The sequence below is a fragment of the Stenotrophomonas nitritireducens genome, from assembly GCF_050984405.1.
Classification (GTDB): Bacteria; Pseudomonadota; Gammaproteobacteria; order Xanthomonadales; family Xanthomonadaceae; genus Stenotrophomonas; species Stenotrophomonas nitritireducens_B.
The window spans coordinates 3,361,925-3,476,001 of sequence record NZ_CP158790.1 but is presented as its reverse complement, the minus strand read 5'-3'; the positions used below and the strand labels follow the sequence as shown (position 1 = coordinate 3,476,001).

Sequence of the window (114,077 nt, the reverse complement as noted above, 5' to 3'; positions counted from 1 at the left end):
CCCGCAGCGGTTGCAGGCTGGCGGCATCGAGCACCACGCGCCCGGCGCCGTGCCGGGCCACGATCGGCAGGCTGCGGAACGGGGCGTCTGCCGGGTCGGCGGCGGGCTGGCCGTCGGCGGTGCTGGGCGCGGCGTTGAAGGCCAGCCGCGGCACGATGGCGGCATAAGGCACATACCATGCCGGCTTCCTTTCCTGGTCCATGCCGGTATCGAGGAAGGCGGCAAGCGCGGAAGCATGGTCGGTACGCGACGTTCCCGGGCGCAGGCCGACCAGCAGCGGCGCGCCGCGCGGCAGCCGCGACCACGCCGGGGTGCTGGCCCGCGCCAGGTCGGACGGATCGACCTCATTGGCCAGGACGACGGCCAGGCGCATGTCGCTGGCGACCACGAACACCGGCCGGGTCTGCCACAACAGGTGCAGGCCGAAGCCGAGGAAGACCAGCTGCAGCAGGCAGACGACGGCCAGGTCCAGGCGCAGGCTCTTCTTGCCGGGTTTGAAGACCACCAGGGTCAGCAACGGCCCGGCGATCAGCTGCGCGCCCAGCAGCAGGCCGAGCAGCGGCAGCACGCCGGAGATGCGGTACAGGCCCCACGGGTGCCATAGCGGCAGGACGATGGCGGCGATCACGGCGACCAGCAACAGGGTGGCCAAGGCATGCAGGGCGGCGGCTTTCCGGTGGGTCATGGAAAAGTGGCGGTGGAGGAGGAGAAGGCGCCATGGCGAATGGCGTGGTTCTGGACGGGCGTGCTGGATGGCATCCGGTGCTGCGGCTTCCGGGCCTATGCCTGGGAGATCAGCATATCGATCGCGTCGATCAGCGTGTTGGCGTGCGCCGACAACGAGTGCACGGGGCTGCCCAGTTTGCTGGCCGGCACGGACACCATCTCAAGCGGATGCAGTACGCATGGTTTGTGCTCGATCACGAAGACCGGGTTCAAGGTGGGATGGTGGATGTCCGGGAGCGCCGTGCGCAGTACAAGCGGAACCACCATTCTTCGGTGATATCCACCCAGCGAGGGCGATTGCACATCCACCACGTAGGGAATCGCCGGGTTCCTGCCAGGATTTCTGAAGACGTCGTACTGGGCCATCAGAGCGTGGAGAACTCGTCGGCGATGGAGCCGTGGCGGCTGTTGAAGTCGTTCCAGACATCCGTCGATTTTTTCAGGCGCTCCCGGTCGTTGCGCAGTTCAAGCGTCTTCTGTTCGACAAAACTTGCCAGCATGGCTTCAACCTCGGCAGACAGGTTCGTGGTCAGGTTGCGGGCCTGGGCGACCAGATCCTGATTCAGGGACAGATTGACCGGGCGCTTGGGGGCGGTGGTGTCGTAGAACGTAAGCATGGAATGTCCTCCGGTTGCATGCGCATTATATGCGCATGGCAGTGGCGCGCAACGCACTGCGCCATTTCTTCGTGCGTTCGTCATCCCGCATACCCCCGTACAATCGCCGTATGTCGTCCATGCCGGGGAGCACCATGAATACAGCCGTCACCGCCAATCTCGTGGGCATCACCGGGATCGCCCGCCGCCTGGTGCAGGACGGCGCGCTGGACGAGGCGGCGGCGCGCAACGCGATGGCGCAGGCGGCAACGGCCAAGGTGCCGCTGGCGCAGTGGCTGGCCGAGAAGAAGCTGGTCAACGCCGCGCAGCTGGCCGCGGCCAACGCCGTCGAGTTCGGCATGCCGCTGCTGGACGCGTCGGTGTTCGACGCCAGCCACAACGCGATGAAGCTGGTCAGCGAGGAGCTGCTGCGCAAGCACAACGTGCTGCCGCTCTTCAGGCGCGGCGGCAAGCTGTTCATCGGCACCAGCAACCCGACCCAGTCGCTGGACGAGATCAAGTTCCACACCAACCTGGTGGTCGAGCCGATCCTGGTGGACGAGGACCAGATCCGGCGCACGCTGGACATGTGGGTGGCGAGCAACGAAAGCCTGGCCGGTGGCCTGGGCGACGACGAAGACGGCGTGGGCGACCTGGAAGTCGCCGCCGGCGACGAGGACATGGGCGGTGGCGGCGATGCCGGCATCGACGCCAAGGGCGACGACACGCCGGTGGTGAAGTTCGTCAACAAGGTGCTGGTGGATGCGATCCGCCGCGGCGCCTCGGACATCCACTTCGAGCCTTACGAGGACGATTACCGGGTGCGCTTCCGCATCGACGGCCTGCTCAAGACCGTGGCCAGGGCGCCGGTGAAGCTGCGCGAGCGCATCGCCGCGCGCCTGAAGGTGATGTCGCAGCTGGACATCGCCGAAAAGCGGGTACCGCAGGACGGCCGCATCAAACTCAACCTGTCCAAGACCAAGCAGATCGACTTCCGCGTGAGCACGCTGCCGACGCTGTTCGGCGAGAAGATCGTGCTGCGTATCCTCGACGGCAGCGCGGCCAAGCTGGGCATCGACAAGCTCGGCTACGAGCCCGAGCAGCAGCGGCTGTTCCAGGAAGCCATCCACAAGCCCTACGGCATGGTGCTGGTGACCGGCCCGACCGGTTCGGGCAAGACGGTGTCGCTGTACACCGCGCTGGGCATCCTCAACGACGAAACCCGCAACATCTCCACCGCCGAGGACCCGGTGGAAATCCGCCTGCCGGGCGTGAACCAGGTGCAGCAGAACAACAAGCGCGGCATGACCTTCGCCGCGGCGCTGCGCTCGTTCCTGCGTCAGGATCCGGACGTGATCATGGTCGGCGAAATCCGCGACCTGGAGACGGCCGAGATCGCCATCAAGGCGGCGCAGACCGGCCACATGGTGCTGTCCACGCTGCACACCAACGATGCGCCGCAGACCATCGCGCGCCTGATGAACATGGGCATCGCGCCGTACAACATCACCTCCTCGGTGACCCTGGTCATCGCCCAGCGCCTGGCGCGGCGGCTGTGCCCGCAATGCAAACGCCGCGCGGAACTGCCGGTCAACGCGCTGCTCGCCGAAGGCTTCACCCAGGCGCAGATCGACCGGGGCATCCAGCTCTACGAACCGGTCGGCTGCGAGGAATGCACCGAAGGCTACAAGGGCCGTACCGGCATCTACCAGGTGATGCCGATGACCGACGAGATCGCCACGATCGTGCTGCAGGGCGGCAACGCGCTGGACATCGCCGAGGCCGCGCAGAAGATCGGCGTCAACGACCTGCGCCAGTCGGCCCTGCTCAAGGCCGCGCAGGGCATCACCAGCCTGACCGAGATCAACCGCGTCACCAAGGATTGACCCGCCGCCGCACCGTACGCCTGCTGCGGCAGGCGTATTGAGGTCGCCGGAGATCGCCCGCGCGCCGCGCCGGAGCGTCACCCCTACAGCTCTGCGATCGCCCGCGATACGTGGCGGGCACGGCAGTTGAGCCGCCACGGGCGCCGCGCTCAAGCGCGGCGCCCGCAGGCCGATACACCGCCAGAGGGCAGGCAGAGGCAGTTCGACCGCCGGGCATGATTGCGCTAGGCTGGCGTGGCACGTGTCGGTCCAGCACAGCCGGGTCTGGGGGGAAGGGGCATGAGCGGTAGCGCATGGTCGGGCGACGACAGGATGTTCGAGTTCCGCCAGGAACTGGCCGACAGCGGCCAGCCGCCGGACAGTACGCCATTCACCGTATTGAGCGTCGATGACGACCCCGGCTTCCAGCAGTCGCTGCGCATGGCGCTGTCCGATTTCCGCTTCAACGAAAGCCCGCTGCGGCTGCTGACCGCGTCCTCGTCCGGCGAAGCCCGCCAAGTGATGGAGGCCAACCCCGGCATCTCCGCGATCCTGCTCGACGTGGTGATGGAGACCGACGATGCCGGCCTGCAGCTGGTGCGCGCGGTGCGCGAGCAGTTGGGCAATACCGAAGTGCGCATCGTGCTGATCACCGGCCAGCCCGGCATGGCGCCGCTGCGCAAGACGCTGCAGCAGCTGGACATCAGCGAGTACTGGCTCAAGACCGATCTCTACCGCGAGCGCCTGCAGGGCATCGTCACCGGCTCGCTGCGCACCTGGAGCGAGATCCACGCGCTGGCGCGGGCCAAGCGCGGACTGCAGCACATCGTGCAGGCCGGCAGCCGCCTGGCCGGGCTGCGCGATCCGGACGGTTTCTCGCGGCAGCTGCTGCGCGAACTGGCCGCGCTGCTGGAAGTCCCGCTCGACGGCCTGGTGTGCGTGCACGACGGCCCGGCCGACGCGCCCGCCGAGGATGCCGTGGTGACCGCGGCCGATGGCTGTTTCGAGGCGCTGGAAGGCCGCACCGTGCAGGACATCGCCGACCCGATGGTCCGCGACCTTCTGGTGGACGCGTTCTCCCGCCGTTCCAGCATCGGCATGCCCTCCAGCCAGGTGCTGTACCTCGACGGCGACGGCACGGTGCCGCCGATGGCGATCTACCTGGCGACCGAGCGCTCGCTCGACGCCGAGGAACACGAACTGCTGCAGGTGTTCGTCACCCACGCCAACGCCGGCCTGGTGAACGTGGACCTGGCGGCGCGGCTGGACCGGGTCGCCTACCGCGACAGCCTGCTGGACATCCCCAACGGCAACGCGCTGCGCCGCGACCTGCGGCAGCTGCTGGAGCAGCCGCGGCCCTGCGGGCAGAGCCTGCTGGTGGTCGACCTGGGGCAGTACACCGATGGCAGCCTGGCGCTGGGCCCGGAACAGGGCGACCTGCTGCTGCAGCGCATGGCCGAACGGCTGGCGCAGATGTATCCGCCGCCGTGCCGCATCGCGCGGCTGCACGAGGGCACCTTCGCCGTGCTCGGGCCATCGCGCTGGCTGGCCGCCGATCCGGTGGACGCGCTGGAGCAGAGCGAGGACGCCGGGGAACTGCCCTTCCTGCGTGTCGACGCGGCGCGCGTGGACCTGGACGAATACCGCGGCGGCGCCGGCGGCGCGCTGGCGGCCGGCCTGCTGCTGGTGAACCGGATACGCGCCAGCGGCGGCCATGGCGTGGCCGAGTACCAGGTCGAGAGCGAGCAGGAGAACCTGCGCCGCTTCCTGGAATCGCGCGCGCTGTACCGCGCGCTGCGCGAGGACCGCATCGGCATCGCGCTGCAGGCGCAGGTCGACCTGGAAAGCGGCGCCATCATCGGCGCCGAGGCGCTGGCGCGCTGGAGCGAGGACGGCCGGCCGATGTCGCCGGCCAGCTTCATCCCGGTCGCCGAGGCCAGCGGCCTGATCGTGCCGCTGGGCGGGCGCGTGATCGAGCTGGTCTGCGACGCGTTGCGGGCGATGGAGCGGGCGGGTTTTCCCGACATCCCGGTTTCGGTCAACGTGTCGCCGCTACAGCTGCGCCGCCGCGAATTCATCGAGGAGCTGGCCGCGACGGTGGCGCGCCACGGCATCGAGCCGCGGCGGATGGAGATCGAGATCACCGAGGGCGCGGTGATGAGCGACTACCAGGACGGCCGCGAACTGCTGGCGCGCCTGCGGCGGCTGGGGTTCGGCATCGCCGTGGACGACTTCGGCACCGGCTATTCGTCGCTGCGCTACGTGCATTCGCTGCCGGTGACCCGGCTCAAGCTGGACCGCCAGTTCACCGCCGGCGTCGGCGACGAGGCCGGCGGCGCGAACGTGGCGGACATGATCATCGCGCTGGGCCGCCGGCTCGGCCTGGACATCGTGGCCGAGGGCGTGGAAACCGCGGCCCAGGTGGAATGGCTGCGTCGCCACGAATGCCCATGCGCGCAGGGCTACCTGTTCGCGCATCCCGAGCCCGTGGAGGACTTCATCGCGCGCCTGCGCGGACAGGGCTGAGCGCGTGCGCCGCCTCTGGCAGGCCCCGCGGCTGCGCTGGCAGGAAGCGTGGGCGGCGCTGCGCGCGCATCCGTGGCGGGTCACGCTGATCGCCGCGCCCTGGCTGTTGGGCCTGCTGACCGCGTTGCCGGTGCTCTGGTACGAAATGGACCGCGCCGTGCGCCTGCCCGAACGCCAGGCCGCGCACGACGCGGTGGAGAACGCCGCGCAGTCGATGCTGCGCAGGCTGGGGCGCCTGCGCGACGACACGCGCTTCCTCGCTTTCCTGACACCGCGCCTGCTGGAGACCGGCTCGCAGGCGCAGCTGCTGGAGACCTACACCAGCTTCCTGATGGCCGGGCGCGACTACCACAAGGTGCGCTGGATGGACGCCGCGGGACAGGAGCGCCTGCGCGTGGACCAGGACGCGGGCAGCATCCACCGCGTTCCCGGCGGCGCGCTGCAGGACAAGCGCGGCCGGCCGTTCTTCGAGAACGCGCTGCACCTGCTGCCAGGACAGATCCATCTCTCGCCGCTGGACCTCAACGTCGAGAACGGGCGCATCGAGCAGCCGCTGCGACCGACCCTGCGCGCGTCCTCGCCGTTCGTGCTGGCCGACGGCAGTACCGGCGTGGCCGTGGTCAACCTGCACGGCAACGTGCTGCTGGAGCGCCTGCGCGAGCGCGCGGCGCAGTCGGGTTTCAGCCTGTACCTGGTCCATCCGCAGGGCTATTGGCTGCTCGGCCCGACGCCCGACGACGCCTGGGGCTGGCAGCTGGACCGCACCGGCCGCACCGTGGCGAACTTCGATCCGGCGCTGTGGAAGGCGATGCAGCGTCGGCCTTCGGGCGACTGGCACGACTGGAGTTTCTCCACCCTGCAGGCGGCGTGGCGCGGCACCGAAGGCGACCTGCTGGCCCACGCCGACCCGACGCTGGGACAACTGCGGCTGCTGGTGCACCGCTCGCGGCCGCCGGCCGCGCGCTGGAAGGCGGTGCTCGGCGGCTTGGCGCTGCTGGGTGGCGTACTGGTGCTGTGGGTGGTGCTGGGACAGGCGCGCGGCCTGGCGCGCGAACTGGCCTACATGCAGCGCCTGCGCGACAGCAACGAGGCGCTGGCGCTGGCCAACGAACACCTGCAGACGGCGCAGCAGGAGCTGGCCCGGGCCGAGCGCCTGTCCTCGCTGGGCCTGATGGTGGCCGGCGTCGCGCACGAAATGAACACGCCGCTGGCCAGCGCGCAGCTGGCGCTGGGCACCCTGCGCAGCGGCATCGCGCGCCTGCAGGCGCAGATGCTGGCGGGGTTGCGCCGCTCCGAGCTGGAAGGTTTCCTGGCCGAGGCGGGCGGGGCCTGCACCCTGGCCGACGGCGAACTGCGGCGGACCGCGGCGCTGGTGCAGCGCTTCAAGCAGGTGGCGGTGGACCGGGCGTCGCTGGAGCGCCGCCGCTTCGAGCTGTCCGAAGTGCTGCTCGACGCCGACCCGCGCCTGCGCCGTGGCGGACCGATCGACGGCATCGCGCTGGAGCTGGACCTGGAGCCGGGCATCGCCATGGAGACCTATCCGGGACCGCTGGAGCAGGTGGTGGCCAACCTGCTCAACAACGCCCTGCTGCATGCCTACCCCGACGAAGGGCATGGGCGTATCCGCCTGGCGGCGCGCCGCGACGGGGACGCGTACGTCCGCATCGAGGTCGCCGACGATGGCAGCGGCATCGCGCCGGAGCACCTGTCGCGCATCTTCGAACCGTTCTACACGACGGCGCGCAACCGCGGCGGCACCGGCCTGGGCCTGCACATCGTCCACCAGATCGTGACCGAGGTGCTGGGCGGAAGGATCGAGGTGCGCAGCCGCCGCGCGGACGTTCCCGGCGACAGCCCGGTGGGCACCTGTTTCACGCTGTACATCCCGCGCGAGGCGCCGGAACGGCCAGGAACTCCGGAGCCGCAGGGGGCGTAGGGCGGGTGTTTCCTTCCTCCTGCGGGAGGGAGCTCAGTGCTTTCCTTCTCCCTTTGGGAGAAGGTGCCCCGAAGGGGCGGATGAGGGTCCGGGGCGGAGCCCTGCGATGTCCAGCTGCACGGGGCTTCGTCCGTGCCCTCACCCCAACCCCTCTCCCGGTGGGAGAGGGGCTCTGTGCTTCCCTTCTCCCTGCGGGAGAAGGTGCCCCGAAGGGCGGATGAGGGTTCGGGCGCGGCCCTGCGATGTCCGGCTGCACGAGGCTTTGCCCGCGCCCTCACCCCAACCCCTCTCCCGGTGGGAGAGGGGTCCGAGCTTCCCTTCTCCCTTTGGGAGAAGGTGCCCCGAAGGGGCGGATGAGGGGCGGGGTGGAGCCCTGCGATTTCCGGCTGCACGAGGCTTCGCCCGTACCCTCACCCCAACCCCTCTCCCGGCGGGAGAGGGGCTTTTGAGCACGCATATGGAGGAGCCGCGCGTCAGTCCATTCCCAGCTTCTTGAGCTTGTAGCGCAGCGCGCGGAAGGTGATGCCGAGCTGCGCCGCGGTGCGGGTGCGGTTCCAGCGGTTCTCTTCCAGCGCCTTCTGGATGGCGGCGCGTTCCATCTGCTCGATGTAGGAGGGCAGGGCGGCGTTGCCCGGTTCGATGTCGGCCACCGCTTCCTCGCTGGCCGCGGATGCGTCGCCGCGCGGCGTCGGCAGCCGCAGGTCGGTGGCGCCGATGCTGTCGCCGTCGGCCAGGGCGAGCGCGCGTTCCAGTACGTTCTCCAGTTCACGCACGTTGCCCGGGAAGGCATAGCCGGCCAACGCGTCCAGCGCCGACGGCGACAGCAGCGGCGTGGGCAGCTGTTGCGAACGCGCCAGGCGGCTGAGGATGGCGGCGGCCAGCTGCGGCAGGTCGCCGCGGCGTTCGCGCAGCGGCGGCACGCGCAGTTCGATCACGTTGATGCGGTAGTACAGGTCATGGCGGAAACGGCCGTCCTGCACCAGCGTCGACAGGTCCTTGTGGGTGGCCGACAGGATGCGCACGTCCACCGGCACCTCGGTGGCCGCGCCGACCGGGCGCACCGACTTCTCCTGGATGGCGCGCAGGAGCTTGACCTGCATCTGCAGCGGCAGTTCGGCGACCTCGTCCAGGAACAGCGTGCCGCCGTGCGCGGCCTGGAACAGGCCCGGCTTGTCGGCATGGGCGCCGGTGAAGCTGCCCTTCTTGTGGCCGAAGAACTCGCTTTCCATCAGCTCGCCGGGAATGGCGCCGCAGTTGACCGGGATGAACGGCCCGGCCGCGCGCGCGCCCTGGTCGTGGATGGTGCGCGCGACCAGTTCCTTGCCGACGCCCGACTCGCCGACGATGTAGACCGGCGCCTGGCTGCGCGCGACCTTGGCGATGGTGGCGCGCAGGTCGGCCATCGCCTGCGAGTCGCCGAGCAGGCGCGAGGCGCTTTCCGGCGGCGCCGGCGGCGCGGCGCGTTCGCTGTTGTTGAGTTCCAGCGCGTGCTTGACCATGCCGCGCAGCACGGCGATGTCCACCGGCTTGCTGACGAAATCGAAGGCGCCGGCCTTCAGCGCTTCCACCGCCAGGTCCATGCTGCCGAAGGCGGTGATCATCGCCACCGGCGTGCGCGGGTGGTCGCGCGCGATCTCGGTGACCAGCTCGATGCCGTTGCCGTCGGGCAGGCGCATGTCGGTCAGGCACAGATCGAAGCTGTTGCTGGCCAGCAGCTCGCGGGCCTCGGCCAGGTTGGCGGCGGTGCTGATGCGCAACCCCATCCTGCCGAGGGTGAGCACCAGGAGCTCGCGGATATCCCGTTCGTCGTCGACGACCAGTGCGCTATGCGTCACGTTCATGCCGAAAACGATAGCCGAGTACGCCGCCGAACGTCACCTTCCGCCCGTCGCCGCGTGCAGCGGATCAGGCGGCGAAGGCCCCGTGCGGCGCCGCCATGACGATGCGGAAGCAGGCCCCGCGCGTGGGGACGGCGATGTAGTCCAGCTGCGCCTGGTTGGCCCGGCACAGCTCGCGGGCGATGTACAGGCCCAGCCCGGTGCCGTGTTCGGACGTGGTGTAGAACGGCCGGAACAGCTGCGCGGCGACGGCTTCCGGAATGCCGGGGCCGCGGTCGATCACGTCGATCACCGCATGGCGCCCGGCCGGCGCGACGCGGATGCGCACGCGCGCCGGTTCGTCGCCGGTGCGCCCGTACTTGAGCGCGTTGTGCACCAGCGCGGTCAGTACCTGGTGCAGGTGGCGCGGGTCCATCAGCGCCGGCACCGAGGACTCGCGGATGATGGATTCCACGTCGTCGGTCTCGGTGGACAGCGTCTGCCGGTACTCCAGCACGAAGCGCCGCACGAAGCTGGCCAGGTCCAGGTTTTCCGGGCTGGCGCGTTCGCGGCGGGCCAGCGCCAGCACGCTCTCGACGATGCCGTTGGTGCGCTGGCACTGCTGGTGGATGATCTGCAGCAGGCGGCGGTCGGCGTCGCCCAGGTCGCTGGATTCCTCCAGCAGCTGCGTGGCGTAGTTGATCGCCGCCAGCGGGTTGCGGATCTCGTGGGCCAGGCTGGCCGAGAAACGGCCGAGCGTGGACAGGGTCAGCGATTCGGCGCGGCGCGAGACCACGCTGGTGTCGTCCAGGAACACCAGGGTCTGGTCGCTGCCGGCGAGCATGCGCACGAAGCGCGGCAGCACCTCGGGCAGGTCGGCGGCCAGGCGCAGCGGCAGCTCCTCCTCGTTCATGCCGTTGCGCCAGCGCTGCAGGCGCCGCGCCAGCTCGGGCGCGACCTGCGCCAATCGCGCCTCGCCGCCGGCCAGCCCGTCGCCGGCTTCGCCCAGCAGCGCGGCCGCGGCCTCGTTGGACAGCGCGATGCGGCCGCCGCCGTCGATCACCAGCACGCCGGTGCGCATGCGGCGGATGATCAGTTCGTTGATCTCGAACAGGTTGGCGACTTCGGCGCCGCGCCGTTCGGCCAGCTGCTGGTTGCGGCGGGCGCGGTTGCCGATCTGGTAGCTGATCCAGGCCAGGGCGAGGTAGCTGGTGATGAACATCGCCAGTTCGGCCAGGGTGCGGCTGCTGTCGCCGCCCTCCAGTTCGCGCCAGCCGAACTCGGCCACGGTGGCGATGCTGGCCACTACTGCCACCAGCATGCCGCGCGAGAGCGGCAGCAGCATGGCCGCGGCGGAAATGTTGAACAGCAGCGTCATCGAGATGCCGGCGCTGGCGCCGGGCAGCGCGTGGGTGAGCAGGGTGGCGGCGAGGATGTCGGTGACCGCGCCCCAGAACACCAGCGGCTGCAGCCAGCGCTCGTTGCGGCCCCACACCAGCAGGCCCAGCGCGACCGGCAGGTAGCCGACGGAAACGGCGCGTGCCAGCAGCGGGTGGTGGGCTTCGCCCATCAGCCCGCTCAGCGGGCTGAACACCAGGGCCGCGATCAGGCTGGCGATCAGCACCCGGTACAGCGCGAAGAAGTAGAGCTCGCGCCGCGGTATCGATTCGATGCGGTCGATCAGCGAGGAACGGGAAGGCAAGCGTGGGCTCCGGCGGCGGGCGGCAGGACGGAGTATAGGTGCCGGCGCGGGCCGCCGCGGGCGGCAGCCCGTCCGGCGCCGCGACCGGCAAGTGGCTGAAATGGCGCGTGATTCCAGCCGCGAGGCGGTTCCGGGCGGGCCTCTCCCGGTTTATGTCGTTTACCTTGGCGGGGAATCCTCCACCGGCCTGGCCAGGCGGCGTCGCAAACCGCGTCTGGTCGCTTCTTTTGCGCCACGGGCCCCGGTCGGCGACAATGGCGGGCCCGCCCGCCCTGCAGGAAGGTCATTCGATGGCCCTGTGGACTCGTGGCGGTTGTTCCCATTCCCACGGTGACACATGAATTTCCACGAATACCAGGCAAAACAACTGCTTGCCGAGTACGGCATCCCCGTTCCGGCCGGCAAGGTCGCGGCTACCCCGGACGAGGCGGTTGCCGTCGCCCAGTCCCTGGGCCAGGGCCCCTGGATGGTCAAGGCGCAGATCCACGCTGGCGGCCGCGGCAAGGCCGGCGGCGTCAAGTTCTGCAAGACCGTCGAAGACGTGAAGGCCGCTGCGGCCAAGATGCTCGGCACCAAGATGGCCACCTACCAGACCGCCGGCGTCGAGCTGCCGATCAACCTGGTGCTGGTGACCACCGCCGGTGAGATCGTCAAGGAGCTGTACCTGTCGGTCCTGGTGGATCGTGGCACCCGCACCATCAGCTTCATCGCCTCGTCGGAAGGCGGCATGGAGATCGAGCAGGTCGCCGCCGAGACCCCGGACAAGATCCACACCCTCAACGTGGACTTCGTCGAAGGCGTGCAGGGTTACCACGGCCGCGACATCGGCTTCAAGATGGGCCTGACCGCCAAGCAGGCCGGACAGTTCGCCAGCATCATGGTGAACCTGTACCGCATCTTCAACGAAAAGGATCTGGCGCTGGTTGAAATCAACCCGCTGGCGATCCTGGACGACGGCAACCTGTACGCGCTGGACGGCAAGTTCAACAGCGACGACAACGCCAGCTTCCGCCACAAGGAACTGGTCGCCATGCGCGACAAGTCCCAGGAAGACGAGACCGAAGTCACCGCTTCGGAGCTGGACATCAACTACGTCACCATGGACGGCAACATCGGCTGCATGGTGAACGGCGCCGGCCTGGCCATGGCCACCATGGACGTCATCAAGCTCAACGGCGGCGAGCCGGCGAACTTCCTGGACGTGGGCGGCGGCGCGAACAAGCAGCGCGTGATCGAGGCGTTCAAGCTGATCCTGTCCTCGGACAAGGTCGAGGGCATCTTCGTCAACATCTTCGGCGGCATCGTCCGCTGCGACATGATCGCCGAGGGCATCATCGCCGCGGTCAAGGAAGTGGGCGTCAAGGTTCCGGTCGTGGTGCGCCTGGAAGGCACCAACGTGGAAGAAGGCAAGCAGCTGCTGCGCGACAGCGGCATGGCCATCATCCCGGCCGACAACATCAACGACGGCGCCAAGAAGGTCGTTGAAGCGGTCAAGAACGCCGCCGCCTGATCATTCCCTGTTTCGGGGCACCGGGCTGCGCTTCTCCAGCCCCCTTGAGTCAAGGGGGCGACATCGCCGCGAAGCGGCGATGTGGGGGATGTGGAGGCATGCCTGAGCGATGTTCCGCATGGCGGAACATCACGGGGTTCCGAAGCCGACAACAGCAAGAGATTCAGAGGACTCAAACGAATGTCCGTTTTGATTAACAAGAACACCAAGGTGATCGTGCAGGGCTTCACCGGCCAGCAGGGCACCTTCCACGCCACCCAGATGATCGAGTACGGCACCCAGGTCGTCGGCGGCGTCACCCCGGGCAAGGGCGGCACCACCCACATCGACCTGCCGGTGTTCAACACCGTGGCCGATGCCGTGGCCAGCACCGGCGCCGACGCGTCGGTGATCTACGTGCCGCCGCCGTTCGCGGCCGACGCGATCCTGGAAGCCGCTGCCGCCGGCATCAAGGTCATCGTGTGCATCACCGAGGGCATCCCGGTGCTGGACATGCTGCGCGTCAAGAACGTGCTGACCCGCACCTACCCGGAGACCGTGCTGATCGGGCCGAACTGCCCCGGCGTGATCACCCCGGGCGAGTGCAAGATCGGCATCATGCCGGGCCACATCCACAAGCCGGGCAAGATCGGCATCGTGTCGCGTTCGGGCACCCTGACCTATGAAGCGGTCAAGCAGACCACCGAAGTCGGCCTGGGCCAGTCCACCTGCATCGGCATCGGCGGCGACCCGATCAACGGCCTGAACTTCGTGGATTGCCTGAAGCTGTTCAACGAAGACCCGCAGACCGAAGGCATCATCATGGTCGGCGAGATCGGCGGCGACGCCGAGGAAGCCGGCGCCGAGTACATCAAGGCGCACGTGAAGAAGCCGGTCGTCGGCTTCATCGCCGGCGCCTCGGCCCCGGCCGGCAAGCGCATGGGCCACGCCGGCGCGATCGCCTCGGGCGGCAAGGGCACGGCCGAAGGCAAGTTCGCGGCGATGGAAGCCGCTGGTGTCGTCACCGTGCGTTCGCCGGGCGACCTGGGCGCCGCCATCGCCAAGCTGGTCAAGTAAGACCAGCCGCGATGCGCAACGAAAAGGCCGCCTCCGGGCGGCCTTTTCTTTTGCCCTCCGCCCGTAGATGCGGGGCTTGCCCCGCATGGGCATTGCCTGCCGGGGAAGGGTTCATACGGGGCAAGCCCCGTATCTACGCGGATCAGCGCAGCGACTTGATCGTCAGGTCCAGCGCGTCCTTGCCGCCTTCGCGTTGCAGCAGGCGCACCGGCACCGGCATGCCCGGCGCGATCCAGGCGATCTGCTCCTTGTCGCCGTCCACGCGCGAAACCTTGGTCGCTTCCACGGTCTTGCCATCGACGGTCATGCTTTCCTTGCCGACGACGCGATAGGACAGCGTCTTGACCCGGCCGCCATCCACCATGCGGTAGTTGAGCGGCTTGCCGGCGGCGACGTCGCGGGCGATCGCCAGGTTGATCAGCAGGCCATCCATGTCGCCGTTCTGCAGCCGCACCGGGCCGCGCCGGTCGGGCTTCACGTCGCCGCTCCAGGTGGCCTGGTTGCTGCCCCAGTCGTAGCGCGCGTCGACCGCGCGGCGCTTGAACGGGATCACCGAGGCATCGTGGCTGCTGAGCGGGCGCAGGCGGCCGTTCTGCTCGTCGAACAGGGTGCTCTGGCTGAGTTCGGCCAGCTGGTTCTTCACCTGCAGCGTATAGCGCCACTTGCCGCCGCTTTCCGCGGCCAGGGTCATCACGCCGTTGGCCTGCAGGCCCATGTAGCTGGCCTGGTAGTTGGCGGTGAAGGGCTGGGTGGCGAACGCGGGCAGGCTGGCCAGCGCGGCGAGGGCGGCGACGGCCAGCGGAAGGGGGCGCAGGAAGGGTTTCATGCTCAGGCTCCTTGGTACTCGGTCAGGCGCAGGTCGATGGCATCCTCGCCGTCTTCCCGTTGCAGGATGCGCACCGGGGTCGGCACGCCGTTGGCGATCCACAGGATGGTTTCGTCGTTGCCGCCGTTGGTGCGGTAGACGCGCAGCGCGTCGTAGCTGAGGTCGCCGACCTGCACGGTCTCGGTGCCGGCGGCGGCCTGGTATTCGTACTGGCGCACCCGGCCCACGTCCACGTAGCGGTAGCGCAGCGGCTGGCCGGGGCGGGCGTCGCGCATCAGCGACAGGTTGAGCAGCAGCGCGCTCTGGTCGCCGCGCTGCAGCGGGATCGGGCGCTGGCGCTCCTTTTTCAGGTCGCCCTGCCACTGCGCGGTGCCGTCCTGCCAGTCGTAGATGCCGGTGACCTTCTTGCCGAGGAACAGGGCCTTCTTCACCGTGCTCTGGCTCAGCGGCACGTACACCGCGCCCTCGTTGTCGAAGACCGTGCTCTGTTCCAGGTTCAGGCCGAGCACGCCTGCGAAGCCGCGGCGGCCGCGCACCGCCATGTCCACGCGCCAGCGGCTGCCCTCGTTGTGGACCACGCGCATGGTCGCGTCGCCCGCTTCCTTGCCCTTGTAGAAGGCCTGGTAGGTGGCGACGAACGGCTCCAGCGCCGGCGGATCCCATTCGGCCTGCGGCAGCGCCATGGCCCCGGCCTGCGGGGCGTCCTGGGCCACGACCGGCAGCGCGGTCAGCAGGCCCGCCAGCAGCAGCGGTTTGAGGAAAGCGGTCGTCATGCTCGGATCGGGGCGGGTGGGATGTGGATCATGCCAGCCTGCGCATCAGCGGCATGTGCGGATCAGGAGGTCAGCGTTCCGGCGGAATCTAGGCGCAGCGGATTAAACAGGGACTGACCATCGAGCAGGACCGTGCCGTCCCGTTCAGTTACGCGCCCGTCGACGAGCAGGCGCACGGTGGCGCGCAGCAGCGGGTGTTCGACCGCCAGTACCCGCGCGGCCAAGGTGGTGGCGTCGTCGCCGGCCAGCACCGGCACCCGCGCCTGGGCGATCACCGCGCCGGCGTCCAGCTCCGGCACCACGAAGTGCACGCTGGCGCCATGTTCCGCGTCGCCGGCCTCGAGGGCGCGGGCATGGGTGTGCAGGCCCTTGTGCAGCGGCAGCAGCGACGGATGGATGTTGACCAGGCGGCCGGCGAAGCGCTGCACGAAGCCGGCGCCGAGGATGCGCATGTAGCCGGCGCAGACGATCCAGTCCGGCGCGCAGGCGGCCACGGCGTCGCCGAGCGCGGCGTCGAAGGCGTCGCGGTTGTCGAAGTCTCGTGGGGCGCGCGCCCAGCGCTGCGCGGGGGCGACCTTGTCCAGCGCCGCGGCGCCGGGATTGTCGGAGAACACGCCGGCGATGCATGCATACAGCTGCCCGTCTGCGATGCCGTCCAGCAGGCATTGCAGGTTGCTGCCGCGCCCGGAGGCGAGCACGGCGATGCGGGCCGGCGCGTTCATCGCCAGGCCCGCCGCGCCAGCGGCCATGCCAGCAGGCTGCCGACGGTGGCCAGCAGCATGTCCGCGTGCGCATCCCAGACATCACCCTGCTGGCCGTTGTAGGCCTCGGCGGCTTCCGGCGACAGCGCCAGGGCGATGCCCCATTCCAGCCATTCGTAGACCAGGCTGGAGCACATGACCGCCATCACCGCCAGCATGAACGCCTGCCCGCCGCGCAGCGCCGGCCAGGCGTGGCGCGCCAGCTGGGCCAGCGCCGGGGTGAAGCAGGCGCCGTAGAGGAAATGGATCAGCCGGTCGAAATGATTGCGCTGCCAGCCGAACGCCGCGCCGGGCGACCAGCCGGCCAGCCCCTGCAGCCACGCCTCGTACGGCACGTTGGAATACAGCCAGCGCGCGCCGATGCAGTGCAGGGCGACGAAACCGCAGACCGCGGCGAAGGCGCCGCCGCCCAGCGGCCAGCGCCGGTCCACCCACCACAGCGCCGCCAGCCCGGCCACGGTCAGCGAACTGTGCAGCGCCTGTTCCAGCGGCCACAGCGGCTTGATCCACGTGAGCAGGAACACGGCGAGCACGCCGGCGAACGCGGCCTGCTTGGCGGGGGACATGGGGCGGCCCGGGCGCGGGGCGAGGGGCGGTGGCGCGTCGTTCAAGCGAAAGCCGCCTTGACCGAAGGGCGCATCAGCACGATCAGGGTGAACACGCCGAGTACCGTGCCGACGGGCATCATCATGCAGGAGATGGCGGCCACCACCAGGCAAAGCGTGTAGCGCCGGCGCTGCCGTAGGCAGCGGCCGGCATAGGCCATGAAACCAGCCAGGGTCAGGCCGCAGGCGATGAAGACGCCGGCGAAAGCGACGAAGAGCCAACCGAACAGCCGCGGATCGACGGCTTGCGTTCCGGAATTGCCCGCCTCCATCGGCAGCTTGCCGGTGGCCATGGCCAGCCCCATCACCAGATGCAGCACGGGAATCAACGAAAACAGCGCGGTGATCGCCGCTACCACGTAATGGAAGATCGATAGCAGGCGCAGTTGGCTGGCGTCCTCGTCGGTCAGCGTGGAGGGCGGGGCAGGAGTGGTCACCGGGTCCATGGGGCACCTTGCGGTCGGGAAATCTCAGCCGATGCGCACGCGCTCGCCGCCGGCGGCCGCGACGACCTCGCCTATCCGCCAGTGCGCCAGCTGCAGCGCGTCGAGCGAGGCGCCGATGGCGGCGGCCTGGTCGGCCGGCACCAGCAGCACGAAGCCGATGCCGCAGTTGAAGGTGCGCCACATCTCGCTGTCGGCGACGTTGCCCTCGCGCTGCAGCCACTGGAATACCGGCGGCAGGGTCCAGCTGCCGGCGTCGATGTCCAGGCCCAGGCCGTCGGGCACGACGCGGATGATGTTCTCGGTCAGGCCGCCGCCGGTGATGTGGGCCATGCCGTGGATGGCGGCGCCGTGTTCCTTCAGCAGCGACAGGATCGGCTTGACGTACAGCCGCGTCGGCGCCATCAGCGCGTCCACCAGCTTCACGCCGTCCTCCAGCACCAGCTCGGCGGGCTGGCCGGCGCGGTCGTAGATGCGGCGCACCAGCGAGTAACCGTTGGAGTGCGGGCCGGAGGAGGCGATGCCGATCAGCACGTCGCCCTGGCGCACGCTGGAGCCGTCCTTCAGCTCGCTCTTCTCCACCGCGGCCACGGTGAAGCCGGCCAGGTCGTACTCGCCCGGCGCGTACATGTCCGGCATCTCGGCGGTCTCGCCGCCGATCAGCGCGCAGCCGGCCTCGGTGCAGCCGTTGGCGATGCCGCCGACCACCGCCGCGGCGGTGTCGATGTCCAGCTTGCCGGTGGCGAAGTAGTCCAGGAAGAACAGCGGTTCGGCGCCCTGCACCAGCACGTCGTTCACGCACATGGCGACCAGGTCGATGCCGATGGTGTCGTGGCGGCCGAGCTGCTGGGCCAGCTTGAGCTTGGTGCCGACGCCGTCGGTACCCGAGACCAGCACCGGCTCGCGGTACTTGCCCGACAGGTCGAACAGCGCGCCGAAGCCGCCCAGCCCGCCCATCACCTCGGGACGGAAGCTGCGCTTGACCAGCGGCTTGATGCGTTCGACCAGTTCGTTGCCCGCGTCGATGTCCACGCCGGCGTCACGGTAGGTCAGGGGAGAGTTGGCGGAAGTCGGGGAACTGGTCACGGGCGGCTGCACTGGCGGGGTGAACGGGCGATTTTAACAGGCCACGTTGGCGCCAAGGCCGCATTCGGGCAACAATTCCCACCGGAACCGTCGAGCAATGGAACCCTCAATGCGTCGCAGCCTGGCCTTTTCCCTGTTTCTGGCGCTCTGCCTGTCCGTCCCGGCGGCGCTTGCGCAGTCCGGCATGCGTACCGAAGGCGACGTGGCCAGCGCGCAGAACCCCTACGAGGCCGAGGTACCGGTCAACAGCCAGGGCGATGCCGACCGCAACGGCGCGCTGGCGCGCGCGCTGGGCGCGGTGCTGGGCAAGCTGTCCGGCGACCGCAGCGCGATGACCCGGCCGGGCGTGGCGCAGGCGCTGCGCAGCGCCAGGGACATGGTCGAAAGCTACGACTACCGCCAGGACCAGAGCGTCTCGGCGTCCGGCGCGCCGAGCTTCCGCACCATGCTGGTGGCGCGTTTCCACCAGGACGACGTGGATGGCCTGGTGGCGGCGCTGGGGCTGCCGGTATGGCCGCAGCCGCGGCCCAAGCCGGTGGTATGGATGGCGATCGACGACGGCAGCGGCCCGCGCCTGGTGGGCGTGCAGCAGGCGAACGCGGCGCGTCCGCTGCTGGACCGCGCCATCGAGCGTGGTTTCCGCCTCGGCCTGCCCGGCGGCGGCGCGGCCGAACAGGCGCTGGTCGGCGCGATCTGGCGCCAGGACACCGCGGCCATCGCCCGCGCCTCGGCGCGTTATGCCCCGCCGATGCAGCTGGTCGGCAAGCTACCGCGCCGGTGGCGGCGGCTGGATGGCCGACTGGGTGTTCGTCGACGACGGCCGCGAACTGGCCAAATGGACCACCCGCGACGGCGATGCCCGCCGCGCGATGGCCGGCGGCGCCGACGGCGCGGCCGACGCGCTGGTCAAGCGCTACGCCAAGGCGCCGGTGGCCGGCGCGGCCGGCACCTACCGCATCCGCATCAATGGTCTGCGCACCGCGGCCGACTACCTGCGCGTGGCCGCGACCCTGCAATCGGTGGCGGTGGTGCGTTCGATCGTGCCGGTGCAGGCCTCGGGCGACCGCCTGGAACTGGACCTGGAGCTGATGAGCGGCCTGCAGGGGCTGAACCGCATGCTCGGCGCCGACGCCGCGCTGCAGCCGGTGGCGCCGCCGGCCGAGGGCCAGCCCGCGTCGTCCGGCCCGGCCGAGTACCGCGTCCGATGAGCGGCACCGCCGAGAACGAGATCGCGCTGTTCCTGCGCCGCCTGAAATGGGTGGTGCTGGGCGCCTTCGCGCTGTGGGTGATGGGCCTGCTGGCGCCGATCCTGACCCCGTTCGTGGTCGCGCTGATGCTGGCCTGGCTGGGCGACCCGCTGGTGGACCGGCTGGAGGCGCGCGGCCGTTCGCGCAACACCGCGGTGATCTTGGTGTTCGCCTTGATGATCCTGCTGATCGCGCTGGCGCTGCTGATCCTGGTGCCGATGATCCAGCGCCAGATCGTGACCCTGGTGGCGGCGCTGCCGCAGGCGCAGGAATGGCTGATGGGCACGGCGCTGCCGTGGATCGAGCAGCGCACCGGCGTGGAGATCCTCGGCTGGCTGGAGCCCGAGCGCCTGTTCGAATGGGTGCGCACGCACTGGCAGCAGGCCGGCGGCGCGGCGACCACCCTGTTCGGCTACGTGTCGCGTTCGGGCTTCGCGATGGTGACCTGGGTGGTGAACCTGGCGCTGCTGCCGATCCTCGCCTACTACTTCCTGCGCGACTGGGACCGCCTGGTCGAACGCGTCGCGTCGATGATCCCGCGCAACCACATCGAGACCGTGTCGCGGCTGGCGCGCGAATCCGACGAGGTGCTGGGCGCGTTCATCCGCGGGCAGATCGCGGTGATGGTGGCGTTGGGCGTGGTGTACGCGGCCGGCCTGACGATGGTCGGGCTCAACCTGGGCCTGCTGATCGGCCTGGTCGCCGGGTTGATCAGCTTCATTCCCTACCTGGGCGCCACCACCGGCGTGGTGCTGGCGGTGCTGGCGGCGCTGGTGCAGGCGCAGGGCGTGGACCTGAAGCTGCTGGCGCTGGTCGGCGTGGTGTTCGTCGTCGGCCAGCTGCTGGAGAGCTACGTGCTCACCCCGCGCATCGTCGGCGACAAGATCGGCCTGCACCCGGTGGCGGTGATCTTCGCGGTGATGGCAGGCGGCCAGCTGTTCGGCTTCCTCGGCATGCTGCTGGCGCTGCCGGCGGCGGCGGTGATCAACGTGCTGCTGCGCTACGCGCACGAGCGTTACCGGCAGAGCGAGCTGTACGCCGGGCACGGCCCGACCATCGTGCTGCAGTCCAGCGGCGAGCCCGCCGCGGGCATGGGCATCGTGCCGAAGGACGCCGAACCGAAGTGAGCGTGCCGCAGTTGCCGCTGGCCCTGCGTTATCCGCCGGACCAGCGATTGGAAAGCTTCATCGGCGCCCCGGACGGGGCGCTGGCGCAGTTGCGCGCCGCCGCCACCGGCGGCAGCCGCGACTGGATCTACCTGGTCGGTCCCGCCGGCAGCGGCAAGACGCACCTGGCGCTGGCCGTGTGCGCCGCCGCCGAGCAGGCCGGGCGCGGTTCGGCCTACCTGCCGTTGCAGGCCGCGGCCGGGCGCCTGCGCGATGCGCTGGAAGCGCTGGAAGGGCGCGACGTGGTGGCCCTGGACGGCCTGGACGCCATCGCCGGCCAGCGCGACGACGAGGTGGCGCTGTTCGACTTCCACAACCGCGCGCGCGCCGCCTGCGTGACCCTGCTCTACACCGCCACGGCCGCGCCCGATGCGCTGGGCCTGGTGCTGCCCGACCTGCGCTCGCGGCTGTCGCAGTGCGGGCGCATCGTGCTGGACGCGCTGGACGACAACGGGCGCGGCGCGGTCCTGCGCGAGCGCGCGATCCGGCGTGGGCTGGCGCTGGACGAGGCGGCCATCGACTGGCTGCTCACCCGCACCGGCCGCGACCTGGGCGGGCTGGTGGTGCTGCTGGACCGGCTCGACCGCGAGTCGCTCGCGGCCAAGCGGCGCATCACCGTGCCGTTCCTGCGCAAGGTGCTGGACGCGTCCTGAGCGACGCGGTTATCGCCTTTGCCGGGGGCACCGGGAACGTTCCATGCGAGGCAGGCGGCTTGCGCAGGTACGGGGCAAGCCCCGTACCTACGACAGATTCGTTCCCTCGCGGGTGGAACCTGCTCCCGCGAACCGAGTAGGTCGAGGTTGCCCTTGGCGCTCTGAATGTCGGTGCCGAGCGCGTAGCCCCGGCCCGCGGTGAACAGAGCGTTGGCGCAGTGGTTTCCGCAGGTGCGGGGCTTGCCCCGCACGAGGCTTCACCGGGGAAGCCCCGTCACGCACCAGGGTGCGCTGCTACGAGAGGGCTTCTTCCAGCGCCTGCAGCCGTTGCGGCGTGCCGACGTCGGTCCACTGGCCGCGGTGATGCTGGCCGGTGATGCGACCCTGCGCCATGAAGTGTTTCTGCAGCGGCACCACGCTGAAGCGCGGCGGCGTGCGCTCGCTGCCGGGCGCATCGCCGATCACCGCGCGCCAGCCGTCGAGGATCGAAGGACGGTACATGCCGATGCCGGCATAGGTCAGGCAGGGCGCATCGCGGTCGTGGTGCAGCACGCCCTGCGCGTCGAGGCGGTAGTCGCCCTGCGGGTGCTGCGGCGGGTTGTCCACCAGCACCAGGTGCGCTTCGCCGGCCGGTTCGCGCGGCAGCAGGGAGAAATCGAAATCGGTCCAGATGTCGCCGTTGACCACCAGGAACGGCGCCTGGCCCAGCAGCGGCAGCGCGTTGAGCATGCCGCCGCCGGTCTCCAGCGGCACCGGGCCTTCGTAGGCATAGTGCAGGCGCAGGTTCCAGCGGCTGCCGTCGCCCAGTGCCTCGGGGAACTGCGCGGCCAGCCACGAGGTGTTGACCACCACGTCGCGCACGCCCAGCGCGGCCAGCTTTTCCAGGTGCCATGCGATCAGCGGCCTGCCGCCGGCGTGCAGCAGCGGCTTGGGCGTGTGTTCGGTGAGCGGGCGCATGCGTTCGCCCAGCCCCGCGGCGAAAACCAGCGCCTTCATCGTGCGGCCTGTCCGGCCAGCGCCGGCTTGATGCGCTCTTCCAGCAGCGTGCGCAGTGCGGACAGCTGCGGATGGCGCGGCAGCACCTCGTCCAGGTAGGCGATGAAGCGCGGCACGTCTTCCAGGTAATGGCTCTTGCCGTCGCGGTAATGCAGGCGCGAGAAGATGCCGAGGATCTTCAGGTGCCGCTGCACGCCCATCCAGTCGGCATCGCGCAGGAAGGTGGCACGGTCGGGCACCGGCAGGCCGGCCGCGCACGCGCGCTCGTGGTAACGCGCCAACCAGCCGTCCACGCGTTCCAGCGGCCAGCTCAGGAAAGCGTCCTTGAACAGGCTCACCGGATCGTAGGCGATGGGCCCGCGCACCAGGTCCTGGAAATCCAGCACCGCCGGGCCGTCTTCCACCGGCATCAGGTTGCGCGGCATGAAGTCGCGGTGCGTCATCAGCTGCGCCTGGCCCAGCGCGTTGTCCATCAACCGCCGCTGCGCCAGCTGCAGGCCTTCGATCTCGCCGCAGTCCAGCTGCAGGCCGAGATGGCGCTGCAGGAACCATTCGTCGAACAGGCCGGCATCGCGCTGCAGCAGCGCTTCGCCGAAATGGCCGAAGCCGTCCGGCACCGGGATCGACTGCAGCCGCACCAGCTGCTCCATGGCGCGGTCGAACCATGTGTCGGCATTGTCGGCATCCAGCAGCCGCGCCAGGGTCGGCGCGCCCAGGTCTTCCAGCAGCAGGAAGCCGGCGTCCAGGTCCTGGGCGAGCAGGGCCGGCACCCGCAGCCCGTGCGCCAGCAGCAGTTCGCGCATGCGCAGCCACGGCCGCGGGTCTTCCAGGCCGAGCGGGGCGTCCATGACGATGTGGCTGCCGGCACCACCGGTGACGCGCCAGTAGCTGCGGAACCCGGCGTCCACCGACGCGCGCTCGATGTCGGCCGCGCCGTCGCCCAACTGGTGGCGTGCCCATTCCAGGCGCTGCCGCGCGCGCTGCGGTTCGAGGGAAATGTCCGGGGTCATCGGTGGAGCGTGCTCACAGGTGCCATGGACCGCGCGCAGGGCGGCAGTGCCCTGCGGCGTTCCGGTGTTCGAAAGGGAAGGGAGCAAACGTTCAGCGCTTGCCGCTGACCAGCCGCAGCAGCGCCAGCAGGGCGATCGCGCCAATGATGGCGCCGATGAAGCCAGCCGGCTGCCCGGCGGCGTACCAGCCCATGTAGCGGCCGAACCAGCCGGCGAACACCGCGCCGGCGATGCCCAGCACGATGGTCAGCAGGCAACCCATGCGGTTGTTGCCGGGCATGAAGAAGCGCCCCAGCAGGCCGACCACGAAGCCGACCAGGATGATGTACAGCCAGCTGTCGCTGCCAAACAATCCGCTCATGTGCCCGCCCGCTTCAAGGAAAAACGCAGCCTAGCAAGGCCAGGCTGCGTCGTCATCGCACCGCTCAGCAGCAGCCGTGGCCGCCGTGGCGGGTGCCGCTGTCGGCCGCCACCGGCGAGCCGCTGGTTTCGCCGCGCAGGCTGGCCGCGTGGTGGTCGAACAGCACCTTCGACACGCAGGCGGTGACGCGCTTGCCCATCGGGATGTGCAGGAACTCGTTCGGGCCGTGCGCGTTGGAATGCGGGCCGAGCACGCCGGTGATCATGAACTGCGCGCCGGGGAACTTCTCGCCCAGCATGCCCATGAACGGGATCGAGCCGCCTTCGCCCATGTACATGGCCGGCTTGCCGAAGAAGGCCTGGCTGGCGTCGTCGATGGACTGCTCCAGCCACGGCGCCATGGCCGGCGCGTTCCAGCCGGTGGAGGCCTTTTCCAGGTCCAGGGTGACCTGCGCGCCGTTCGGCGGGTCGCGCAGCAGCGCTTCCTTCAGCAGTTCGCCGCTGGCCTTGCCGTTGGCGGTCGGCGGCAGGCGCAGCGACAGCTTCACCGACGTCTCCGGGCGCAGCACGTTGCCGGCCGATTCCAGCGGCGGCATGCCGCCGATGCCGGTCACCGACAGCGCCGGGCGCCAGGTGCGGTTGAGCACCAGCTCGGTCAGGTCCTCGTTCATCGGCTTGAGGCCGTCGACCAGCGGGAACTTGTCGAAGATGGCGGTATCGACCACTTCGGCGGCGCGCCTGGCCTGCTGCAGGCGCTCGGCCGGGATTTCGGTGTGCAGGCCTTCGAGCAGGATGCGGCCGGTGTTCTCGTCCTCGATGCGCGACAGCAGCTGGCGCAGCAGGCGGAAGGACGAGGGCACCACGCCGGAGGCGTCGCCGGAGTGCACGCCCTCGTTGAGCACCTTCACGGTGAAGTTGCCGCCGGTCAGGCCGCGCAGCGAGGTGGTGCACCACAGCTGGTCGTAGTTGGCGCAGCCCGAGTCCAGGCACACCACCAGCGACGGCTGGCCGATGCGGTCGGCCAGGTGGTCGACGTAGGCCGGCAGGTCGTAGGAGCCGGATTCCTCGCAGGCTTCGATCAGGATCACGCAGCGGGCGTGCGGCAGGCCCTGCTCCTGCAGCGCGAGCACGGCGGCCAGCGAGCCGAAGATGGCGTAGCCGTCGTCGGCGCCGCCGCGGCCGTACAGCTTGTCCCCGCGCAGCACCGGCTTCCACGGGCCCAGGTCGGCGTCCCAGCCGGTCATCTCCGGCTGCTTGTCCAGGTGGCCGTAGAGCAGCACGGTGTCATCGCCGGTTTCCGGGCCGGAAGCCGGGATTTCCAGGAAAATCAGCGGGGTGCGGCCTTCCAGGCGGACCACTTCGACCTGCAGGCCGGGAATCTTCTGCGCCTTTGCCCAGCTTTCCATCAGCGCCACGGCCTGGTCCATGTAACCGTTGGCAACCCAGTTCGCGTCGAACATCGGCGACTTGTTGGGGATGCGGATGTAGTCGACCAGCTGCGGGACGATGTCGTTGTCCCACTTGTCGCTGAGAAATTGGCCGAGCTTGGCGCTGTCCATTCGGGAACTCCGGTTGCAAGGTTTCAGATGCGCCCATTCTACGCCGTCCGTCTTGTAGGAATTTTCCTACAAGGAATCGGGCGGTTTGCCGGCTGTGGGCTGGAGGCGCGGCGGATAGGCTGTGTTCATGTGGCGCGGAACACTGGTCTGGCCGGCGGGGATGCCGGCATTCCAGTCCAAGCCACAAGGAGTTGCAGCGATGAAGCTTTTCACCGTGATGCTGAAGTCACTGGTTCTGGCGTTGTTGTTGACCGCATCGGCGCAAGCCACGGACAAGGTCGACATCAACACCGCCACCGCGGCGGAGCTGGACCGGGTATTGGTGAATGTCGGCGCCGCCAAGGCGCAGGCGATCGTCGAATACCGACAGGCGAACGGTCCCTTCAAGAGCGTCGAGGAACTGGCGCTGGTCAAGGGCATCGGGTTGAAGACGGTCGAACGGAATCGTGACCTGATCGGCGTGGGCGCAGGAACCGCCTCCGCTGCCAGGAACGCCAAGGCGGCGACGCCCAAGCCGGTCGAGAGGCGCTGAGCGGAAGGGAATCGCGACAAGTGCGTCGTCCGGATGACGGCCACACGGAGAACCCCGGACAGCCAGGAGGCTGGGGAAGGCAGGACGCCTACAGGGATGTGAATATCGCCCGGTGTTGCACAGTGACGTGCAGCCGGGCGATTCTTTTTTCGGCGCGTTGCCGGAGTGCCGGGTGCGGGCGTCAGGCTTCAGGTGTCGAGTATCAGGCGTGTCCCCGCGCACCGACCCGCATCGCGTCTATCCATCTTTTGCATCTTGGCCGTGCAATGAAGACCGCTGGCGCTCGCCCGGAACCGCGGCCGCGGCGCCAAACCCTCACTACCGAGAACCGAGCGCCAGACCGCGCGCCGGGTAGCGCTGGCAGGCATGCCGTAGGGCGCCCGTCCTCGGCTGTCGCAGCCCGGGCTGGGCGTCGTTGGCGCCGCGTTCGGCCAACAGGGAGGAGCGGATCGGCCGGATGCCGCTGATGGCGCCGTGCGCCCCGTTTCCTGGAATGGCCTGCTGGCAGCACAGGCTTGCGGCCACTTCGTCCCATTCCCTTCGCTGCCACGCAACGCCGGTGGCATACGGAGGGGTGGTCCGCTCTCCGGCGGCGCGGCGCTTCCGGTATCGGCGTTGCCGGCTGGCATCAAGCGCACGTTGCGGCACGCGCGCCGGAATCCCGGGCGCACGCCGATACCTGGCCTGCCGCCTCAGACCACGCCGGTGGCGTAGTACACGCCGATGATGGCGAACACGGCCAGGGTCTTGATGAGGGTGATGGCGAAGATGTCCTTGTAGGACTGGCGGTGGGTCAGGCCGGTGACGGCCAGTACGGTGATGACCGCGCCGTTGTGCGGCAGGGTGTCCATGCCGCCGGAGGCCATGGCCGCCACGCGGTGCAGGACCTCCATCGGGATGCCGGCGGCCTGCGCGTTGGCGATGAAGCTGTCGGCCATCGCCGCCAGCGCGATGCTCATGCCGCCCGAGGCCGAGCCGGTGATGCCGGCCATGGCGGTGACGGAAATGGCCTCGTTGACCAGCGGGTTGGGGATCGAGCCCAGTGCGTTGGCTACCATCAGGAAGCCGGGCAGGGCGGCGATCACCGCGCCGAAGCCGTATTCGGAGGCGGTGTTCATCGAGGCCAGCATGGCGCCGCCGATCGCCGATTTCGTGCCTTCGGCGAACGCGGCCACCACCGGCTTCCAGGCGAAGGCGATGACGCTGAGGATGCCCAGCAGCAGGGCGCCCTGTACCGCCCAGATGGCGGCGACCTTGGAGACTTCCTGCACCACCGGCGCCGGGTTGCCGATCACCGCCGGCACGAACGACTGGCTTTCGCCGTAGAACCCTGGAATCCAGCGGGTGAACAGGAAATTGGCCACGCCCACCAGCACCAGCGGCAGCACCGCCACCAGCGGATGCGCGAGGCGGTCGCCCTGGAAGGGTTCGGGTTCGTTGCGCAACTCCTCGTGGGTGCCGGAATAGCCCTCGCCCCTGGCGACGGCCACGCGGCGGCGCCATTCCAGGTAGCTGATGCCCAGGGCCAGGATCACCACCGTGCCGATCACGCCCAGCCAGGGCGCGGCCCAGCCGGTGGTGCCGAAGAACGAGGCCGGGATGATGTTCTGGATCTGCGGCGTTCCCGGCAGCGCGTCCATGGTGAAGGTGAAGGCGCCCAGCGCGATGGTGCCGGGGATCAGCCGCTTGGGGATGTTGCTCTGGCGGAACAGCTCGGCGGCGAACGGGTAGACCGCGAACACCACCACGAACAGCGACACGCCGCCGTAGGTGAGCAGGGCGCAGACCAGCACGATGGACAGCATCGCGCGCTGCGCGCCGACCAGGCGGATGGTGGCGGTGACGATCGACTTGGAGAAGCCTGAGATCTCGATCAGCTTGCCGAACACCGCGCCCAGCACGAATACCGGGAAATACAGCTTCAGGAAGCCGACCATCTTGTCCATGAACAGGCCGGTGAACATCGGCTGCACCAGCGTCGGGTCGGTCAGCAGCACCGCGCCCAGCGCCGCCACCGGCGCGAACAGGATCACGCTGTAGCCGCGGTAGGCCACGAACATCAGGAAGCACAGCGCCGCCAGTACGATCAGAAACGACATCCACGGCTCCGCGGCCAGACACGATGCCGGCGAGTATCCGGAGCCGTGGCCGGCCGGCCCACTGTACGAACGGACGATGCTCCGGCTCCGGGCGCCCGGCTAACGTGCGCAGCATGGGCGGCATCCGTGTGCCGCCGCGTCATACCCGGGAGGAGGGAGACCAATGAAGCGCAAGTATCTGAGCATGGCCGTGGGCTGTGCGTTGCTGGCCCCGGCCGCGTTCGTGCAGGCCCAGGAGCAGCCGCAGCCGGCCGGCCAGCCGCAGGCCACCCAGCTGGACGAAGTCACCGTGACCGCGCGCCGCCGCACCGAGTCCATCCAGGACGTGCCGGTGGCGGTGTCCGCCTTCGGCGAGGAGCAGATCAAGGACCTGCAGGCCTCCACCGTGGAGGGCCTGCAGGGCGCGGTGCCGAACATGAACATCGCCCAGGGCCGCGGCTCGGCCAACAGCGTCAACGTGTTCATCCGCGGCATCGGCCAGCCGGACGCACTGCAGACCTTCGACCCGGGCGTGGGCATGTACGTGGACGATGTCTACTACTCGCGCATCAACGGCGCGCTGTTCTCGCTGTTCGACATCCAGCAGCTGGAAGTGCTGCGCGGCCCGCAGGGCACGCTGTACGGCAAGAACTCCACCGGCGGCGCGATCAAGCTGACCACCAAGAACCCGTTCGACAACGAGGGCGGCGCGGTGGAAGTCACGGCCGGCGACTACGGCCGCCTGGAAGGCCGCTTCTACGTGTCGGGCAAGCTCAGCGACACCGTCGCGGCCAGCATCGCCGGCGCCAAGATCACCAACGACGGCTACGTGAAGGACGCCGACACCGGCAGGCGCTACAACGACGACGACACCGAGGCGCTGCGGTTCAAGCTGGCGCTGAACCCGACCGACAACTTCCGCGCCACCCTGAGCGTGGACACCACCAAGCAGGACGCCGCGCTGACCATGGGCCGGCCGATGGCCGCCCTGCGCCAGACCAGCCTGGCGCCAGCCGGCGTGATCGTGCTGCAGCCCGGGCAGACCGGCGAATGGAACCGCCGCGCGCGCACGTCCTTCGACGATGGCAAGGGGCAGTCCCTGAAGCACTCCGGCGCCTCGCTGGCGATGGACTGGGACATCAACGGGCAGTGGACGCTGAAGAGCATCACCTCCTACCGCAAGCTGAAGACCGAGTCGTACATCGACATCGACGCTTCCGAGTACGAGCTGGGCGACGTGCTGGTCGCGCTGGACCAGGACCAGACCAGCCAGGAATTCCAGCTGCACTACGACAACGGCTCCAACCTGCACGCCACCTTCGGCGCGTACTACATGAAGGAGAACGTGCCCTCGTACCAGGAGGCCTATGCCGACGACCTGTTCTCGTTCCTGGGCGCGAAGGTGCCGTTCCTGCGCACCATCGACGACGACCTGACCACCACGTCCAACGCCGCCTTCGCCCACGTCAACTGGGAGTTCGTGCCGAGCTGGACGGTGGCCGCCGGCGTGCGCTGGACCAGGGACAAGAAGGACTACGACCGTTCCACCAGCACCTTCTGGGGCGCGCCGTTCTCCGCGCTGAACGAAACCGTGGCCTTCGCCGCCAATGCCTCGTGGACGGCGGTGACGCCGTCGGTCAGCCTGCAGAAGGCGTTCGGCGACAACCTGATGGGCTACGTGTCGGCCAACCGCGGCTTCAAGTCGGGCGGCTTCAACGGCCGCGCCAATACCGTCTACGACACCCGGCACGCCAAGTTCGATCCGGAATACGTGTGGACCTACGAGCTGGGCCTGAAGGGCAGCTCGGCCGACCACCGCTTCCGCGGCAGCGCGGCGGCCTTCTACAGCAACTACAGCGATTTCCAGGCGCGCGTCTCGCAGGACGTGGGCACCTTCCCGGTGCTCAACGCGGCCAAGCTCAACATCAAGGGCATCGAACTGGAAGGCAGCGCGCTGCTGGGCGAGGCCACCACGCTGAGCGCGCAGGTCGGCTGGATGGACGCCAGGTACGACAAGTTCGAGGACTTCCGCCTCGATCCGTCCTACCCGGGCTTCGACCCGAACGTGAACCACGACCACGTGCCGTTCTCGCCGGACTGGACCGCGCGCGTGGCGCTGCAGCACGTGTTCGCGCTGGGCGACAGCGGCGCACTGACCCTGGGCGGCGATGTTTCCTACCGGGGCAAGACATGGCTGAGCGTGGACAACCGCGACGTGTTGAGCCAGGACGCCTACACCCTGCTCGGCGTCTACGGCGTGTGGGATTCGCCGCAGATGGCCTGGCAGGTGCGCGCCGGCGTGCGCAACCTGACCGACAAGCAGTACAAGACCGAAGGCCAGGAGTTCGCCAGCGTGGGCAACATCCAGACCGCCTACTACGGCCTGCCGCGCAACTGGTACGTGTCGCTGCGCTACAACTTCTGAGGCGCACGTTCCGCGGTCGTGGATCGAAACCCTCCCTGCGCCCGCAGGGAGGGTTTTTCATGGCATCCACCCGCGTGCGCCGCCGCTCGCGCGGCTCTGCCATGAATGACGTCCTTCCGTCCTCGCACGGTCCCGGTAGGAGCGGCTTCAGCCGCGACAGGGCTTTCCTGGAATTGCTGGAGACAGTTTTGCTGGCGTGCGCGGTGGTTCATCGGGAATGCGCCATCGCGGCTGAAGCCGCTCCTACGGGAGCGGGTGCGCTGTGCGGCTCCTCTGCGCTTGCTGCCTTGGCTTGCGTGGTGGTTCATCGGGAATGCCCTATCGCGGCTGAAGCCGCTCCTACGGGGACTGGCGCGCGGTGCGGTTCCTCCCCGCCGGCCGCGCGCCGTATCCTGCCCGCCATGCACACGGGGAACGCATACGCATGTTGAGTCTGGTGACGGTGGTGCTGGCAGGGCTGGCCTGGCTGGTGCTGATGTTCGGCGTCGCGCTGTACGGCGAGCGCCGGCCGACTGCGTTCGCGCGGCACTGGCGCCATGTCTATGCGCTGTCGCTGGCGGTGCACTGCACCTCGTGGACGTTCTACGGCACGGTGACCCAGGCCGCGCGTTATGGCTGGCCGCTGCCGCCGACCTTCGCCGGCGCCATCCTGTTCTACGCGCTGGCCATCGGTATGATGGTGCGGCTGGTGCGGCTGGCGCGCGAGACCAACGCCACCTCGTTGGCCGACCTGATCGCCGCGCGGCTGGGGCGCGATGCGTGGCTGGCGGCGACGGTGACGCTGATCGCCGCGCTCGGCCTGATTCCCTATATCGCGCTGCAGCTCAAGGCGGTGGCGATGAGCTTCGGCATGCTCACCCTGCGCTCGGCCGACGCCGTGCAGGACGCCGCGCCGTGGCGCGACAGCGCGCTGTACGTGGCGTTGGCGATGGCCTTGTTCGCGATGCTGTTCGGCGCGCGCCGCGCCGATGTGTCCGAGCACAACCGCGGGCTGGTGCTGGCGATGGCCGCCGAATCGCTGTTCAAGCTCGGCGCGATGCTGGCGCTGGGCGCCTTCGTCTGGTTCGGGCTGGACGGGGTGGCGGTGCCGCCGCCGGCACCCGCGGCGGATGCGCCGGCCGGCGGCTTCGTGCCGCTGGTGCTGCTCGGCGCGCTGGCGATGTTCCTGCTGCCGCACCAGTTCCACGTCGGCGTGGTCGAGTGCCGCGACCCGGCCGACATCCGCACCTCGCGCTGGCTGTTCCCGCTGTACCTGCTGCTGATCGCGCTGCCGATCCTGCCGCTGGCGCGGGCCGGCGGCGCGCTGCTGGGCAACAGCGTGCCCAGCGACATGTACACGCTGGCGCTGCCGTTCTCGGCCGGGCACACCGGGGTGGCGCTGTTCGCCTTCCTCGGCGGCCTGAGCGCGGCCACCGGCATGGTGGTGGTCAGCACGCTGACCCTGAGCCTGATGATCGGCAACCACTGGTTCGCGCCGGGCCTGCTGCGCAGCACCTGGGCGCGCGCCGGCGGCGACCACCGCCGCGAGCTGGTGTGGCTGCGGCGCGCCGGCATCTGCGTGATCATGCTGCTGGCCTGGGCGTACAGCCGCTCGATCGGCGGCGGCAACGTGCTGGCCGACATCGGCGCGATCTCGTTTTCGGCGATGGCCACGTTGGTGCCGGTGCTGGGCTTCGCGATCTGGCGACCACAGACGCCGCCGCGCGCGGCCATCGCCGGCGTGCTGGCCGGTTTCGCCACCTGGGCCTGGGTACTGCTGTTGCCGACGCTGCTGGAAAGCGGCGGCCACGTGCCGGCCTGGCTGGCGCAGGGGCCGCTGGGCTGGCGCTGGCTGGCGCCGGAAGCGCTGTTCGGCCTGACCGGCTGGAGCCCGCTGGGGCGCGCGGTCGGCGCGAGCCTGTTCGTCGGTACGGCGGTGACGCTGCTGGCGATGGTCTGGCGGCGCGATACGCCCGACCGTACCCGCCGCAATCTCGATGCCGACGCGCTGCGCGATGCCGGGCGCCGCTTCCTGCCGTGGGAGAAGGTGCAGCGCCTGCTCGCCGATGCGCCGCGGCAGGGGCCGGTCCCGGCGGCGACCGAGGCCGGCGTGGAGCGCGAACTGTCCGCGGTGCTGGGCGCGGCCTCGGCGCGGCTGCTGCTGGACGCCGCGCGCCGCGAGAGCGGCGAACTGGCCACGGTCGCGGCCATCGTCAGCGAGGCCTCGCAGGACCTGCGCTTCAACCAGCAGGTGCTGCAGGCGGCGCTGCAGAACATGAGCCAGGGCATCAGCGTGATCGACCGCGAGCAGCGGCTGGTGGCATGGAACCGCCCGTACGCGCAGCTGTTCGGCTTTCCCGACGCGCTGCTGCAGGTCGGCCGGCCGATCATGGACCTGACCCGCTGGGCGCTGCAGGCGATGCCGCAGCGCGGCAGCGATGAGCGCGCGGTGGACCGGCGCCTGGCGTTCATGCGCGCCGGCACCGCGCACCTCACCGAGCGCGTATTCCCGGACGGCCGCATCGTCGAGATCCGCGGCAACCCGATGCCCGGCGGTGGTTTCGTCGCCACCTTCACCGACGTCACCGAGTTCCGCCGCACCGAGCAGGAACTGATGCGCAGCAACGAGACGCTGGAGCAGCGCGTGGGCGAGCGCACCGCGCTGCTGGAATCGGCCAAGCGCGAGGCCGAGCGCGCCAACGACGCCAAGAGCCGCTTCCTGGCCGCCATCGGCCACGACCTGCTGCAGCCGCTGCATGCCGCGCACCTGTTCACCGACACGCTGGCGCAGCAGGTGGAGGAAGCGCCGCAGCGGCAGGCGGTGGTGCAGATCCGCGGCGCGCTGGATTCGACCACGCAGCTGCTGACCGGGCTGTTCGACATGTCGCGGCTGGAAGCCGGTGGGCTGGTGCCGCAGCCGCGCGACATGCCGCTGGCCGAGGTGCTCGATCCGCTGGCTTCGGAGTTCCGCGCGCTGGCCGCGGCGCGCGGGCTGGGCTTCCGCTACGTGCCGACCCGCGCCTGGGTGGACAGCGACCCGCAGCTGCTGCGGCGCGTGCTGCAGAACTTCCTGGCCAACGCGGTGCGCTACACGGCGCGGGGGGGGGTGCTGCTGGGCGTGCGCGCCGCGACGGTGGACGGCTGCGCATCGAGGTGCACGACACCGGGCCGGGCATCGCCGAGGGCGAGCAGCGGCGCATCTTCGAGGAGTTCCGGCGCGGCGAGGACAGCGGCGGGCAGGGGCTGGGCCTGGGCCTGGCCATCGCCGACCGCATCGCCGGCCTGCTGGATGCGCCCCTGCGGCTGCGCAGCGAGGGCCAGGGCACCGTGTTCTCGGTGGCGGTGGGCATGGTGCCGGCGCCGACGTCGCGCGCCAACGCCGCCGCCGTGCCGGCGCAGGACGGAACCGTGGAGGCGCGCGAGCCGATCCGCGTGCTGGTGGTGGACAACGACCCGGCGGCGCTGGTTGGGCTGGCGGCGCTGCTGCGCGGCTGGGGTTACGACGTCGTCGCCGAGGCGGCCGATGACGCCGGCGCGTTCGCGGCGATGCAGGCCGCACCGGCGGCGCTGTGGCTGTTCGACTACAACCTGGACGACGGCGATACCGGCACCGCGCTGCAGGCACGGCTGGGCGCGCGTTTCGGCGCGCGGCCGACCCTGATCCTCAGTGCCGACGACAGCCTGGCCACGCGCCGCGAGGTGCTGGAGCAGGGCCTGACCCTGCTGCACAAGCCGGTGCGGCCGCTGGCGCTGAAATCGATCATGGACCGGCTGCTGGCCGCGCGTGCCGTGGCGCAGGCGCCGTCGCCGTAACGGCGGCTTCCCCGCCTACGCCGGGCGCCTGCGCTTCTGCCTGCCGCAATAGGCGTCGTGCAGCGCCTGCATCACGCCCAGCGCGGGGCTGTCGGCGAGCGCGTAGAAGATGGTCTGCGCCTCGCGCCGCGTGGTCACCAGCCCGGTTTCGCGCATCACCGCCAGGTGCTGCGACAGCGCCGACATCGACAGGCCGACGCCGGCCTGCAGTTCGCCCACCGACGCCTCGCCTTCCACCAGACGGCAGAGCACGCGTAGCCGCGCCGGGTGGGCGATGGCCTTGAGCAGCTGCGCGGCCTGTTCGGCATGGGCCTGCATCTGCGCGATGTCCAGGTCGGGCGTGTTCATGCGTGCGTCGGGTTGGGGCTTGTGGTTCGGGTGGGGAGAATTTAATTTAGAAAAACCTAAATTACAAAGCGGCCACTACCATGCATCCGACTCCACGACCTTCCCCTCTGGTCGAAGCCTTCTTCGACAAGGACACCGGCACCTTCAGCTATGTCGTGTACGACGAACTGGCCGGTTCGGCGGCGATCATCGACCCGGTGCTGGACTACGAGCCGGCCGGCGCGCGCATCGGCACCGCCTCGGCCGACGCGCTGCTGGCCTTCGTGCGCGAACGGCAGCTGAAGGTGGAGTGGATACTGGAAACCCACGCGCACGCCGACCATCTCAGCGCCGCCGGCTACCTGGCCGACATCCTGCATGCGCCGGTGGCGATCGGGCGCGGCATCGTCCAGGTGCAGGAGCGCTTCAAGGCCCTGTTCGGGCTGGGCGACGAATTCATCGCCGACGGCCGCCAGTTCGACCGGCTGTTCGTCGATGGCGACAGCTTCCGCATCGGCACGCTGGACGCGCGGGTGATCGCCACGCCCGGCCATACCGATGACAGCCTGACCTATGTGATCGGCGATGCCGCCTTCATCGGCGACACCCTGTTCGCCACCGATACCGGCACCGCGCGCACCGACTTCCCCGGCGGCGACGCGCACCGGCTGTACGCGTCGATCCAGAAGATCCTCGCGTTGCCGGAGGACACGCGCCTGTTCCTGTGCCACGACTATCCCGGCGACCGCCGCGACGCGTTGCCGCAGACCCGCATCGACGAACAGAGGGAAAACAACCCGCACCTGGGGGACGGCGTCGACGAGGCGGCGTTCGTGCACAAGCGCCAGCAGCGCGACGCGACCCTGCCGGTGCCGCGGCTGATCCTGCCTGCGCTGCAGGTCAACATCCGCGGCGGGCGCCTGCCGGAGCCGGACGCCAACGGCATCCGCTACTTCCGCCTGCCGCTGGACCAGATGGGCGTCGCGCGATGAGCGCCTGGCCTGCTGCCCTGGCGGGCGGCGTGCTGATCGGCCTGGCGGCGACGCTGCTGCTGTGGTTGAACGGACGCATCGCCGGCATCAGCGGCATCGTCGGCGGCGTGCTGCTGCCGCAGCGCGGCGAAGTGGCGTGGCGGCTGGCCTTCCTGCTGGGCCTGGTCGGGGCCGGCGCGGCATGGCTGTGGTGGGTGCCGGGCGCGTATGCGCCGCGGCAGGGATTTCCGCCGGCGCTGCTGGTGGTCGCCGGGCTGCTGGTCGGTTTCGGCACGCGCATGGGCAATGGCTGCACCAGCGGCCATGGCGTCTGCGGGCTGGGGCGGCTGTCGCCGCGCTCGCTGGCGGCGGTGCTGGCCTTCATGGCGACCGCGATCGCCACCACTTACATCGTGAGGCATGTGGCATGAGCGGCATCCGGACCCTGCTGGCGGCGTTGCTGGCCGGTGCGCTGTTCGGCCTGGGGCTGGCGGTGTCGGGCATGACCGACCCGCTGCGCATCCTCGGCTTCCTGGACGTGGCTGGCGCGTTCGATCCGACGCTGCTGTTCGTGCTCGGCGGCGCGGTGGGTACCACGATGCTGCTGTTCCGCTTCGTGCTGCGACGTCCGGCGCCCGTGCTGGCCGAACGGTTCCAGGTATCGCAGTTGCGCAGCGTCGACGCCCGCCTGCTGGTCGGTGCGGGCGTGTTCGGCATCGGCTGGGGGCTGGCGGGCTATTGCCCGGGGCCGGCGCTGGTGGGCCTGGGCGTGCTGTCGCCCGAAGCGCTGTGGTTCGTGCCGGCGATGCTGGCGGGCATGGCGCTGCACCGCCTGCTGCGCGGGCACTGATCCGCCGTTCCTAGACGGCCTGTTTTGCCGGGTCGCTCAGTTCCAGCTCGCGCAGCACCACGCTGGCCTGGGTGCGGTTGCGCACGCCCAGGCGCTCGAAGATCGCCGACAGGTGCGCCTTGACCGTGCGTTCCTGCACGTCCAGGCGGTCGGCGATCTGCTTGTTGAGCAGGCCCTCGGCGACCAGCGCCAGCACGCGGAACTGCTGCGGCGACAGGCTGGCCAGGCGCGCGGCCAGTTCGCTGTCGTGGCTGGAGGACTGCGCGCGTGCCACCGCCGCGCGCAGCGAGGCCGGCAGCCATTGCTCGCAGGCCATCACGCTGCGGATCGCCTCGCGCAGCTCGTTCAGCCCCGAACTCTTGGGCAGGTAGCCGGCGGCGCCGTGGTCGAGCGCGCGCCGCACCACGCGCGGGTCGTCGTTGGCCGACACCACGATCACCGCCACGCCCGGGTGCTGGGCGCGGATCGCCGCCAGCCCGGCCAGCCCGTGGTTGCCGGGCATGTGCAGGTCGAGCAGGATCAGGTCGGTCTCCGGCGCGGCATCCAGCGCGGCCAGCACGCCTTCCAGCGATTCGGCCTCGCGTACCTGCAGGTCGGCCACCGCCTCGCCCGCGGCCTGGCGCAGCGCGGCGCGGAACAGCGGGTGGTCGTCGGCGATCAGCAGGCTGGGCATGGGCGAGGAGTGAGTGAAGAGGAACGAGAAACGAGTAGAGGCAAAGGCCGAGGCGAAAGCAAGCATTGCACTGCTTTCACTCGTTCCTCGTTCCTCTCCACTCGTTCCTGGCTTCACTGCGCAGTCCACCCACCATCCATCGGCATCGCCGCGCCGGTGAGGTTGTGCGCCTCGCGGCGGCACAGCCACACCACCATCGCGGCGATGTCTTCCGGCAGCGACATGCGCAGGCTGGGCTGCTTTTCCTCCAGCAGGGCGCGCACGCCGTCGTCGCGGCTGCCGCCGTTGCGGTGCGCCTGGATCTGCGGCTCGATCAGCGGCGTTTCCACCCAGCCCGGGCACACGCAGTTGACGGTGACGCCGCCGCTGTCGCGGCTGCCGGCCGCCGCGTACTCCAGCGCCGCGACCTTGCTCAGGCCGACGATGCCGAACTTGCTGGCCACGTAGGGCGCCTTGTTCTTCGACGCCACCAGCCCGTGCACCGAGGCGATGTTGACCACCCGGCCGTAGCCGCGCGTGGCCATGCCCGGCAGCGCCTGCTGCATGGTGTGGAAGGCGGCGCTGAGGTTGATGGCGATGATGTCGTCCCACTTCTGGGCGGGCTGCTCGGCCAGCGGTGCGGCGTGCTGGATGCCGGCGCAGTTGACCAGCACGTCGAGCGCGCCCCAGTCCTGCACCGCGGCCATCATCGCCTCGATCTCGGCCGGGTTGCGCAGGTCGGCGCCGAAGTGGCGCGCCTGCCCGCCTGCCGCGGCGACGCTGGCGAGCGCGGCGTCGATCTGCTCGGGCGTGCCCAGGCCGTTGATCGCCACGCGGGCGCCGGCCGCGGCCAGCGCCTGGGCGATGGCAAGTCCAATCCCCGAGGTGCTGCCGGTCACCAGCGCGGTGCGGCCCTGCAGGAAACGGTCCATGGAAACTCCGGAAAACGAGGTGGGGAAGGCTGCAGAACGTAGCAGCCGGAACGTAAGCGCCGCGTGGTACGAAAGTACGATGGGACGGGCAGGACGCTCTGCTAGTGTTGCGGCATGACTATCTCCGTCCTGCGCGCCGCCTGCGGCCTCATCGTCGGACTCGGCCTGGCGTCGTGCGCCAGCGCTCCCGCGTCCAAGTCCGTGGAGTCTTCCATGTTCAGCAACGAACTGCGCAGCGAACACCGCGGCGACGACGACCTGTTGACCGCCGGCCTCGGCCTGGCCGGACTGCGCAGCATGGCGCCGCCGGCCTTCGCCGACGCCAATGCGCCCACCGTGGACGAACTGCGCCGGCGCGCGCTGTGGGGCAGCTGGCGCGGCATCGCCGACCTCGCGCCGGGCGGCGGTTATGGCGAACTGTTCGGCAGCCTGGCGCCGGTGCCGGGGCGCGAATATTCGGCCTACGCGCGCCTGCCCGGCGCGAAGCAGCCGCACCGCGTGCTGGCGCAGGTGCCGGACAATTTCGACGCCGGCAGGCGCTGCGTGCTGGTGGCGCCGGCTTCCGGTTCGCGCGGCATCTACGGCGCGGTGTCGGTGGCGGCGGCCTGGGGCCTGCCCAGGGGCTGCGCGGTGGTCTACACCGACAAGGGCGCGGGCAGCGACTACTTCGACCTGGACGCGCAGATGGGCGTGCGCGCCAACGGCATGGTCGGCGCGCTGGGAGAGGTCGCCGACCTGGCCTTCGTGCCGGATGCGCCGGTCAACGCGTCCGGCGTGGCGTTCAAGCACGCCCACTCCCGGGACAACCCGGAGGCGGACTGGGGCCGCCACGTGAAGCAGGCCGCCGAGTTCGCGCTGCTTTCGCTGGACCAGGCGTTTCCGCAGGCCGCGCCCTTCACCTTCGCCAACACCCGGGTCATCGCGGTGGGCATCTCCAACGGCGGCGGCGCGGTGCTGCGCGCCGCCGAGATGGAAGGCGACTGGCTGGACGCGGTGGTCGCCGGCGAACCTAGCGTGCTGTCCGACGGTCCCGGCGCGCGCGCGCTGTACGACTACGCCACCGAGGCGGCGCTGCTGATGCCGTGCGCACAACTGCACATGGCCAACCTGCCGCAGCCGCCGCTCACCGCCGCGCTGCAGGCCGGCGCCACCGTGCGCTGCGCCACGCTGGCGGCCGAGGGCGTCATTGCCGGCGCCACGCCGGCGGCGCAGGCCAAGGCCGCCTACGAACTGATGTTGAGCAGGGGCTGGACCGACGCCGCGCTGCGCGCCGGCGCGCTGTCTACCGGCTTCGACCTGTGGCGCGCGGTCGCCGCCACCTATGCCTCCGCCTATGGCCGCTACGGCGTGGGCGAGCATCCCTGCGGCTTTGCTTTCGCCGCGCAGAACCCGGATTTCTCGCCGCGCGCGGCCACCGCCGCCGAGCGCGCAGCCTGGATCGCCGACGGCGGCGGCATTCCGCCGGGCGCCGGCGTCGGCTTGCTCGACCGCAAGGTGCAGCTGCCGGACCTGACCTACGCCGGCCTGAAATGCCTGCGTGGCCTGTGGGACGGACAGGGCGAGGACGCGCGCCGCGTGCAGGCCGGCATCCAGGCCACCCGCGCCAGCCTGCCGCGCAAGGGCCTGCCGGTGATGGTGGTGCACGGTACCGACGATGGCCTGATCCCGCCGGCGTTCAGCAGCGCGCCGTACGTGGCCGCGGCCAAGGCGGCCGGGCGCGAGGTGAACTACTGGCAGGTGCGCCACGTGCAGCACTTCGACGGCTTCCTCGGCCTGCCCGATTACGGCGCGCGCTACCTGCCGCTGCTGCCCTACGTATATGCCGCGCTGGACCGCGTGCAGGCGCGCCTGGACAAGGGCACCCCGCTGCCGGCGGACGCGGTGATCGAAACCACGCCGCGCGCGGGCAAGCCGTTGAGTGCCGCCGATCTCGCCATCCCCGAATGAGGCGAACATCTGTAGGAGCGCACTTCAGTGCGCGATGTGGCTCTCCCGGTAAAGCCTCATCGCGCACTGAAGTGCGCTCCTGCAATTGCGCTCCTGCGCGCGGCGCTGGCATCGCTACAAGGGCGAGTTCCGCCGCCCCTCCCAGTGCGCTCTTGCGCGCAACGCTGGCATCATGCCGCGATGGACATCCTGACCACTCCCTCCCGCGTCATCCCGGCCGCCACCTATCACCGCGAGCGGTGGCGCAACGGCCTGGGCTGGACCCGCGAAATCCTGCGCCTGCCCGGGCAGGGCGACTGGCAGCTGCGCCTGTCCATCGCCGAGATCGAACAGGACGCGGCGTTCTCCGCGTTTCCCGGCATCGAACGCGAACTGGTGCTGCTGGAGGGCGAGGGTCTGCGCCTGCGTTTCGCCGACGGCCGCTGCGAAACCCTGTTGCCGCCGCACCAGCGGCTGCGCTTCGCCGGCGAGGAAGCGCTGACCGGCGAACTGGTCGATGGCGCCACCCGCGATTTCAACCTGATGTGGCGGCGCGCGGACCTGCACGCCGAACTGCTGCACCGGCCGCTGGTCGGCAGCATGCTGTTCTTCAGCGAACCGCAGGCGGCGTGGGCGGTCCACCTGCTGGCCGGCCAGGCCGCCTTCGAGGATCCGGCGCTGCCGCCCTTGCAGGCCGGCGACACGGCCTGGCTGGGTGCCGGCGAACGCCGCCGGCATGCGCTGCACGGGGGCGGGGAACTGCTCGCGATACGGGTCACGCCGGCCGGCGGCTGACGCAGCGCGGACAACGTGGACAGGCGTGCGCGGCGCGGCCGATGATGGCGCCGACCAGGCGTGCGGGGAGCAGCGATGAGCAATGCCACGACGACGGATGTCGCTGCGTTCATCGAGGCGCTGGATCATCCGCTGGCGCCGGCGATACACGCGCTGCGCGCCCTGCTGCTGGCGGTCGATCCGTCGATCGGCGAAGCGGTGAAGTGGAACGCGCCCAGCTTCCACACCTCCGGGCACTTCGCCACGATGCAACTGCGCAGGCCCGACGTGGTGCGCCTGGTCCTGCACCTGGGAACGAAGAAGCACAGCCTGCCGGCGGACGCCATCGCCGATCCGGACGGCCTGCTCACCTGGCTGGCACCGGACCGCGCCCTGCTGGAGTTCCGCGATGCCGCCGAACTGGAAGCCAGGCAGGCCGCGGTGGTGGCGCTGGTCAGGCAGTGGATCGCGCTGCTGCCGTAGAGGCGGCAGCGCCCCGATGGAACATCACCCATAAAGCCATGTGCCGGGCAAGCCCGGCACTACGCTCCTGCGCTGATGCGGATCGAAGAGGCGGGGCTTGCTCCGCGTGGGCCTTTACCCCTCACATCCCGGCGGGCAGCCCCGCCGTTCCCTGCTTCATTCGTATCTGTCAGTAAACATCGCGCCGGTAGCGCCGCTGCATGACCAACTGGTCCCTGCGGTCGTCGCCCAGCGCCTGCGCGATCACCGCGTCCACCGCCGGCGCCATGCCCTGCAGGCTGCCGCAGACCAGCACGGTGGCGCCCTCGTCCACCCACTGCCGCAGCCGGTCGGCGTGCGCGGCCAGCACGTCCTGCACGTAGCGGTGGGTTCCGCCGTCGCGGCTGAACACCGTATCCAGATGCTCGATCCAGCCTTCGTGCCGCCACTGCTCCAGTTCCTCGCCGAAGTGGAAGTCATGGGCCTGGTTGCGTTCGCCGAACAGCAGCCAGTTGCGCCGCGCGCCGGCGTCGATGCGCGCGCGCAGGTGCGCGCGCAGGCCGGCGATGCCGGTGCCGTTGCCGACCAGCACCAGCGGCGCGTCCTCCGCCGGTGGGTGGAAATTGGCGTTCGCGCGCAGGCGCAGGTCGATGCGTTCGCCGATGGCGGCGTGCTCGCACAGCCAGCCGCTGGCCAGGCCCGGGGTTCCGTCCGGATGCGCCTGCCGGCGCAGCAGCAGCTGCAGGCTGCCTTCGGACGGCAGCGAAGCGATGGAGTATTCGCGGTGCGGCAAGGCCTGCAGCGTCGCGGCCAAGGCGTCCGCGTCGGTGGAAGCGGGGGTGTCGGGCAGCGTCGAGGCGGCCAGCACGTCGCACAGCGCGCGGCCATCGGCCAGCGTCGCCTGCCGGTCGAGTCCGTGGCGCAGCATCCAGTGCTCGACCGTGGCGGCCGCGTGGCGGGGGCCGATCTCGGCGATGTCGCCGGCCTGCCAGGCAGGCAGGTCGCCATCGGCCGGTTGCAGGCGCAGGTGGAACACCGGACCGCCGACGCTGCCCGGATTGAGCTGCCTGCGCCTGCGCAGCAGCCACGCCTGGTAGTCGGGCGCGCTCCAGTCGGCCTGCACGCTGCCGTCGCCGAACTGGCCGAGCAGCTGCTGCCAGTGGCGCAGGGCGGCGGGATCGGCGTTGTCCACCTCCACGGTATCGAACACCGGCCGCGCGCCGTGCCGGCGCAGCCAGTCGTCCAGCTGGCGGCCGAACGCGCAGTAGTGGTCGTAGCTGCGGTCGCCCAGCGCCAGCACCGCGTAGCGCAGTTCCGGCAGCGCCAGCGGCTGCCGCATCACCTGGCCGAGGAAGGCCAGCGCATGGTCCGGCGGGTCGCCTTCGCCGGTGGTGCTGGCGATGAACAAGGCCTCGCGCGTACCGGCCAGCAGCGCCGCGTCGACCTGGTCGAGGGCGCGCGCACGCGCACCCTGCGGCCGCCGTCGCGCAGGCCCTGCGCGGTGCGTTCGGCCAGCTGCTGGGCGAAACCGGTCTGGCTGGCCCAGCCACCAGCAGCAGCAGCGGCGGCGCGCCGGTGTCGCCGGCGTCGTCCTGGCGTGGACGCGCGCGCCACCACAGCGCGGCGCACCACGCGGCGTAGGCGAGCAGGGCGGCCAGCGCGAACCACCTCCGCGGCGGCAGCGGCGCGGCCAGCCACCAGTCCTCGCCCAGGTGCAGGCGCAGCAGCAGGCCGGCGCTCGCCAACAGCAGGAAAACGACCGCCAGGTTGCCGGCGAGGGCGCGCGCGGAACGGGTGCCGTTCATGCGTTGCCGGCCTGCAGATGCTGCCGGAAGCCCTGCGACAGGGTTTCCACCGGGCCGCCGTCGCCGCGCTGGACGAAACGCGCGGCCAGTCCGTGCCGGTCGGCGAAGGCCAGCCCTTCGTCCGCGCCCATCACCGTCAACGCGGTGGCCCAGGCGTCGGCCAGCATCGCCTCGCGGTGGATCACCGTGACCGCGGCGGCCGCGGCCGTCACCGGCGCATGCCGGCGCGAGTCCAGGGTATGGCTGTAGCTCACGCCGTCGTGTTCGTAGCGGTGCCAGCGGTCGCCGGAAGTGGCCACCGCCAGATCGTCGAGCGCCAGCACGCGCGGCGGATGGTCGGCGCCGGCGTCTTCCTCCGGCGCCGATTCGACCAGCACGCGCCAGGGCTGCCCATCCGGCTTGCGGCCGCGACCATGCAGTTCGCCACCGACCTCGACCAGCGCGGCATCGATGCCCTGGCCGCGCAGCCAGTCGCTGACCAGGTCCACGCCATGGCCCTTGGCGATCGCCGACAGGTCCAGCTGCAGGCCGCCAGGCTGCAGTACGGCCTGCGCCCGTGCGTCCATCTGCAGCCGCTGCCAGCCGCAACGCGCGGCGACCTCGGCGAGCTGCGTTGCGTCGGGCCTGCGCTGGCGCGCGGCAGCGGCGCCGAAACCCCACAGCGCCACCAGCGGGCCGACGGTGGGGTCGAAGGCGCCATCGCTGCGTTCGGCCACCGTCTGCGCGGCCCGCAGCACGCGCCAGAAATCGTCCGGCAGCACCTGCCAGCTGCCGGCGGCGGCGCGGTTGTAGCGGCTGATGTCCGAGGCTGGCTCCCACGTGCTCATCTGCGCGACCACGCGGTCCAGCTGCGCCTGGATGCCGGCATGCAGCGCATGCAGGTCGCGGTCGCGCGGCGCCACCAGCTTCACGCTCCAGGTGGTGCCCATGGTGTGGCCGCCGAGGGCGGCGATTTCGGTGGGGAGCATGGACGGTGGGGCTAGGAACGAGTGGAGAGGAACGAGGAACGAGAGAAGGCAAAAGCGGAGCTCGCTCCTGCTCTTGCCGGAGATGATGGTGAAGAACCGGCCTTTGCGACGGAGAGAGAGGAAGCGAGCCAGCGCCGCCGTGACCTTTACTCGTTCCTCTCCCCCTGTTCCTGCTTCACTGCGGCAGCACTTCCAGCGTGGCGACGTAGCTCAGGCGGCGCTGCTTGGCCTGCGGGGCGCTGGTCTTGTCGTCGGTGGTCGAGGCCTCCAGCCAGTACATGCCCGCTTCCGGCCACGTCACCTTGAAGCTGCCGTCGGCGCCGGTGGTCACCTTGATCTCGTCCTGCGCGTTGCGGTAGCGGGTGGCGCCGCGCACGATCTCCACTTCCAGGCCGCTGGCGGGCTTGCCGTCGACCACCAGCTTGAAGGTGGCTTCCTCGCCGGCGAACAGGTCGTTGGGATGGGTGACCGGCACCAGCTCCAGGCCCTTGCCGACGGCCACGATGCTGCTCGGCTTGCCCTTGGTGACGAAGGTCTCCACCCGGCCGATGCCTTCAGTGACCACCAGGTTCTGCGCGTCCTTCGGGATCTTGGTGGCCAGGTCTTCGGGCGTGGCGTTGCGCAGGAAGCCGCCGCGCGGGCCGCCCGTGCCGGCGGCCGCCGGCTTGTCCTTGGCCGCGGCCAGGCTTTCGGGGGTGTCCCAGCGCGCGGACAGGCCGCTGTTGAGGTTGGCGATGCGGTACGTGCCTTCCTGCGCCAGCTGCACGTCGAACACGCTGCGGTACTTGCCGGTGGCCGGGTTCTGCGGCCGCAGGACGTTGCCGTCCGGGGTGGCGATGGCGACGTTGTCCAGGCGCATCGCGACGTGGTCGGGGTAGTACAGCTGGTTGGATACCGCCGCGTCGACCGTGACCCACACGTCGTTGCCGGCGACCACGGTGGACGAGGGCAGCAGCCACTGCTTGTGGGCCAGGGCGGAGAACGGAAGCGTGGCGGCGATCAGCGCGGCGAGCAGGGTGGTGCGTTTCATGGCGTGTCTCTCCTTGTTCGGAACGTCAGGGCTTGATGGCGAGGGTGACCAGGCCGAGTTCGCTCTGGCCCTGGGCGGTGCCGTTGCCGGCCTTGCCCTTCCACTCGAAGGGAATCTTCAGCAGCTCGCGGCCGCCGACCTCGCGCACGGCCTCCACCACCAGCGTGTACTGGCCGGCGGGCAGGCTGCGCAGCTGCGGCTGGCTGTCGCTGAAGCGCAGCGCATGCTTGCCGGCCGGGCGGGTCGGGCCGGTCACCCCGTCCACCGGCACCTGCAGGGTGCGGCCGCTCTTGCGCCACCACTGGCGCAGGTCCGGCAGCCACTTGGTGCCGTGGCCTTCGGCGTTGGACGTCTGCTGGTACCACACCGACAGGTTGGCCGCGGACTTCTGCCCGGCGTCCTCGATCCACACCGCCACGTAGGGGCGGTGGTACTCGGCCACGTTGAGCTTGGGGATCTCGACGTTGATGTCCAGGCTCGCGGCGTAGGCCGCCGGCGAGGCGGCGAGCAGCCCGCTCAGGGCGATGGTCAGGGTGACGCGCATGGTGCGACTCCGTAGGGAAAGCGTGTTCAGTGGATGAGGAGCAGGGCGATCAGCAGCGGGATCAGCAGGCCCAGGCCGACCAGCGGCCAGGTCATGCGCCGCTGCCGCGCATGCAGGTGCAGCAGGAACAGACCGGTGATGCAGAACACCAGGCAGGCCACGGCGAACAGGTCGATGAACCAGCCCCAGCCCGGGCCGGCGTTGCGGCCCTTGTGCAGATCGTTGAGGTACGAGATCCAGCCGCGGCGGGTGCGTTCGAACTCCACCGCGCCGGTTTCGCGGTCGATGCTCAGCCAGGCATCGCTGCCGGGGCCGGGCATGGACAGGTAGACCTCTTCCGGCGACCACTCGGCCGCGCGCCGGCCGATGGCCACGTCCAGTTCGCGCGACAGCCAGTCGGCGACCCGGGCGGGCAGCGGCGCGTTGCCGTCCTCGTGCGGCGCCGCCAGCGCCCGCAGCAGCGGCGCCGGCAATTCCAGCTGCCGGGTGGTCACCTGCGGCTTGGCCTCGATCTTCGCGGCGTGGTTGAGGGTGATGCCGGTGGCGGCGAACAGCAGCATGCCGATCAGGCACACCGCCGAGCTTATCCAGTGCCACTGGTGCAGCGTGCGCAGCCAGAAGCCGCGGCTGGCCTGCTGCTGGACGAGATCGACGGGGGAGCGTTCGGCGGACACGTGCGTGGTGCGGATGAAAGAGATGGAATTAGAACATTGATGAGAATGATTCGCAATTTGTATCGCTCTGTATCCCTGCCGCCGCGGCCGGAGGAAGCCGGCCCCCGGAGAGGAGGGCCGGCACTCCCGGCCGCGGCCCGCGGATCAGAAGCGCATGTTCACGCTCATCCAGACGCTGCGTGCCTTGTCCTTGTTGTTGTAGTCGTCCTCGAACAGCACTTCGTTGCTCACGTCGCCGTAGATGCCGTTGCCGTTGAGGTCGTTGAACGAGGTCTGGTAGGTCGTGAAATCGCGGTCGAGCAGGTTGTTGATGCGCGCGTTGACCGTCAGCCACCGGGTGGCCTCGAACGACGCACCCAGGTGCAGCACCGTGTAGTCCTTGTAGTACAGCTCCTGGCCGGTGACCGCGCTGACGCCGCGGTAGCGCCTGGAACGCGCCTCGGCGGTGAGGAACACGTTGAAGCGGTCGCTGGCCTGCCAGTCGAGGGTGGCGTTGGCCATGTGCCGCGCGCTGTTGCCCAGCGGCAGGCCCTTCTCCGCGCCGCTCTTCTGCTCGCTGTCGGTGAAGGTGTAGTTGGCGCGGAAGCCGAAGGCCTCGCTGATCGTCCAGCGCCCGGCCAGCTCGGCGCCCTGGATCACGACTTCGTCGATGTTCACCGTGCGGTTGCTGCTCGAATAACCCAGCTCGGCGTATTCGCCGCTGCTGGTGCAGCTCAGCGCCAGGCCGGCGCCGCAGGGCTGGCTGTCGATCTTGTCGTCGAACCGGTTGTGGAACAGGGTGGCGTTGAAGTTGTGGCCCCGCGGGTGCTGCCAGTAGACCGCCAGTTCGGTGCTGGTGCTGGTTTCCGGCTTGAGGTCCGGATTGCCGAAGAACGGCGAGGTGCCCTGGCCGCCGAAACCGGTGACGCCGTCGTACAGGTCGGTGGTCCTGGGCGTCTTGAAACCGGTGCTGATGCCGCCCTTGACCGTCCACTGCCCGCCGAGGGTGTAGACGCCGTACAGGCGCGGACTCAGGTGGTTGCCGAACACTTCGTGATCGTCGTAGCGCAGGCCGGCGGTGAGGGTCAGCGGCGCGCTCACCTTCCAGTTGTCCTCGACGAACAGCGAGTACATGTCGTGTTCCTGCTTCAGGCCCGGCGTGCCCTTCTCGGTGCCGAACACGCCATCGGTCAGTTCGCCGCGGATGACCTGGGTGCCGGCCACCAGGGTGTGCTCGCCTGCGGCCTGGAACGGGATGTCGAGCTTGGCGTCCAGGGTGTACTGCGCGCTCTCCAGCGTGCGCTTGGGGCGCGGCAGGAAGGTGGATTCGGCCAGCGAGCGGCGCTCGGCCAGGCCCATGCCGGCGTACGGGCCGGCGCCGTCGATCATCGCCAGCAGCTGTTCGCGCTCGGCCACGGTGAACGGCAGGGTACGGCCGTCGTTGTTGGTGGCCACGTGCGCCAGCGAGACGAAGCTGTTGCCGAAGTCCCACTGGCCTTCATGGGTCAGCGCCCAGGTGTCGCGGGTGAACTCCTGCGAGGGGCTGTAGCCGACGCGCGGATCGGCGCGGCGCGCCCAGGTGCCGCCGTTCGCACGGCAGGCATTGGCATTGGCGCCGGCCGCGCCGCGGCAGAAGTTGGAGGCGCGCCAGACGCTGTTGATGTTGTCCACGGTGCCGACGGGGTACTCCTCCACGCCGCTGTCGTTGATCTTGATCCTGTTGTCGTATTCCTGCCGCGAGGTGTCGTAGTCCAGCGACACGGTCTGGTTGTCGGCCGGCATCCAGGTCAGGGTGATGCCGCCGGCCTTGTTGGTGTTGTCCACGGTCTTGCCGCCGCTGCCGAAGCCCAGCGGGCGGGTGTGCAGGCCGCCGGCGGGATCGGTGACCGGCGCATAGGTCGGGTTGGACGCCTTGCGCTCGTACCAGCTGCCGCGGGCGCTGAGGTTGAGCACGCCGGGCAGCAGCGGGCCGGTGAGGAAGAAATCCACGGTGCTGTCGTCGCCGAACTCGTCGCTGGTCTCGGCGGTGCGGGCGATGCTGGCCGAGCCGTGCCAGCCGTCGAGGGTGCGCTTGGTGATGATGTTGATCACCCCACCCATGGCGTCGGCGCCGTACAGCGTGGACATCGGGCCGCGGATCACCTCGATGCGCTCGATCGCGTCCAGCGGCGGGATGTGGTTGAACTGGTTGCCGCCGAAGTTGTTCGGATAGATGTCGCCGTGGTTGTTCTGGCGCCGGCCGTTGACCAGGATCAGGGTGTAGTCCGAGCCCATGCCGCGCATGGAAATGGTGCCCTGGCCGGTCTTGTCGCGGGTTTCGCCCACGTCCACGCCCTCAAGGTCGCGTACCGCGTCCAGCAGGGTCATGTAGGGGCGCTTGGCCAGCTCCTCGCGGGTGATGACCGAAATGCTGGCCGGCGCGTCGGTGATCTTCTGCTCGAAGCCCGAGGCGGTGACCACCACGGTGTCCAGCGTGGCCGGCTGGCCGGCCGGTACGCCGGACGCCTGCGCCTGGAACGACATGGCGGCCAGCAGGGCGATGGCAAGGGAAGTGCGCGCGGCGGGCGCGCGGAAACGATGGCGCAGAGCCATGGGTGACCTCGGGGAACGAAAGGAAAAGGCGTGGCCGGCCGGTGGCGCACGCGGGCGCCACGGCAGGTAATGGAGGGAGATGGACGCCCGCCGCGGTGCCGCGGCCGCCGGTCAGGCCAGCGGAGGCGCCTGGCTGCGTTGCAGCCGCCAGCGCACGGGCGTGGCGTCCGGGGAGGCCGGCGCGGCGGCCGGGAGGGTGGAGCGCACGGCGACTGCCTTATCGTCCGCGCATGCCGCCGGATGCGGCGGGGCGGGGCGGTTCCCAGCCATGCGGGGCGCTGGCAGCGAGGCTGCGCGGCGGAGTTTGGCGGGGTTTTCCCGTTCGGCGGATTCGCCGGCCGGGCTTTCTTCGCCGCTGGCGGGCGCATGGGCGGCCAGTCCGGCCGTTGCGGTCAGCAGTGCGCCGCCCGGCGAGCCGGGCAACAGCATCGAGAACAGGGCCAGCAGTACCAGCATCGGCGCACGCAGGCCGGCGCGCAGATGCGCGAAGGCTGGCAGGCGGCATGGCTGGAGCAGGTGGCGCACTCGAATCCCCGTTGGCGCAAGGCATCGGCCAGGTGGCCGGCGTTGTCGCTCAATTGTAGTTGGGATTCGTTATCTTATGCAAATAAGAATTTGTTTCATTTAAGGGTGGCTTGACGCAGGTCAGGCCGCACGCGGGACACCGCGCTCAGACCTCGGCCCATTGCCGCAGCAGGTTGTGGTACACGCCGGTCAGCTGCAGGACCGCGCCGGCGTCGGCGTTGCCGCGGCGCAGGGTCTCGATGGACGTGTCCATCTCGAACAGCATGCGCCGCCGCGCGTCGTCGCGCACCATGCTCTGCACCCAGAAGAACGAGGCCAGCCGCGCGCCGCGCGTGACCGGCGTGACCTGGTGCAGGCTGCTGGAGGGATACAGGATCAGGTCGCCGGCCGGCAGCTTCACCTCGTGCTCGCCGTAGGTGTCGCTGACTACCAGTTCGCCGCCGTCGTATTCGCCCGGGTCGTTGAGGAACAGCGTGCACGACACGTCCGAACGCAGCTGCTCGCCCTGGGAGAGGTTCATCACCGCGCCGTCGACGTGGAAGCCGTAGGTGCCGCCGCCGGTGTAGCGGTTGAAGCGTGGCGGCAGGTACTTCAACGGCAATGCGGCGCTGAAGAACAGCGGGTTCCTGGCCAGCGCGACGAGAATGGCTTCGCCCAGTTCGCGCCGCAGCGGCGAGTCCTCCGGCAGCTGCTCGTTGCGTTTGGCCTGCGCGCCGAGGTGGCCGACCGTCTCGCGCCCGTCGGTCCACTGCGCGGCATCGAGCCGGGCGCGGAATCCGGCGACCTGTTCGGGAGTCAGTACGTTGGGGATGTGCAGCAGCATGGGATCCTCAGCCTGCGAGGTGGGCGACCAGTTCCCGCACCCGCGGGTGCGGCGACGCGGCCAGTTCCGGGACGATATGGGCCATGAACGCGGGACTGCCGTGCGCGAGCGCGCGCCGCAGCCACGGCAGCGCTTCGTCGAGCCGGCCTTTCTGCAGCAGGATGGAAGCGTAATTGGCCTGGCCGCGGAAGTCGCCGGCCTCGGCCGAGCGCCGGTACCAGTCCAGCGCGGCCTGCGGGTCGCGCGCGGTTTCCAGCCCATCCTCCAGGTGGCGCGCCAGCAGGTTCATCGACTTGGCGTGGCCCAGGTGGGCGGCGCGGGTATAGAGATCGAGCGCCTGGCGGCGGTCCTGCGCCACGCCGCGCCCGGTGGCGAGCAGGTTGGCATGGTTGTACATGCCCCAGTCCAGCCCGGTTTCCGCCGCGCGGCGGTACCAGACGGCGGCCAGCGCGGGATCGGCAATGGTGCCGACGCCCAGTTCGTGGCAGCGCCCGAGCATGTTCATCGCCATCGCGTCGCCGTTGTTGGCGGCGGTTTCGTACCACAGCAGCGCCGCGTCGGCGTCCTGCGCGACACCCTTGCCTTCCATGTACATCTGCGCCAGCAGCAGCTGCGCGGCGACCTGTCCGGCCAGCGCCGCCGCGCGTACGCCGGCGAAAGCGGCCTGCGGGTCGGATTGCAGCCGTGCGGCCAGCGCATCGGCGTCAAGGAGCGGGGCGGTGGGTTCGGACATCGGTGGCCTGTTCGATCAACTCCGGCGCGAAGGCGTGCGGGCGCGGGCCGCGGGGGAAAAGGGAACGGCGGCAGGAAACCTGCCGCCGTGCGTGCTGCGTTCCGGTCAGAACTTCACGTTCAGCGTCAGCGTCGCCGAGCGTCCCGGGGCGATGCTCGCGTAATGCGAGGCATAGGCCTTGGTGAAGTAGATCTTGTCGGTCAGGTTCTGCAGGTTCAGCTGCAGGCTGATGTTGTCCTGGATCGCGTAGCTGGCCATCGCGTCCCAGCGCGTATAGCCCGGGACCCACTTGGTGTTGGCGGCATCGCCGTACTGCCTGTCGACGTAGCTGGCGCCGCCGCCGATGGTCAGCCCGAACGGGAACACGTAGGTGGTCCACAGCGTGGCCGCCTGCCTGGGCGTGTTCGGGAACAGGTTGCCGTCGTTCGGCGACGGGATGTAGGCGCCGGCCGGGCAGGGCTGGCCGCGCGGCACGCTGACGGCGCAGACGTAGCCGTTCTTCTTCAGCTCCGAATCCAGGTAGGTGTAGCCGCCGGAAACGCTCCAGCGGTCGGTGATGCGGCCGGTGATGCCGATCTCCAGGCCGTCGATCTCCTTCTCGCCGATGTTCTCGGTGGTGCCCGCGTCGGTGGTGGCGCGGGCGTTGTTCATCACCGTGTGGAAGATGGCGGCGGTCAGGTTCAGGCGCTGGTCGAACAGGTCCCACTTGGTGCCCAGTTCGTAGTTCTTCGTCTCCTGCGGCTCCAGGTTCTGGACGGCGGCGCTGATCGAATCGTTGCCTTCGCCGCTGTCCATGCCCGGCGGCGTGGACGAGGTGCCATAGGAGAGATAGATGCTGCCGTTCTGCGCGGGCTTGAACACCACGCCGGCCTGGTAGTTGAGGAAGTCGTTGTCGTTGCGCAGGCGCAGGCCCGAGGACGGCGTGAACGCTTCGGTCGAGTAGTCGTCCCAGCGCAGGCCGAGGTTGACCAGCCACTTCGCGCTCAGCTCGATGGTGTCGAACGCATAGATCGAGGTGGTCGTGGTCTTCTGGGTGGCGTCCAGCGCCTTGCCGCTGCGGGTGACCGGGTGGGTCGCCGCCCACGGATCGTTCGGATCCGGGTTGTAGAAGTCGGTGCAGTTGTAGCCGGTCGCCGCGCCGGTGGTGCGGCAGGTCTGGTTGCCGGTCAGCGGGTTGTTGGTGCCTGCGCCGCCGATGATGTAGCTGCCCTTGCTGCTCTTTTCTTCGCTGTACTCCACGCCGGCGCTGTAGCTGTGCTTCAGGCCGCCGGTCTGGAAGGCGCCGGTCAGGCTGAGCTGGTCGGCGAACGTCCTGGTGTCGATGGCGCGGTTGTTGGTGCGGCGCCACAGCGTGCCGTTGGTCAGCGGGTTGTTCTTGCTGTCGTCCGGCTGGGTCCACAGGTAGTCGTTGCTGGTGTTGCCCAGGCGCGCGATGTTGCGCAGCTTGTGGCCGCCCAGGTCGTAGCTGGCGTCGATGGTGCTGATGTCGGCGCGGGTGCGCTGGAAGTCGCGGTCCTTCAGGCCGTAGTAGTTGTTGCGGTCCGGCACCAGCGGCTTGCCGGTGGTGGTGCCGGTCGCCGGATCGGCGTACGGGAAGCCGCCGGCGTCGGGCAGGTCGTCGGTTTCCAGGTGGTAATGACTGGCGATCAGCTGCAGCGGGCCGTTCAGGCCGAAGGCGATCGACGGCGCGATGCCCCAGCGACTGACATTGGCCGCGTCGCGGCCGGCGATGTCCGATTCGTGCTTGAGCAGGTTCACGCGGGCGGCGATGCCGTCGCCCAGCACGTAGTTGCCGTCGACGGTGCCGCGCGCGTAGCTGTCGGTGCCGGCGCCCATGCTGACGCTGGTCTCGTTCCTCAGCTTCGGGGTCTTGCTGACGAGGTTGATGCTGCCGCCGCCGGAATCGCGGCCGCCGTAGGCCGAACTCGGGCCCTTGACCACTTCAAGTTGTTCCAGGTTGAACACTTCGCGGGTCTGCGTGCCGACGTCGCGCAGGCCATCGACGAACATGTTGCTCTGGCCGTCGAAGCCGCGCAGGAACGGGCGGTCGCCGGTAGAGTTGCCGCCCTCGCCGGCGCCGAAGGTGATGCCCGGCACCATGCGCAGCGCGTCCACCAGGCTGGTGGCGCCGATCTCCTGGATGGTCTTCTCGCTGACGACGGCCACCGACTTGGGGGTGTCCAGCAGTTCGGCGGTGAACTTGGGCGAGGACGGGGCGAACCAACTGCCGCGGACCTGCACCTTGTCCAGATCGATGGCCTGCGCGCCGCCGCCGGCGCCATCGGCATCGGCCGCCTGCGCCGTCAGGGGGGAGAAGCCGGCGGCCAGGGTGGCCGTGGCCAGCATGGTGGCGCGCGGCGCGTACTTGCGGGTCTTGATATGGATCATGGAAGAGGAGGTCCGGGGAGAAAGGAAGGCGAAGGCGGTACCGGGGGCGCCGGCAGCCGGGCGCCCAGGGATGCGTGCTGGAGAACGGGAAGGCCGCCGGGCGACCCCGGGCAGGCGCGGGCGCCCGCGGAAAACTCAGCCTTGGCGGGCGGCCGGTGGGGCATGGGCCGGTGGCGACCGGTACGCCCGTGCGGTGGTACCCGCAGGAAAGATCGCCGGCAGGCGCGGCGCTGCCAGGCGGGCGGCGTGCCGTGCCGGCCAGCTCATGGGCGAAGCATCCGTAGCCCGCGTGGCCCGCACGGTTTCGCCGTCGGATTCGGCCATCGCCAGCAGGTGCACCGGTTCGCCGCCCGGGGCCATCGGATGCCCGGCCGCGGTGGCCAGGGAAGCGCCATCAGGGGAACCGATATCGGCATGGGCGGACGCGGTGACCAGCACCGAGGCCATCAGGCCGAGGGTCAGGATGAACGCCGCAAGCAGCCACGAACGCCAGGCCCGCCGGACCGGAGCGGTCGGCAGGCTGTCGGGAGATCCTTCCCAGGATCCACGCAGGTGGGCGCAGGCGGGATGCATAACGATAAGTTAAACAATAATGATTCGCATGTCCACCATCATGCGAAGCGCAGCGGGAGGCGTGAAGAGCCGCCCACGCTCAATCGCGGTCGTCGCGGGCCCAGATCCCGCCGTCTTCCCGCTTGACCTGGAACTTGGGCACCGGCGTATAGGCCGGGGCGCACAGGGCGCGGCCGTCGCGGATGTCGAAACGGGCGCCGTGCAGGATGCATTCGATGCTGCCCTCGGCCGGATCGAGGTTGCCCGAGGACAGCTCGAACTCCTCGTGCGTGCACTGGTCTTCCAGCGCATACAGCTCGCCGTCCAGGTTGAACACGACGATGGGCGCGCCGGTGACGTCGTCGAAGGCGGTCTTCATTTCTCCCGGCAGCAGTTCATCGCTGGCGCAGACGTAGGTCCAGGTCGCGCTCATGCGGCCGGCTCCAGCCGCTTTTCCAGGACTTCGAAACGCAGGTCGTCGCGCTTCGGGATGCCGAAGCGTTCGTCGCCATAGGGGAACGGCTTTTTGATGCCTGTACGGGCGTAGCCGCGACGCTCGTAGAAGGCGATCAGTTCGTCGCGGCAGTCGATCACCGTCATCTGCATGGCCGGCAGTCCCCACTGCACGGCCACATGGCGCTCGGCCTGCTGCATGACCTGCTTGCCGACGCCGCCGCCCTGCGCCGCGGGGCTGACCGCGAACATGCCGAAGTAGCCGTGCCCGTCCTCGTCGGCGATGTGGCAGCAGGCCAGCAGCCGGCCGCCCTGCTCGGCCAGCAGGATCACGCTGCGCGGGCGGTTGATGTCGGCGAGAATGCCTTCGGCATCCACCCGCTGGCCGTCGAGTATGTCGGCCTCGGTGGTCCAGCCCACGCGCGAGGCGTCGCCCCGGTAGGCGGAGGTGACCAGTTCGATCAGGGCCGGAACGTCGTCCGGGGTGGCGGTGCGGAAGGTGAGGGTATCCATCGCTGCATTGTAGCGATGCCGGATTTCCTTGTAGATGCGGGGGCTTGCCCCGCATCAAGCCGTGCCGGTAGAACCGCATGCGGGGCAGGCCCCGCATCTACGTTCAGCCCAGCAGCGTGCGCACCTTCTTCAGCGCGGCCATGAACGCTTCGATTTCCTGGTGCGTGTTGTAGAACGCCAGCGAGGCGCGGCAGGTCGCGGCCACGCCGTAGTACTGCAGCAGCGGGTGCGCGCAGTGCTGGCCGGAACGTACCGCAACGCCCTGCAGGTCGAGCAGGGTGGCCAGGTCGTGCGCGTGCGCGCCTTCGACCAGGAAGGACACCACCGCGGCCTTGTGCGGGGCGGTACCGAAGATGCGCACGCCGTCGACGCGCTGCAGCTCTTCGGTGAAGTGCGCCAGCAGTTCCTGCTCGCGGGCGGCGATGTGGTTGCGGCCCAGGCCGTCCAGGTAGTCCACCGCCACGCCCAGGCCGACGAAGCCGGCGATATTGGGCGTGCCGGCCTCGAACCTGTGCGGGGCATCGTTGAACACGGTGCCCTCGAAGCTGACTTCCTTGATCATCTCGCCGCCGCCGAGGAACGGCGGCATGTCCTGCAGCAGCTCGCGGCGCGCCCACAGCGCGCCGGTACCGGTGGGGCCGCACATCTTGTGGCCGGTGATGGCGTAGAAATCGCAGCCGATGGCGGCCACGTCCAGCTCCAGGTGCGGCGCGGCCTGCGAGCCGTCGATGACGGTGACGATGCCGCGCCTGCGCGCTTCGCGGCAGATCTCGCGCATCGGGTTGACCGTGCCCAGCACGTTGGAAACATGCGTCAGTGCCAGCAGCTTCACCTCCGGCGTCATCGCCGCGTGCAGCGCGTCCATGTCCAGGCTGCCGTCGGGCGCGATCTCGGCCACGCGGATGATCGCGCCGGTGCGCTGGGCCACCAACTGCCACGGCACGATGTTGGCGTGGTGCTCCATGCGCGAGACCAGGATCACGTCGCCGGCCTTCAGCCGCGGCAACGCCCACGAGTAGGCCACCAGGTTGATGGCGAAGGTAGTGCCGCTGCACAGCACCAGTTCGTTGGCGCGCACGTTGAGGAAACGCGCCAGCTTGGTGCGCGCGCCTTCGTAGGCGTCGGTCGCCTCGGTGCCCAGCGCATGCACCGCGCGGCTGACGTTGGCGTTGTAGCGGCGATAGAACTCATCCACCGCGCCGATCACCGGCAACGGCTTCTGCGCGGTGTTGGCGTTGTCGAAATACACCAGCGGCTTGCCGTTGACCTCGCGCATCAGCAGCGGGAAATCGGCGCGCACGCGCTCCCAGTCGGGGGCGCTGCCGGCGGCGGGAATCGGCCGCGGTGAGGAAAGGTTCATGCCATGCCCGCCTGTTGCAGCGCCCGGTCCAGGTGGCGGACCAGCTTTTCGGTGAGGAGGCCGTCCACCGCGGCCAGCGGCTCGTGGCAGAACGCGGCGCTGAGCATGGCGCGCGCCTGTTCGGCCGGCACGCCGCGCGAACGCAGGTAGAACAGCGCATTGGCGTCGAGCTGGCCGACGGTGGCGCCGTGCGCGGCCTTGACCTCGTCGGCATCGATCACCAGCGTCGGCTGGGTGTCGATCTCGGCATCGGCGGACAGCAGCAGGTTCTTGTTGGACAGGTTGGCGTCGGTGCCGTCGGCGCCTTCGCGGATGTGGATGCCGCCATGGAACACGACGCGGCTGCGGTTGGCGGCCACGCCGCGCCACAGCAGTTCGGCGCTGGTGTCGCGGGCGATGTGCTCGATGCCCAGGCGGGTGTCGATGTGGCGGCGGCCCGTGCCCAGCAGCACGCCGTTGGCGACCAGCCTGGCGTTGTCGCCTTCCAGGCGCACGTTGAGCTCGTGGCGGCTCAGCGCCGCGCCCAGTTCCAGGTCGATGCGGCGGTACTGCGCATCGCGCGCCAGCACCGCGTCGGTGCGCAGCAGCGAGGTGGCGCGCGCGCCATCGGCCTGCACGCGGGCGTGCGAGAGCTGCGCGTCCTGGGCCAGATGGACGTGCACCAGGGTGTTGTCCAGGTGCGCGCTGTCGCCGGCTTGCAGGTGATGTTCGACCAGGTTCAGCGCAGCGCCGCGGCGCAGTTCGACGAGGTGGCGGTGGTGCCAGGCGCGGTCGGCCTCGTCCGATGCGCTGACGAAGACCAGGTGCAACGGCGTCGCGCTGGCGGCGCTTTCGGCCACCTGCACCAGCACGCCCTCGTCGGCGAGCGCGGCGTTGAGCTGGGCGAAGACTTCCTCGGCGCGGTCGAAGCGGCGGGCGAGGAAGCGCGCCGCTTCCGGCTCGTCGCGGCGCACGGTCGACAGCGTGCGCACCTGCACGCCGGCGTCCAGCCCGGACGGTCGCTGTGCGCCTGGCTGGGGCGGCCGTTGACGAACACCAGGCGCGGGGCCGGGATGTCGGCCAGCAGCGCGGCGTCGATGGCGGGCGCCTGCAGCGGCGCGGCGCTGAAACTGCGGCGTTCGAGCTGGCGCAGCGAGGTGTACTTCCAGGCCTCGCTGCGCGCGGCGGGCAGGCCGGCGCGCAGCGCGGAATCGAGCACTTCGCGGCGCTCGTCGCTGCCGCAGAAGGCGGCAGCCAGCGATTGCAGGAGCGGGCTCATTACTTGGCCGCCTCGCGCACCACGCGGTCCTTCAGGAAGTCGTAGCCGTGCGCTTCCAGTTCCAGCGCCAGCTCCGGGCCGCCGGTCTTGACGATGCGGCCATCGGCCAGCACGTGCACCACGTCCGGCTTGATGTAGTCGAGCAGGCGCTGGTAGTGGGTGATGACCAGGAACGAACGTTCCGGCGAGCGCAGTGCGTTGACGCCGTCGGCCACGCTCTTGAGCGCGTCGATGTCCAGGCCCGAATCGGTTTCGTCGAGGATCGCCAGCTTCGGCTCCAACACCGCCAGTTGGAAGATCTCGTTGCGCTTCTTCTCGCCGCCGGAGAAGCCTTCGTTGACGCCGCGGTGCAGCAGCTCGTCCTTCAGGTGCAGCACGGCCAGCTTCTGCCGCACCAGCTTGAGGAACTGCATCGAGTCCAGTTCCGGCTCGCCGCGCGTCTTGCGCTGGGCGTTGAGCGCGGCGCGCAGGAAGTAGGTGTTGTTCACGCCCGGGATTTCCACCGGGTACTGGAATGCCAGGAACAGGCCGGCGGCGGCGCGCGCTTCCGGCTCCAGCTCCAGCAGGTCGCCGCCTTCGAACTGCACGCTGCCGTCGGTGACTTCGTAACCGTCGCGGCCGGACAGCACGTTGCCCAGGGTGGACTTGCCGGCGCCGTTCGGGCCCATGATGGCGTGGACTTCGCCGGGCTTCACGTCCAGCGACAGGCCCTTGAGGATTTCCTTGCCGGCGATGCTGGCGTGGAGGTTTTCGATCTTCAGCATGATGTTGTCCGTTCTGTTGCTTCAGGCCCCTTTCCCGCCGGAAAGGAGTCAGGGTGAGGGTTCGGGCGAAGCCGCTGCGGAGTCCGGTGCGCGGGCTGTGCCCGCACCCTCATCCGGCGCTTCGCGCCACCTTCTCCCGGAGGGAGAAGGGCGCGCATGTCATCCGACGCTGCCTTCCAGCGACACTTCCAGCAGCTTCTTGGCTTCCACCGCGAATTCCATCGGCAGTTCCTTGAATACCTGCTTGCAGAAGCCGTCGACGATCATCGACACCGCGTTCTCCTGGTCGATGCCGCGCGAGCGGCAATAGAACATCTGGTCGTCGGAGATCTTGGAGGTGGTGGCCTCGTGTTCGACGGTGGCGCTGGGGTTCTTCACCTCGATGTAGGGGAAGGTGTGCGCGCCGCACTTCTTGCCGATCAGCAGCGAATCGCACTGGGTGTAGTTGCGCGCGCCCTCGGCGCCGGCGGCGACCTTGACCAGGCCGCGATAGGTGTTCTGGCCGCGGCCGGCGCTGATGCCCTTGGAGACGATCTTGCTCTTGGTGCGCTTGCCGACGTGGATCATCTTGGTGCCGGTGTCGGCCTGCTGGCGGTGGTGGGTGAGCGCCACCGAGTGGAACTCGCCGACCGAATCGTCGCCCAGCAGCACGCAGGACGGGTACTTCCAGGTGATGGCCGAACCGGTCTCCACCTGCGTCCAGGTCACCTTGGAGCGCGCGCCGCGGCATTCGGCGCGCTTGGTGACGAAGTTGTAGATGCCGCCGACGCCGTTCTCGTCGCCCGGGTACCAGTTCTGCACCGTGGAGTATTTGATCTCGGCATCCTCCAGCGCCACCAGCTCGACCACCGCCGCGTGCAACTGGTTCTCATCGCGCATCGGCGCGGTGCAGCCTTCCAGGTAGGAGACGTGGCCGCGGTCCTCGCAGATGATCAGGGTGCGCTCGAACTGGCCGGTGTTGTTGGCGTTGATGCGGAAGTAGGTGCTCAGCTCCATCGGGCAGCGCACGCCCCTGGGCACGAACACGAAGCTGCCGTCGGAGAACACCGCCGAGTTGAGCGCGGCGAAGTAGTTGTCGCCCACCGGCACCACCGAGCCCAGGTACTGGCGGACCAGGTCGGGGTATTCGCGGATGGCCTCGGAGATCGAGCAGAAGATCACGCCCTTGTCGGCCAGTTCCTTGCGGAAGGTGGTGCCGACCGAGACCGAGTCGAACACGGCGTCGACCGCCACGCCGGCCAGCCTGGCGCGCTCGTGCAGCGGCACGCCGAGCTTGTCGTAGGTGTCCAGCAGTTCCTTGGGCACCTCGTCCAGCGACTTGTACTTGGGCCCCTTGGGCGCGGAGTAGTAGCTCAGCGCCTGCAGGTCGATCGGGCCGATCTGCAGCTTGGCCCAGTCCGGCTGGCGCATGGTCAGGAAGTGGCGGTAGGCGTCCAGGCGCCACTGGGTCATCCATTCCGGCTCTTCCTTCTTGGCCGAAAGCGCGCGGATGATGTCCTCGTCCAGGCCCGGCGGGAACGAATCGGATTCGATGTCGGTGACGAAGCCGGCCTCGTACTTGCGGCCGAGCTGTTCGTGGATCTCGCGGTTGGGGGTGTCGGCGCTGCCGACGTTTTCGATGGTTTCGGTGGCCATGAGGCTGCCTACGGAATTCAGGAAACGATGCTGACGTCGATGCGGCGACGGTCAGCGAATGGAAGGGGATGCAGCATCTGCGCCAGGGTCACGCCGCGCAGGGCGTCGGCGACCACGTCGTTGATCAGCCGCCAGTTGGAACGCACACCGCATTGGCTGGCGATGCCGCACTGGCTCTGGCCCTGGCTGCATTCGGTGATCGCCAGCGGGCCTTCCATCGCCTCGACGATCTCGATCAGGCTGATCTCGGTGGCCGGGCGGGTCAGGCGGTAGCCGCCGCGCACGCCGCGCAGGCCCTCGACCAGCCCGGCCTGCGCCAGCGGCTTGAGCAGCTTGCTGACGGTCGGCGGCTCCAGCCCGGCGGCTTCGGCCAGTTCGGTCGCGCTCAGCACTTCGTCCGGCCGCGTGGCGAGCACGGTCATGACGACGCTGGCGTAGTCGGTGAGCTTGGTGACGCGGAGCATGGGGGGTGCGACGGGGAAATCAATGTGGACCGAAATTGTACTCTTTTGTGGGCGGCGCCTCAAACCCCGCCCGTGGCGGGGCGTTGATACAGGTCAAGCGGCCGGCATCGGACGCCCGGGCTTGGGAAGCCCGCGCGACTGCGCGAGAATCCCCCTTCCCATCGTTTCCCGGCCATGTACATGCCCAAGAAGATCCAGGCGCGCAAATCCACCATCCACGGCAATGGCGTGTTCGCGCTGGCGGCCATCGCCAAGGGCGAGCGCATCATCGAGTACAAGGGCCTGCGCCGGACCCATGCCGAGGTGGACGCCGACGATGCGGGCGACGTGGAGAGCGGCCACACCTTCCTGTTCACGCTGAACGACGACTACGTCATCGACGCCAACCACAAGGGCAACGACGCGCGCTGGATCAACCACAGCTGCGATCCGAACTGCGAGGCGCTGATCGAGGAAGCCGAGGGCGACGACCGCACCGCCGACAAGGTATTCATCGAGGCGGTCCGCGCCATCAAGCCGGGCGAGGAACTGACCTACAACTACGGCATCACCCTGGCCGAGCGACATACGCCGCGGCTGAAGAAGATCTGGGAGTGCCGCTGCGGCTCGCCCAAGTGCACCGGCACCATGCTGCAGCCCAAGCGCTGATCTGAAGCGGGGAAGTGGGAAAGGGGCGGAAGGAAGGGGAGGGTTTTGCGGGCTTCCTGCTCGATGCAACCCTGCTTCCCACTTCCCGCCTTGGCCTCAATTTCCCAGCAGCCCCTGCGGCACCAGCCTGCCGAGGTCCTGGTTGAAGTCCACCGCGATGCGGCCGTTCTCGATGCCCACCGATTTCACCTGCAGCGCGCCCATCACATTGGCGATGGCCGGGTCGATGCGGTAGATCGGCTCGCGACGCGCATAGTCGGCCAGCCAGCTGTTGAGCAGGCCGCGGGTGCTGGAGTCGAGTTCGGCGCCGGCCATTGCCGGGCGGAAAGCATCGATGGTGGGCTGTTCCAGGTGGAAGCCGCGCGTGGCCGCGTCGTAGCGCAGGCTGCTGCTGAGCTGCACGTTGCCCACCGGCATCGGTGCGCCGCCAGCGGCGGCCATGGCCAGGTCGAACTGGAGGTTCAGGCGGCTGCCGGCCGGCAGCGTCAGCCGCGGCTGGCTGATCGTCAGCGCGAGCAGTCCGCCGAGCGCCTTCTGCGAGCGCGGGAAGCTGCCGTCCAGGTACTGCTGCACGTCGGCCGCGTCGACCATGAGCCTGCGGCCGCTGACCTGAGGCGATGCGTGGGCGCTGGTGGCCATGACCACGCAGGCGACGGCGGGCAGCAGCAGGGAGCGGAGGTTCATCGTATCGGCCTGGGAAGAGTGCGACGGAAGCGATGCACGATACCCGGAAACGGTGAATGGCCGGTTAGCGGAATGGCGACGCCGCCGCGCTCACTGCGCGTCGCGCAGCGCCTGCAGTTTCGCGATCAGCCCGTCAAGCTCCGGCTGCAGCGCCGCCAGCGGGTGGCCGGCCTCGCGTGCCGCCGCGGCCAGCGTCTCCAGCAGGCCGGTAGCCACCACCACGCCGGCATCTTCGTTGCAGGACAGGCGCCGCTGCCGCTGCGCGCCTTCCAGTTCGCGCATCCAGTTGCGCGGGCTGCGCTGTTCGAATTCGATGGTGCAACGGCCGCTGCACTGCAGGCCATCGGCTTCGATCGGCGTGACGGTGATGCGGTAACGGTGCTTGCTGCTGGACATGGCATGGGGTGCGGCGGGGGAATTGGCGACCACCATAGGCCGGCCATGCGGCAGGGGGCGAGGCGCCGGCCCATGACGCTGTGTTCCAGTGCGATGCGGGCCGCCAGACCTCTGCCGCGCAGCGCCCGGTGGGTAGCGTCGCCACATGCAACGCTGCATGCCGCTTTCATGATGCAGCCCGAACCGGCCACGGGGCGATCGCGGTGCGTCGTCGCGGCAGCAGCGCCAGGGGAGCGAAGGACGCGAAGAACCGCGGCGGTCCGGCGGTTCTTTTCGCCGGCGACCGGCAGCGCCGATGGCGGCGCAAAAAAAACGGGACGGCAGGGCCGTCCCGTTTCTTCGCCGAAGGGCGCGCGGATCAGACCGCGGCGTCCTTGAGCTTCTTGAGCGGGCGCACCTTGATCTTGGTGGAGGCCGGCTTGGCGGCGAACCACTGCTCTTCCTTGGTGAACGGGTTGATGCCCTTGCGCTTCGGCTTGGCCGGCACGTTCACGGTGGTGATCTTCAGCAGGCCCGGCAGGGTGAAGCTGCCAGCGCCCTTCTTGTTGACCGATGCGGCAACGGCGCCTTCCAGCGCGGCCAGGACGGAGCGGACATCCTTGGCGGCGACGCTGGTCGCCTCGGCCAGGTGCGCAACCAGACCCGACTTGGTCAGGGCTTCCTTGATCGGCTTGGGAGCGGCCGGCTTGGCGGCTGCCTTCGTAGCGACTTTCTTCGCTGCCTTCTTCGGGGCAGCCTTCTTAGCGGTCTTTGCCATGATTTCCTGTTCCGTGAACGGTTGGTTGTTGGTCGTGCCGACCCCGTCGGCAAGCGAAATGTAGGGCATGCGCGGGGCATCGCCAATAGGGAAAGGCACAAAAACCCCATAAAAATCGCATTCCCCCGCTTTCCCGCCCGGGCGCGGCACCATCCGGGCGGAAAAATGCGCCGGCCGCGCGCGTTTCTCCGGGCGGACGGCGGTCCGCGCCGTTCCCGCCGCCGCGGCGCACAAGACGCTAACGGACGCTGCCCTACGCTGCAGCGACCATCCACGCACAGGAGACGCACATGGGTATTTCACGCCACGCCACCGCGCACTGGGAAGGCGACCTCAAGAGCGGGCAGGGGCGGCTGAGCACGCCGCAGAGCGGATTGATGGAGAACACGCGTTACGCGTTTTCCAGCCGCTTCGGCGACGAGAAGGGCACCAACCCGGAAGAGCTGATCGCCGCCGCGCACGCCGGCTGCTTCACCATGGCGCTGTCGGCCAAGCTGACCGAAGCCGGTTTCCCGCCGCGTTCGCTCGACACCCGCGCGGACGTCGACCTGTCGATGGAAGGCGGCCCGCAGCTGTCGCAGATCCGGTTGAAGGTGAAGGCGGTGGTGCCGGGCATGGACGAGGTGAAGTTCCGCGCGGTGGCCGACGACGCCAAGCAGAACTGTCCGGTGTCCAAGGCGCTGAGCGCCGTGCCGATCAGCCTGGAAACCGAATTCGAAGGCTGATCCGCCGGCCGGACCGGTGTCCGCGCTGGTCCGGTGTTCCGGTTCAGGGGCGTTTCACACGCCGGGCCGGAGCATCCGTCCATCCCAACCCCGCCGGTACGGCCGCCATGTCCCGATCGTTGCCTCTCGCAGGTGTCCTGGTCCTCGGTTGCCTGCTGGCGTTGCCCGCCGCGGCGCAGCGCTACGACGACGGCCGCTATCGCCCGCAACCGGCCGCCGGCGACTGGCGCCAGGACGACGGTCGCTACTACGACGACAACGGTCCGGCCTACGACTACGCCCGCGTTGTGCGGGTGGATCCGATCATCGTCGGCGACGGTGGCCGCCAGGGGCAGTGCTACGAGCGCAACGACGGCGACTACGTGTATGGACCGGACGGCTACCGGCAGGATCGTCGCGGCGTCCGCGATTACGGCGACGACCGTTACGACGGCGGCTACCGCCAGGGCAGCGAAGGCGCGCGCCAGGTCGCCACGGTGATCGGCGGCCTGGCCGGCGCCATCATCGGCAGCCGCATCGGCGGCGGCGACGGGCGCTATCTCGGCACCGCGATCGGCACGGTCGCCGGCGGCGCCGCCGGGCGCGCGATCTACGACGCGAACAACCGTCCGGTCTACCGCCGCGCCGACGTGCGTGTCTGCGAGCCGGTGCGCGACGGCTACGGGTACGAAAGCGAGCGCGTGGACGGGTACGACGTCACCTACGAATACGCCGGCCGCGAGTACCACACCCGCCGCGACTACCATCCCGGCGAACGCATCCGCGTGCGCGTGGACGTCAGCGCCGACTGACCCGCACGGCGCGATGCGCGCCGTCCGTCGCCCGTCATGGCTGCGGGCCACCCGATCGCAGAGGTCATTCCCCGGCGCGCTTAGCGGTCCGGTTTGTCACCTCTGGCCGATGGCGGCATAGTCGCCGTTCCCGTTGGCCAGGAGTGTCCCCGCATGCGCCGTACCGCCGCCTGTCTCGCCGTCCTGCTTCCCTGCCTGCATCCGGCATCGGCTTCGGCCGAGGTGCGGGTGCTGCTCGCCGATACCATCCATACGGGCGATCCGCAGCAGCCCACGGCCAGCGCGCTGGCGTGGGACACGGACAACGGCCGCCTGCTCGCGGTGGGCGAACGCGCCGCGGTGCTGCAGCGCTATCCGAAGGCCGCGCGCACCGACGCCGGCAAGGCCACGGTGGTGCCGGGCCTTATCGACGCGCATGCGCACCTGGTCGGCCTCGGCGACACGCTGGCGCAGGCCGACCTGACCGGCGCGCGTAGCCGCGCCGAAGTGGTGGAGCGTCTGAAGGCGTTCGAGAAGACGCTCGCGCCGGGCGAATGGCTGCTGGGCGCGGGCTGGGACCAGAACCGCTGGGACGACACCGCGTTCCCGACGGCGGCTGATCTGGATGCGGCCTTCCCCGAGCGGCCGGTGTACCTGGAGCGCATCGACGGCCACGCCGGCTGGGTGAACGGCGCGGCGCTGCGCATCGCCGGGAAGGCGGGCAAACCGCTGTCCGGCGATTGGCAGCCGGAGGGCGGGCGCATCCTGCGCGACGCCGCCGGCATGCCGACCGGCGTGCTGGTGGATGGCGCCTCGTCGCTAGTGAGGGCGCATATCCCGACGCCCGACGAGGCCGTGCGCGAGAAGCGCCTGCAGGCCGCCGTGCAACTGGCGGTCAGCAACGGGCTCACCGGCGTGCACGACATGGGCGTGTCGCGCGCGGACCTGGCGGTGATGAAGCGGCTGGCCGACCAGGGCAGGCTGCCCCTGCGCATCGATGCTTATGCGGACGGCAACCAGGGCGCCCTGGACGATCTGTGCGCCAACGGCCTGTATACCCATCCGGGCGGACGCCTGCAGATGCATGGGGTCAAGCTGTTCATGGACGGCGCGCTGGGCAGCCGCGGCGCGGCGCTGCTGGCCGACTACAGCGACGACCCGCACAACCGCGGCCTGCTGATGACCTCGCCGGAGGATTTCGAAGCGGCGGTGCGCAAGGCCGACGGCTGCAAGGTGCAGGTCGCCACCCACGCGATCGGCGATCGCGGCAACCGCATCGTGCTCGACACCTACGAGAAGGTGCTGGGCGCGCACAAGGGCAACGACCACCGCTGGCGCGTGGAGCACGCGCAGGTGGTGACGCTGCAGGACATCCCGCGCTTCGCCCAGCTCGGCCTGATCGCCTCGATGCAGCCCACGCATGCCACCTCGGACATGGGCTGGGCCGAACAGCGCGTCGGACCGGAACGGATCAAGGGCGCCTATGCATGGCAGCGCTACCTGCACAGCGGCGCGCGCCTGGCGCTGGGCTCGGACTTCCCGGTCGAGCAGGTCGATCCGCGGCTGGGCCTGTACGCGGCGGTGACGCGCCAGGACCGCGACGGCCGCCCGCCCGGCGGCTGGCAGCCGGACCAGCGCCTGAGCGCGGCCGAAGCGCTGCGCGGCTTCACCAGCGATGCCGCGTACGCCGGGCATGACGAGGCGCAGGTCGGCCGCCTGCGCAGCGGCATGCGCGCCGACTTCGTCGTCTTCGACCGCGATCCGCTGGACGGGAACGGTGGCCGCCTGGACGAACTGAAGGTGCTGTCCACCTGGGTCGATGGCGAGCCGGTCTACACCGCCACGCCGCCGGCCAACAAGAGCTGACGCCGCGGCGGCGCTGCGGAGATGGCGGCTCGATGGCGCCGCGCACGGATGCAGCAAAGGACGCCAGGATGCACTTGCCAGGTCGCCGCGCGTCCATGCCAGCGACAGGTTGCATGGATGCGAAAAATCCGCGCAGTTTCAGATGATATCCGGTACCGCAGTCGAGGTTGCGGAAGAAACAATCCGGTCTTCATGGCTTCATCGACCGGGGTGCGTTTCGCCCTGCAAAAGAGGACGGGCCTGGAAAATCGAATCCGGCTGGCAGGCGTCGCGCCCCTCGGAACAAGCGCTTACGCGCACCAGCGTTGAGCCCCGCATGGATGCTCCGATCAGCAGGTATGTCCGGTTGCATCCGCAATGAAATTTGTCTTCCCATAGACATTGCGCATTGTTCGTTCACGAGTTGGCACTGTCGGTGCGCCCCATGCGGGGCGCCCCCCAGTCATCGCTAATCCGGGTAACGAACAAAAATGCGCAAGCCACTCCTGCTCCACCCCCTGACGTTGTGCGTCCTGGTGACCCTGGCCGCTTCGGCCAGCGCCCATGCCCAGACCAAGGACGAAGGCAGCGACCGCAAGGTCAGCGATCTCGCCACGGTCAGCGTGTCCGCCTCGCGCATCGATCGCCCCGACCTGGTGGCGCCGACACCGACCCTGCCGATCACCGCCGAGGAGCTGAAGCTCGACTCGCGCACCAACATCGGCGCCGCGCTCAACGACCTGCCCCAGTTCCGTGCGACCAGCTCGCCGCAGACCACCGGTTCCAACACCGGCGCCGGCAACGCGCCGGTCGACCTGCGCGGCCTGGGCATTTCGCGCACCCTGGTGCTGCAGGACGGCCGCCGCATTTCCAGCGACAACGACCTCAATACGATTCCATCGATCGTCGTCAAAAGCGTCGACGTGGTGACCGGCGGCGCTTCCGCGGCGTGGGGCTCGGGCGCGGTCGGCGGCGTGGTCAACATCAGCCTGGATCACGACTTCGTCGGCTTCAAGGCCGGCGTGCAGGCCGGGCAATCCACCTACGATGACGGCAAGGAAAAACGTTTCGAGGCCGCCTGGGGTACGGACTTCGCCGATGGGCGCGGCCATTTCCTGGTCGGCGGCGAGTTCCTCGACAACGACGGCATCGTGCCGCGCAGTTCGCGCAGCCGTGCCGGCCGCTGGTCGACGCTCTCGAACGGCAAGCAGTTCGAATTGATGCCCGACGTGGGCTTTTCCGATGCAGCGTACGGTGGTCTGATCCTGCCGCGAAAACTGCCCGGCGGTGCCAAGGATACGTCCGCGCTGGCGGGCAAGGCGTTCAATCCGGATGGTTCGCTGCGCGACTTCCATTACGGCCGCGTTGTGGGTGCGCTGATGAGCGGTGGCGAGGGCCCGTCCAACGACGACTACAGCCCGCTCAGCGCGCCGCAGAAGCGCTACTCGGTGCTGGCCAGCGGCCGCTACGACCTGAACGACGATGTGCGCCTGACTGCCGAAGTGCGCCACTCGCGGATGTACAACAACTACATCTGGTTCGGCGACCACAACCGCGGGGAGGGTTTCACCGTCAAGATCGACAACGCTTTCCTGCCGCAGCAGGTGCGCGATGTGATGCTGGTCGAAGGGCGTGAGACGATCAACATCGGCCGCTTCAACAACGACATCAACTACCCGCACATCGATTTCGAGCGTGAGACCACCCAGGCCACGCTCGCGCTGGACGGCTACGCCGGCGACTGGCGCTGGAGCGCGTACTACAGCCACGGCGAGGCGCAGGCCAACTTCGATACCCCTGGGTTCATCCTTCGCGACGCGTGGGCCAATGCGGTCGATTCGGTGATCGATCCGTCCACCGGCAAGCCGGTATGCCGTGTCAGCCTGGCCAACCCGGCGATGCACTGCGTGCCGATCAACGTGTTCGGCGAGGGGGCGCCGTCGCAGGAGGCCATCGACTACGTGACCGGCACTCCGCAGCAGCGCGCCAAAACCACGCTGGACGTGTTCGGCGCCAGCCTGCGCGGCGAACCCTGGGAACTGCCGGCGGGCGCGGTCTCGGTGGCATTCGGCGTGGAAGGGCGGCGCGAGGCGATCGACCAGCGCGTCGGCGAGCTCGACGCGGCCAAGGCCTTCCGTTCGTTCAACTTCAGCGCCATGAAAGGCTCGTTCAACGTCAAGGAGGCCTTTGGCGAGGTGCTGGTGCCGCTGGTCAAGGACGTGCCGGGCCTGAACAACCTGGCGCTGAGCGCGGCCGCGCGCATCTCCGACTACAACACCACCGGCTCGATCTGGTCGTGGAAGCTCGGCTTCACCAATGAGTTCTTCGACGGTTTCCGCGGCCGCCTCGCCCGTTCGCGCGACATCCGTTCGGCCAACCTGGGCGAGCTGTTCACCACCACCACCACCGGCTGGAGCTACGTCACCGATCCGACCAACAACCAGACCGTCTACGCGCTGAGCAACGGCGGCGGCAACCCGGGCCTGCGGCCGGAGACCGCCGATACCCTGACCGCCGGCCTGAGCTGGTCGCCGCGCGCGGTCGAAGGCCTGGATTTCTCGATGGATTATTTCAACATCGACATCAAGGACGTGATCACCACCATCGGCCTGCAGGACATCCTCAACCGCTGCGCCGCCGGCAACGCCGAGCTGTGCAGCCGGGTCGAGCGCGACGCGGGCGGCAACATCACCCGCATCGTCTCCACCTACACCAACCTGTCCCAGTACAAGACCGACGGCGTCGACCTGGAAGCCTCCTACCGCCGCGACGCCAGCCTGTTCGGCGTGCCCGGGCGGCTGCGCCTGCGCACCCTGGCGACCTGGGTCAACAGCCTGAGCACCGACGACGGCGTCAAACGCATGGAATACGTCGGTTCGCAGGGCTACGCATTCGGCCTGGGCGTGCCGAAGTGGCGCGCGGTGTCCAGCATCGCCTTCGACAGCGACGCCTTCTCGCTCAACGCGCGCGCCCGCTACCTGTCCGCCGGCGACTACGACCGCAACCAGAACATCGTCAACAACCGCATCGGCAGCTATGTCTACTACGACGTGGGCGGCGCCTACCGGCTTGGCGGCGAGGGCAGGGTCGAGCTGTACGCCAGCGCCAACAACGTCTTCAACAAGAAGGCGCCGATCGCCGCGACGTTCTCGCCGTACTACGACGTCATGGGCGCTTACTACACCGCCGGCGTGCGGGTGAAGTTCTGAGCGGCCGCGCCGCCAACCGACAAGGAGCACACATGCATCATGCAATCCGTACCCTGCTGGCCGCGGCATTGGCCGTCGCCGGCAGTGCGGCCGCAGCGGTTCCGGTGCCGCCGGCGATCCACGCCGACGGCGTTCCCGCCATTCCCGAGGCGACCGCGGAGGCCAGCGCCCGTTACCTGGAGTTCCGCCGAGCCGCCTTCCTTGGCTGGAACCCGCAGAACCACTCGGTCCTGATGAAAACCCGCTTCGGCGGCACCGACCAGCTGCACAGCGTGCGCTCGCCTGGCGCCGCGCGCACCCAGCTGAGCTTCGAGGCCGAGCCGGTGCCCTTCGCCAGCCACGCGCCGGGCGACAGCGGCCACCTGGTGGTGCAGAAGGACATCGGCGGCAACGAGTTCTTCCAGCTGTACCTGCTGAAGGACGGCCGCCTGGATCTGCTGACCGACGGCAGGTCGCGCAACTGGTTCGGCAGCTGGAGCCGCGATGGACGCCTGCTCGGCTACGCCTCCTCGCGGCGCAACGGCGCGGACATGGACCTCTACGTGCTGGACCCGGCCCGGCCGGGCAGCGACCGCATGGTCGCGCAGGTCAGCGGCGGCGGCTGGAACATCTCCGACTTCTCGCCCGACGGCAGCCGCGCGCTGGCCATCAACCGGCTCTCCATCAACCACGCCGTGCTGGCCGAGATCGACCTGCGCAAAGGCGGGATGAAGGTGCTGACCCCGGCGCGCGGGCGCGCGTCCTACGCCGATGCGCACTACGCCCGCGACGGCCGGATCTGGGTGCTGTCCAACCGCGATTCGGATTTCGTCCGGCTGGGCAAGCTGGACCCGCGCAGCGGTGCGTTCACCGCGGTCAGCCGCGAACCGCGCTGGGACGTCACCGACTACGCGGTGTCCGACGACGAACAGGTGCTGGTCTACGCGATCAATGATGCCGGCGTCTCGCGGCTGCGCGTGGGCGATGGCCGGGGCGAGGACATGCGCCAGGTCGATGGCCTGCCGGAAGGCGTGCTGGACTGGAGCATCGGCCGGCTGCTGCAGATCGCGCCGTGGGGCGAGATCGGCCTGAGCCTGTCCTCGGCCCGGGTGCCGGGCGATGTGTATTCGATCGACCCGAAGACGCTGGCGGTGAAGCGCTGGACCTGGAGCGAGGCCGGCGGCCTGGACCTGGAGCGCAACCGCGAGCCGGAACTCGTGGAGGTGGCCAGTTTCGACGGGGAGAAGGTGTCCGGCTTCCTGTACCGCCCCGATCCGGCCCGTTTCCCCGGCAGGCGGCCGTTGATCATGGACATCCACGGCGGCCCGGAAGGGCAGAGCCGGCCGGGTTTCCTCGGCGCCGACAACTATCTGCTCAATGAACTGGGCGTGGCTTTGTTCCTGCCCAACGTGCGCGGCTCCTCGGGCTATGGCAGCCGGTTCCTGGACCTGGACAACGGGCCGTGGAAGCGCGAGGACTCGGTCAAGGACGTGGGCGCGTTCATCGATGCGCTGGCTGGCGACCAGGGGCTGGATGCGGCGCGCTTCGCCGTCTACGGTTTCAGCTATGGCGGCTACATGTGCTACGCCTCGGCGGTGCATTACAGCGACCGCCTGCGCTCGGCCAGCTGCGCCGTTGCCATCTCCGATTTCGTCACCTTCCTGGAGAACACCCAGGCCTACCGGCGCGACCTGCGGCGGGTGGAGTACGGCGACGAACGCGATCCGGCCCAGCGCGCCAGGCTGGCGGAGATATCGCCGCTGCGCAATGTCGGGAAGATCCGCATCCCGCTGATGGTCGCCGCCGGCGGCAACGATCCGCGGGTGCCGGCCTCCGAGGCCGAGCAGATCGTCAGGGCGCTGCGCGGGCAGGGCGGCGAGGCCTGGCACGTGCTGGCGCGCAACGAAGGCCACGGCTTCCACAAGCGCGAGAACCGCGATTACATCTTCTGGGCCGGCATCGAGTTCTGGAAGAAGACGCTGCTCGCTCCGGCGAAGTGAGTGCGGCGGGAGGCGCCGGCATCGGCCGGCGCCTCCGGCTCAACGGTCGTCGTGCAGCTGTCCGCCGGGCAGGAATACCCAGGTGCGGGTGACCTGCAGGATGTCGATGTCGTCATCGGTGCGGGGCAGCGGCGGGAACGGCTGCGCCAGTTCCACCACCCGCAGCGCGGCCGCGTCGAGCAGCGGGGTGCCGCTGCTGCGCAGGATGCGGCTGCTTTCCACGCTGCCGTCGCGGCGCACGCCCACGGTGATCACCACCTGTCCGCCGAGGCGGCGCTGGCGCGCTTCGTCGGGGTAGTTCAGGTTGCCCACGCGCTCGGCGCGGTCCACCCAGGCGCGCAGGTAGTTGGCGTAGGCGTACTCGCGGGTGCTGGCCGAGACGAACTTGCGGTTCGGCCGCTTGGCGTACTGCTCCGAGCGCAGGTGCACCTCGGCGGCCAGCCGCGCCATCTCCGCGTCGCGCTGTTCACGCGCGGTCATCGGCGCATTGCGGTCCGGGCGCTCGGGCAGCGGCCGCGACTGCGCGTCGGCGACGAGGTGTTCGCCCTGCGTGCTGCTGACAACGCGCGCCTGCGGCGGCGGCGGAACCGCGGCGTCCTGGCGCCGGGTGGGCACCGGCGCCAGCCCATTGTCGGGCTGCGGCACGATGCCGGCCTGGCTGTCGCGCGGCCGCTGCGGCCTGTCGTGGTCGCCGCCGCCCTGCTGGTTGGCCTGGGCCAGGAAATCGGCCTGCGCCGGCGTCAGCGGCGTGCTGGTCTGGCTGAAGATCACATCCAGCGTCGGCACCAGCGGCGCGTTGCCGCTGACCGCGAAACCCACGCCCGCGATCAGCAGGCCGTGCACCAGCAGCGACAGCGCCAGCGTGGCGCCCAGGCGCTGCTGTTCGGTGACCCGCGCCGGCGGCGGCAGGGCGTCCGCGGGCACGCTCATCGCGGCAGGCCGGCCTCGAGCGCGTCGAACAGCTGGCCGGCGATGTTCAGCCCGAACTGGGCGTCGAGTTCGCGGGCGCAGGTCGGGCTGGTGACGTTGACCTCGGTGAGGTAGTCGCCGATCACGTCCAGGCCGACGAAGCGCATGCCGCGACGTTTCATTTCCGGGCCGACCTGGGCGGCGATCCAGCGGTCGCGCTCGCTCAACGGGCGGCCTTCGCCGCGGCCACCGGCGGCGAGGTTGCCGCGGAACTCGTCGCCCTGCGGAATGCGCGCCAGGCAGTAGTCCACCGGCTCGCCGTCGATCAGCAGGATGCGCTTGTCGCCGGCGCTGATGTCGGGGATGAACCGCTGCGCCAGCGCCAGCCGGCGGCCGCCGTCGGTCAGCGTCTCCAGGATGACGTTGAGGTTGGGATCGCCGGTGCCGCTGCGGAAGATCGAGCGCCCGCCCATGCCGTCCAGCGGCTTGAGCACGACCTGGCCGTGCTCGAGCGCGAACGCCTTCAGCGCGGCCGCGCTGCGGCTGACCAGGGTCGGCGGGCAGCACTGCGGGAACAGCAGCGCGGCCAGCTTCTCGTTGTAGTCGCGCAGCCCCTGCGGGTCGTTGACCACGCACGCGCCGGCGGCCTGCGCCACCGACAGCACCTGGGTGTCGTAGAGGAATTCGCCGTCGAACGGCGGGTCCTTGCGCATCAGCACGATCTGGCCGGGACCGAAGGCGGTGCGGCCGTAGCTGCCCAGGGCGAACCAGCCGGACGGGTCGTCGCGCACCTGCAGCGGCGCGGTCTCGGCCACGGCGGCGCCGTCTTCCAGCGCCAGCCCGCCGGGGCGCACGTAATGCAGGCGGTGGCCGCGCCGCTGGGCTTCCAGCAGCATGGCGAAAGTGGTGTCCTTGGCGATCTTGATTTGGGCGATGGGGTCCATCACCACGATGACGTCCAGCATGATCCACGGCCGTTCGGGTCAGGCGGCGATGGTAGCGTCCCGGCACGACGGGCGCCCAGCGCCATGCGCGGCCCGGAGCGTTGCGTGGCTGAATGGCCCCGCGCAACGACTGCGATGGGGGTCACACTGCGCGTGGCGCCGGCCCCGCGCGGGTAGCGGCCCTTGACAGTTCGCGGCCGGACTGGGATATAGACCGCTTTCGCAGCAGCACCACGCACAGATGGCGCGCTGCGCGCCCGGGGAAATCGCAATGGTTGAAAACATGGCTGCGGGTGGGGAACTCGCAGGGCTGAAGGTGATGGTCATCGACGATTCGAAGACCATCCGGCGTACCGCCGAGACACTGCTCAAGCGCGAAGGCTGCGAGGTCGTGACCGCGACCGACGGCTTCGAGGCACTGGCCAAGATCGCCGACCAGCAGCCGCAGATCATCTTCGTCGACATCATGATGCCGCGGCTGGATGGCTACCAGACCTGCGCGCTGATCAAGGGCAACCAGCTCTTCAAGTCCACGCCGGTGATCATGCTGTCCTCCAAGGACGGCCTGTTCGACAAGGCGCGCGGGCGCATCGTCGGCTCCGAGCAGTACCTGACCAAGCCCTTCACGCGCGAAGAACTGCTGGGTGCCATCCGCACATACGTCAACGCCTGACCAGGGGGTAAGGCACATGGCTCGAATCCTGTTGATCGAGGACTCACCGACCGACCGGGCGGTGTTCACGCAATGGCTGGAAAAGGCCGGGCACGAAGTGCTCGCCACCGACAACGCCGAGGACGGCCTGCAGATGGCGCGCAGCCAGACGCCGCAGCTGGTGCTGATGGACGTGGTGCTGCCCGGCATGAGCGGCTTCCAGGCCACCCGCGCGCTGTCGCGCGACGAGGCCACGCGCGGCATTCCGGTGCTGATCGTCAGTACCAAGAGCATGGAGACCGACATGGCCTGGGGCATGCGCCAGGGCGCGTCGGATTACGTGGTCAAGCCGCCGCGCGAGGACGACCTGATCGCGCGGATCAACAAACTGGTGGGTTGATGCGATCTCCCTTCGACATCCTCGAGGCCTACGAGCGGCGCAGCCTGGCGCATGCGGTGCAGCTGCCGGAACGGCATTTCTCCGCCGACGTCTGGCGCGGCGTGGGCTACCGCATCGGCAGCAGGCGCCTGGTCTCCGATTTCCGCGAGGTGGTCGAGATCGTGCCGATGCCGCCGGTCACGCCGGTGCCCGGCGCGCAGCCGTGGCTGCTGGGCGTGGGCAACCTGCGCGGCAACCTGTTCCCGGTGGTGGACCTGAAGTATTTCCTGGAAGGGCAGCGCACCGTCCAGCAGGAAGGCCACCGCGTGCTGATCATGCGCCAGACCGGCGGCGACGTCGCCATCAGCATCGACGAGCTCTACGGCCAGCGCAGCTTCGAGCTGTCCAGCCAGGTCCCGGCCGGCGACATCGCCCAGGGCCGCTACGCGCACTTCGTCGAGCACGCCTTCACCGACGGCGGCCACGACTGGGGCGTGTTCTCGCTTTCCCTGCTGTCGCGCACGCCTGAATTCCGGCAGGCCGCCGCCTGAGCGCGGGCCCGCCTTTCCGCATTGGATACCGAGGTCGAAACATGAGTACTGCTCCGGACGCCGCCAAGGCCCGCAAGCTTGGCAACGTGGGTACCAATTTCTGGCTGGGCCTGCTGGTGCTGTCGATGATCGTATTCGGCGCCAACACCGGCGTGGCGACCTGGCAGGGCAGCCGCCTGGCCGGCGCGGGTACCGGCGCGGCCGACCTGCAGGTGCTGTCGCAGCAGCTGGCCAACCAGGGCCGCGAGGCGGTGGCCGGCAACCGCGAGGCCTACGCCGCCTTCAAGGACACCCGCGCCCGGGTCGACCGCACCGTGGGCGAGCTGAAGGGCCGCTTCGGCGAGGAGGCCGGCGTGGCCGCGCCGCTGCGCCAGCTGGTCGAGACCTGGCAGCCGCTGTCCAAGAACGCCGAGCAGATCGTGGCCAGCGAACCGGCGGTGCTGGCGCTGGCCGGCAACGCCGACAGCTTCGTCGGCGCGGTGCCGCAGCTGCAGGCGCAGTTGAACGAAGTGGTGCGCGCCATGACCGCCGGCGGCGCCCAGTCCTCGCAGATCTACAACGGCCTGCAGCAGGTGGTGGTGGTGGGCTCCATGGCCCGCCGCGTCACCGAGATCCGCGCGGGCGGCCCCGGCGCCAGCGGCGCCGGCGATGCGCTGGCGCGTGACATGACCGTGTTCACCCAGGTGCTCGAAGGCCTGCGCGCCGGCAACCAGGAACTGGGCATCGCCGCGGTGCGCAACGCCGACGCGCAGGTGGCGCTGGAGCAGTCGGCCAGCCAGTGGACCAAGATGAAGAAGGACGCCGACGCGATCCTGGCCAGCTCGCGCAACCTGTTCGCCGCGCAGTCCTCGGCCGCGGCGCTGGCCAGCGGTTCGGACCGCATGCTGGACAGCAGCCGCAAGCTGTTCGACGCCTTCTCCGCGTTCGGTTCCACCCGCGATACCCGCATCTTCCCGAACTTCTGGTGGAGCGTGGTGTTCGGCGCGCTGTCGGTGCTGTCGATCATCGGCTTCGTGTGGAGCACGGTGCGCAGCCGTTCGCGCGAACAGGAACTGCGCTACCAGACCCAGGTGGAGTTCAACAGCCGCAACCAGCAGGCGATCATGCGGCTGCTGGACGAAATCAGTTCGCTCGGCGAAGGCGACCTGACGGTGAAGGCCTCGGTGACCGAGGACATGACCGGCGCCATCGCCGACGCCATCAACTACGCCGTGGATGAGCTGCGCCACCTGGTGACCACGATCAACGACATCTCCAGCAAGGTGGCGGTGTCGGCGCAGGAAACCCAGGCCACCGCCATGCAGCTGGCCGAAGCGGCCGGCCACCAGGCCGACGAGATCACCAGCGCCTCGGACCGCATCGGCGAAATCGCCTCGTCCATCGAGCAGGTGTCGCGCAACTCCAGCGAGTCGGCCGAAGTGGCGCAGCGCTCGGTGGTCATCGCCACCGAGGGCGCCGGCGTGGTGCGCCAGACCATCCAGGGCATGGACCAGATCCGCGACCAGATCCAGGAAACCTCCAAGCGCATCAAGCGCCTGGGCGAGTCCTCGCAGGAAATCGGCTCGATCGTGGAACTGATCAACGACATTTCCGAGCAGACCAACATCCTGGCGTTGAACGCGGCCGTGCAGGCGGCATCGGCCGGCGAGGCGGGCCGCGGTTTCGCGGTCGTGGCCGACGAAGTGCAGCGACTGGCAGAACGCACTTCGGGCGCGACCCGACGGATCGAAGGCCTGGTGCAGGCCATCCAGGCCGACACCAACGAAGCGGTCACCTCGATGGAACAGACCACCGCCGAAGTGGTGTCCGGCGCGCGCCTGGCCGAGGACGCCGGCACCGCGCTGACCGAGATCGAACGCGTGTCAAACGCGCTCAACACCTTGATCAAGAGCATCTCCATCGCCGCCCACCAGCAGGCCGCCGCCGCCACCGACATCACCCAGACCATGGGCGTGATCCGGCAGATCACCGGCCAGACCTCGCAGGGTGCCGGGCAGACCGCCGATTCGCTCGGCCAGCTGAACCAGCTGGCCGCGGACCTGCGCCGTTCGGTGGCCGACTTCAAGCTTCCGGCCTGAACCGGTTGAACGGGCGGGGATGGAAAGGAACCAGCAGATGATGTGTCGTCATACCGCAGAACAGGGCCGCCCGGACGGCATGCGAACGATGCTGCACGGGGGAGTGCGATGAGTACCTTGCGCGATGCGATGAGCCACGCGGCGCTGGGCTGGGTCAAGCCGGAGCTGGACGAGACCCTGCGCCAGGCGCGCAGCGAGATCGAGTACTTCGTCGAGGACCCCGCCGACACCAGCCGCATGCGCTTCTGCGCCGGCTTCCTGCACCAGGTGCAGGGCACGCTGCGCATGGTCGAGCTGTATGCCCCGGCGATGGTGGCCGAGGAGCTGGAACTGCTCGCCGACGCCGTGCGCGACGGCGCCGTGCCGGACCGCGACGAAGCCTGCGCCACGCTGATGCGCGGCACCGTGCTGCTGCCCGACTATCTGGAACGCCTGCAGAACGGCCACCGCGACATTCCGATCGTGCTGCTGCCGCTGCTCAACGAGATCCGCGCCGCGCGCGCGGCCGAAGGCATCAACGAGGGCGTGCTGCTGGCGTTCGACCCGGAAGCGGGCAAGGCCAGCGAGGCCGAACTGGAACACGCGCGCGGCAGCCTCAGCGGCCGCAACCGCGAGCTGCTGGACACGGTCGGCAACGCGGTCAAGGAAGAACTGCTGCGCATCAAGGATGCGCTGGACCTGCACGTGCGCCTGGGCGGGGACACCGCCGGGCTGCAGACCCAGGTCAACGAACTGGGCGCCGTGGCCGACACGCTGGGCGTGATGGGGCTGGGCGTGGCGCGCGGCGTCGTGGCGCAGCAGCGCGACGCGCTGCGCGACGTGGTGGACGGCGGCCGTCCGCTGGACGACAACCTGCTGCTCGACATCGCCGGCGCGCTGCTCTACGTCGACGCCTCGCTGGACGACCAGGTCGCCTACCTCGGCGCCACCCTGGACGGCGACGAGGACCCGGCGGCGGTGGAAACGCGGCGCACCGTCGAGGTGCTGGCGCACGAGGCCATCGCCAATTTCGGCGCGGCGCGCGAAGCCTTCGTTGCCTTCATCGAGACCAACTGGGACCACGCGCGCCTGCAGGACGTGCCGCGCCTGCTGGACGAGGTGTCCGGCGCGCTGCGCATGCTCGACCTGCGGACGCCGGCGGACTACATGAACGGCGTGCGCCAGTACATCGGCGTCGAACTGATCGGGCGCAAGCGCATTCCCGGCGGGCGCCAGCTGGACACCCTGGCCGACGCCATGGCCAGCCTGGAGTACTACCTCGAGGCGCTGCGCGAGCGTCGCCCCGGCCGCGAGGAAATCCTGGACATCACCCGCAGCAGCCTGGAGGCGCTGCGCTACTGGCCGGTGCCCGCGGCAGGCGCGCCGGAGGATGCGGTCTCCGCTCCGGCCCTGGTGGAGGCGAGCGCGCCGGTTGTCGCCGACCGCACGCAGGACGATGCGGTCGCCGCAACGGCCTACGCCGACGCTTTCGCGCCGGCGTTCGATGCGGTGGAAACGAAGGTCGAAGAGCCTGCCGCGCCCGTGGCGCAGGTCCGGCCGCTGGTGTTCGGCGAGGCCATCCATGCGCGTCCGGCACCGGTGACGCCGGTGGCTGCCGAACCGCCGCCGCTGCCGCCGCTCGACAGCATCGATGCCGCCGGCGTCGCCGACGCCACCCCGGCCTTCGACGTGGACATGGCGGAAACCGACCCGGCGCCGTCAGACACCGGCGACCGCTACGCGATGCCGGAATGGCTGTCCGGCGAAGTGGCCGGCAAACCCGCCGCGACCCACGAACCGGCCGCGACGGACGGATTCCTGTCCTTCGATCCGATCGCCGCGGAGCTGGGTGCCGGCCCGCAGGCCGATATCGCCCTGGCGCCGTTCGCCGCCGATCCGGTCGATGGCGGCGTCGTGCCGTCGCAGGACGCCGAGGTTCCGGCGGACACCGGAACGTTCCCCGCCTTCGACCCGGTCGCCGCGGAGCTGGATGCCGGCCCGCAGGCCGATATCACCCTGGCGCCGTTCGCCGCCGATCCGGTCGATGACGGCGTCATGCCGTCGCAGGACGCCGAGGTTGCGGCGGACGCCGGAACATTCCCGGCCTTCGATCCGGTCGCAGCCGAGCAGGGGCCGGATGACGCGCCTGCCGTGCCGGACACCGTCGATGCGCTGGCGTTCGATGCGGCGCCGTTCGAGTTCACCCTGGCGGACGAGGAGCCGGCCGTCGCGCGCGCGGAAGGCGAGGACGTGTCCGCCGCCGTTCCTGCCGCGCAGCAGGACGAAGCGCCGGCGGCGATGGATGCGCCGGAGCAGGCTCCCGCCGACACCGCCCCGGCCTCCGAAGCGCCCGCGCCCGACCACGAGATGGCGGCATTCATGGCCGAGCTGGACAAGGCCGCCGCGTCGTTCGACCCGTTCGTCGCGCCGGCCGCACCGGAGGCCGTGCCGGTCGCACCCGTCTCTGCGCCCGCCGCCGAAGCGCTGGACGCGAGCGCCGGCGTGGACGGCGGGTTCGACAACGATGCCGAGCAGATCGACCAGGACATCCGCGATGTCTTCATCGAAGAGTTCGACGAGGAACTGCTGAACCTGGGCCGGCTGCTGCCGGCCTGGCGCGCGGCGCCGGACAGCATGGAACGACTGCGCCCGGTGCGCCGCGTGTTCCATACGCTCAAGGGCAGCGGCCGACTGGTCGGCGCGCGCACGCTGGGCGAGTTCAGCTGGAAGATCGAGAGCATGCTCAACCGCGTGCTCGACGGCACCCGTCCGGCGAGTCCGGCGGTAGTGGCCATGGTCGGCCAGGCCTTCGAGGTGCTGCCGCAGTTCAACGCCGCCCTGCGCGGCAACGGGCGCATCCATGCCGACGTGCTCGGCATGCAGGACATCGCCGACCGTATCGCCGCCGGCGAGGAAGCCTTCCATGTCGCCGGCGCCCCTGCCGCCGCGGCCACCGCCGCACGGGTGGAGGCGAAGCCGGCCGCCGTGGGCACGCCGGCCTCGGTGGACAGCGTGCTGCGCGAGATCCTCGAAGCCGAAGTGGGGCAGCACCTGGCCACGGTCGAAGCGTGGCTGTCGCAGTCGCGTGCCGAACCGCAGCCGGTCACCGAGGAACTGCTGCGCGCGGTGCACACCATGAGCGGCGCCTTCGCGATGACCGAGGTGCCGGAGATCACGGCGGTGACCGCGCCGGTCGAATCGTTCGTGAAGCGCTCGCTCGCCAACGCGGTCACCCCGACGGGCGAAGGCGTCGCCGCGCTCGGCGAGGCCGCCACCGCCGTGGCCACCACCATCACCGCGCTGCAGGCGCCGTCGCCGCTGATTCCGTCGTTCGCGCCGCTGGCCGGGCGCCTGCAGGCGCTGGCCGACGCATTGCCGGAAGTGCGCTGGCCGCCGCTGGTGCACGAGGACATCGACGACGAGGACATGCCGGCCGCCGCCGCGCCTGCCGACGCCCAGACGCCGGAACCGCTGCCGGTGGCCGAGGAACTGGCCGGCATCGGCGATCTTTCCGCGTACTTCGACCCGGCGCTGCTGGAAGCCTCGTTCGCGGGTGTTCCGGCACAGGACGCGAGCGGGCAGCACGAGGAGGCGCACGCGCCTTCCACTGCCGCGGACGATGCGGCCGCGCTGCAGGTCTTCGAATGGCCCGAAGAGGCCGACGACGAAGCGGAAGCCGCGATCGCCGCTGGTGCCGGGGCGGAGCTGGAGGTTTCCAGTCCGCCGCAGGACGAGGTGGAAACCCAGCCGGCGCAGGACGAGGCGGACGACATCGCCGGCATCGCGCCGCAACTGGACGAGGTCGCGCCGGAAGCGTCCGTGCATGCCGCGCTGGCGCCGGCGCCGGCGATGGACATGGCGACGTCCGACTTCGAACCGGTCGAGGCCGCGTTCGCGGCACCGCCCGCCGACGCGGCGCAAGCCATTGCGGCCGACGAGGATTACGCAGGACAGGCGCTGGACGACACCGTCGCGGCGCAGGATGCGCTGCATGACGGGGATGCGGCCGGCGAGTCCGATGCCGCGATCCTGGAGCCGTTCCAGGCCGAAGAGGACGCGGTCGCCGCGCCGGTGCTGTCGCTGGACGCCGTCGAATCGACGGACGCGCCGGACGAGCAGAGCGGCACTGGCGCCGATACTGCCGTCGAATCCGAATCCGAATCCGAATCCGAATCCGAGCAGGAGCAGGAGCAGGAAACCGAGTCCGATTCCGAATCCGAACGCGAGGAGCCGGAGCACGCCTCCGGACCGGTCGCCGAGGCACCGGCCGAACTGGCGCCGTTGACGGCACCGGTGATGGACGCCGCGCCCGCGGCCGCCGTCGACGCGGCGGCATTCGACGCCGGCCCGCTCGACTTCGACGACCTCGACCGCGAACTGGTCGACATCTTCGTCGAGGAAGGCAAGGACCTGCTCGACCATTGCGACCGCCTCATCAGCGAACTGCGTTCGGCGCCGGAAGACCGCGAACTGCTCGCCGGGCTGCAGCGCGATCTGCACACGCTCAAGGGCGGCGCGCGCATGGCCGGCATCAATGCCATCGGCGATCTCGGCCACGGCATCGAATCGCTGCTGGAAGCGGTGGCGGCCAGCCGCACCGAGATCGGCCGCGGCGACGTGCAGCTGCTCGAGCGCGGTTTCGACCGCCTGCACCAGCTGCTGATCCGCACCGGCGCGCACCGCGCGGTGCAGATGCCGGTCGATCTCATCGAGGCGTTCGAGGCCCGGCCCGCACCGCCGGCCGCGGCGACGCGCCCGCGATTCCGCTGCCGGCGCAGGAGCCGGCGCTGGCCGCCAGCGTGGGCGCCGGTCGTCGAGGCCACGCCGGAAACAGAAAACGGGCGACGGCGAGAGCGAGGGCGAAGCGGAACTGCCATCGGCCGCCGACGCCATCGACGATGCACCGCCCGCGACGTTCGCGGCGCCCGCGCCGCCGAGGTCCTGCCGGACATCGCGCCGCAGCCGCCGCTGGCGGCCACCGGCATCGCCGCCGAGCCGCTGTCCGCGCCGGTGGTCGAAGCGCAGGCCGTGGACGAGGAAGGCGCGACCCGCACGCAGGAACAGGTGCGCGTGCGCGCTGACCTGCTCGACCGCCTGGTCAACCATGCCGGTGAAGTGGCGATCTACCGTTCGCGCCTGGAACAGCAGCTGGGCGCGTTCCGCAGCGCCATGGGCGAGCTGGACCGCACCAATGCCCGTCTGCGCGACCAGCTGCGCCGCCTGGACCTGGAAACCGAGGCGCAGATCGTGGCCCGCTACCGCCGCGAGCAGGAGCAGGCCGACCAGGCGTTCGATCCGCTGGAACTGGACCGCTTCTCCACGCTGCAGCAGCTCAGCCGCGCGCTGAACGAATCGGCGGCCGACCTTGGCGGCCTGCAGGGCGTGCTCGACGACCTGTCGCGCAATTACGACGCCCTGCTGCAGCAGCAGTCGCGCGTCAGTTCGGAACTGCAGGACGGCCTGATGCGCGCGCGCATGGTGCCGTTCGACGGCCTGGTGCCGCGCCTGCGCCGCGTGGTGCGGCAGGCCGCGCACGACATCGGCAAGCAGGTGCACCTGAACCTGGAAGGCACCCACGGCGAGCTGGACCGCAACGTGCTCGACCGCATGGTCGCGCCGCTGGAGCACATGCTGCGCAACTCCGTGGCCCATGGCCTGGAGACGCCGGAGCAGCGCATCGCCGCCGGCAAGCCGGAAGAAGGCAGCATCACCCTGCGGCTGCGCCGCGAAGGGTCGGAAATCGTGCTGGAGGTGGCCGATGACGGCGCCGGCCTGGACCGCGAGGCGATCCGTCGCCGCGGCGAGCAGCGCGGCCTGATCCAGCCCGGCGAACAGCTCGACGACGCGCAGCTGGACAACCTCATCTTCGCCTCCGGTTTCAGCACCAGCGAGCAGGTCAGCCAGCTCGCCGGCCGCGGCGTGGGCATGGACGTGGTGCGCAACGAAGTGCGCCAGCTCGGCGGCTCGGTGGACATCCATACCGTGCGCGGGCAGGGCGTGACCTTCACCCTGCGCCTGCCGCAGACGCTGGCCGTCACCCAGGCGGTGTTCGTGCGCATCGGCGAGACCACCTTCGCCGTGCCGGTCGCGTCGGTCAGCGGCATCGGCCGCATCGCCCGCGAGCGTTTCGAATCCGGCCAGGGCGGCTACCACTACAACGGCGAGGACTTCGCGCTGCACGACCTGGGCACGCTGGTCGGGCAGGCCGCGGCCAAGGCCGAAGGCCAGCCGCAGATCCCGCTGCTGCTGGTGCGCGCCGGCGACCTGCGCGCGGCCGTGGCCATCGACCAGGTGCTGGGCAACCGCGAAATCGTGGTCAAGCCGGTGGGCCTGCAGATCGCCTCGGTGCCTGGCATCTACGGCGCCACCATCACCGGCGAAGGCAACGTGGTGGTGATCCTGGACGTGGCGCCGCTGGTGCGCCGCCACCTGGCCCAGCCGCAGCAGCCGGTGGAAACGGCCGCGGTCGGCCAGCAGCGCAACGTGCCGCTGGTGATGGTGGTGGACGACTCGCTGACCATGCGCAAGGTCACCGGCCGCGTGCTGGAGCGCCACAACTTCGAGGTGGTGGCCGCGCGCGACGGCGTCGAGGCGCTGGAGCGGCTGGAGGAACGCGTGCCGGACCTGATGCTGCTGGACATCGAAATGCCGCGCATGGACGGCTACGAGCTGGCCACCGCGATGCGCGCCGATCCGCGCTACAGGGAAGTGCCGATCGTGATGATCACCTCGCGCAGCGGCGACAAGCACCGCCAGCGCGCATTCGAGATCGGCGTGCAGCGCTATCTCGGCAAGCCGTACCAGGAGCTGGATCTGATGCGCAATGTCTATGACCTGTTGGGGATCGCCCGTGTCCGCGAGTGATCGTTCCGCCGCCAGGCCGGTCGCCCTGCTGGCGCGGCCGGGCGCCGCGCGCGAGCGGCTGAAGGAAGCCGTGCTCGCCGCGGGCGGCGACCTGGTGCTGGAGGCGGACCCGGAGACGCTGGAGCCGGCGGCGTTGCAGGCCGTCGGGCCGGCGATGGTGCTGGTGGCGCTGGAGCCGGCGGTGGAGGACGCGCTCGAGCGCCTCGGCCCGGTTCTGGATGCGCCGCAGCTGGAGCTGATGTTCGAGGAAGCCGAGCTAGCCGCGCGCCGCGAAGGCTGGGACGCGCAGCGCTGGACGCGCCACCTTGCCGCCAAGCTGCACGGGCACGACCAGGTGCTGCCGCCGGGCCACGAGGAAGAAGCGCTGCCGTTGCCGGAGCCGGGCATGCCCGAGCGCCCGGACCAGCGCCACGCCGATGCGCCGCTGCAGTTCCATGTCGACGAAGCGGTGCTGCATATCGACGAAGTGCCGGCCGACACGCTGTATGCGCCGCCGGCTGCCGTCGACCGGCCGGAAGTGCTGAGCTTCGAGGAACTGATGGCGCTCGCTCCTTCGCGGGCGGCGCCGGACGCTGCGCCGGTCGGGCCGCCGGAACTGCCGCCCGTGGCCGATGGGCCGGCGCCGGCTGCCGCAGCGCCGTTGCCCGGCAGCTTCCACAGCTGGTCGCTGGTCGATGACGATGCCTACGTTGCGCCGACGCCGACGCCCGCGCCGGCCGCGCCGGTCCTGGACGATGCGCCGCCGGCCACCGATGCCGGCGGGTTCGGCGCCGGCGCGCTGTCGCTGGTGGAACTGGACGCGGAAGCGGCCGCCAGCGTGCCGGGCGCAGTGCTGCTGCTGGCCGGCATCGGCGGGCCGGATGCGGTCCGGCGCCTGCTGGGCGCGCTGCCGGACGACTATGCGCTGCCGGTACTGGTGCAGATGCGCCTGGACGGCGGCCGCTACGCCAACCTCGTCAAGCAGATGTCGCGCGTGGCGATGCTGCCGGTCGCGCTGGCCGAAGCCGGGCAGGCGCTGGAGGGCGGCAATGTCTACGTGCTCCAGGACGGCGTCGGCGTGACGGCGCAGGCCGGCGGGCTGCGTTTCGTCGACGGGCCGGCGCCGGTGCTCGAGGTCCTGCCGGCCGAACGGTCGGCGGTGGTCATGCTGAGCGGCGCGGATCCGTCGCTGGTGCCGGCGGCGTTCGAATTCGCCGAGCGCGGCGGCTGGGTCGCCGGGCAGAGCGGCGAAGGGTGCTACGACCCGGAGGCCGCCAGCCAGCTGGCCGTCGCCGGGCATCCGGCCGGCACCCCGGAATACCTCGCCGGCGAGCTGGCGCAGCGCAGCGTCGGCTGAGCGGCAACCGATCAAGGAACCGACCATGAGTTATGCAAGCAACGATGAAGTCCGCGGCGTCCTGATCCAGGCTGGCGCCGAGCGCGTGCTGCTGCCCAACGCCACCGTCGCCGAAATGATGTCGCGGGTGACGGTGGAGCCCATCGAGGGTGCGCCCGACTGGCTGGCCGGCTACATCGCCTGGCAGGGCTGGGAAGTGCCGCTGTTGTCCTTCGCCCGCTTCAACGGCGGCGACGAGCCGGTCGCCGGCAGCAACAAGGTGGTGGTGCTCAAGGCGCTGGGCGGCAACCCGGAGATGCCGTATTTCGCGCTGCTGACCCAGTCCTTCCCGCAGCTGATCGCGGTCCCGCGCGACGGCCTGCTGGCCGACGCCTCCGAGGAAAGCCTGCCGCAGGGCGTGCACATGCGCGTGCTGCTGGGCGAACAGAGCGCGCTGCTGCCGGATCTGGACGCGATCGAAAGCGCGGTGCTCGCCGCGCTGGCGGCGGTGGCCTGAAACATCTGTGGGAGCGCACTGCGGTGCGCGATGAAGCGTTCCCGATGAGGTGCCCTCGCGCACCGCAGTGCGTTCCTGCCGCTGCGCCGGCGGCTACAGGCGGAAACCCTCGTTGTTTCGTGCTCATTGCGTGAGCCCGTGGTGCTCTGGCACCGGAATACGCAGCCATCCGCAGGTGCGGGACTTGCCCCGCATGGGCTTCATCGATCCGGTCGCGTCGCATGCGGGGCAAGCCCCGCATCTACAGTGCGTTCCTACAGGTCGCCCAGCCGCGCCTGCAGCGCCGCGATGGCCGCCAGCCCGGCGGTCTCGGTGCGCAGGATGCGCGGACCCAGCTGCAGCCCCTGGAAACCGGCGTCGGCCAGCTGCTGGCGATCGCGTGGCGACCAGCCGCCTTCCGGGCCGATGGCGATCACCACGCCGCCGACCGGCGCCGGCGGCAACGCGGACAGGCGGTGTTCGCCCTGCGGGTCCAGGGTCAGGCGCAGGCTCTCTGCGCGGGCAGCGCCGCGGCCGCCGCGGCCAGCGCCTGCGGCGGCGACAGCGCCGGGATGCGCGCGCGGCCCGACTGGCCGCAGGCCGAGCCGATCACGCTGCGCCAGTGCGCGATGCGCTTCTCCGCGCGCGCGGCGTCCAGCTTCACCTCGGTGCGTTCGGCATTCACCGGCACGATGGCGGTCACGCCCAGCTCGGTGGCCTTCTGCAGGATCAGGTCCATCTTCTCGCCGCGGGCGATGCCCTGCAGCAGGGTGATGGGCAGCGGCGATTCGTTGTCCAGGGCGTGCGCGGCGTCGATGCGCACCTGCGCGTCGCGTTTGCCCACCGCGACCAGCGTCGCCGCGTAATCGTTGCCGTCGCCGTTGAACAGCACGCAGGCGTCGCCCTCGCGCAGGCGCATCACCCGCACCAGGTGGTTGGCGGCCTCCTCGGGCAGCGACAGGGTCTGCCCGGCGTGCAGCGGCAGCTCGACGGGGCATCGTGTCAGGCGCATGCGCGGCTCCGGCGATGCGGGGACGACGTCGCGACGGCGGGGTCTGCTAGCATTTCGTGCTCATGGAAACGTATCTGCCAGTGCGCATTCTAGCCATCCGCCGCCGCGCCGCCCGGGGCCGCGCATGAGCCGGCGGCTTCCGGTCATCCACCGGGTGCGGGAAGAGGACATCGGCCCGTTCCACCAGGAACACCTGGACCTGGAGTTCTCCAACGGCGAGCGCCGGCATTTCCAGCGCCTGGTCAGCCGCGGGCATGGCGCGGTGGTGGTGGTGCCGATGCTGGACGAACACACCGTGCTGCTGGTGCGCGAGTACGCCGCCGGCCTGCACCGCTACGAACTGGGGCTGGTGAAGGGCCGCATCGATGCCGGCGAAACGCCGGAGCAGGCGGCCGACCGCGAGCTCAAGGAAGAGGCCGGCTACGGTGCCCGCCGCATCGACGTGCTGCGCACGCTGACCCTGGCGCCCACCTACATGAGCCACCAGTCGTGGCTGGTGCTGGCGCGCGATCTCTACCCCGAACGCCTTGCCGGCGACGAACCCGAGGAACTGGAAGTGGTGCCCTGGAAACTGGCCGACCTGGACCAACTGATGCTGCGCGAAGATTTCTCCGAAGGACGCTCGCTGGCGGCCCTGTTCATCGCCCGCGAATGGCTGGGAGCGGCGCGGTGAGCGTCTTGGAAACGGCCCTGCGCGAAGCCGTCATCGCCATCGCCGGGCAGGCCGGCGCGGCGATCATGCAGGTCTACGCCGACGGTTTCGACATCGCGCACAAGGACGACCTGAGCCCGCTGACCAGCGCCGACCTGGCCGCGAACGAAGTGATCGTGCGCGGCCTGTCGCGCTTGACCCCGGACCTGCCGGTGCTGTCGGAGGAATCGGCGCAGCTGCCCTGGGAAACCCGCCGCCAGTGGCAGGACTACTGGCTGGTCGATCCGCTGGACGGCACGCGCGAGTTCATCAAGCGCAATGGCGAGTTCAGCGTCAACATCGCGCTGATCCGCGACGGCGCGCCGGTGTTCGGCGTGGTGCAGGCGCCGGTGACCGGCACCGTCTGGCATGCCACGCGCGGCGAAGGCGCATGGCGCCGCGATGGCGCGCGCGAGGACGCCATCCTCACCCGGCGCCCGGCGGCCGCCGGCGCTGCCGCTGCGGGTGGCGGCCAGCCGCTCGCACCGCGATGCCCGCACCGTCGAGCTGCTCGGGCGCATGGGCGAGATCGAACTGGTTGCCCAGGGTTCCTCGCTGAAGTTCTGCCGCATCGCCGAGGGCACGCTGGACGTATACCCGCGCCTGGGCCCGACCAGCGAATGGGACACCGCCGCCGGGCAGTGCGTGCTGGAAGCGGCCGGCGGCGCGGTGCTGGCGGCCGACAGCGGCGAGCCTTTCCAGTACAACCGGCGCCCGCGCCTGCTCAATGGCGACTTCGTCGCGCTGGGCGATCCGGCGCTGCCATGGCGCGACTGGGTGGCCGGGCTGTGAGCGGCGCCGGCGACCTGGGCGAGCCGGGCGATATCGGCACCCTGCTGCGGATCATGGCGCGCCTGCGCGACCCGCAGGGCGGCTGCCCGTGGGACCTGCAGCAGGATTTCTCCAGCATCGCGCCGTACACGATCGAGGAGGCCTACGAGGTCGCCGACGCGATCGACCGTGGCGACCTGGCCGACCTGAAGGACGAACTCGGCGACCTGCTGCTGCAGGTCGTGTTCCATGCGCAGATGGCCAGCGAGCAGGGCGCGTTCGACTTCGCCGGCGTGGTCGCGGCGATCAGCGGCAAGATGCTGCGCCGGCACCCCCATGTGTTCGGCGACGAGCAGGCCGGCGATGCCGGCGAGGTCGTCGCCAACTGGGAGCAGATCAAGCAGCGCGAGCGCGCCGACGCGGGCGACACCGATGACTCGGCGCTGGCCGGCATCGCCCGCGGCCTGCCCGAGTGGCAGCGCGCGCTGAAACTGCAGAAGCGCGCCGCGCGCACCGGCTTCGACTGGCCCGACGTCGCCCCGGTGCTGGACAAGCTGCGCGAGGAGATCGGCGAGGTGCAGGCCGAGTTCGAGAGCGCCGCCTATTCGGACAACCGCGCGCGGCTGGAAGACGAGATCGGCGACCTGCTGTTCGTCTGCGCCAATCTCGCCCGCCATGCCAAGGTGGACCCCGGCAGCGCGCTGCGCCGCGCCAACCACAAGTTCGAGCGCCGCTTCCGCGCCATGGAGGCGCTGGCCGCCGCGCGCGGGCAGTCGATGGCCGCGCTGGACCTTGGGCAGCAGGAAGCGCTGTGGCAGGCGGTCAAGCGCGAGGAAAAGGACGCGCCGTGATCAGGACCCTGGCGCTGTTCCTGCTGACTGCGCTGGCCGAAATCGTCGGCTGCTACCTGCCGTGGCTGTGGCTGCGCCAGCAGGGCAGCGCGTGGCTGCTGCTGCCGGCGGCGGCCAGCCTGGCGCTGTTCGCCTGGTTGCTGACCCTGCACCCGACCGCCAGCGGCCGCGTCTATGCCGCCTACGGCGGCGTCTATGTCTGCGTCGCGCTGCTGTGGCTCTGGCGGGTGGATGGCGTGGCGCCGACCCGCTGGGACCTGCTCGGCGCCGGCCTGTGCCTGCTGGGCATGGGCGTGATCATGGCCGGTCCCCGCGCCGCCGCAGCCTAGGCGCTATGCTGCGCGCATCGCCCGTCGAGGGATGCGCCATGGCCCGTTTCGGCAGCTTCCGCGAGTTCTATCCCTACTACCTGAGCGAGCACCGCAACCGCACCTGCCGCCGGCTGCACGTGCTGGGCAGCAGCGCCGCGCTGCTGTTGCCTGCTGGCGGCCTTCATGACCGGACGCTGGCAATGGGCGCTGATGGCGCTGTTCTGCGGGTACGGCTTCGCCTGGGTGGGGCATCTGTTCTTCGAGAAGAACCGCCCGGCCACATTCAGCCACCCGCTGTATTCCTTCGCCGGCGACTGGGTGATGTTCGCCGACGTGCTGCGCGGCCGGCTGCCGTTCTAGCGCCCGCCGGGCTGGCTATACTCGATCCGGAAACCTACGAATCGAATCTCACAAGGAGCGTACTGATGGGCAGCGGTGTCTTTCTCGCGTTGGTGGTGCTGGTGGCCGGCGCCATCGTCCTGTTCAAGACGGTGCGCATGGTGCCGCAGGGGTATGAATGGACGGTGGAGCGCTTCGGCCGCTACACCCACACCATGTCGCCCGGCCTGCATTTCCTGATCCCGGTGGTCTACGGCGTCGGCCGCAAGGTCAACATGATGGAACAGGTGCTGGATGTGCCCAGCCAGGAAGTCATCACCAAGGACAACGCGGTGGTGCGCGTGGACGGGGTGGTGTTCTTCCAGGTGCTGGACGCGGCCAAGGCCGCCTACGAGGTCGCCAACCTGGAAATCGCGATGATCGCGCTGGTGCAGACCAACATCCGCACCGTGATCGGCTCGATGGACCTGGACGAATCGCTGAGCCAGCGCGAGACCATCAACGCGCAGCTGCTGAGCGTGGTCGACCATGCCACCAATCCGTGGGGGATCAAGGTCAACCGCATCGAGATCCGCGACATCCAGCCGCCGCGCGACCTGGTCGATTCGATGGCGCGGCAGATGAAGGCCGAGCGCGAGAAGCGCGCGCAGATCCTCGAGGCCGAGGGCCTGCGCCAGTCCGAGATCCTGCGCGCCGACGGCGAGAAGCAGGCCGCCGTGCTGGAAGCCGAAGGCCGCAAGGAAGCCGCGTTCCGCGACGCCGAGGCGCGCGAGCGCCTGGCCGAGGCCGAAGCCAAGGCCACGGCGATGGTGTCCGAAGCCATCGCCCAGGGCGATGTGCAGGCCATCAACTATTTCGTCGCGCAGAAGTACGTGGAGGCTTTCAAGGAACTTGCGAGCTCGCCCAACCAGAAGCTGGTGCTGATGCCGATGGAAGCCAGCGGCGTGATCGGCTCCATCGCCGGCGTCGCCGAACTGGCCCGGGAGGCATTCGCCAGACAGGAAGAACGCAAGGCATCGCCGTCGCGCGGCAACCCGCCGCCGCTGGGGCGCTGAGCCATGCGCTGGGAAGTGGTGGGCTGGGCGGCGCTGGCGGTGATCCTGTTCGCCGCCGAGGCGATGGCGCCGGGCGCCTTCATGCTGTGGATGGGCTTGGCCGCCACCGCCGTGTTCCTGGTGGTCTGGGCCTACGACGGGCTGGCCGTGCTGATGCAGGTGGTGCTGTTCGTCGTGCTCAGCTTCGTCTCGATCCAGGTTTACCGCACCTGGTTCCGCCGGCGCGCGCGGCCCAGCGACCAGCCGCTGCTCAACCGCCGCGCCGAGCAGATGGTCGGGCGCGTGGTGGTGCTGGACCAGGCCATCGCCAACGGCACCGGCCGGGCGAAGGTGGACGACGCGTTCTGGGTGGTGGCCGGGCCCGACCTGCCGGCGGGCAGCCACGTGCGCGTGGTCGCGGTGGACGGGATGACGCTCAAGGTCCAGGAAGCCTGAGGCGACGGCGGCGCGGCCTGCGCGCCGCCATGGGCTTTGCCCGCGGCCATCTGGGATAATGGCGCCTTTCCTCGCGTGGAACGGCAATGACCCTGAAGACTCTCCTCAACGAAACCCACCGCTCGCTCGGCGCCAAGATGGTCGACTTCGGCGGTTGGGACATGCCGATCCACTACGGCTCGCAGATCGACGAGCACCACCTGGTGCGCCGCGCCGCCGGCATGTTCGACGTCAGCCACATGACCGTGGTCGACCTGAAGGGCGCGCGCACCCGCGAGTTCCTGCGTCAGCTGCTGGCCAACTCGATCGACAAGCTCAAGGTCACCGGCAAGGCCCTGTACTCGTGCATGCTCAATGCCGAAGGCGGGGTGATCGACGACCTGATCGTCTACTTCCTGGCCGACGACTTCTTCCGCATGGTGGTCAACGCCTCCACCCGCGAGAAGGACCTGGCGTGGATCCGCCAGCACGCCGCCGCCTTCGGCGTGGAGGTCGTCGAGCGCGAGGACCTGGCCATCGTCGCCGTGCAGGGGCCGCAGGCGCGCGGCCTGGTCGCCGGCCTGGTCGCCGACGCCGACCGCGCCGCGCTGGACAAGCTCGGTCGCTTCGCCGCGCTGGACGTCGCTTCCGCTGACGGCGTGCCGCTGTTCGTCGCGCGCACCGGCTACACCGGCGAGGACGGTTATGAAGTGCTGCTGCCGCAGACGGCGGTGGTCGCGTTCTGGAACGCGCTGCTGGCCGCGGGCGTGAAGCCGGCCGGCCTTGGCGCGCGCGACACGCTGCGCCTGGAAGCGGGCATGAACCTCTACGGCCAGGACATGGACGAGAGCGTCAGTCCGTTCGAGGCCGCGCTGGCCTGGACCGTCGCCCTGGACGAGGGCCGCGACTTCATCGGCCGCCCGGTGCTCGAAGCGCAGAAGGCCGCTGGCAACGCGCGCCAGATGATCGGCCTGGTGATGGACGAGAAGGGCGTGCTGCGCCACGGCCAGAAGGTGCTCACCGCCCACGGCGAGGGCGAGATCCTGTCCGGCACGTTCTCGCCGACGCTGGGCAAGGCCATCGCCTTCGCCCGCGTCCCGGCCGGCGACATTCCGCTGGGAGCGGCGGGCAACGTGCGCGTGGACATCCGCGGCAAGGAAGTGCCGGTGCGCGTGGTGAAGTTCCCGTTCGTGCGCGATGGCCAGGCCCAGCCCGGCATCGACGCCTGATCCGCCCCGCGGTCCGCTAAACTAGCCCCCCATCCCGTCCACCGTTTCTTCCGGAGCAGTTCCATGAGCGAGATCCCTGGCGACCTCAAATTCCTCAAGTCCCACGAATGGGCCCGCGTCGAAGGCAATGGCCGCGTCACCGTCGGCATTTCCGACCACGCGCAGGGCCTGCTGGGCGACCTGGTCTACGTCGAACTGCCCGGCGTGGGCGACACGGTGCAGGCCGGCAACGCCGCCGCCGTGGTCGAGTCGGTGAAGGCCGCCTCCGACGTTTACAGCCCGGTGTCGGGCACCGTGGTCGAAGTCAACGAGGCCCTGGCCGACAAGCCGGAGACCATCAACGAGGACGCCTACGGCGAAGGCTGGCTGTTCGTCGTCGAGATGTCCGAGGCGGAGCAGGTGAACGAACTGCTCGGCCCGGACGACTACGCCGAGCTGCTGGAAAACGACGACCACTGATCCGGTCGTACCGGACGAACAGGACGGCCGCCTCGTGCGGCCGTTTCTGTTTCCGGCACCCGCACCGGCGGCGATGCGCGCGGACGGCACCGTCGTCGAGGGCGGCACCGCCGCCGCGCATCGTCGCGAGGCGACATCCGAAGCAGACCGGGTAGCTGCCGTCGGCGACGCCGGTCGATGGTCGCGCGCGATGCTCGAACGTTCGGCGAAGGCATGACCCGCCGCCGTCGTCGTCGTCGCCGGAAGGCCGCAACGGCCGCGCGATGGTGCGAAGTGTTTGCGCAAATCGTTCCCCGCGACGCGGGAAAGCGCGATCGCGGCGAACGGAATTCAGTTCCCGGCCGCTTTTTTTTTCACGCCTCCGAAGACGCATGCCTGCCGCCGTGCACGCATGCCCGCTGTCGCGTCGCGCGCGCACGCTGCAAACGAATAGTGCTTTTTTTATGGTGTTTTTCGCACGCGTGCGCATTGAGTGCGGGTCGCGCGCGTCGTCGCCAGGTGCCGCGCGCGGGGCGAAGGCCGGCGTCGTTGGCGCGACCGGCGTGAAGCTTTCCGGAAAAAGTTGCGCGCGGGTAGTTGACAGTAAAAAAAACCGTGATTAGGTTTCGCCCAGCAGACCATTGCTGCGGAAGCGAGTGAGCCGGATCAACATTCAGATGCGAAGCACAACCTGGACATCCGCCACGCGCGCTGATGGTGGAGCAGGAGTCGCTTCCTTCCGCGAAACACCCCCGAACAAGACATGGCACCCGTGGCGGGAATCGTTGCGGGTGTTTCTGTATCCGTCACGATGCGTCTGACGCATCGTCGGTCCTCCGCGATACACCGCGGATTTGCTTCAACTGGGCATTTCAATTCCATAGATCACTGACGAGGAGCCATCCAATGGCCACGAAGAAAGCTGCGAAGAAACCGGCCGCCAAGAAGGCGGTGAAGAAGGTCGCCAAGAAAGCTGCCGCCAAGAAGGCGGTGAAGAAGGTCGCAAAGAAGGCCACCGCCAAGAAGGCAGTGAAGAAGGTTGCCAAGAAGGCGACTGCCAAGAAGGCAGTGAAGAAGGTCGCAAAGAAGGCCACCGCCAAGAAGGCGGTGAAGAAGGCGGCGAAGAAGGTTGCCAAGAAGGCCACCGCGAAGAAGGCGGTGAAGAAGGTCGCCAAGAAGGCCACCGCGAAGAAGGCGGTGAAGAAGGTCGCCAAGAAGGCCACTGCCAAGAAGGCGGTGAAGAAGACCGCGAAGAAGGCTGCTGCCAAGAAGCCGGCCGCCAAGAAGGTCGCTGCCAAGAAGAAGCCGGCTGCCCGCAAGAAGAAGGCGGCTCCGGTCGCGCTTCCGGCCACCCCGGCGCCGCTGATCTGATCCAGCGCTAAGCTGTACCTGGAACTCCTTCCCCGACTGCCCAGCGGGGAGGGAGTTTTTTTATGCGCGGGTGCTGCCGGCAGCCGGGCCGGCGCGGGTGGGGGGCTTCGCTGTTCAAGCGGATGCCGAGCGGATGGCACGGGACCGCGGTAGATGTCCAGGCCGCCTGCAGGACGCCGATGCAGGGTGCGGTGCGGTACTGGAGCGCGTCGGTGGCACCTTGGTGCAGGCACACGGCTTCCCGTCGCGGCGACCTGTCCGCCATTCCTTCCGGAACAGATGACCGCCTGCCCGGCGCCCGCGCAGGGAACACGGCCGGACAGCGTTTTCATGGCGAAGCCAGTCGACGGGCGACGTACCCGGATGTGTCGTGGGACGAGCGGCGCGACCGCCATCTCCGTCTGGAGGGTGGTGTACCCCGATGCGCCAGGAGAAACGGCAGGGCAACCGTTTCTACAGCGAAGCCGCCGGAAGGGGGGGCGCGCGCAGGGAGGGACGTCATGAAAAAAGGCGGCCGAAGCCGCCTTGTCGAAGAATGCCGGGTATGGTCAGCGCGGGGACGCGGTGGCGCGATCGGAGGCGACGCCCTTCCTGCCGCGCGGCGCATTGGCCGGTGCGTCCTCGGCCATCAGGTTGTCGCTGCCGAAGTCGGTGTCCACGTCCAGCCAGCGCTGCGTCGGCAGTCCGATGGCGCGGTCGAGGATGGTCGGCATCAATCCGCTGGGAACGCTGCTCTCGCCATTCCACAGGACGGCGATGCCGAGATCGCGCTCGGGCAGCAGGGCGACGAGGCCGCGATAGCCCTGCACCGCGCCGGCATGGAACACCACGGTGTGGCCGGCGTAGTCGAACACGCGCCAGCCGAGCGCGTAGCCGGCCGAGTCCAGCCGCTCGCGGCGCCAGCCCGAACGCATCTCGCCGGGCGTGTTGACCAGCGGCGCATGCAGCGTCGCCAGCAGCGGTGCGGAGAGCACGTCGGGACGGTGCCCGGTATGCGCCAGCAGCCATTGCGCCATGTCGCTGGCACTTGCGTTGACGCCGGCGGCGGGAGCGACGCGGTAGTAGGTGGGCTTGGGCGACAGCGACACCCAGCCGTTGCGGCTGCGCACGTGCGGGCGCGCCCAGCGCGGACTGGCCTGGATGCCGGCCAGGCCGAGGCTGGCATCGTTCATGCCGAGCGGCTTGAACAGGCGCCGTTCCACCGCCTGCTCGTAGAAGCTGCCGGAGGCGGCGTAGACCACGTCGCCGATCAGGCTGAAAGCGACGTTCTGGTAGGCATAGCAGTCGCCCGGCTCGCACTTGAGCGGCGCGCTGGCGAGCTTGCGGGTCAGGGTGTAGTAGTCGGCGTTGGACTCGATGTCGCGGTCGTAGGCGTTGTACGGCAGGCCGACGCGATGGCTCAGCACGTCGGCCACGGTCAACCGGCCTGTCGCCTCGGGCGTGGCCAGCTGGAAGCCCGGCACGTAGTCGGTGATCTTGCTGTCCCAGCGCAGCGTGCCGTCGTTGACCAGCAGGCCGGCCATGGTGCCGGCGAAGGCCTTGGACAACGAGGCAAGGCGGAACACCGTGTGCGCGTCGACCGGCTGCGGGTTGCCGATGTCGGTGACGCCGTAACCGCGCGCGGAAAGGACGCGCCCGTTCTGCACGATCGCCATCGCGATGCCGGGCACGCGGTTGCCGTAGGTGAGCTGCTCGGCCATCGATTCGATGGCGGCGATGTTGAAACCGTCCGGCAGCGCCTGCACCTGGTCCGGCCGCAAGGCGACCCGGTAGGGCATCGGCTGCGTCGGCGACGGCAGCGGCGCGTTCTCCAGGTTCGCCGGCAGGCGCGGCGCCGATTCCGGCAGCGCCAGCGGCGCGGTGGGCGTCTGCGCGGTGGAGGACAGTGCGAAGGGCATCAATACACCCAGCAATCCCGATGCCACCGGACGGAAACGCCGGCGCCTGTTGTTGTCTTTCATCGTGATCGATGCCTGATAGCTGAGGCTGTCGGCGATTCTAGCGCCGCTTTTCGTGATTGCACAAACCAGAAGAAAATGAATGGGCATCGCGTTGATATTGCTGATTTTTGTGGCCGCGACCCACCGGTGGCGGACATCGCCTGATCTACAACGGCCGGAGCCGGGGCGCGGCATCAGCCACCCAACAGAACGCTTCATCCGGGAGCGGACCTGATCGCACTGGCGATGTTGCAGTGCATCGGATACCTTGCGCGCTTCGTTGCGACGGGTACGGGCCGATGCAGGCGGGTCAGGGCAGGGTACACACGGGCGAGTGGCTGGCGGTCGCGCTGTCCTTCGCCTATTTCTTTTGCGTGCTGGCCGCGTACTACGTGATCCGCCCGCTGCGCGAGCAGCTGGCCGCGGCCGTCGGTTCGACCCAGCTGCCGTGGTTCTACGGCGCCACCTTCCTCGGCACCCTGCTGCTGTCGCCGCTGTTCGGCGCGCTGGTCACGCGCTGGCCGCGCAGGGTGGTCATGCCGGTGGTCTACGTATTCTTCATCGCCTGCCTGGTCGGCTTCGTGCCGCTGTTCGCCTGGCCGGACCTGCTGGCGCCGAAGACGCTGGGCGTGATGTTCTTCGTCTGGGTCAGCGTGTTCAACCTGTTCGTGGTGTCGGTGTTTTGGAGCTTCATGTCCGACATCTGGGACAGCGAGCAGTCGCGCCGCCTGTTCCCGGTCATCGCGGTGGCCGGCACGATCGGCGCGGTCACCGGGCCGATGCTGACCCGCTCGCTGGTCGGCGTGATCGGCGTGGCGCCGCTGCTGGTGGTGTCGGCCGCGCTGCTGTGCCTGGCGCTGGGCTGCGTGATCGCGCTGGGGCGCTGGGCGCGCTTGCATGGCGCGCGCCGCCACGAGCCGGGGCACGAGGCGGCGGTCGGCGGCGGCATGTTCGACGGCCTCAAGCAGGTGTTCGCCGATCCGTTCATCCGCAACATGTCGATCCTGCTGCTGCTGGCCGACGGCATCGGCACGGTGAACTACGCGCTGGTGACCGACTATTCCGGCGCCACGTTCACCGACGCGGTGGCGCGCACGCGCTTTGCCGCCAATGTCGACCTGGCCGGCAACGTGCTGACCGCCATCACCCAGCTCACCCTGACCCGCTGGCTGCTGCCGCGGAAGGGGCCGGGCATCGTCATCATGATCTGGGCGCTGGTCAGCGTCTGCGCGCTGTCGCTGGTGCTGTTCGCGCGCGATCCGCACGCGCCGGTGCTGCTGGGCATGCCGGCCGTGGCGATCGCGCTGATCGTCAGCCGCGGTCTGGCTTACGGCATGGCCGAGCCGGCGCGGCACAGCCTGTACACGCGCGTGCCGCGCAACGTGCGCTACAAGGGCCAGAACGCGGTGGATACGGCGGTGTGGCGCTTCGGCGACATGACCATCGCGCTGGGCATGAACGGGCTACGCCTGCTGGGCGTGGGCGCTGCCGGTTTTGCCGGCGTCAGCGCGACCGCGGCGGTGATCGCCGCCAGCATCGGCTGGCGCCTGTCGCGCCGGCCAGAAGGCGTGTCAGCGGCGGAGGCGCCATCCTCCCGCTGATGCAGGAGACGGCGCGCGGATCGACGGCGCGCCTCAGGCCAGCCACAGCGGCACGGCATGCAGCGCCGCGCCCAGCGCGAACAGCGCGCTCAACAGGTGCACGCGCCAGTCGTGGATGCGCAGGAATACGAACTGCTCCACCGTGCGCCCCACCCAGAACAGCGCGATGAATCCCAGCAGCGCCCGCCCCAGCGGCGTGGCGGCCAGCTCACCGCCGAAGGCCAGCGCCAGCGCGCCCATGCCCAGGAAGACGTAGACCAGGCGCAGATTGAGGATCTGCATGATCGCGCGGTTGGCCAGGCTGTTGCGGGCGAGGTCGCGTTTCCAGTCGAACAGTTTCCAGAAGGCCAGGTGGAAGGCCGCGAAGCCCAGGCTGTGCACGCCGCCCAGGCGCACCAGCAGTTCGGCGGTGTCCATGGCTCACCCGTTTCCGCGGCGCGGCGACACCCACATCGCGATGCGGGCGACGAACACCTCGGTGCCCGCGGCATCGCTGATGCCGACCCGTACCGGCAGCTCGTAACCGGCCGTGGCGCTGGCGATGGGGCGTTCGGGCACGGCCACCGCCTTCAGGGTGCCGTGGGCCTTGGCCTGGTAGCGCACGTCCATGCCCTTGGGAATCCAGCGCATCCCGGCCGGCAGCGAGGCATCGACCATCAGCCCGGCGGTCAGTTCGGCCAGGTTGCACAGCGCGATCGCATGCACCGTGCCGATGTGGTTGCGCACCTTGCGGCGGTCGGCCAGCGTGCCTTCGCAGCGGCCGGCCTCGAGCAGGGTGATGCGCGGGGAGATGCTGGCGAAGTAGGGCGCCTTGAAGCACACCGCGCGCGTGAACAGCCAGCGGCCGCCGGGCCAGCGCGACAGGCGCCGGTAGAGCGGGAGCAGGGGAGCGGTCATGCCTTCCTCCGGAAAGGAAACGGCGGGCAGTGCCCGCCGTTTCCGGTTGCAGATGGCTGCCCGTGATCAGGCAACCTGCGAGGGCCGCTGGCCTTCGCGGTCGTAGTACGAGGCCGCGCGCAGTTCGTGCGGTTCGAAGTCGTCCACGGTGATGGTGTCCAGGGTGATCGCGCGCAGTTCTTCCAGCAGGGTGCGCTCGTCCTGGGTGATGACGCCCTCGGCCACCGCCTCGTCCAGCTGCGCGGGGAAGGTGAGCGCCTCGATGCCCTTGGTCTTGAGCGCCTTGAGGAACTTGCGCTCCACCGGCTCGGCCATGACCGCCTTGGTCAGGTAGCTGGCGATGCGGCCGCCCGGGTTGTTCTCGCACGGGGTCAGGAACACGCCCTGGGCCAGGCGGTCGCGGGCTTCGTTGGGCGACATCAGGGTGGCGGCCACGCGGCGGCTCAGGCGGTCGCCCGGGGCCTCGGCGCGGCGGCCGAACGGGAAGATCAGCGCCCACATCAGCCAGCCGACCGGACGGATCGGGAAGTTGCGCAGCGCCGCCGACAGCGACTCCTCGATGCGGTGCACGCTGTCGTGGAAGGCCCAGGCCAGCAGCGGCTGGTCGGTGGCCGGCGCGCCCTCGTCGTGGTAGCGCTTGAGCATCGCGCTGGTCATGTAGATGTGGCTGAGCACATCGCCCAGGCGGCCGGACAGCGATTCCTTGAACTTGAGCTTGCCGCCCAGGGTCATCATCGAGATGTCGGCCATCAGCGCCAGGTTGGCCGAGTAGCGGTCGAGCTTGCGGAAGTAGCGGCGGGTGTAGGCATCGCCCGGCGCGGCGCCGAAGCGCGCGCCGGTCAGGCCGAACCAGAACGAACGCACCGCATTGGAGATGCCGAAGCGCACGTGGCCGAACAGCGCCTGGTCGAACTCGCGCAGGCCGGCCGCGCGGTCCTCGTCCTGCGCGGCCTTCATTTCCTTCAGCACCCACGGATGGCACAGGATCGCGCCCTGGCCGAAGATCAGCAGGCTGCGGGTCATGATGTTGGCGCCTTCCACGGTGATCGCGATGGGCGCGGCCTGCCAGCTGCGGCCGGCGAAATTGCGCGGGCCGAGGATGATGCCCTTGCCGCCGATGATGTCCATCATGTCGCTGATGCACTCGCGGCTCATGTTGGTGCAGTGGTACTTGGCGATGGCCGACGGCACCGACGGCACGTCGCCGCGGTCCACCGCCGCGGCCGTGGCCTGCGACAGCGCGCTGATCTTGTAGGCCTTGCCGCCGATGCGGGCCAGCGCTTCCTCCACGCCCTCGAAGCGGCCCACCGACAGGCCGAACTGCTTGCGGATGCGCGCATAGGCACCGGTGACGACCGCGCCGGCCTTGGCGCCGCCGGAAGCGGTGGACGGCAGGGTGATCGAGCGGCCGACCGCCAGGCACTCGTTGAGCATGTTCCAGCCCAGGCCGCGCTTCTCCGGGCCGCCGATGATCTGGCTGAGCGGGATGAACACGTCCTTGCCGCGGATCGGGCCGTTCTGGAACGGCGAGTTCAGCGGGAAGTGGCGGCGGCCGATCTCCACGCCGGCGGTGTCGCGCGGCAGCAGCGCCAGGGTGATGCCGATGTCCTTGGTGTCGCCGAGCAGGCCGTCCGGGTCGTACATGCGGAACGCCATGCCGATCAGCGTGGCCACCGGCGCCAGGGTGATGTAGCGCTTGTCGAAGGTCAGCTTCAGGCCCAGCACTTCCTCGCCGTTCCACGTGCCCCTGCAGACGATGCCGAAGTCGGGAATGGAGGTGGCGTCGGAACCGGCGAACGGGCCGGTCAGGCCGAAGCAGGGCACTTCGATGCCTTCGGCCAGGCGCGGCAGATAGTAGTCCTTCTGTTCCTGCGTGCCGTAGTGGTTGAGCAGTTCACCCGGGCCCAGCGAGTTGGGCACGCCGACGGTGGAGCTGACCACGCTGGAGATCGAGGCCAGCTTCTGGATCACCTTGTGGTGCGCCAGCGCCGAGAACCCCAGGCCGCCGTACTGCTTGGGAATGATCATGCCGAAGAATTTGTTCTTCTTGATGAAGGCCCACAGCTCCGGCGGCAGGTCGGCATGGACATGGGTGATTTCCCAGTCGTTGACCATCCTGCACAACTCTTCGACCGGGCCGTCGAGGAAGGCCTGCTCTTCGGCGGTGAGCTGGGGCTTGGGATAGTCCAGCAGCTTCTGCCAGTCCGGGTCGCCGGTGAACAGTTCGCCCTCGAAGCCGACCGAACCGGTTTCCAGCGCGATGCGCTCGGTCTTGGACAGCGGCGGCAGCACCTTGCGGAACACGCCCATGAACGGCGAGGTGATCAGCGGCTTGCGCAGGAATGGCAGCAGCACCAGCGCGCTGACCAGCGCCAGGATCGCCGCGGCGACGATGACCGCGGTCTGGTTGACGCCGGCGAACCAGCAGATGCCCAGCAGCACCGCGCCGATCACCGTCCAGGTGACCAGCCGCATGCGGTGATAGGCGACGAAGGCGCCTGCCAGCAGCAGGGCCAGGAAGGGAACGACAATGCTCATGGACTTGCTCCGGTAACGTGCTCGGTACGGGCGGACGCTGCGGCGGAAGCCGGGGGGAGTGCGTCCAGATAGTTCAACACGGCGGCGGTAAACGCGTCGTTGTCATCGCCTGCCACCATATGCGTGGCGTCGGGCAGATGCACGTGTTGCGCATGCGGCACCAGCGCCAGGAATTCGGCCACCGTCTGCGGCGTGACCAAGTCGCTGCGGCCACCGCTGACCAGCAGCAGCGGGCATTCGACGCGGCGCGCGGCTTCGGCGATGGCGTCCTGGTGCTGCTCGCTGTCGCGTGCCAGCTCTTCCACCAGGCGCGGGTCCCAATGCCAGCTCCAGCGGCCGTCCGCGGTGGGGCGCAGCAGGGCGCGCAGCGCATCCTCGCTCTTGCGTGGGCGGTGCGGCAGGTAGGCGGCGATGCTGTCGGCGGCCGCTTCCAGCGAGGCGAAACCTTCCGGGTGCGCGCTCATGAAGGCCAGGATGCGCTCGACGCCACGCGTTTCCCAACGCGGGGTGATGTCCACCAGCACCATCGCCGCGAACAGCCCGGGCCAGCGCGCCTCGGCCATCAGCCCGAACAGCCCGCCCATCGACGCGGCGACCAGCACCGGCGGCCGTGGCAGTTCGCCGGCGACGACGATCAGGTCATCGGTGAACTGTTCGCCGTGATACGGCAGATCGGCCCCATTCCAGTCCGAACCGCCATGGCCGCGCGCATCGAAGGCCAGCGTGGCATGGCCCGCTGCGTGCAGCGCCGCGGCGGTTGCCGTCCACGCGCCGCGGGTCTGGCCGAAGCCATGCGCGAACAGGATCGGCGGTTTGCTTCCAGTGGTTTTCGAGGCGGCCAGCGCGATGCCATGGGCACCGTCCAGCCGGATGTCTTGCACGTGCATGCGGGAGCCATGGGTATGAAACCGTACCCGATGGTATGGATTGGTGGTGGCGCCTGTCAATACTGCTGGGTATGGAAGTGTTGCGCCCTGTTGTTGCAAGGGAAAAGCGCCACTGGGCTGGTCGTGCGCCGGCCGCCGCAGGCGCATACTGCAACCAGTCCCCGGCGTATGGTTAAATCAACGGATGAACGAATCTTCAGCTTCCCCGACCGAAACCCGCGGTACACGCAACAGCCGCCTCAGTGCGGACGACTGGGCCCAGGCGGCCCTGGACCTGATCGCGGAGCAGGGTGTTGGCGCCGTAGCGGTGGAGCCGCTGGCCCGCCGCCTAGGCGTCACCAAGGGCAGCTTCTACTGGCATTTCCCCTCGCGCGACGCCCTGCTGCAGGCCGCGCTGGAGCGCTGGGAGCTGGTCGAGCAGCAGCAGGTGTTCGGCAGCCTGGAGGAAGTGCCCGATCCGCGCACCCGCCTGCGCGCGCTGTTCCAGCTCGTCGCGCACGAAGTGACCCCGCACATCATCTACAGCGAACTGCTCAAGGCGCTGGACAACCCGCTGGTGCGCCCGGTGATCGACCGCGTCTCGCAGCGCCGCCTCGACTACCTGATGGCCTCGTTCCGCCAGGCCGGCCTCAGCTCCACCGACGCCCGCCATCGTGCGCGCCTGGCCTATGCCGCCTATGTGGGCTTCCTGCAGCTGTCCCTGCAGCTGCAGCAGCCGAAACAGGCCCGCGAGGAGTTCGAGTCCTACGTCGAGCATGTGATCGAGACGTTGATTCCGAACGGATGAGGTGGCAACCGTTCCGGTCAACCTAGGAGGCCGCGCATGTCGCGGCCTTTTCTTTGCTGTGCTTCATGTGGCGGGCATTAAAAAACCACGGCCCCGAAGGGCCGTGGTTCTCATTGCAAATCTACCGCGCCAGAATCAGAACTTCTGGTTGTAGCGCATGTAGAAGAAGCGACCCGGGATTTCATACTGCGGGTCGAACGAGTTGGCGAACGTGGTGTATGCCTTCGGCGGGTCACGATCGAACGCGTTGTTGACACCCAGGGTGATCTGCCCGTTCCACGGCGTCTTCCAGTACGCGCTGAGGTCGGTGTAGGTCGCGCTCGGGATGTAGTTGCGCGGATCGCGCTTGCCGCCCAGGCCGATGCGGTCCTTGTCCGAGCACAGCAGGGCGAAGTTGCCGCCGGTGAAGTTGCTGCCGGTGCACTTTTCGGTCTGCGGCGAGTAGTAACGCACCATGGCAGTGGCACCGAAGTCACCCAGCTGCCAGCCCAGCAGCAGGTTCGAACGGATGCGCCAGTAGTTGTCGCGGCTGCGGTACTGGCCGACGCGGTTGGCGCCCGGGTTCAGCGGATCGGAGACCGAGTAGTTCGAGGTGTAGGTCGAATCCCAGACCACGTTGAAGCTGCCGAAGCGGGTTTCCGGCATGCGGTAGCCCACCGTCAGGTCCCAGCCTTCCACTTCCATGGTGGCGACGTTGTTCGGCACGGCCAGCATGTTGGAGATCTGGCCGGTCGCATCGCGGGTGATCAGGTCGCAGACGGCGGAGATGCCAGCCTTGTAGCAGCTGTCCAGCATTTCCTGCGCATCCTGGGCATAGATGGCGCCTTCGATCTTGATGTTCCACCAGTCAAGCGACAGGTCCAGGCCCTGCACGTAGCTGGGGCTGTAGACGAAGCCCAGCGTCTTGGAAGTGGAAGTCTCCGGGCCCAGCTTCGGGTTGCCACCTTCGGTCGTACGGATCTGCGAGTTGGCCTGCGGGTAGCGCGGAATGCCGGCACACGCAGCCGGGCTGGCCGGGTTCGGCACGCCTTCCACAGAACCGGCGCAAGGATCGGCCACGTTCTCGAAGGTGTCGCTGACGCCGGAGTACAGTTCGCTGATCGACGGGGCACGGAAGCCTTCCGACCAGTTGCCGCGGATCATCAGGTCGTTGATCGGCTTCCAGCGGAAACCGAACTTGCTGTTGAGCGTGTCGCCGAAGTTGCTGTAGTCGGAGATGCGGGTAGCCACGCTGAAGTCCAGCAGCTGCGCGCCGGTCACGCCCGACAGCAGCGGGATCGCCAGTTCCAGGTAGGCTTCATCCAGGCTGTAGCCGCCGGCGGTCGCGGTGCGCGCATTGCCGGTGGTGTCGCCGGAGTTGATCAGGCCGTCCGGATCGTCGAAGCCCGATTCATTGCGATGCTCGAAGCCGGCCGAGAAGGCGAATGCGCCACCCGGCAGGTCGAACAGCTCGCCGCCGATGTTGGCGTAGTAGGTCTTCTGCTCATAACCGTAGACGTCATGCGCGGTGAAGCCCGCGTACTTCATCATCTCAGGAGTCAGCGAGCCCGTACCGCTGAGCATGTTCATCGGTACGCAGCCATCGATCACGTTGCCGGCGGTTCCGCAGCGTGCGACGCCACTGCCGTCGATGAACGACGGGCCCAGGGCATTGCGCAGAGCGGAGATGTTGAAGAAGCCGGTGGTGATGTCGGTCTGGTCGTTCTTGCCATAGAACATGCCCGCTTCCCAGTTCCAGAAGCGCTCGTTCACTTCGAAGTCGCCTTCGAAGCCGCCATTGAAGGCGTAGGTCTTGACGTTCTGCTTGTAGATGCGGCCGCCGGTCTCCATCGCGCGGTACTGGATGTAGTCGATGTCACGACCGGTGTGGTTGTAGATGTTGTCCTTGCTGATGACGATGTTGGCGCCGTTGGTGCCCGGTGCCGCGCGGCCCAGCACGATCGGCATGGCGGCAAGGATCTGCTCGGACTTGCGCTCGTTGTAGGTGACCGTCGTCTTGAAGCGGACGTTGTCGGTGATCGACAGGCCAGCGTCGGCGAACAGGGAGGTGCGCTCCTGCGGGGTGACCAGCAGGTTGCCGGGGGCATGGTTGAAGCTGTCGGCGCTGGTGTAGTTGCGCCAGGTGCTGCCGCCATTTCCGGTGATGAAATAGCCTTCGCTGCCATTCGGGCGGGTCGAGCCGTAAACCGGGTTGCCCTTGTCATCCACGCCAGTCTGGCCGTAGAAGCCGAAGCGGCCGTCCGGGGTGGTGCTGCTGTTGCCGGTGTTCGGCAGTGCGCCGAAGGTCGGGACGGCCGAGATCTTGCGGTTGCCGGCCCAGACGGGCTCTTCCTTCACATAGCCCACGCCCAGGGTGGCGTGCCAGCGGTCACCGACGGAGCCGATGGTGAAGTCGTACGCTTCGCGAGCGCCGTCGCCCTCGTCGTACTGGCCGAAATACGCATTGGCCTCGGCGCCGTCGAAGTTCTGGCGCAGGATGATGTTGACCACGCCGGCGATGGCGTCCGAACCATAGATGGTCGAAGCGCCGTCCTTCAGGACTTCAATGCGCTCGACGGCAGCGGACGGGATGGTATTCAGGTCGACCGCACCGCCAAGGCCGGTGCCGCCGATCCAGCGACGACCGTTGACCAGGACCAGCGTGCGGTTCGAACCCAGGTTGCGCATGTTGACGCGGGTTTCGCCGTTGCCGCCGTTGTTGTAGCTGCTGTTGAGGGTGGAGCCGTTGGTGCTGATGCTCTGGATGATGTCGCCGATCGAGGTCTGGCCTTGAGCCTGGATCTGCTCGCGGCTCATCGTGAACACCGGCTGCGAGGTTTCAACGTCAACGCGCTTGATGCGCGAACCAGTGACCTGGATGCGATCCAGGTTGGTGGCGCCATCGGCATCCTGGGCGAAGGCAGTGCCGGTGGTGCCGGCGGTGCCAGCAACCAGGGCCAGCACCACTGCGTCACGCAGCTTGTTGGACTTGCAATACATGGGCTCTCTCTCCAAGTGATCTTGGTAGTTACAAGTGGAATCGCCTGCGTGGTGGGAGCGAAAGATGCGGTCCCAAAGCCGCGAGGCTGACCCGATAGTACTTCCGTCTCTTCTGAAATTAAAGCTTCGTTAATGAACCGCATGAATTTGGTGAAATACGGCAAAGTATTGTTGCAGGCGCAACAAAAACGCCTCCTTGCGGAGGCGTTCTGGTGATTCTTCGGGGATGGAGGAGCCTTACAGGTCCTGCTCGTACCGGACGTAGGGAATGGCTCCCTCGTCGTTGCTCTCGTTGCGGGGCGAGAAGGGATTCTTGCCGCGGGTAATGACATTCTCGGCGCCCACGGTGAGCTGGCCGCTCCACGGGGTGCGCCAGGTCAGGCCCAGGCCGATGCCTTCCCACTTGCCGGTCTGGCCCGGGGCGTCGACGACGCGGCCGATGATGTTGGCGCTGAAGGGGCCGTAGCCGCCACCGATGCTCAGGCTCTTGCTGTCCCACTGGTCGACGAGGGCGGGCGAGGCGTCGCTCAGCGGCACCAGGCGGGCCTTGGCGTAGGTGCCGCCGATCGATACGAAGCCTTCGCGGCCGATGTTCTTCTGGCCGAAGACGGTCAGGTCGTTCTGTTCCATGCGCGCGGCAGGCGCGCGGGTGTTGCCGGACAGCCAGGCCGGCAGGGTGTCGCGGCCGGTGCCCGCGCTCAGGCCGACACGTCCGCCGGGACGGTTGAACGCGGTGGTCGCGGACAGGTGGCGCCCGGCGCCGGCGTCATCGTCGTCGCCCAGGCTGGCGAGCATGCAGTGGCTGGCCAGCCCGCTGATGCTGCTGCCGCGGCTGCTGTTGCACAGCAGGCCGAGCGAATCGCCGGACGAGAGTCCGAAGGCGGCATCGAGCGAGTTGCGGCCGAAGTGCCAGCGCGCGCCGGCCACCTGTTCGCCGGTGGGCTCCAGGTACAGCAGCGCTTCGACCTTGCCGCTGCCCTTGTTCCACACCGGGAGCACGGTGCTGTCCGGGGTGGCGCGCGGCTTGGCCTGCGCATGCGCGCCCGTGGCCACCCCCAGGGCGATCAGCAAGGCAAGCGGCAGGCGCAGGAAGGCGTTCATGGACTCAATCAGACAGGGCCAGGGCCGGGGAGTTCCCGGCGCGTGAGATTCTGATCGTATGTTGTTTATGTTTTCTTAACAAGACTCCGTCCTCCCCGGAACGCAGCTCGTCGATGCCGTTACTGCAGCCGCTCTGGAGCGGCCTGGCTGGCTGGTGTAGCTGCGAACAATACGCCGAATTCGGTCAAAGGGAAGTGATATTCGCGCCCGCAGAACTCGCAGCGCACGTCCACCTGGCCGGTATCGGCGGCCGCGGCGCGGGCCTCTTCCTCGCCCAGCGACTGCAGCATGCCGATCACCCGTTCCCGCGAGCAGGAGCAGCCGAAGCGCAGCGGCTTGTCGCCCATGGTCTCGGGGTGCTCCTCATGGAACAGGCGGTGCAGCAGCTCGGGGCCGGCCACGGCCAGCAGTTCGTCGCGTCCGAGGGTGTCGAACAGCGCGCCGGCGCGGGCCCAGCCATCGTCGTCGCCCTGGTCGCCCGGGAGCTTCTGCAGCAGCAGGCCGGCGGCGCGTTCGCCGTCGGCGGCCAGCAGCAGGCGCGTGGGCAGCTGCTCGGAATGGCGGAAGTAGTCCTCGAACGCCTCGTCCAGGCTGGCGCCCTGCAGCGACACCAGGCTCTGGTAACGCTGCGGCTCGCGTGGGTCCAGGCCCGGATTCTCGATGGTGATGGCCAGCAGTGCGCCTTCGCCGAGCTGGGAGAGGTCGGCCGGGGCGTCGTGTCCGTCCTCGACCTGGGCGATGCCGCGCAGGGTGCCGGCGGAGGTGCACTCGGCGAACAGGGTGCGCAGCGGCGAACTGCTGCGCAGCTGGACCGACAGCCGCCCGTCGATCTTGATGTGGCCGGTGAACAGGGCCGAAGCGACGCAGGCCTCGCCCAGCAGGCGCTGGGCCGAGGGCCGGTAGCCGCCGTGGGACAGGATTTCGCGCCAGCTTTCGGAGAGCTGGACATGGACGCCGCGCACGCCGGCCCCGGGCAGGAGGAAGCGGACAAGGAGGTCGGACGTTTCGGTCATGGGAATCTGCACGTGTGGGGACGCCGGTGCCGGATAATGCACCGATTGTCGGGATTCATGGGTCAGGCATGCAGATGGGGACGGAGCGGGACGAGCGCAAGGTGCGGCCGCGGCGCAGGTGGCGGCGATGGCTGTGGATCACGCCCTGCGCGCTGGCGGTGTTCAGCATCGCGCAGGTGGCGGTGCTGCGGTTCATCGACCCGCCGTTTTCCACGGTGATGGCGCTGCGCCAGATGGAGGCCTGGGGGCAGGGCGACTGGGGGTTCCGCATCCACTACCAGTGGCGCGACCTGGACGCGATGGCGGCCAGCGTGCCGATCTCGCTGGTGGCGGCGGAGGACCAGCGTTTCCCGCTGCACAACGGGTTCGACCTGGAGGCGATCGAGAAAGCGATGGACCACAACGCGCGCGGCAAGCGCCTGCGCGGCGGCAGCACGATCAGCCAGCAGGTCGCCAAGAACCTGTTCCTGTGGCAGGGCCGCAGCTGGCTGCGCAAGGGCCTGGAAGCCTGGTACACGGTGCTGATCGAAGCGCTCTGGCCGAAGCGGCGGATCCTGGAGATGTACGCCAATGTCGCCGAGTTCGGCGATGGCGTCTACGGCGTGCAGGCTGCGTCGCGGCGGTTCTGGGGCAAGGACGCCGGACGGCTGTCGGCAGGCGAGAGCGCGCGGCTTGCCGCGGTGCTGCCGTCGCCACGCCGTTACAGCGCGACGAAGCCGGGGCCATTCGTGCAGCGTCGTGCGGCGTGGATCCAGCGCCAGGCGCGCCAGCTGGGCGGCTCGGGCTATGCCGTGGGCGATGACTGAGGTCGCGGCGCGCATGGGAGTACCGGGCGCGTCGACGGGATTCCGTAGAATGCGCGCATGACATCCCGCGACCGGCTGACCATCGTCATCGCCGCCTGCAACGAGCAGGACGCGCTGCCGTTGCTGCACCCGCGCATCCGCGCCGAACTGGAGCGCCTGCCTGACATCGACGGGCGCGTGCTCTACGTGGACGACGGCAGTACCGACGCCACCTGGTCGTTGATGCAGCAACTGGCGGCGACCGACCCACAGGTGGCCGCGCTGCGCCTGTCGCGCAATTTCGGCAAGGAGGCCGCGCTCACCGCCGGGCTGGACCTGGTGGACGAGGGCGCGGCGCTGATCCTGGACGCCGACGGACAGGACCCGCCGGAGCTGATTCCGCAGTTCGTCGCGTTGTGGCGGCAGGGTCACGACGATGTCTACGGCACGCGCCTGGTGCGCGACGGCGAAGGCTGGCTCAAGCGCGTTACCTCCGCCGCGTTCTACCGGGTGATCGGGCGCCTGTCGAAAACGCCGATCCCCGCCGATACCGGCGATTTCCGCCTGCTGTCGCCGCGCGCGCTGGCCGCGTTGCGGCAGCTGCGCGAACGGCAGCGCTTCATGAAGGGACTGTTCGGCTGGGTCGGGTTCCGCCGCGTGGCGTTGCCGTACCATCGCGCGCCGCGCATGGCCGGGCGCAGCAAGTTCGGTTTCTGGAAGCTCTGGAACTTCGCGCTGGAAGGCATCACCAGTTTCTCCACCGCGCCTTTGCGCGTGGCGACCTACCTGGGACTGCTGACCGCCGCGTCGGCGTTCGGTTTCGGCGCCTGGGTGGTGGGCAAGGCGGCGCTGTACGGCGACCGCGTCGCAGGCTGGCCGACGATGATGGCGGTGATCCTGTTCCTGGGCGGCGTGCAATTGATCGCGCTGGGACTGATCGGCGAGTACCTGGGCCGCCTGTACATGGAGGCCAAGCAGCGGCCGCTGTACCTGGTTGACACCTGGCGGCCGGCCGACGTGGCACTATCGGACGCATCCGCCAGCAAGGGAGAACGCCATGCAGACCGTTCGTCAGTTGCTCGGGACCAAGTCCCCTGAGATCCACGCGGTAGCGCCGCAGAGCGCGGTGATCGACGCGATCCGGCTGATGGCCGAGAAGGGCATCGGCGCGGTGCTGGTGATGGACGGCGCGCGGCTGGCCGGCATCCTTTCCGAGCGCGACTACGCGCGCAAGATCGTGCTGCGCGACCGGTCCTCGCGCGATACGCCGGTGGCGGCGATCATGACCGCCGACCTGGTCACGGTGTCGCCGGCGGCCACGGTGGAGGATTGCCTGCAACTGGTGACCGACCGCCGCATCCGCCACCTGCCGGTGGTGGAGGACGGCGCGGTGCTGGGCGTGATCTCGATCGGCGACCTGGTCAAGGCGGTGATCGAACAGCAGCGGCAGGAACTGGGCCAGCTGCAGCAGTACATCGTCGGCGGCTGACCGCGCGCCGGCGTCCTACTTCGCGTAGTGGCCGCCGCAGTCGGCGTCCTTGCCGGGCCCGGTTTCGATGGTGGCCAGCAGCGCCGCCGGCGGCGTGATGCTGCCCAGGGTCAGGGCGATGGCGCCCCGCAGCCCCAGCGCCTTGAAGTCCGGGCGGAACGAAGGATCCTTGAAGGTGCCGCCGATGCGCAGCGGCGAGCGCAGGGCGAGGATGCTCTTGTCCTTGGGCCGCGGCCGCAGCAGCAGGTCCAGTTCCTCGCGCTTGAGGCTGATGCTGCCTTCGCCCACGACCAGCGTGTCGGTGGTGTCGAAGGCCAGCGCACGCGCCTGCATCAGGCCGTTGTCCACGCCGAAGTCGGCGAACGCGCAGCGCAGCGGTATCTGGCGATCGCCGGTGAACAGGAATTTCAGCGATTCGGCCACGTCCAGCCCGGCCAGTTCCATCAGCAGGTTGCCGACGTGGCCGCGGCCCATGCCCAGCGCCACGCTGCCGTCGCTGCTGCCGAGCATGGCGGCGATGGAATTGCCGGTGCCGGACAGGCGCACCTGCCCGCCGATGCCGCCCGATGCCTGTTCGGCCAGCTTCGCATCGGGGAACAGCCGGCCGAGCTGCACGCCGCGCACGCTGGCGTCGAGCGCCGTGGTGATCTGCGGGCGCCGCGCGTCCATGCGCACGGTGCTGCGGATGTCGCCGCCGGCCACGCCGAAGTTCAGCGGCTCCAGGCGCAGCAGGCCGTCGTCCAGCCGCAGGTGCGCGTCCATGTCGTCCAGCGGCAATGTCGGCGAGTTGATGCGTTGCGCCTTCCAGCGCACGTCGGCGTCCATCGCGCGCAGCTTGGCCAGGTTGTAGGGCGTGTCCGGCAGCACCGTGGGCCTGGCCGCCAGCGCCGCGGCCTTCGCCTTCTGTTCGGCGTTCGCGGTCTCGCCGCCGCCGGTCCTGGGCGGCGCGCCGACGAAGCCGGCCAGGTCGTCGAAGTCCAGCCTGCGAGAGACCAGCCCGGCCGTCAGCCGCGGGCGCTCGCCGGCCACGTCGATTTGTACGTCGCCGGCAAGGTCGCTGTCGCCGACCTGCCCGCTGAACTTCTCGTAGCGCCAGACCTGGTAATCGCGTTTGAGGCGGCCATCGAGCCGGTACGGCGGCGAGGAAGGCAGGGCGATGCCGATCAGCGGGTACAGGTCTTCCAGGTCCTTGCCGCTGAGCCTGAACTGCAGATCGAAGACCTGCAGCTGGAATGGATTGGTCAGCGTGCCGCTGGCTACCGCGTGGGTGGCGCCGGCATGGCCATCGAGGTGCAGGCGGAAGGGATGGTCGCTGTCGGCCAGTTCCAGGGGCGATTCGGTGCCGCCGCGCACGGTGAACGAGGCGCCGCGCCAGCGGCCCTTGCCTTCCAGCAGCAGCGGCGGCGCCGCGCCCGCCTGCCTGGCGGGGCCGCTGTGCACGTCCAGCTGGATGTCGGTGCGGCCGGCTTCGTCGAGGAATTGCAGCCGGCCATCGTCCACACGCAGGCGCCGGAGCTGTGGCGCGCGGCCGCCGTCGCCGCCGGGGAGGAACGCCCAGTTGCCGGGTTCACCAGGTCGCGGTGCGGTCTGCAGCAGCAGGTCGGGACGGGTGAGGCGTATCTCCGGCAACTGCACGCTGCCGCGCAGCAGCGGCCACAGGCGCAGGTCGATCTCCACCCGGTCGGCGCGCGCCATGTCCGGCCGCTCCGCCCACGATGCGTTGGCGAAGGTGACGCGGTCCGCGCGCACGGTGCTGGTACGGCCCAGGTCGACGTCGAGATCGCCGATGTGCAGGGCGCGACCGGTGCGCGCCTGCACCATGCGCTCCAGCGGGCCCTTGAACCAGTTCCAGTCCCACAGCAACAGCAGTACGACGATGGCCGCGAGCAGCAGCGCGGACGCCGCCAGCCAGCGCTGGCCACGCTTGCCGGGGCGGCGGAGACGCCAGCGCGACGCGCGCGGCGCGGCGGGGGCAGGCGGAGTATTCACGCGGCCATGGTTGCCGTCGTCCCGTGCACGCGGTGCGAAGCACTCATTCGCGCGGCGTGCAGGTTCCGTTGCCGCCGCATGCGGCGCGCCGGCGGGCGCGCGCCTGCAGCTACAGGATCTGCGCCGTCACCGAGACGAAATGGCAGACGCTGCCGCCGATCACGAACAGGTGCCAGATGGCGTGCGAATAGCGCACCGATTCGCGGTGGTAGAAGTAGGTGCCCAGCGTGTAGAAGACGCCGCCGGCCAGCAGCCAGCCGAGGGTGAAGCCGTCCAGCGAGTTCCACATCGGCTCGATGGCGACGATCACCAGCCAGCCCATCGCGATGTAGATGGCGGTGGAAAGCCGCTTGAAGCGGCCGGTATAGAACAGCTTGAACACCACGCCGCCCACCGCCAGCGTCCAGATCGCCGCGAACAGCCCCCAGCCCCACGGCCCGCGCAGCCCGATCAGCGTGAACGGCGTATAGGTGCCGGCGATCAGCAGGTAGATCGCGCAATGGTCGAAGATCTTCAGCCGTCCCTTGGCCACCGGGTGCTGGATGGCGTGGTACAGCGTGGAGGCGGTGTAGAGCAGCAGCAGCGCGATGCCGAAGACGATGGCGCTGGCCAGTTGCCAGCCATCGCCGTAGATCGCGGCCAGCGTGATCAGCACGGCGCTGGCGCCCAGGGCGGTGACGGCGCCAAGCCCGTGGGTCAGGGCGCTGGCGATCTCCTCGCGGATGTCGGCGGCGTGATGCCGCAGGGGAGCGACGGTAGGCATGGGCGGCAAGTTACCGCAATGCAGCACCCGGTGCATCCGTACGCCGGACGCCTGTTCCGGATGGCGTCAGGCTACGACGGCAGGAGCTACCCTGGTGTGCGATGAGGCTCTCCCGGGAAAGCCCCTCGCGCACCAAGGTGCGCTCCTGCATGGGCATTCATTCCACCGAGACGGTGTGCGCGGCCTCGCGCGTGGCGGAGAAACGCACGTCCGGCGCGCGTTCCTGCGCCAGCTGCAGGTTGACCCGGGTCGGGGCGAGGTAGACCAGGTGCCCGGCGGCATCCACGGCCAGGTTGCTGGCGTTCTTTTCGCGGAACTCCTCCAGCTTCTTCGCGTTGTCGCAATGCACCCAGCGCGCGGTCACCACGCCGACCGGCTCGAAGATGGCTTCCACGCCGTACTCGTCCTTCAGGCGGTAGGCGGCCACGTCGAACTGCAGCACGCCCACCGCGCCCAGGATCAGGTCGTTGCTCATGATCGGGCGGAAGAACTGGGTGGCGCCTTCCTCGGACAGCTGCGCCAGGCCCTTCTGCAGCTGCTTGAGCTTGAGCGGGTCCTTCAGGCGCGCGCGGCGGAACAGTTCCGGGGCGAAGTTGGGGATGCCGGTGAAGGTGACCGCCTCGCCCTCGGTGAAGGTGTCGCCGATGGAAATGGTGCCGTGGTTGTGGATGCCGATCACGTCGCCCGGCCACGCCTCGGCGGCGATCTCGCGGTCGCTGGCCATGAAGGTCAGCGCGTTGGCCAGCTTCATTTCCTTGCCGGTGCGCACGTGGAAGGTCTTCATGCCGGCGCTGAACCTGCCCGAGCACACGCGCATGAACGCCACGCGGTCGCGGTGCTGCGGGTCCATGTTGGCCTGGATCTTGAACACGAAGCCGGTCAGCCTGTCTTCCTGCGGGGCGATGTCGCGGCCGGTGGTGGCGCGCGGCTGCGGCGCCGGCGCGTGCTCGACGAAGAAGTCCAGCAGCGGCTGCACGCCGAAGTTGTTCACGCCCGAGCCGAAGAACACCGGGGTCTGCTGGCCGCGCAGGTAGGCGTCCTTGTCGAACGGATGGCTGGCGCCCTGCACCAGTTCCAGTTCCTCGCGCAGGTCGGCCAGCATCTTCTCGCCGATGCGCTCGGCCAGGCCGGGCGCGTCCAGCGACGGGAAGATGGTCGAATCCTGGCGGGTGAAGTTGCGGCCCGGTTCGTACAGGTGCACTTCGCCGGTGAGCAGGTGCACCACGCCCTTCAGGCGCTGGCCCATGCCAATCGGCCAGGTGACCGGGGCGCACTGGATGCCGAGCACGGTTTCCACCTCGTCCAGCAGTTCGATCGGGTCCTTGCCCTCGCGGTCGAGCTTGTTGATGAAGGTCATGATCGGCGTGTCGCGCAGGCGGCACACCTCCATCAGCTTGATGGTGCGCTCCTCCACGCCCTTGGCCACGTCGATCACCATCAGCGCCGAGTCCACCGCGGTGAGCACGCGGTAGGTGTCCTCGCCGAAGTCGGCGTGGCCGGGGGTATCGAGCAGGTTGACGATCTTGCCCTCGTACGGGAACTGCATCACCGAGGAGGTGACCGAGATGCCGCGCTCCTTTTCCAGCGCCATCCAGTCCGAGGTGGCGTGGCGGCTGGTCTTGCGCGACTTCACCGAACCGGCCATC

At 69.5% G+C, this 114,077-nt stretch carries 94 protein-coding genes and 7 pseudogenes (2 of these 101 running past the window's edge); 47 read left to right on the top strand and 54 right to left on the bottom strand.

What is annotated here, in order from left to right:
* The 3 genes from ABTV91_RS15520 to ABTV91_RS15510 all read right to left on the bottom strand — a co-directional run.
* Window positions 1–685: the 5' portion of a hypothetical protein gene (locus ABTV91_RS15520; protein WP_433852222.1), read on the bottom strand. It extends 14 nt beyond the left edge of the window; only the first 685 of its 699 coding nucleotides appear in the window; it begins with the start codon at window positions 683–685; its stop codon lies beyond the left edge, outside the window.
* Between the two features lie 95 nt (window positions 686–780).
* A complete protein-coding gene (locus ABTV91_RS15515; protein ID WP_433852221.1) occupies window positions 781–1,092 on the bottom strand; it encodes a CcdB family protein in 312 nt (103 codons plus the stop codon).
* Complete coding sequence (locus tag ABTV91_RS15510) at window positions 1,092–1,343, bottom strand: type II toxin-antitoxin system CcdA family antitoxin (protein WP_056931239.1); 252 nt, start codon at window positions 1,341–1,343, stop codon at window positions 1,092–1,094. Before ABTV91_RS15510 ends, ABTV91_RS15515 begins: the two co-directional genes overlap by 1 nt.
* Before the next feature lie 134 nt (window positions 1,344–1,477).
* Between ABTV91_RS15510 and pilB the strand changes: the two genes are divergently transcribed.
* The 3 genes from pilB (at window position 1,478) to ABTV91_RS15495 (ending at window position 7,649) form a co-directional block, all read left to right on the top strand.
* On the top strand, window positions 1,478–3,208 hold the full coding sequence (gene pilB, locus ABTV91_RS15505) for a type IV-A pilus assembly ATPase PilB (RefSeq protein WP_433852220.1): 1,731 nt from the start codon (window positions 1,478–1,480) through the stop codon (window positions 3,206–3,208).
* 279 nt (window positions 3,209–3,487) lie between these two features.
* Window positions 3,488–5,713 carry a two-component system response regulator gene (locus ABTV91_RS15500; protein WP_433852219.1) on the top strand — a complete coding sequence of 742 codons (2,226 nt, stop codon included), beginning with the start codon at window positions 3,488–3,490 and terminating at the stop codon, window positions 5,711–5,713.
* Between the two features lie 4 nt (window positions 5,714–5,717).
* Window positions 5,718–7,649 (top strand): sensor histidine kinase, encoded by a 1,932-nt coding sequence (locus tag ABTV91_RS15495; RefSeq protein WP_433852218.1) that lies wholly within the window; start codon window positions 5,718–5,720, stop codon window positions 7,647–7,649.
* 473 nt (window positions 7,650–8,122) lie between these two features.
* Here the strand turns inward: ABTV91_RS15495 and ABTV91_RS15490 are convergent, their stop codons facing one another.
* Window positions 8,123–9,490, bottom strand: coding sequence for a sigma-54-dependent transcriptional regulator (locus ABTV91_RS15490; protein ID WP_433852217.1), 1,368 nt, complete (start codon window positions 9,488–9,490; stop codon window positions 8,123–8,125).
* Between the two features lie 64 nt (window positions 9,491–9,554).
* Entirely contained in the window at window positions 9,555–11,168 is a 1,614-nt protein-coding gene (locus ABTV91_RS15485; RefSeq protein ID WP_433852216.1) for a sensor histidine kinase, read from the bottom strand.
* 337 nt (window positions 11,169–11,505) lie between these two features.
* On the opposite strand from ABTV91_RS15485, the gene sucC reads away from it, so the two are divergent.
* Together sucC and sucD are read left to right on the top strand one after the other, a co-directional pair.
* Window positions 11,506–12,678 (top strand): ADP-forming succinate--CoA ligase subunit beta, encoded by a 1,173-nt coding sequence (gene sucC / locus ABTV91_RS15480; RefSeq protein WP_433852215.1) that lies wholly within the window; start codon window positions 11,506–11,508, stop codon window positions 12,676–12,678.
* Between the two features lie 180 nt (window positions 12,679–12,858).
* A complete protein-coding gene (gene sucD, locus ABTV91_RS15475; protein ID WP_054667217.1) occupies window positions 12,859–13,734 on the top strand; it encodes a succinate--CoA ligase subunit alpha in 876 nt (291 codons plus the stop codon).
* Window positions 13,735–13,876: 142 nt separating this feature from the next.
* Here sucD and ABTV91_RS15470 read toward each other — a convergent pair whose 3' ends face one another.
* The 6 genes from ABTV91_RS15470 to purM form a co-directional block, all read right to left on the bottom strand.
* The gene (locus tag ABTV91_RS15470) at window positions 13,877–14,560 is read right to left on the bottom strand and encodes a DUF3108 domain-containing protein (protein WP_433852214.1); all 684 of its coding nucleotides are present in this window, start codon (window positions 14,558–14,560) and stop codon (window positions 13,877–13,879) included.
* A gap of 2 nt (window positions 14,561–14,562) precedes the next feature.
* A complete protein-coding gene (locus ABTV91_RS15465) occupies window positions 14,563–15,243 on the bottom strand; it encodes a DUF3108 domain-containing protein (RefSeq protein ID WP_433854204.1) in 681 nt (226 codons plus the stop codon).
* A 152-nt stretch (window positions 15,244–15,395) separates the two neighbouring features.
* Window positions 15,396–16,055 carry a phosphoribosylglycinamide formyltransferase gene (gene purN / locus ABTV91_RS15460; RefSeq protein ID WP_433854203.1) on the bottom strand — a complete coding sequence of 220 codons (660 nt, stop codon included), beginning with the start codon at window positions 16,053–16,055 and terminating at the stop codon, window positions 15,396–15,398.
* A complete protein-coding gene (locus ABTV91_RS15455; protein WP_433852213.1) occupies window positions 16,052–16,660 on the bottom strand; it encodes a DUF2238 domain-containing protein in 609 nt (202 codons plus the stop codon). The genes purN and ABTV91_RS15455 overlap by 4 nt, the downstream gene beginning before the upstream one ends.
* Before the next feature lie 41 nt (window positions 16,661–16,701).
* Complete coding sequence (locus ABTV91_RS15450) at window positions 16,702–17,145, bottom strand: hypothetical protein (RefSeq protein ID WP_433852212.1); 444 nt, start codon at window positions 17,143–17,145, stop codon at window positions 16,702–16,704.
* A gap of 24 nt (window positions 17,146–17,169) precedes the next feature.
* On the bottom strand, window positions 17,170–18,228 hold the full coding sequence (purM, locus tag ABTV91_RS15445) for a phosphoribosylformylglycinamidine cyclo-ligase (RefSeq protein WP_433852211.1): 1,059 nt from the start codon (window positions 18,226–18,228) through the stop codon (window positions 17,170–17,172).
* Between the two features lie 97 nt (window positions 18,229–18,325).
* Here purM and ABTV91_RS15440 point away from each other — a divergent pair.
* The 3 genes and pseudogenes from ABTV91_RS15440 to hda all read left to right on the top strand — a co-directional run bounded on the left by ABTV91_RS15440 (window position 18,326) and on the right by hda (window position 21,294).
* Window positions 18,326–19,436: pseudogene (locus tag ABTV91_RS15440) on the top strand (DUF2066 domain-containing protein).
* Window positions 19,433–20,602 carry an AI-2E family transporter gene (locus tag ABTV91_RS15435; protein ID WP_433852210.1) on the top strand — a complete coding sequence of 390 codons (1,170 nt, stop codon included), beginning with the start codon at window positions 19,433–19,435 and terminating at the stop codon, window positions 20,600–20,602. Before ABTV91_RS15440 ends, ABTV91_RS15435 begins: the two are co-directional and overlap by 4 nt.
* Window positions 20,599–21,294: a DnaA regulatory inactivator Hda gene (gene hda, locus ABTV91_RS15430; RefSeq protein WP_433852209.1), complete on the top strand. Its 696-nt coding sequence runs from the start codon at window positions 20,599–20,601 to the stop codon at window positions 21,292–21,294. Before ABTV91_RS15435 ends, hda begins: the two co-directional genes overlap by 4 nt.
* Before the next feature lie 294 nt (window positions 21,295–21,588).
* On the opposite strand, the gene murU is transcribed toward hda, so the two are convergent.
* The 4 genes from murU to ABTV91_RS15410 form a co-directional block, all read right to left on the bottom strand.
* The gene (gene murU / locus ABTV91_RS15425; protein WP_433852208.1) at window positions 21,589–22,290 is read right to left on the bottom strand and encodes an N-acetylmuramate alpha-1-phosphate uridylyltransferase MurU; all 702 of its coding nucleotides are present in this window, start codon (window positions 22,288–22,290) and stop codon (window positions 21,589–21,591) included.
* On the bottom strand, window positions 22,287–23,300 hold the full coding sequence (locus tag ABTV91_RS15420) for an aminoglycoside phosphotransferase family protein (RefSeq protein WP_433852207.1): 1,014 nt from the start codon (window positions 23,298–23,300) through the stop codon (window positions 22,287–22,289). The genes murU and ABTV91_RS15420 overlap by 4 nt, the downstream gene beginning before the upstream one ends.
* Window positions 23,301–23,391: 91 nt before the next feature.
* A complete protein-coding gene (locus ABTV91_RS15415) occupies window positions 23,392–23,661 on the bottom strand; it encodes a GlsB/YeaQ/YmgE family stress response membrane protein (protein ID WP_433852206.1) in 270 nt (89 codons plus the stop codon).
* A 64-nt stretch (window positions 23,662–23,725) separates the two neighbouring features.
* Window positions 23,726–25,219, bottom strand: coding sequence for a M20 family metallopeptidase (locus tag ABTV91_RS15410; protein WP_433852205.1), 1,494 nt, complete (start codon window positions 25,217–25,219; stop codon window positions 23,726–23,728).
* A 127-nt stretch (window positions 25,220–25,346) separates the two neighbouring features.
* Between ABTV91_RS15410 and ABTV91_RS15405 the strand changes: the two genes are divergently transcribed.
* Window positions 25,347–25,751: a ComEA family DNA-binding protein gene (locus tag ABTV91_RS15405; RefSeq protein ID WP_433854202.1), complete on the top strand. Its 405-nt coding sequence runs from the start codon at window positions 25,347–25,349 to the stop codon at window positions 25,749–25,751.
* Between the two features lie 692 nt (window positions 25,752–26,443).
* On the opposite strand, the gene ABTV91_RS15400 is transcribed toward ABTV91_RS15405, so the two are convergent.
* Window positions 26,444–27,850, bottom strand: coding sequence for a GntP family permease (locus ABTV91_RS15400; RefSeq protein ID WP_433852204.1), 1,407 nt, complete (start codon window positions 27,848–27,850; stop codon window positions 26,444–26,446).
* A gap of 163 nt (window positions 27,851–28,013) precedes the next feature.
* On the opposite strand from ABTV91_RS15400, the gene ABTV91_RS15395 reads away from it, so the two are divergent.
* The 3 genes and pseudogenes from ABTV91_RS15395 (at window position 28,014) to ABTV91_RS15385 (ending at window position 34,046) form a co-directional block, all read left to right on the top strand.
* Window positions 28,014–30,254, top strand: coding sequence for a TonB-dependent receptor (locus ABTV91_RS15395; RefSeq protein WP_433852203.1), 2,241 nt, complete (start codon window positions 28,014–28,016; stop codon window positions 30,252–30,254).
* Window positions 30,255–30,678: 424 nt separating this feature from the next.
* Window positions 30,679–33,075, top strand: a pseudogene (locus ABTV91_RS15390) (PAS-domain containing protein); the annotation flags it as partial.
* Window positions 33,076–33,386: 311 nt separating this feature from the next.
* Window positions 33,387–34,046: a response regulator gene (locus ABTV91_RS15385; protein ID WP_433852202.1), complete on the top strand. Its 660-nt coding sequence runs from the start codon at window positions 33,387–33,389 to the stop codon at window positions 34,044–34,046.
* A 15-nt stretch (window positions 34,047–34,061) separates the two neighbouring features.
* Here ABTV91_RS15385 and ABTV91_RS15380 read toward each other — a convergent pair whose 3' ends face one another.
* Window positions 34,062–34,394, bottom strand: coding sequence for an ArsR/SmtB family transcription factor (locus ABTV91_RS15380; RefSeq protein WP_433852201.1), 333 nt, complete (start codon window positions 34,392–34,394; stop codon window positions 34,062–34,064).
* An 80-nt stretch (window positions 34,395–34,474) separates the two neighbouring features.
* Between ABTV91_RS15380 and ABTV91_RS15375 the strand changes: the two genes are divergently transcribed.
* Genes ABTV91_RS15375 through ABTV91_RS15365 form a run of 3 tightly spaced genes read left to right on the top strand, consistent with a single transcriptional unit; the run spans window position 34,475 to window position 36,194 of the window.
* Window positions 34,475–35,365 (top strand): MBL fold metallo-hydrolase, encoded by an 891-nt coding sequence (locus ABTV91_RS15375; RefSeq protein ID WP_433852200.1) that lies wholly within the window; start codon window positions 34,475–34,477, stop codon window positions 35,363–35,365.
* Complete coding sequence (locus ABTV91_RS15370; protein ID WP_433852199.1) at window positions 35,362–35,775, top strand: YeeE/YedE family protein; 414 nt, start codon at window positions 35,362–35,364, stop codon at window positions 35,773–35,775. Before ABTV91_RS15375 ends, ABTV91_RS15370 begins: the two co-directional genes overlap by 4 nt.
* Entirely contained in the window at window positions 35,772–36,194 is a 423-nt protein-coding gene (locus tag ABTV91_RS15365) for a DUF6691 family protein (protein ID WP_433852198.1), read from the top strand. The genes ABTV91_RS15370 and ABTV91_RS15365 overlap by 4 nt, the downstream gene beginning before the upstream one ends.
* 10 nt (window positions 36,195–36,204) lie before the next feature.
* On the opposite strand, the gene ABTV91_RS15360 is transcribed toward ABTV91_RS15365, so the two are convergent.
* Both ABTV91_RS15360 and ABTV91_RS15355 read right to left on the bottom strand, forming a co-directional pair.
* Window positions 36,205–36,867: a response regulator transcription factor gene (locus ABTV91_RS15360; RefSeq protein WP_433852197.1), complete on the bottom strand. Its 663-nt coding sequence runs from the start codon at window positions 36,865–36,867 to the stop codon at window positions 36,205–36,207.
* A gap of 113 nt (window positions 36,868–36,980) precedes the next feature.
* Window positions 36,981–37,778 carry a 3-hydroxybutyrate dehydrogenase gene (locus ABTV91_RS15355; protein WP_433852196.1) on the bottom strand — a complete coding sequence of 266 codons (798 nt, stop codon included), beginning with the start codon at window positions 37,776–37,778 and terminating at the stop codon, window positions 36,981–36,983.
* A 213-nt stretch (window positions 37,779–37,991) separates the two neighbouring features.
* Here ABTV91_RS15355 and ABTV91_RS15350 point away from each other — a divergent pair, with 213 nt between their 5' ends.
* The 3 genes from ABTV91_RS15350 (at window position 37,992) to ABTV91_RS15340 (ending at window position 40,961) form a co-directional block, all read left to right on the top strand.
* Window positions 37,992–39,725, top strand: a complete 1,734-nt coding sequence (locus tag ABTV91_RS15350; protein WP_433852195.1) for a 3-hydroxybutyrate oligomer hydrolase family protein — start codon at window positions 37,992–37,994, stop codon at window positions 39,723–39,725.
* Between the two features lie 180 nt (window positions 39,726–39,905).
* Window positions 39,906–40,499, top strand: coding sequence for a HutD/Ves family protein (locus ABTV91_RS15345; protein ID WP_433852194.1), 594 nt, complete (start codon window positions 39,906–39,908; stop codon window positions 40,497–40,499).
* 75 nt (window positions 40,500–40,574) lie between these two features.
* Window positions 40,575–40,961, top strand: a complete 387-nt coding sequence (locus ABTV91_RS15340; protein ID WP_433852193.1) for a DUF1801 domain-containing protein — start codon at window positions 40,575–40,577, stop codon at window positions 40,959–40,961.
* 169 nt (window positions 40,962–41,130) lie between these two features.
* Here ABTV91_RS15340 and ABTV91_RS15335 read toward each other — a convergent pair.
* The 18 genes and pseudogenes from ABTV91_RS15335 to ABTV91_RS15250 all read right to left on the bottom strand — a co-directional run bounded on the left by ABTV91_RS15335 (window position 41,131) and on the right by ABTV91_RS15250 (window position 60,000).
* Window positions 41,131–42,745: pseudogene (locus tag ABTV91_RS15335) on the bottom strand (sulfite reductase subunit alpha).
* The gene (locus ABTV91_RS15330) at window positions 42,742–43,713 is read right to left on the bottom strand and encodes an FAD:protein FMN transferase (RefSeq protein ID WP_433852192.1); all 972 of its coding nucleotides are present in this window, start codon (window positions 43,711–43,713) and stop codon (window positions 42,742–42,744) included. The pseudogene ABTV91_RS15335 and the gene ABTV91_RS15330 overlap by 4 nt, the downstream one beginning before the upstream one ends.
* Window positions 43,714–43,888: 175 nt before the next feature.
* A complete protein-coding gene (locus tag ABTV91_RS15325; protein ID WP_433852191.1) occupies window positions 43,889–44,743 on the bottom strand; it encodes a DUF4198 domain-containing protein in 855 nt (284 codons plus the stop codon).
* A gap of 25 nt (window positions 44,744–44,768) precedes the next feature.
* On the bottom strand, window positions 44,769–45,287 hold the full coding sequence (locus ABTV91_RS15320) for a DUF2271 domain-containing protein (protein ID WP_433852190.1): 519 nt from the start codon (window positions 45,285–45,287) through the stop codon (window positions 44,769–44,771).
* 26 nt (window positions 45,288–45,313) lie between these two features.
* Window positions 45,314–45,961 carry a PepSY-associated TM helix domain-containing protein gene (locus ABTV91_RS15315; RefSeq protein ID WP_433852189.1) on the bottom strand — a complete coding sequence of 216 codons (648 nt, stop codon included), beginning with the start codon at window positions 45,959–45,961 and terminating at the stop codon, window positions 45,314–45,316.
* A gap of 144 nt (window positions 45,962–46,105) precedes the next feature.
* Entirely contained in the window at window positions 46,106–48,532 is a 2,427-nt protein-coding gene (locus tag ABTV91_RS15310) for a TonB-dependent receptor domain-containing protein (protein WP_433852188.1), read from the bottom strand.
* Between the two features lie 111 nt (window positions 48,533–48,643).
* A complete protein-coding gene (locus ABTV91_RS15305; RefSeq protein ID WP_433852187.1) occupies window positions 48,644–49,057 on the bottom strand; it encodes a hypothetical protein in 414 nt (137 codons plus the stop codon).
* 145 nt (window positions 49,058–49,202) lie between these two features.
* Window positions 49,203–49,880: a Fe2+-dependent dioxygenase gene (locus tag ABTV91_RS15300; protein WP_433852186.1), complete on the bottom strand. Its 678-nt coding sequence runs from the start codon at window positions 49,878–49,880 to the stop codon at window positions 49,203–49,205.
* A 7-nt stretch (window positions 49,881–49,887) separates the two neighbouring features.
* Window positions 49,888–50,613 carry a tetratricopeptide repeat protein gene (locus tag ABTV91_RS15295; RefSeq protein WP_433852185.1) on the bottom strand — a complete coding sequence of 242 codons (726 nt, stop codon included), beginning with the start codon at window positions 50,611–50,613 and terminating at the stop codon, window positions 49,888–49,890.
* Between the two features lie 105 nt (window positions 50,614–50,718).
* A complete protein-coding gene (locus tag ABTV91_RS15290) occupies window positions 50,719–53,001 on the bottom strand; it encodes a TonB-dependent receptor (RefSeq protein WP_433852184.1) in 2,283 nt (760 codons plus the stop codon).
* Window positions 53,002–53,136: 135 nt separating this feature from the next.
* Entirely contained in the window at window positions 53,137–53,574 is a 438-nt protein-coding gene (locus ABTV91_RS15285; protein WP_433852183.1) for a hypothetical protein, read from the bottom strand.
* Between the two features lie 79 nt (window positions 53,575–53,653).
* Window positions 53,654–53,986 (bottom strand): non-heme iron oxygenase ferredoxin subunit, encoded by a 333-nt coding sequence (locus ABTV91_RS15280; protein ID WP_433852182.1) that lies wholly within the window; start codon window positions 53,984–53,986, stop codon window positions 53,654–53,656.
* Window positions 53,983–54,519 carry a GNAT family N-acetyltransferase gene (locus tag ABTV91_RS15275; protein ID WP_433852181.1) on the bottom strand — a complete coding sequence of 179 codons (537 nt, stop codon included), beginning with the start codon at window positions 54,517–54,519 and terminating at the stop codon, window positions 53,983–53,985. The genes ABTV91_RS15280 and ABTV91_RS15275 overlap by 4 nt, the downstream gene beginning before the upstream one ends.
* A 103-nt stretch (window positions 54,520–54,622) precedes the next feature.
* Window positions 54,623–55,879: a cysteine desulfurase gene (locus tag ABTV91_RS15270; RefSeq protein ID WP_433852180.1), complete on the bottom strand. Its 1,257-nt coding sequence runs from the start codon at window positions 55,877–55,879 to the stop codon at window positions 54,623–54,625.
* Window positions 55,876–57,137 (bottom strand): annotated as a pseudogene (sufD, locus tag ABTV91_RS15265) (Fe-S cluster assembly protein SufD). Before sufD ends, ABTV91_RS15270 begins: the two are co-directional and overlap by 4 nt.
* Window positions 57,137–57,901, bottom strand: a complete 765-nt coding sequence (gene sufC, locus ABTV91_RS15260) for a Fe-S cluster assembly ATPase SufC (protein ID WP_433852179.1) — start codon at window positions 57,899–57,901, stop codon at window positions 57,137–57,139. The pseudogene sufD and the gene sufC overlap by 1 nt, the downstream one beginning before the upstream one ends.
* 159 nt (window positions 57,902–58,060) lie before the next feature.
* Entirely contained in the window at window positions 58,061–59,536 is a 1,476-nt protein-coding gene (gene sufB, locus ABTV91_RS15255) for a Fe-S cluster assembly protein SufB (protein ID WP_433852178.1), read from the bottom strand.
* 17 nt (window positions 59,537–59,553) lie between these two features.
* Window positions 59,554–60,000: an SUF system Fe-S cluster assembly regulator gene (locus ABTV91_RS15250; RefSeq protein ID WP_153190903.1), complete on the bottom strand. Its 447-nt coding sequence runs from the start codon at window positions 59,998–60,000 to the stop codon at window positions 59,554–59,556.
* Between the two features lie 180 nt (window positions 60,001–60,180).
* Here ABTV91_RS15250 and ABTV91_RS15245 point away from each other — a divergent pair, with 180 nt between their 5' ends.
* Window positions 60,181–60,648, top strand: coding sequence for an SET domain-containing protein (locus tag ABTV91_RS15245; protein ID WP_433852177.1), 468 nt, complete (start codon window positions 60,181–60,183; stop codon window positions 60,646–60,648).
* 96 nt (window positions 60,649–60,744) lie between these two features.
* Here the strand turns inward: ABTV91_RS15245 and ABTV91_RS15240 are convergent, their stop codons facing one another.
* From ABTV91_RS15240 to ABTV91_RS15230, 3 genes are all read right to left on the bottom strand, one after another.
* Window positions 60,745–61,332 (bottom strand): DUF1439 domain-containing protein, encoded by a 588-nt coding sequence (locus ABTV91_RS15240; RefSeq protein ID WP_433852176.1) that lies wholly within the window; start codon window positions 61,330–61,332, stop codon window positions 60,745–60,747.
* Between the two features lie 90 nt (window positions 61,333–61,422).
* The gene (locus tag ABTV91_RS15235) at window positions 61,423–61,728 is read right to left on the bottom strand and encodes a DUF3861 family protein (protein ID WP_433852175.1); all 306 of its coding nucleotides are present in this window, start codon (window positions 61,726–61,728) and stop codon (window positions 61,423–61,425) included.
* A gap of 358 nt (window positions 61,729–62,086) precedes the next feature.
* On the bottom strand, window positions 62,087–62,485 hold the full coding sequence (locus ABTV91_RS15230; RefSeq protein ID WP_433854201.1) for an HU family DNA-binding protein: 399 nt from the start codon (window positions 62,483–62,485) through the stop codon (window positions 62,087–62,089).
* Window positions 62,486–62,775: 290 nt separating this feature from the next.
* On the opposite strand from ABTV91_RS15230, the gene ABTV91_RS15225 reads away from it, so the two are divergent.
* From ABTV91_RS15225 to ABTV91_RS15205, 5 genes are all read left to right on the top strand, one after another.
* Complete coding sequence (locus ABTV91_RS15225) at window positions 62,776–63,210, top strand: OsmC family protein (protein WP_433852174.1); 435 nt, start codon at window positions 62,776–62,778, stop codon at window positions 63,208–63,210.
* Window positions 63,211–63,317: 107 nt separating this feature from the next.
* Entirely contained in the window at window positions 63,318–64,001 is a 684-nt protein-coding gene (locus ABTV91_RS15220; protein WP_433852173.1) for a glycine zipper 2TM domain-containing protein, read from the top strand.
* 153 nt (window positions 64,002–64,154) lie between these two features.
* Window positions 64,155–65,846: an amidohydrolase gene (locus tag ABTV91_RS15215; protein ID WP_433852172.1), complete on the top strand. Its 1,692-nt coding sequence runs from the start codon at window positions 64,155–64,157 to the stop codon at window positions 65,844–65,846.
* 470 nt (window positions 65,847–66,316) lie between these two features.
* Complete coding sequence (locus ABTV91_RS15210; RefSeq protein ID WP_433852171.1) at window positions 66,317–69,034, top strand: TonB-dependent receptor domain-containing protein; 2,718 nt, start codon at window positions 66,317–66,319, stop codon at window positions 69,032–69,034.
* A gap of 32 nt (window positions 69,035–69,066) precedes the next feature.
* Complete coding sequence (locus ABTV91_RS15205; RefSeq protein ID WP_433852170.1) at window positions 69,067–71,013, top strand: S9 family peptidase; 1,947 nt, start codon at window positions 69,067–69,069, stop codon at window positions 71,011–71,013.
* 39 nt (window positions 71,014–71,052) lie between these two features.
* On the opposite strand, the gene ABTV91_RS15200 is transcribed toward ABTV91_RS15205, so the two are convergent.
* Window positions 71,053–71,943, bottom strand: coding sequence for a cell envelope integrity protein TolA (locus ABTV91_RS15200; protein WP_433852169.1), 891 nt, complete (start codon window positions 71,941–71,943; stop codon window positions 71,053–71,055).
* Window positions 71,940–72,890, bottom strand: coding sequence for a glutathione synthase (gene gshB / locus ABTV91_RS15195; protein WP_433854200.1), 951 nt, complete (start codon window positions 72,888–72,890; stop codon window positions 71,940–71,942). The genes ABTV91_RS15200 and gshB overlap by 4 nt, the downstream gene beginning before the upstream one ends.
* 247 nt (window positions 72,891–73,137) lie before the next feature.
* Here gshB and pilG point away from each other — a divergent pair, with 247 nt between their 5' ends.
* From pilG to ABTV91_RS15160, 7 genes are all read left to right on the top strand, one after another.
* Complete coding sequence (gene pilG, locus ABTV91_RS15190) at window positions 73,138–73,539, top strand: twitching motility response regulator PilG (protein ID WP_054667142.1); 402 nt, start codon at window positions 73,138–73,140, stop codon at window positions 73,537–73,539.
* 16 nt (window positions 73,540–73,555) lie between these two features.
* Window positions 73,556–73,918 carry a response regulator gene (locus ABTV91_RS15185; protein ID WP_153190889.1) on the top strand — a complete coding sequence of 121 codons (363 nt, stop codon included), beginning with the start codon at window positions 73,556–73,558 and terminating at the stop codon, window positions 73,916–73,918.
* On the top strand, window positions 73,918–74,448 hold the full coding sequence (locus ABTV91_RS15180) for a chemotaxis protein CheW (RefSeq protein ID WP_433852168.1): 531 nt from the start codon (window positions 73,918–73,920) through the stop codon (window positions 74,446–74,448). Before ABTV91_RS15185 ends, ABTV91_RS15180 begins: the two co-directional genes overlap by 1 nt.
* Window positions 74,449–74,489: 41 nt before the next feature.
* On the top strand, window positions 74,490–76,526 hold the full coding sequence (locus tag ABTV91_RS15175) for a methyl-accepting chemotaxis protein (RefSeq protein WP_433852167.1): 2,037 nt from the start codon (window positions 74,490–74,492) through the stop codon (window positions 76,524–76,526).
* A gap of 108 nt (window positions 76,527–76,634) precedes the next feature.
* Window positions 76,635–83,369, top strand: a complete 6,735-nt coding sequence (locus tag ABTV91_RS15170) for an Hpt domain-containing protein (protein ID WP_433852166.1) — start codon at window positions 76,635–76,637, stop codon at window positions 83,367–83,369.
* Complete coding sequence (locus ABTV91_RS15165) at window positions 83,356–84,705, top strand: chemotaxis protein CheB (RefSeq protein WP_433852165.1); 1,350 nt, start codon at window positions 83,356–83,358, stop codon at window positions 84,703–84,705. Before ABTV91_RS15170 ends, ABTV91_RS15165 begins: the two co-directional genes overlap by 14 nt.
* Before the next feature lie 25 nt (window positions 84,706–84,730).
* Entirely contained in the window at window positions 84,731–85,201 is a 471-nt protein-coding gene (locus ABTV91_RS15160) for a chemotaxis protein CheW (protein WP_433852164.1), read from the top strand.
* A 254-nt stretch (window positions 85,202–85,455) separates the two neighbouring features.
* Here the strand turns inward: ABTV91_RS15160 and ABTV91_RS15155 are convergent.
* Window positions 85,456–86,192, bottom strand: a pseudogene (locus ABTV91_RS15155) (16S rRNA (uracil(1498)-N(3))-methyltransferase).
* Between the two features lie 124 nt (window positions 86,193–86,316).
* Here ABTV91_RS15155 and nudE point away from each other — a divergent pair.
* The 11 genes and pseudogenes from nudE to ABTV91_RS15100 all read left to right on the top strand — a co-directional run bounded on the left by nudE (window position 86,317) and on the right by ABTV91_RS15100 (window position 93,662).
* Window positions 86,317–86,865, top strand: coding sequence for an ADP compounds hydrolase NudE (gene nudE / locus ABTV91_RS15150; protein WP_433852163.1), 549 nt, complete (start codon window positions 86,317–86,319; stop codon window positions 86,863–86,865).
* Window positions 86,844–87,675: pseudogene (cysQ, locus tag ABTV91_RS15145) on the top strand (3'(2'),5'-bisphosphate nucleotidase CysQ). The gene nudE and the pseudogene cysQ overlap by 22 nt, the downstream one beginning before the upstream one ends.
* On the top strand, window positions 87,648–88,505 hold the full coding sequence (mazG, locus tag ABTV91_RS15140) for a nucleoside triphosphate pyrophosphohydrolase (protein WP_433852162.1): 858 nt from the start codon (window positions 87,648–87,650) through the stop codon (window positions 88,503–88,505). Before cysQ ends, mazG begins: the two are co-directional and overlap by 28 nt.
* Window positions 88,505–88,834, top strand: coding sequence for a YnfA family protein (locus ABTV91_RS15135; RefSeq protein WP_433854199.1), 330 nt, complete (start codon window positions 88,505–88,507; stop codon window positions 88,832–88,834). The genes mazG and ABTV91_RS15135 overlap by 1 nt, the downstream gene beginning before the upstream one ends.
* Before the next feature lie 38 nt (window positions 88,835–88,872).
* Window positions 88,873–89,176 (top strand): annotated as a pseudogene (locus ABTV91_RS15130) (Mpo1-like protein).
* A 65-nt stretch (window positions 89,177–89,241) separates the two neighbouring features.
* Window positions 89,242–90,210 carry an SPFH domain-containing protein gene (locus tag ABTV91_RS15125; RefSeq protein WP_433852161.1) on the top strand — a complete coding sequence of 323 codons (969 nt, stop codon included), beginning with the start codon at window positions 89,242–89,244 and terminating at the stop codon, window positions 90,208–90,210.
* 3 nt (window positions 90,211–90,213) lie between these two features.
* Window positions 90,214–90,645 carry an NfeD family protein gene (locus ABTV91_RS15120; protein WP_433852160.1) on the top strand — a complete coding sequence of 144 codons (432 nt, stop codon included), beginning with the start codon at window positions 90,214–90,216 and terminating at the stop codon, window positions 90,643–90,645.
* 86 nt (window positions 90,646–90,731) lie between these two features.
* Window positions 90,732–91,853: a glycine cleavage system aminomethyltransferase GcvT gene (gcvT, locus tag ABTV91_RS15115; protein ID WP_433852159.1), complete on the top strand. Its 1,122-nt coding sequence runs from the start codon at window positions 90,732–90,734 to the stop codon at window positions 91,851–91,853.
* Between the two features lie 63 nt (window positions 91,854–91,916).
* A complete protein-coding gene (gcvH, locus tag ABTV91_RS15110) occupies window positions 91,917–92,312 on the top strand; it encodes a glycine cleavage system protein GcvH (protein ID WP_433852158.1) in 396 nt (131 codons plus the stop codon).
* A 34-nt stretch (window positions 92,313–92,346) separates the two neighbouring features.
* A complete protein-coding gene (locus ABTV91_RS15105; RefSeq protein WP_433852157.1) occupies window positions 92,347–92,529 on the top strand; it encodes a hypothetical protein in 183 nt (60 codons plus the stop codon).
* A gap of 713 nt (window positions 92,530–93,242) precedes the next feature.
* Entirely contained in the window at window positions 93,243–93,662 is a 420-nt protein-coding gene (locus tag ABTV91_RS15100) for a hypothetical protein (RefSeq protein WP_433852156.1), read from the top strand.
* Window positions 93,663–94,210: 548 nt separating this feature from the next.
* On the opposite strand, the gene ABTV91_RS15095 is transcribed toward ABTV91_RS15100, so the two are convergent.
* Window positions 94,211–95,623 (bottom strand): serine hydrolase domain-containing protein, encoded by a 1,413-nt coding sequence (locus ABTV91_RS15095; protein ID WP_433852155.1) that lies wholly within the window; start codon window positions 95,621–95,623, stop codon window positions 94,211–94,213.
* Between the two features lie 278 nt (window positions 95,624–95,901).
* Between ABTV91_RS15095 and ABTV91_RS15090 the strand changes: the two genes are divergently transcribed.
* Window positions 95,902–97,203 (top strand): NTP/NDP exchange transporter, encoded by a 1,302-nt coding sequence (locus tag ABTV91_RS15090; RefSeq protein ID WP_433852154.1) that lies wholly within the window; start codon window positions 95,902–95,904, stop codon window positions 97,201–97,203.
* 33 nt (window positions 97,204–97,236) lie between these two features.
* On the opposite strand, the gene ABTV91_RS15085 is transcribed toward ABTV91_RS15090, so the two are convergent.
* The 4 genes from ABTV91_RS15085 to ABTV91_RS15070 all read right to left on the bottom strand — a co-directional run bounded on the left by ABTV91_RS15085 (window position 97,237) and on the right by ABTV91_RS15070 (window position 101,525).
* The gene (locus tag ABTV91_RS15085) at window positions 97,237–97,620 is read right to left on the bottom strand and encodes a hypothetical protein (RefSeq protein WP_433852153.1); all 384 of its coding nucleotides are present in this window, start codon (window positions 97,618–97,620) and stop codon (window positions 97,237–97,239) included.
* Between the two features lie 3 nt (window positions 97,621–97,623).
* Window positions 97,624–98,100, bottom strand: coding sequence for a hotdog fold domain-containing protein (locus ABTV91_RS15080; protein ID WP_433852152.1), 477 nt, complete (start codon window positions 98,098–98,100; stop codon window positions 97,624–97,626).
* 66 nt (window positions 98,101–98,166) lie between these two features.
* Complete coding sequence (locus ABTV91_RS15075) at window positions 98,167–100,638, bottom strand: acyl-CoA dehydrogenase (protein WP_433852151.1); 2,472 nt, start codon at window positions 100,636–100,638, stop codon at window positions 98,167–98,169.
* Window positions 100,635–101,525 (bottom strand): alpha/beta fold hydrolase, encoded by an 891-nt coding sequence (locus tag ABTV91_RS15070; protein ID WP_433852150.1) that lies wholly within the window; start codon window positions 101,523–101,525, stop codon window positions 100,635–100,637. Before ABTV91_RS15070 ends, ABTV91_RS15075 begins: the two co-directional genes overlap by 4 nt.
* A 184-nt stretch (window positions 101,526–101,709) precedes the next feature.
* Here ABTV91_RS15070 and ABTV91_RS15065 point away from each other — a divergent pair, with 184 nt between their 5' ends.
* On the top strand, window positions 101,710–102,312 hold the full coding sequence (locus tag ABTV91_RS15065) for a TetR/AcrR family transcriptional regulator (protein ID WP_433852149.1): 603 nt from the start codon (window positions 101,710–101,712) through the stop codon (window positions 102,310–102,312).
* Between the two features lie 135 nt (window positions 102,313–102,447).
* Here ABTV91_RS15065 and ABTV91_RS15060 read toward each other — a convergent pair whose 3' ends face one another.
* The 3 genes from ABTV91_RS15060 to ABTV91_RS15050 form a co-directional block, all read right to left on the bottom strand.
* Window positions 102,448–105,291 (bottom strand): TonB-dependent receptor domain-containing protein, encoded by a 2,844-nt coding sequence (locus ABTV91_RS15060; protein WP_433852148.1) that lies wholly within the window; start codon window positions 105,289–105,291, stop codon window positions 102,448–102,450.
* A gap of 237 nt (window positions 105,292–105,528) precedes the next feature.
* Window positions 105,529–106,392, bottom strand: coding sequence for a hypothetical protein (locus ABTV91_RS15055; protein ID WP_433852147.1), 864 nt, complete (start codon window positions 106,390–106,392; stop codon window positions 105,529–105,531).
* Between the two features lie 119 nt (window positions 106,393–106,511).
* On the bottom strand, window positions 106,512–107,405 hold the full coding sequence (locus ABTV91_RS15050; protein ID WP_433852146.1) for an Hsp33 family molecular chaperone HslO: 894 nt from the start codon (window positions 107,403–107,405) through the stop codon (window positions 106,512–106,514).
* A 74-nt stretch (window positions 107,406–107,479) separates the two neighbouring features.
* Between ABTV91_RS15050 and mtgA the strand changes: the two genes are divergently transcribed.
* The 3 genes from mtgA to ABTV91_RS15035 are packed head-to-tail and all read left to right on the top strand — an operon-like array spanning window position 107,480 to window position 109,679.
* Window positions 107,480–108,211 carry a monofunctional biosynthetic peptidoglycan transglycosylase gene (gene mtgA, locus ABTV91_RS15045; protein WP_433854198.1) on the top strand — a complete coding sequence of 244 codons (732 nt, stop codon included), beginning with the start codon at window positions 107,480–107,482 and terminating at the stop codon, window positions 108,209–108,211.
* Window positions 108,212–108,268: 57 nt separating this feature from the next.
* The gene (locus ABTV91_RS15040; protein ID WP_433852145.1) at window positions 108,269–109,288 is read left to right on the top strand and encodes a glycosyltransferase family 2 protein; all 1,020 of its coding nucleotides are present in this window, start codon (window positions 108,269–108,271) and stop codon (window positions 109,286–109,288) included.
* Complete coding sequence (locus ABTV91_RS15035) at window positions 109,248–109,679, top strand: CBS domain-containing protein (RefSeq protein ID WP_433852144.1); 432 nt, start codon at window positions 109,248–109,250, stop codon at window positions 109,677–109,679. Before ABTV91_RS15040 ends, ABTV91_RS15035 begins: the two co-directional genes overlap by 41 nt.
* Before the next feature lie 15 nt (window positions 109,680–109,694).
* On the opposite strand, the gene ABTV91_RS15030 is transcribed toward ABTV91_RS15035, so the two are convergent.
* From ABTV91_RS15030 to ABTV91_RS15020, 3 genes are all read right to left on the bottom strand, one after another.
* Complete coding sequence (locus ABTV91_RS15030; RefSeq protein WP_433852143.1) at window positions 109,695–111,668, bottom strand: AsmA family protein; 1,974 nt, start codon at window positions 111,666–111,668, stop codon at window positions 109,695–109,697.
* A gap of 109 nt (window positions 111,669–111,777) precedes the next feature.
* On the bottom strand, window positions 111,778–112,431 hold the full coding sequence (trhA, locus tag ABTV91_RS15025) for a PAQR family membrane homeostasis protein TrhA (protein ID WP_433852142.1): 654 nt from the start codon (window positions 112,429–112,431) through the stop codon (window positions 111,778–111,780).
* Window positions 112,432–112,588: 157 nt separating this feature from the next.
* Window positions 112,589–114,077: the 3' portion of a peptide chain release factor 3 gene (locus ABTV91_RS15020; RefSeq protein WP_433852141.1), read on the bottom strand. 116 nt of this gene lie beyond the right edge of the window; 1,489 of the gene's 1,605 nt are visible here — the last part of the coding sequence; the start codon falls outside the window, past its right edge — the gene reads right to left on this strand; the stop codon is at window positions 112,589–112,591.

Coding starts and splice junctions, on each gene's coding strand:
- ABTV91_RS15515 (WP_433852221.1), bottom strand. CDS start 1,092: ATGGCCCAGTACGACGTCTTCAGAAATCCTGGCAGGAACCCGGCGATT.
- ABTV91_RS15510 (WP_056931239.1), bottom strand. CDS start 1,343: ATGCTTACGTTCTACGACACCACCGCCCCCAAGCGCCCGGTCAATCTG.
- pilB (WP_433852220.1), top strand. CDS start 1,478: ATGAATACAGCCGTCACCGCCAATCTCGTGGGCATCACCGGGATCGCC.
- ABTV91_RS15500 (WP_433852219.1), top strand. CDS start 3,488: ATGAGCGGTAGCGCATGGTCGGGCGACGACAGGATGTTCGAGTTCCGC.
- ABTV91_RS15490 (WP_433852217.1), bottom strand. CDS start 9,490: ATGAACGTGACGCATAGCGCACTGGTCGTCGACGACGAACGGGATATC.
- sucC (WP_433852215.1), top strand. CDS start 11,506: ATGAATTTCCACGAATACCAGGCAAAACAACTGCTTGCCGAGTACGGC.
- sucD (WP_054667217.1), top strand. CDS start 12,859: ATGTCCGTTTTGATTAACAAGAACACCAAGGTGATCGTGCAGGGCTTC.
- ABTV91_RS15470 (WP_433852214.1), bottom strand. CDS start 14,560: ATGAAACCCTTCCTGCGCCCCCTTCCGCTGGCCGTCGCCGCCCTCGCC.
- ABTV91_RS15465 (WP_433854204.1), bottom strand. CDS start 15,243: ATGGCGCTGCCGCAGGCCGAATGGGATCCGCCGGCGCTGGAGCCGTTC.
- purN (WP_433854203.1), bottom strand. CDS start 16,055: ATGAACGCGCCGGCCCGCATCGCCGTGCTCGCCTCCGGGCGCGGCAGC.
- ABTV91_RS15455 (WP_433852213.1), bottom strand. CDS start 16,660: ATGTCCCCCGCCAAGCAGGCCGCGTTCGCCGGCGTGCTCGCCGTGTTC.
- ABTV91_RS15450 (WP_433852212.1), bottom strand. CDS start 17,145: ATGGACCCGGTGACCACTCCTGCCCCGCCCTCCACGCTGACCGACGAG.
- ABTV91_RS15435 (WP_433852210.1), top strand. CDS start 19,433: ATGAGCGGCACCGCCGAGAACGAGATCGCGCTGTTCCTGCGCCGCCTG.
- murU (WP_433852208.1), bottom strand. CDS start 22,290: ATGAAGGCGCTGGTTTTCGCCGCGGGGCTGGGCGAACGCATGCGCCCG.
- ABTV91_RS15420 (WP_433852207.1), bottom strand. CDS start 23,300: ATGACCCCGGACATTTCCCTCGAACCGCAGCGCGCGCGGCAGCGCCTG.
- ABTV91_RS15415 (WP_433852206.1), bottom strand. CDS start 23,661: ATGAGCGGATTGTTTGGCAGCGACAGCTGGCTGTACATCATCCTGGTC.
- ABTV91_RS15410 (WP_433852205.1), bottom strand. CDS start 25,219: ATGGACAGCGCCAAGCTCGGCCAATTTCTCAGCGACAAGTGGGACAAC.
- ABTV91_RS15405 (WP_433854202.1), top strand. CDS start 25,347: ATGTGGCGCGGAACACTGGTCTGGCCGGCGGGGATGCCGGCATTCCAG.
- ABTV91_RS15400 (WP_433852204.1), bottom strand. CDS start 27,850: ATGTCGTTTCTGATCGTACTGGCGGCGCTGTGCTTCCTGATGTTCGTG.
- ABTV91_RS15395 (WP_433852203.1), top strand. CDS start 28,014: ATGAAGCGCAAGTATCTGAGCATGGCCGTGGGCTGTGCGTTGCTGGCC.
- ABTV91_RS15380 (WP_433852201.1), bottom strand. CDS start 34,394: ATGAACACGCCCGACCTGGACATCGCGCAGATGCAGGCCCATGCCGAA.
- ABTV91_RS15375 (WP_433852200.1), top strand. CDS start 34,475: ATGCATCCGACTCCACGACCTTCCCCTCTGGTCGAAGCCTTCTTCGAC.
- ABTV91_RS15370 (WP_433852199.1), top strand. CDS start 35,362: ATGAGCGCCTGGCCTGCTGCCCTGGCGGGCGGCGTGCTGATCGGCCTG.
- ABTV91_RS15365 (WP_433852198.1), top strand. CDS start 35,772: ATGAGCGGCATCCGGACCCTGCTGGCGGCGTTGCTGGCCGGTGCGCTG.
- ABTV91_RS15360 (WP_433852197.1), bottom strand. CDS start 36,867: ATGCCCAGCCTGCTGATCGCCGACGACCACCCGCTGTTCCGCGCCGCG.
- ABTV91_RS15355 (WP_433852196.1), bottom strand. CDS start 37,778: ATGGACCGTTTCCTGCAGGGCCGCACCGCGCTGGTGACCGGCAGCACC.
- ABTV91_RS15350 (WP_433852195.1), top strand. CDS start 37,992: ATGTTCAGCAACGAACTGCGCAGCGAACACCGCGGCGACGACGACCTG.
- ABTV91_RS15345 (WP_433852194.1), top strand. CDS start 39,906: ATGGACATCCTGACCACTCCCTCCCGCGTCATCCCGGCCGCCACCTAT.
- ABTV91_RS15340 (WP_433852193.1), top strand. CDS start 40,575: ATGAGCAATGCCACGACGACGGATGTCGCTGCGTTCATCGAGGCGCTG.
- ABTV91_RS15330 (WP_433852192.1), bottom strand. CDS start 43,713: ATGCTCCCCACCGAAATCGCCGCCCTCGGCGGCCACACCATGGGCACC.
- ABTV91_RS15325 (WP_433852191.1), bottom strand. CDS start 44,743: ATGAAACGCACCACCCTGCTCGCCGCGCTGATCGCCGCCACGCTTCCG.
- ABTV91_RS15320 (WP_433852190.1), bottom strand. CDS start 45,287: ATGCGCGTCACCCTGACCATCGCCCTGAGCGGGCTGCTCGCCGCCTCG.
- ABTV91_RS15310 (WP_433852188.1), bottom strand. CDS start 48,532: ATGGCTCTGCGCCATCGTTTCCGCGCGCCCGCCGCGCGCACTTCCCTT.
- ABTV91_RS15300 (WP_433852186.1), bottom strand. CDS start 49,880: ATGCTGCTGCACATCCCCAACGTACTGACTCCCGAACAGGTCGCCGGA.
- ABTV91_RS15295 (WP_433852185.1), bottom strand. CDS start 50,613: ATGTCCGAACCCACCGCCCCGCTCCTTGACGCCGATGCGCTGGCCGCA.
- ABTV91_RS15290 (WP_433852184.1), bottom strand. CDS start 53,001: ATGATCCATATCAAGACCCGCAAGTACGCGCCGCGCGCCACCATGCTG.
- ABTV91_RS15285 (WP_433852183.1), bottom strand. CDS start 53,574: ATGCATCCCGCCTGCGCCCACCTGCGTGGATCCTGGGAAGGATCTCCC.
- ABTV91_RS15280 (WP_433852182.1), bottom strand. CDS start 53,986: ATGAGCGCGACCTGGACCTACGTCTGCGCCAGCGATGAACTGCTGCCG.
- ABTV91_RS15275 (WP_433852181.1), bottom strand. CDS start 54,519: ATGGATACCCTCACCTTCCGCACCGCCACCCCGGACGACGTTCCGGCC.
- ABTV91_RS15270 (WP_433852180.1), bottom strand. CDS start 55,879: ATGAACCTTTCCTCACCGCGGCCGATTCCCGCCGCCGGCAGCGCCCCC.
- sufC (WP_433852179.1), bottom strand. CDS start 57,901: ATGCTGAAGATCGAAAACCTCCACGCCAGCATCGCCGGCAAGGAAATC.
- sufB (WP_433852178.1), bottom strand. CDS start 59,536: ATGGCCACCGAAACCATCGAAAACGTCGGCAGCGCCGACACCCCCAAC.
- ABTV91_RS15250 (WP_153190903.1), bottom strand. CDS start 60,000: ATGCTCCGCGTCACCAAGCTCACCGACTACGCCAGCGTCGTCATGACC.
- ABTV91_RS15245 (WP_433852177.1), top strand. CDS start 60,181: ATGCCCAAGAAGATCCAGGCGCGCAAATCCACCATCCACGGCAATGGC.
- ABTV91_RS15240 (WP_433852176.1), bottom strand. CDS start 61,332: ATGAACCTCCGCTCCCTGCTGCTGCCCGCCGTCGCCTGCGTGGTCATG.
- ABTV91_RS15235 (WP_433852175.1), bottom strand. CDS start 61,728: ATGTCCAGCAGCAAGCACCGTTACCGCATCACCGTCACGCCGATCGAA.
- ABTV91_RS15230 (WP_433854201.1), bottom strand. CDS start 62,485: ATGGCAAAGACCGCTAAGAAGGCTGCCCCGAAGAAGGCAGCGAAGAAA.
- ABTV91_RS15225 (WP_433852174.1), top strand. CDS start 62,776: ATGGGTATTTCACGCCACGCCACCGCGCACTGGGAAGGCGACCTCAAG.
- ABTV91_RS15220 (WP_433852173.1), top strand. CDS start 63,318: ATGTCCCGATCGTTGCCTCTCGCAGGTGTCCTGGTCCTCGGTTGCCTG.
- ABTV91_RS15215 (WP_433852172.1), top strand. CDS start 64,155: ATGCGCCGTACCGCCGCCTGTCTCGCCGTCCTGCTTCCCTGCCTGCAT.
- ABTV91_RS15210 (WP_433852171.1), top strand. CDS start 66,317: ATGCGCAAGCCACTCCTGCTCCACCCCCTGACGTTGTGCGTCCTGGTG.
- ABTV91_RS15205 (WP_433852170.1), top strand. CDS start 69,067: ATGCATCATGCAATCCGTACCCTGCTGGCCGCGGCATTGGCCGTCGCC.
- ABTV91_RS15200 (WP_433852169.1), bottom strand. CDS start 71,943: ATGAGCGTGCCCGCGGACGCCCTGCCGCCGCCGGCGCGGGTCACCGAA.
- pilG (WP_054667142.1), top strand. CDS start 73,138: ATGGTTGAAAACATGGCTGCGGGTGGGGAACTCGCAGGGCTGAAGGTG.
- ABTV91_RS15185 (WP_153190889.1), top strand. CDS start 73,556: ATGGCTCGAATCCTGTTGATCGAGGACTCACCGACCGACCGGGCGGTG.
- ABTV91_RS15180 (WP_433852168.1), top strand. CDS start 73,918: ATGCGATCTCCCTTCGACATCCTCGAGGCCTACGAGCGGCGCAGCCTG.
- ABTV91_RS15175 (WP_433852167.1), top strand. CDS start 74,490: ATGAGTACTGCTCCGGACGCCGCCAAGGCCCGCAAGCTTGGCAACGTG.
- ABTV91_RS15170 (WP_433852166.1), top strand. CDS start 76,635: ATGAGTACCTTGCGCGATGCGATGAGCCACGCGGCGCTGGGCTGGGTC.
- ABTV91_RS15160 (WP_433852164.1), top strand. CDS start 84,731: ATGAGTTATGCAAGCAACGATGAAGTCCGCGGCGTCCTGATCCAGGCT.
- nudE (WP_433852163.1), top strand. CDS start 86,317: ATGAGCCGGCGGCTTCCGGTCATCCACCGGGTGCGGGAAGAGGACATC.
- mazG (WP_433852162.1), top strand. CDS start 87,648: ATGGCGCGACTGGGTGGCCGGGCTGTGAGCGGCGCCGGCGACCTGGGC.
- ABTV91_RS15125 (WP_433852161.1), top strand. CDS start 89,242: ATGGGCAGCGGTGTCTTTCTCGCGTTGGTGGTGCTGGTGGCCGGCGCC.
- ABTV91_RS15120 (WP_433852160.1), top strand. CDS start 90,214: ATGCGCTGGGAAGTGGTGGGCTGGGCGGCGCTGGCGGTGATCCTGTTC.
- gcvT (WP_433852159.1), top strand. CDS start 90,732: ATGACCCTGAAGACTCTCCTCAACGAAACCCACCGCTCGCTCGGCGCC.
- gcvH (WP_433852158.1), top strand. CDS start 91,917: ATGAGCGAGATCCCTGGCGACCTCAAATTCCTCAAGTCCCACGAATGG.
- ABTV91_RS15095 (WP_433852155.1), bottom strand. CDS start 95,623: ATGAAAGACAACAACAGGCGCCGGCGTTTCCGTCCGGTGGCATCGGGA.
- ABTV91_RS15090 (WP_433852154.1), top strand. CDS start 95,902: ATGCAGGCGGGTCAGGGCAGGGTACACACGGGCGAGTGGCTGGCGGTC.
- ABTV91_RS15085 (WP_433852153.1), bottom strand. CDS start 97,620: ATGGACACCGCCGAACTGCTGGTGCGCCTGGGCGGCGTGCACAGCCTG.
- ABTV91_RS15080 (WP_433852152.1), bottom strand. CDS start 98,100: ATGACCGCTCCCCTGCTCCCGCTCTACCGGCGCCTGTCGCGCTGGCCC.
- ABTV91_RS15075 (WP_433852151.1), bottom strand. CDS start 100,638: ATGAGCATTGTCGTTCCCTTCCTGGCCCTGCTGCTGGCAGGCGCCTTC.
- ABTV91_RS15070 (WP_433852150.1), bottom strand. CDS start 101,525: ATGCACGTGCAAGACATCCGGCTGGACGGTGCCCATGGCATCGCGCTG.
- ABTV91_RS15065 (WP_433852149.1), top strand. CDS start 101,710: ATGAACGAATCTTCAGCTTCCCCGACCGAAACCCGCGGTACACGCAAC.
- ABTV91_RS15060 (WP_433852148.1), bottom strand. CDS start 105,291: ATGTATTGCAAGTCCAACAAGCTGCGTGACGCAGTGGTGCTGGCCCTG.
- ABTV91_RS15055 (WP_433852147.1), bottom strand. CDS start 106,392: ATGAACGCCTTCCTGCGCCTGCCGCTTGCCTTGCTGATCGCCCTGGGG.
- ABTV91_RS15050 (WP_433852146.1), bottom strand. CDS start 107,405: ATGACCGAAACGTCCGACCTCCTTGTCCGCTTCCTCCTGCCCGGGGCC.
- mtgA (WP_433854198.1), top strand. CDS start 107,480: ATGGGGACGGAGCGGGACGAGCGCAAGGTGCGGCCGCGGCGCAGGTGG.
- ABTV91_RS15040 (WP_433852145.1), top strand. CDS start 108,269: ATGACATCCCGCGACCGGCTGACCATCGTCATCGCCGCCTGCAACGAG.
- ABTV91_RS15035 (WP_433852144.1), top strand. CDS start 109,248: ATGCAGACCGTTCGTCAGTTGCTCGGGACCAAGTCCCCTGAGATCCAC.
- trhA (WP_433852142.1), bottom strand. CDS start 112,431: ATGCCTACCGTCGCTCCCCTGCGGCATCACGCCGCCGACATCCGCGAG.